The sequence below is a fragment of the Mesorhizobium sp. B2-3-13 genome (genome assembly GCF_006442195.1).
Classification (GTDB): Bacteria; Pseudomonadota; Alphaproteobacteria; order Rhizobiales; family Rhizobiaceae; genus Mesorhizobium; species Mesorhizobium salmacidum.
This window is the reverse complement of the sequence record NZ_VFVQ01000007.1, coordinates 111,233-221,796: the sequence shown is the minus strand read 5'-3', so window position 1 is coordinate 221,796 and position 110,564 is coordinate 111,233. Positions and strand designations below refer to the sequence as shown.

The window sequence follows — 110,564 nt, the reverse complement described above, 5'->3', positions numbered from 1 at the left end:
GAAGCTCCGGTCGAGCCGGCGCTCGATCCGGCTCCGGCGTCGGAAGCCCCAGAGGCTTGATAGTCGAAGGCCGGTTTGCGGCCTTCATCTTTCTCATATTTTGGCACGCTAAACAGACGCACCATCAAATAACGATGGTGCGTCGGTGCATTTAAACAAAGAGGCGACAATGAGCATTTCGGCTGCACAGGTCAAAGAACTCCGCGACTTGACCGGCGCGGGCATGATGGACTGCAAGGCGGCGTTGAACGAGACCAATGGCAACATGGAAGAAGCCGTTGACTGGCTGCGCAAGAAGGGCATCTCCAAGGCCGACAAGAAAGCCGGTCGCACCGCCGCCGAAGGCCTGATCGGCGTCGACAACGGCGTGCGCGAAGCCGCCGTCGTCGAGGTGAATTCCGAGACTGATTTCGTCGCCCGCAATGCCGCCTTCCAGGAAATCGTCGCCAACGTCGCCAAGGTGGCGCTTGCCTATGGCACGACAGAGGCTGTGGCCGCCGCGAAGTATCCGGGTTCGGACAAGTCGGTCACCGACACCATCAAGGACGCTGTCGGCACCATTGGCGAGAACCTGGGCTTCCGTCGCTCGGCCAAGCTGACCGTGCCGCATGGCGCGGTTGCGACCTACGTCCACAATTCGGTTGCCGATGGCCTTGGCAAGCTCGGCGTGCTGGTCGCGATCGAGACTACCGGCAACGAGCATGCCGCCAATGCCTTTGGCCGCCAGGTCGCAATGCATGTCGCCGCCGCCAACCCGATGGCGCTGACCGCCGAGCAGATCGACCCGGCGGCGGTCGAGCGTGAGAAGGCAATCTTCTCCGACCAGGCGCGCCAGTCCGGGAAGCCGGAAGCCATCATCGAAAAGATGGTCGAGGGTCGCCTGCGCAAGTTCTATGAGGAAGTCGTGCTCTTGAAGCAGGCCTTCGTGCTCAACCCCGACATCACTGTCGAGAAGGCGCTGAAGGATGCCGAAAAGGAAATCGGCGCGCCGGCCAAGATCACGGCCTATCTGCGCTTCGCGCTCGGCGAGGGCATCGAGAAGGAAGAGTCCGATTTCGCCGCGGAAGTCGCGGCGGCGGTCAAGAAGTAAGCGTCCTACCGCTTTATTCCGACTGTGTTTTTCGGCCGGGCGTCCGCAGGGGTGCCCGACCGATTTCGTTTGCGGTATCGATAAACGCCCTGAGCTTCGGCGCCATCGCCGCGCGGCGCGGGAAGTAGAGGAAAAGGCCGGGTTCCTCGATCGCTGATTGCGGCAGAACCTGCACCAGGCGCCCGGCTGCCAGATCCGCGCGGGCCAGCGGCTCGAACATATAGGCGAGGCCGACCCCAGCGAGCGCCAGATCAATGGCGGCGAGCGAATCCGTCACGATGGCCGTACCGCTGGTTTCCATGACCACATCCTTGCCATCCTCGGTCAAATCCCAGCGATAGAGAGCCCCCGAGCGGACAAGCCGGTACCCGATGCAATTGTGGTTCGCGAGATCGGCTACTCGGCGCGGACGGCCACGTCGCCCGATATAGGCGGGAGAGGCGACGATGACGACTTTGAAGGGTTGCGTCAGGCGGATGGCAACCATGTCCTGCGCGATCATCTCGCCGAGCCGGATGCCGGCGTCGAAACCTTCGCCGACGATGTCGACCAATCCCTGATCGGCAAAAATCTCGACCGTAATGTCGGGATAGCGCTCGGCCATCGCGGCGACGACCGGCGTCACCGCCAATGGAATCGCGATGTTGGAGGCGTTGATCCTGAGCAGGCCAGACGGCCTGCCCTTGTCGCTGCGGATGCGGTCCATCCGCTCGGCAATATCCTGGAGGGCAGGGGCCGCCGTTTCAACCAGCGCCTTGCCGGCCTCGGTGAGCGAAACGCTGCGCGTCGTGCGCGCAAACAGCGGCTGGCCGATACGCTCCTCGACGAGCCGCACCGCATGGCTGACCGCCGACGGGCTCATCCCGAGTTCCGCCGCGGCAAGTGCGAAGCCGCCGCGCCGCGCAACGGCTACAATGACAGGCAGGTGGGTGAGCAGGTCTCGGTCCATTCATGAACCATATCGCACGGTCCATGCAGATCATGCAATCTTATCGAGGAGGCAAAAGCGGATCATTTAAGCCGGCATCGAACGGCAAGCATCAGACAGCAAGGAGCCTCCGATGTCCGACCTTCATTCCAGACAAGCCCGCAACCTACAGACGGTATACAACTTCTTTGACCTGATGCACCGCAAGGATATCGACAGTTGGAGTGAACTCTGGGCCGAGGATGGCCGCATCATAGTCTTCTATCCGCCGGCGGGATTTGGCGACAGCATCGACGGCAAGGCAGCGATCGTGGCCGCCTTCAGGGGACTGTTCGGCAATTTCGAAACCTTCGAATCGCAACTGACGGCCATCTATCCCGCTGCGGACTCCGAAGCCGTGGTGGTCGAATACCGGAACCGCGCCGTGCTCGTCGGCGGCACCGAATACACCAACAGCAACATTGCCGTCTTCCATTTCGAGAATGGCCTGATCAGTGCCTATCACGACTATTTCGACCCGCGCCGCTTCCAGGTCGTTGTCGACGCGCTGTCAAAAGGCTGAAGGCGGACCTCCCCGACTGATCATCCGTCCGTTGCAAACCTATCCACCAAAGGAGAAGCGAAATGAATGCCTTGAAACACGTTACCTTCGCAGCAGGCCTTGCCTTGGCACCCGTCGATGCCGGTGGTGCCGAACCGACCGGCTGGCAGGCACTTGCCGATGAACGCGCCGTGATCCGTATCGCCGATGCCATCGACCGCGCCGTCGACGCGCAGGACTGGAAACGCGCGCGCAGCTATTTCGCGGATCGGGTCACCGCCGACTTCAGCAGCCTGTCCGGGCAGCCCGCGGCCAACATTGCCTCCGACGATCTGATCGGCGCCTGGGCCGGCAATCTCAAGGGCAGCAAGACCAGCCTGCACCTGCGCACCAATCACCAGGTCGTCCTCGAGGCGGACACGGCGACTGTTCTGTCGAACGGCTATGCCTGGAACCTGATGGAGGGCAATGGCGATCCACTCTGGGAAGTCTGGGGCACCTATGAGCACCACCTGACTCGTTCTGGCACCGCCTGGAAGGTCGATGGCTTCACCTTCCGCATGACGCATGAACGCGGCAATCCCTGGGTCAAGACGACCCCGGGCCAATGACGCCCGCATCAACCGGATCAGGATCGGAAAAGACAATGACGATGATCTACTACACACTCGGCAACAGCGGCCTGCGCGTCAGCCGGCTGGCGCTGGGCACGATGACCTTCGGCACGGAATGGGGCTGGGGCGCGGACCGGGATACGGCGCGCGCGATGTTTGACGCCTATGTCGAGGCCGGCGGCAATTTCTTCGACACCGCCGACCTTTATACCGGGGGCACCGCCGAGACCTGGCTCGGTGAATTCGTGGCCGAGCGAGGCTTGCGCGACAAGGCGGTGATCGCCACCAAATTCACCATGAACTCGAACCCCGGCAATCCGAACGCCGGCGGCAATGGCCGCAAGAACATCATGCGTGCCGTCGACGCCTCGCTGAAGCGGCTGGGCACCGACTACATCGATCTCTATCTCATGCATGTCTGGGACAGGCTGACGCCGGCCGAGGAAGTGCTGCGCACGCTCGACGATCTGGTTCGGGCAGGCAAGATACGTCACATCGGCCTGTCCGACGTGCCGGCCTGGTATGCCGGGCGGGCTCAGGCGATCGCCGAACTGCGCGGCTATGAGCCGATCTCGGCGTTGCAGCTCGAATACTCCCTGGCGGAGCGTGCCATCGAGCATGAATTCGTGCCGTTCGGGACACGTCATGGCGCCGGCATCATGGTCTGGAGCCCGCTGGCCAGCGGCCTGTTGAGCGGCAAATACCGGCCGATGCAAGCGGGCAATGCCGGCCGGCTCGACGGCTTCCGCAACACCACCCATCCCGGCTTCCAGAAATTCACGGATCACAACTGGGCTGTTGTGGCGGAGTTGGAAAAAGTCGCCGCCGAACTCGGCCGCGGCATGGCTCAGGTGGCGCTCAACTGGGTGGCGACACAGCCAGGAATCGCCACCGTCATCCTTGGGGCAACGAGACTTTCGCAGTTGCAGGACAATGTTGCCGCGCTCGATTTCTCGATACCGCCCGCGCTTCGCCAGCGGCTGGACAAGGTGAGCGGCACGCCTGCGCCGTTCCCGCATTCCTATTTCGGTCCCGAGATCCAGGTCCGTGTCGCCGGTGGTGTCGTGACCGGCGACAAGCCGTCCGGTTATGCATTGCCGGTCGTGGTCGAAGGCGAGGCTGTTGCCATCAGCAGCAACTGATCCAAAAAGCCTGGAATTTTGCACAAGGGCGCGGCGTGACATCGCCGCGCCCTTCGTGTATCCGGTCAACCCGTCATGACAGCACCGCCGGGCGAAGCAGGAGGCCTTTTTCGCCTTCAGAGCTTGCCGCGCCGGGATTTTCGAGGAACCAGATGACGGTGAAGCCCCTCTACCGACGTGTTCTGCTGAAAGCTTCGGGCGAAGCGTTGATGGGCGAACAGCATTTCGGCATCGATGTCTCGGTCGTGGACCGCATCGCCGGCGACATCGCCGAGGCGCGCGCGCTGGGCATAGAGGTGGGTGTCGTCATTGGCGGCGGCAATATCTTTCGCGGCGTGGCCGTTGCCTCCAAGGGTGGGGACCGCGTTACTGGCGACCATATGGGCATGCTTGCCACTGTCATCAATTCGCTGGCGCTGCGCACATCGCTGAACAAGATCGGCGTCGACGCCGTTGTGCTGTCCGCGATTGCCATGCCTGAGCTTTGCGAGAGCTTTTCGCAGCGCCAGGCGACCGCCTACATGAACCAGGGCAAGGTGGTGATCTTCGCCGGCGGCACCGGCAATCCGTTCTTCACCACCGATTCGGCCGCAGCGCTCCGTGCCGCCGAAATTGGCGCCGACGCGTTGTTCAAGGGCACGCAGGTCGACGGCGTCTATTCGGCCGACCCGAAAAAGGATCCAAGCGCGACACGTTTCGAGCGCATCAGCCATGCCGAAGTCATAAATCGCGGCCTTTCGATCATGGATACGGCTGCGATTGCACTTGCGCGCGAAAACAACATTCCGATAATCGTCTATTCGATCCACGAAAAAGGTGGTTTCGGCGATATTCTGAGGGGCGGCGGCCGCTGTACGGTCGTCGCGGACGAGTGATCCGGGCCCGATCCCGGGAAACCGGGTTTCGAAATCAGGCTCCAACACGGGGCCTTTGCCCGAAGCAGTGAACCCGCGGCAGACGGGTCGAGGAGACTAGAATGAGTGGTGAGTACGACGATCTCAAGCGGCGCATGGATGGGGCAATCGCGGCGTTCAAGCATGATCTGGCCTCGCTGCGGACCGGTCGCGCCTCCAGCAACCTGCTCGACGCGATCCAGGTGCAAGCCTATGGCACCACCATGCCGATCAATCAGGTGGCCAACGTCACCGTGCCTGAGCCGCGCATGATCTCGGTCTCGGTCTGGGACAAGTCGATGGTCGGCGCGGTCGACCGCGCGATCCGGGAATCCAATCTGGGCTTCAACCCGATCGTCGACGGCACCAATCTGAGGATTCCGCTGCCGGAGCTCAACGAACAGCGCCGCAAGGAACTGGTCAAGATTTCGCACGGCTATGCCGAGAACGCGCGCGTCGCCGCGCGCCATGTGCGCCGCGATGGCATGGATTTCCTGAAGAAGGCGGAGAAGGACGGCGACATCAGCGAGGACGATCAGCGCAAGCGTTCCGACCAGGTCCAGAAGCTTACCGACGAGACCATCAGCACCATCGATCATCTGCTTTCCGACAAGGAAGCTGAAATCATGCAGGTTTAGGGTTGGCCCTTGGCTGATCCGAAAGCGAGATCATGACAACGCCCGCGCATGTCGCGATCATCATGGATGGAAATGGACGCTGGGCCAAGGCGCGCGGTATGCCGAGGCTCGCGGGTCATCGCGCCGGCGTCGAGGCGCTGCGCAAGGCTGTGCGTGCCGCCCCCGGTCTCGGTATCTCCTTCCTGACCGTCTATGCTTTCTCGTCGGAGAACTGGTCACGGCCGAAGTCCGAGGTCAGCGATCTTATGGGATTGTTGAAGCTGTTCATCCGTCGCGACCTTGCCGAGCTGCACCAGAGCGGCGTGCGGGTCAGGATCATCGGCGACCGGGCAGGGCTGCAGGCGGACATCAGGGGGCTGCTCGAGGAAGCCGAATCGCTGACGATCCGCAACACCTCGCTGACGCTGGTGATCGCCTTCAATTATGGCGGGCGCGACGAGATCGTGCGCACGGCGCGCAAGCTCGCCGAGGCGGTGGCGCGCGGTGAAATCGACAGCGAGGCGATCACCGCCGAAAGCTTTGCCGGCTCTCTCGACACGCAAGGCATTCCCGATCCGGAGCTGGTCATCCGCACCAGCGGCGAGCTTCGCCTGTCCAACTTCCTCTTGTGGCAGGCCGCCTACAGCGAGCTCGTCTTCCTGCCGTGCTACTGGCCGGACTTCAATCGCGAGCACCTCGCCGAGGCTCTACGCGAATATGCCGGCCGCGAGCGCCGCTTCGGCGGACTGGACCCGCAAGACATCGCGTCGCGACCGGCCGCGGGATGAGCAACCTTCAGCTACGTGTGATTTCGGCGGTCGTGCTCGCTATTGCCGCCCTTGGCCTGACCTGGCTTGGCGGCCTGCCTTTCCGGCTGCTGTGCACCGTCATGGCGGCAATGATCTTTTATGAATGGACACGCATGTCGCGGCCCGCCGCGGCCGACGGGCTTGGCTTCCTGCCGGAAGCGCTGATGGTCATTTTCGTCGGTGCCTTGATTGCCGGCCTGTCCGCATTGTGGCTGTTGCCGCTCGTGGTGATTCTGGTTGCGATAACGGCGACCACCGCGGGAATTCGCAGGATCGACCAGTGGGACGCTGGCGGCCTTGCCTATGCCTGCGTGTCGGGTCTGTCGCTTGCCCTGCTGCGCGACGGCGACCATTCGGGCTTCGTCGCCATCCTGTTTCTGTTCGCGGTCGTCTGGGCGACCGACATCTTCGCGTATTTCGTCGGGCGCGCCGTCGGCGGGCCCAAACTGGCGCCGTCGATTTCGCCAGGCAAGACGCGCAGCGGCGCGTTCGGCGGGGCGGTCGGTGGCGTCGTCGCGGGACTTTTGCTGGCAGCCATTGCCGGCGCCGACAACCTGGCGTTGCTCGGCATCGTGGCGCTGGTGCTGTCCGTCGTCGCCCAGGCTGGCGACCTGTTCGAATCCTGGGTCAAACGGCGGCACGGCCGCAAGGATTCGGGCGTGCTCATTCCTGGCCATGGCGGCATCATGGATCGTGTCGACGGGCTTGTCGCGGCCGCTCTTGCCCTATACGTCATCGGTTGGATTTCGGCGGGCGCCGACCATCCGGCGCAGGGGCTGTTTGCCATTTGAATGGTGTCATTCCACGATCTGGCGCGGACGTGCCTTGGATTCGCCTGTATTGATGTCACAGTCACGCAGCGACCGCGGAAGAACTTGAGGGCTTGAGTTGAACGAGATTCTTCACGCGATTTTCAGCACGGAAGGCCTCTTTCTCGGCACGCTCGTGCCGTTTCTCTTCGTACTGACCGTGGTGGTGTTCGTTCACGAGATGGGCCACTACCTCGTCGGCCGCTGGTGCGGCATCGGGGTCAGGGCCTTCTCGATCGGCTTCGGTCCGGAGCTCATAGGCTTCAACGACAGGCACGGCACGCGCTGGAAGCTTTGCGCCATACCGCTTGGCGGTTATGTCAAGTTTGTCGGCGACATGAGCGCCACCTCCAGCAAGCCGACATCGGACGAGCTCGAAACGCTGACCGACCAGGAACGCAAGGTTGCCTTCCATACCCAGGCGATCTGGAAGCGCGCGGCAACGGTGGTGGCCGGGCCGCTGTTCAACTTCCTGCTGACGATCGTCGTCTTTTCCGTGCTGTTTGCCTCCTATGGGCGTTATGTCGCGGAGCCCATGGTCGCGGAGGTAACCGCCGACAGTCCCGCGGCCAAAGCTGGCATTTTGCCTGGCGACCGATTCGTCAGTGTCGACGGCAGCAAGGTCGAAACCTTCGGAGACGTGCAGCGGCTGGTCTCGGGCCGGGCCGGCGACACCATCACCTTCGTCATGCTGCGCGGCGGCAAGGAGGTCACGGTGACCGCGACGCCGCACCTGATGGAACAAGAGGACGCGCTCGGCAACAAGATCAAGGTTGCGGTGATCGGCGTCGTCAACAACAAGGAACTCGGCCAGCCTCGTCTCATCACATACACCCCGGTGGGAGCCGTTGCGGCGGCCGTTGAGGAAACGGGCCATGTCATCGAGCGCACGGGCCAGTTTCTGCAGCGCTTCGTCGTGGGGCGCGAGGACAAGTGCCAGCTGGGTGGTCCGGTCAAGATCGCAGGCATGGCCGGCAAGGCTGCCAAACTCGGTTTCGAGTGGCTGGTGCAGCTTGTCGCGCTGCTCTCCGTCGGGATAGGCATTCTAAACCTTTTGCCGATTCCCCCCCTCGACGGCGGCCATCTGTTGTTCTACGGGGTGGAGGCCGTCATCCGCCGGCCGGTGTCGGAACGGATGATGGAAATGGCCTATCGGGCCGGTCTGCTTCTGGTGCTGTGCTTCATGGCGTTCGTGTTCTGGAACGATCTCTTTGGGTGCTGAAATCATGAAGGAATTCGGCCTGGGCATGGTCGATGTTGAGACGCCGTTTACCATGCACGGGGATATGAGTGACGCGAAAGCCACGCAACAGGGTTAAGTAAATACAAATTAACCAGAAGCCTTGCGTGTAGGGAAAATCCGGTTAATACGGTAGGGGAAATGACCGCACGTCCGGTTTTCTCGCCGTGGGGACTACGAGAAAAGGTTATTAAGCCCGATGAAGGCAGCATCCAAGTTTCTAAACGCCGCGTCAGCGGCGGCACTGTCCGCCGCTCTGGTCGTACCCGGTGCGCTCGCAGTGCAGTTCGTTGCCACATCGGCGGCCGAAGCCGCTGTCGTAAGCAGGGTGGAGGTGAGCGGCAACCAGCGTGTCGACGCCGATACCATCCGCAACTATATCACCATCAAGCCCGGCAAGGCCTTCTCCAGCTCCGATGTCGATAGCGCGGTCAAGGCGCTGTTCGGCACCGGCCTGTTCTCGGATGTCCAGATCAACCAGGTCGGCTCGACCCTGGTCGTCAAGGTTTCGGAATACAAGGTCGTCAACCAGGTGCTGTTCCAGGGCAACAAGAAGCTCAAGGACAACGCGCTTCAGGCAGCGGTTCAGCTGAAGCCGCGCGGCACCTTCTCCCAGGCTGCGCTCGATTCGGACGTCGAGGCGGTCAAGGCCGCTTACAGGCGCATCGGCCGTGACGATGCCGGCGTGACCGCGCAGGTCATGGAGCTCGGCGACAACCGCGTGAATGTGGTGTTCCACGTCACCGAAGGCGATCGCACTCAGATCGCGGCAATCAATTTCGTCGGCAACAGCGCCTATTCCAGCCGCCGCCTGTCGGACGTGATCAATACCAAGCGCTCATCCTGGGTCTCGTTCATCCTGCGCGACGACGTCTATGATGAAGACAAGCTGCGCGCCGACCAGGAACTGCTGCGCCGCTTCTACTATAATCACGGCTATGCTGATTTCCAGGTCGTGTCCGCTGTCGGCGAGCTCGACAATGCGACCAACAAATACACGATCACCATCACCGTCCAGGAAGGCGAGCGCTATACTTTCGGCGACATCAGCGTCGAAAGCACGATCCCGGAAGTGGACTCCAAGTCGCTGGAATCGGTAGTGGAAACACACAAGGGCGATGTCTACAGCGCCAAGAATGTCGAAGACTCGATCATTGCCTTGACCGAGAAGGTGGCCGGTTCCGGCTATGCATTCGCGCAGGTGACGCCGCGTGGCGATCGCAACTTCGAGAACCATACGATTTCGGTGGTCTACACGGTCGACCAGGGCACCAAGGCCTATGTCGAGCGCATCGAGATCCGCGGCAACGATCGGACGCGTGACTATGTCATTCGCCGCGAATTCGACGTCAGCGAAGGCGACGCGTTCAACCAGGTGCTCATCCAGCGCGCGAAGAAGCGTCTGGAAGACCTCAATTATTTTGACAAAGTCGAAATCTCGACCGTGCCTGGCTCGGCCCCTGACCAGGTCGTGCTGGTGGTCGACGTGGTCGAGAAGTCGACAGGTGAATTCTCGGTTGGCGCCGGCTATTCGACCGGCGGCGATTCTGCTGGACCGTCCGTTGAGGGATCGATCACAGAGCGCAACTTCCTCGGCCGCGGCCAGTTTATCAAAGTGTCGGCGGGTGGCGGCAAGAACTCGCGCGACTACAGCCTGTCCTTTACGGAGCCGTATTTCCTCGGGCGGCGTATAGCCGCCGGCTTCGACATTTTCAAGTCGACGCGGGAATACAACAACAATTACGACAGCGACACCACCGGGGCGACGATCCGCTTCGGGTTGCCGATCACCAACAGCATCACGACCCAGTTGGCGTACAACATCTCGCAAGAGAAATATAAGGTCGACGACGGTTGCGATCCCACCGATGCGGTTCCGCAAGGCAACTGCAACATCTCCCAGGCCGTTCTGGATGGCATTGAGGAGAGCCCGTGGATCAAGTCCTCGGTCAGCCTTGGGCTGGTCTACAATACTATCGACGACATGAAGAACCCCCATGAGGGTATCTATGCCAACACGACCGTGGAGGTTGCTGGCCTCGGAGGCGATGCCAAGTTCGTGAAGATCACGGGACGCGGCAGCATCTATCAGACGCTGTCCGAGCAGCTTGACCTTGTCGGCCTCCTTTCGGGTGGCGCGGGTCACGTCGAGGGTTACGGCAGCGACGGCGATCTGCGCATCTTCGACCACTTCCAGAGCACCGATCGCATGATCCGCGGCTTTGCCTATGGTGGCATCGGCCCGGTCGCTACCGGTACCAGCGGCGATCATCTGGGCGGCACGACCTATTTCAACGCTTCGGCCGAGGCGCAATTCCCGCTCCCGGTTGTTCCCGAGAGCTTCGGCTTGCGTGGCGCGGTGTTCGCGGATGCGGCGACGCTCTACGGCAACAAGATTGCCGATCAGTCACTGGTCGATCAGGACTCGACCGGTTTGCAGATACGCGCCTCGGTCGGTGTCGGCCTGATGTGGGCCTCGCCGTTCGGGCCGATCCGTATCGACTATGCGATCCCGGTCAAGAAGGAAGCCAAAGACGACGTGCAGGAATTCAACTTCGGCATATCGACCCGCTTCTGATCGGCGGCCAACGATGCTCCCGGGTTTTGGATCCGGGAGAAATGTTCCGACCTAGCTGGATATAGCTTCTGGAATGACCGATCCGGTGTTCTTCGCGCCATCACGCCGGTATACGGCGGCCGAAGTCGCGAATCTGACTGGCTCGGTGCTTGTCGATTCCGGCCAATCCGACGTTTCGATCGAAGCGTTGGCGCCAGCCAATGAAGGCGGGGCCAACGCGCTCGTTTTCGTCGACGGCAGGCGCAATTCGTCGCTGATGCCGTCGCTGCGGGCGGCAGCGGTCCTGTGTCCGGCGGAATTCGCAAACAAGGCGCCGGCTACCGTCGCCGTCCTGATCCATCCGCGGCCGCAACAGGCATTCGCCCTGGTCGGTCGGCTGCTGTTCCCCACGGCCGCTACGCCGGGGCCGATGACCGGTGAAACCGGTGTTTCGCCCCATGCCCACGTCGATCCGACAGCGCATGTCGAAGCCGGCGCTGTCATCGAAGCCGGCGTGGTCATCGGGCCAGGCGTCTCGATCGGCAGCGGCACCGTCATTGCGCCAAACGCCGTCATCGGACAGTCCTGCCAGATTGGCCGTGACGGCTATGTCGGCCCGGGCGCCAGTATCCAGTACGCATTGATCGGCAATCGGGTCATCATCCATGGTGGCGCCAGGATTGGACAGGACGGTTTTGGCTTTGTCGGCGGCGCCAAGGGTCCCGAACGTGTTCCACAGATCGGACGGGTCATCATCCAGGACGATGTCGAGATCGGCTCCAATTCCACCGTCGATCGCGGCGCCATGTCCGATACGATCATCGGGCAAGGCACCAAGATCGACAATCTCGTGCAGATCGCCCATAACGTCCGCATCGGTCGCAATTGCATAGTAGCCGGGCTTTCGGGTATTTCCGGTTCCGTGGTGGTGGGGGACAATGTCACCATGGGCGGCGGCGTCGGGCTTGCGGATCATCTGACGATTGGTACAGGTGCCAAGCTTGCCGCCAGAAGTGGATTTATGAGCAATGTTCCCGCCGGCGAGATATGGGGTGGCTATCCGGCGCAGCCGATGGCGGAAGCCATGCGAGAGATAGCCATGTTGCGCACGATGGCCAGGGCACGCAAGCAGGGCAAGGACAATGGCTGACATGGTGGCGGCGACAACGCTGGAAGCGGTCGACATATTGGGGCTTATGAAGCTCCTGCCGCACCGTTACCCCTTCCTCATGATCGACCGCATCGTCGACATCGATGGCGACGACTCCGCCATCGGCATCAAGAACGTGACCATAAACGAGCCGCATTTTCAGGGTCATTTCCCGGAGCAGCCGGTGATGCCGGGTGTGCTGATCGTCGAGGCCATGGCGCAGACGGCGGGCGCCATTTGTATCCGCAGCCTCGGGGCGTCGAAGCCGTCGCTGGTCTATTTCCTGACCATCGACAACGCCAAATTCCGCAAACCGGTCGTTCCCGGCGACCAGTTGAAGATCCACGTCAAGAAAATCAAGAAGCGCGGCAATCTGCTCAAATTCGCCTGCGAAGCCCTGGTCGAAGGTACCAAGGCGGCCGAGGCCGAGATTTCAGCCATGATGGTCACCGGCGACTGACGATCGAGTGCCTATGAAAATCAACACGTCAATCCATCCTTCCTCCGTCGTGGAAGAAGGCGCCCAAATCGGCCACGGTGTGCGCATTGGGCCGTTCTGCCATGTCAGCGCCGATGCTGTGATCGGTGACGGTGTCGAACTGGTTAGCCATGTCTCGGTCATGGGCGCGACCACTGTCGGAGCGTCGACCAAGGTCTATCCGATGGCGATCCTGGGCGGACCGCCGCAGAACACCAAGCACAAGGGCGGCCGCACCACACTCGTCATCGGCGCCAACTGCACCATCCGCGAAGGCGTGACCATGCATGTCGGCACCGACACCAGCCGCGGCGAAACGACGGTGGGCGACAATGGCAATTTCCTCGCCTACGCCCATATCGCCCATGATTGCGCCGTCGGCAACAACGCCACCTTCGCCAATGGGGCGACATTGGGCGGCCACTGCGAGATCGGCAACAATGTCTATATCGGCGGCCTTAGCGCCGTTCATCAATTCGTGCGTGTAGGCGACAACGCCTTTCTTGGCGGATGCTCGGCTTTTGTTGGTGATGTCATTCCCTACGCCATCGCGGTCGGTAACCGCGCCAGCTTGCGCGGCTTGAACATCATCGGCCTCAAGCGCGCCGGTCTGCCGCGTTCCGAAATCTATTTGCTGCGCAAGGCCTACAAGACGATCTTCGACCGCTCCCGCACTGTCGGCGAGAACATCGAGTTCGCCAAGGCGGAGTTCGCCTCGTCGCCGACCGCAATGAAGATCATCGACTTCATCACCAGTCGCGGCAAGCGGCACTATGCGGTGCCATCGCTCAAGGGCGGCGATGGCGACGATTCCGATGACGAAGGCTGAGACAGCCGCGGCTGGTGTTGATCTCCCGCCTGGTGCCAGGGTCGGCATCATCGCCGGCGGCGGCAGCCTTCCGGTCGAAGTCGCTGCCGGTTTGGCCGAACAGGGTCATGCGCCCTTCATCGTGCTCATGGACGGTGAGGCTGACCGCTTGGCGGAGTTGTGCCGGTACGAGCATGATACTCTTGCCCTGGAGGCGATAGGATCGCTCGTTCCGCTGCTCAAGCGCAACCGGATTACCCATCTGGTACTTGCCGGCGAGATAAAGCGCAGGCCAAGGCTGGCACATCTGCGACCAAGCCTTAGCCTGCTCGCCGTGGTGCCCCTTGTTGTCATGGCGTTGGCGCGTGGCGATGACGGGCTGCTCAAGGTGGTGGCGCGCGGGCTCGAGGCCAGGGGGATTAAGGTCGTGGGTGCCCACGAGATCGTGCCGAACCTTGTCGCCGCCGAAGGGGTGTTGACCAGGGCTAAGCCTCTGAAATCGGACTGGCGCGACATTGAGGCGGGTTTTGCGGCGGCAAAGGCCATTGGGGCGTTGGATATCGGCCAGGCGGCGATCGCGGTCGGCGGCCGGACCATTGCGCTTGAAGGCATCGAGGGCACGGCCGGATTGCTGGACCGCGCCAGGCTGCTGCGCGGCCACGGCCGTATCGCCGGCAAGACGCGCGGCGTTCTGGTCAAATGCGCCAAGCCTGGCCAGGAGTTGCGGGCGGATCTTCCTTCCATGGGACCACAGACGGTAGAAGCAGCGCATGGGGCCGGCCTTGCCGGCATTGCCGTCGAAGCGGGACGCTCCCTGATCCTCGAAGGCCCCGCAACTCTCTCGCGTGCCAATGAGCTTGGGCTGTTCATCGTCGGCCTTGCCGCAGCGGAGTCCGGACATGGCTGACAGGGCGCTGAAGATCGCGATCGTCGCGGGCGAGGAGTCAGGCGACCTCCTTGGCGCCGACATCGTCCGGTCGCTCCGCCAGATGACAGGGCGCGAGGTGCAGCTCGTTGGACTCGGCGGCCGCCACCTGCAGGCGCTTGGGCTGGTTTCGCCGTTCGACGCCGGCGAGGTCGCGCTGATGGGGTTCAGCGCCGTCTTGCGTGACCTGCCGCGCCTGATCCGGCGGATCGGCCAGCTGGCGGGTATGGTTGCGGACGCCAAGCCCGATTGCCTCGTCACCATCGACAGTCCCGATTTTTCGCTGCGCGTCGCCAAAAAAGTGCGCGCGGCCAACCCGTCGATCCCGATCGTCCACTATGTCTGCCCGAGCGTCTGGGCATGGCGGCCGGGCAGGGCGGTGGCAATGAAGCCCTATGTCGACCACATTCTGTGCATCCTGCCGTTTGAGGTGAAGGAGCTCGATCGGCTGGGTGGTCCGCCCGGCACCTATGTCGGGCACCGTCTGACCCACGACGCGGGTGTGCTCTCGGCGGCAAAGGCTCAAGGCCAGCCGCGTGATCTATCACCAGACCGCGTGAAGACGCTGCTCGTCCTGCCCGGCTCGCGGCGCGGCGAGGTGCGGCGGCTGCTCGAGCCGTTCGGCGAGACCGTGTCGATGTTGCGGGCCCGCGGGCATCGGCTCCGGCTGATGCTGCCGACGGTGCCACATGTCGCGGATACCGTGCGGTCCGCGGTCACGCGCTGGGACGAGAAACCCGAGATTATCCTTGAGTCCGAGCGCAAATGGCAGGCCTTCGGCAAGGCCGACGCCGCGTTGATCGCGTCCGGCACGGTGTCCCTGGAACTGGCGTTGTCCGGGGTGCCGATGATCTCTTGCTATCGGCTCGACCCGGTTGCACGCGTCGTCGCGCCGTATCTCGTTTCCGTCTGGTCGGCGCTGCTTCCCAACCTGATCTCGGATCGCGCGTTGATCCCGGAATTCTATAACGAGTACGTCAAACCGAACAATCTTGCGCGCCAGCTGGAAGCGCTGTTGGCCGACAGTGGTATGCGCGCCTGGCAGAAAGACGGGTTTGCCGAGATTTCAGGGCGCATGGCAACGGACAAGCCGTCCGGTGAGATCGCCGCGGGCGTGGTCCTGCGTCATATGAAAAAGGCGCCCTGACGGACGCCTTTTTCGGTCATCAGCCCGGCACCGCTCAGCGCTTGGCGATCGGCACGTAGTCGCGCTCCGGCGCGCCGGTGTAGAGCTGGCGCGGGCGGCCGATCTTCTGGCGCGGATCCTCGATCATTTCCTTCCACTGCGCGATCCAGCCGACCGTGCGGGCGACCGCGAACAGCACGGTGAACATGGTGGTGGGGAAGCCCAGCGCCTTCAGCGTAATGCCGGAGTAGAAGTCGACGTTCGGGTAGAGCTTCTTCTCGATGAAATAGGGATCGGTCAGCGCGATCTTTTCCAGTTCCATCGCGATGTCGAGCAGCGGATCGTCCTTGATGCCGAGTTCGCCTAAAACCTCATGCGCCGTCTTCTGCATGATCTTGGCACGCGGATCGTAGTTCTTGTAGACGCGATGGCCAAAGCCCATCAGCCGGAACGGATCGTTCTTGTCCTTGGCGCGGGCGATGAATTCCGGGATGTGATCGACATGGCCGATCTCGCCCAGCATGTTGAGCGCCGCTTCATTGGCGCCGCCATGGGCCGGGCCCCACAGGCAAGCGATGCCGGCGGCAATGCAGGCGAAGGGGTTGGCGCCCGAAGAGCCGGCGAGACGAACGGTCGAGGTTGAAGCGTTCTGCTCATGATCGGCGTGCAGGATGAAGATGCGCTCCATGGCGCGCGCCAGCACCGGATTGATCTTGTATTCCTCGCACGGCACGGCAAAGCACATGTGCAGGAAGTTGGCGGCGAAATTCAGCTCGTTCTTCGGATAAATAAAGGGCTGGCCGATGTGGTACTTGTAGGCCATGGCCGCGATAGTCGGCATTTTGGCGATCAGGCGCATGGACGCAACCATGCGCTGGTATGGGTCGGAGATGTCGGTCGAGTCGTGATAGAAGGCCGACAGCGCGCCAACCACGCCGCACATCACCGCCATCGGGTGCGCGTCGCGGCGGAAGCCGGTGAAGAAGCGCGACATCTGCTCGTGCACCATGGTGTGGCGCGTCACGCGATAATCGAAATCGTCCTTCTGCGCCTTGGTCGGCAGTTCGCCGTAGAGCAGGAGGTAACAGACCTCGAGGAAGTCGCCGTGTTCGGCCAACTGGTCGATCGGGTAGCCCCGATGCAGGAGAATGCCGGCATCACCATCGATGAAGGTGATCTCCGACTCGCAGCTTGCCGTAGAGGTGAAGCCGGGGTCATAGGTGAAGGCGCCCGTGGTGCTGTAGAGCGAGGCAATGTCGATGACGTCGGGTCCGACCGAGCCGCTTCGCACCTTGAATTCGTGAGTCTTGCCGGCGAATTGCAGCGTTGCAGTGGCCTCCTGGCCGCCCACATCCAGTTTTGTCGCAGCTTCGGTCATTGCAAACTCCTTCTTGTTTCCTCATGCCGGCAAAGGCAAATTCCGCAGAGCGACACGTCGAAATCACCGCAATGCGCGTATTCGCCACCGCATTTTAGGAGGTGCGTGCCAGATTGGGCCAAGCCTAATGTTGCACTGCGAAACGCGCCTTTCAATGCCAATCTTCTTGGGCCAGTTTGCTCCTAATCGATTTGATCCGATATGCGCGCCAGGCTTTCCTCACGCCCCAGCACGGCCAGCACATCGAAAACGCCTGGTGACGTGCTCTTGCCGGTCAAGGCAGCCCGCAGCGGCTGGGCCACGGCGCCGAGCTTATGGCCGCCAGCCAGCGCATAGTCGCGGATCGCGGCCTCGGCCGTGGCGGCTGTCCAGTCGCCGGACAGCGCGTTCAAAGCTTCGTGAGCGCCGCGCAGGATCTTGCGGGCATCGTCATTGAGCAGGAGTGCCGCCTTGTCGTCGATCGGCAGCGGCCGCGCGGCAAACAGGAAGCCGGCGCCGTCGACGAGCTCGACCAGCGTCTTGGCGCGCTCCTTCAGGCCCGGAAGTGCTGCCAGCAACTGCGCCTTGTTCTTCTCGTCGAGGCGCGCCGCCATTGCCGGGCCACCCTCCAGATAGGGCAAGGTGGCGATGAAAATGTCGAACAATTCGGTGTCGGCCATGCGGCGCATATGGACGCCGTTCAGCGCCTCGAGCTTGGCGAAGTCGAAGCGCGCTGCGCCCTTGTTGACGTCGCCGATATCGAACCAGGAGATCATGTCCTTGATCGACATGATCTCGTCGTCGCCATGGCTCCAGCCCAGGCGCGCCAGGTAATTCAGCAGCGCCTCGGGCAGATAGCCCATGGCGCGGTAGGCCTCGACGCCCAGCGCGCCATGGCGTTTCGACAGCTTGGCGCCGTCGGCGCCATGGATCAGCGGGATGTGCGACATCGACGGCACGTCCCAGCCCATGGCGTTGTAGATCACGGTCTGGCGGGCGGCGTTGGTCAGGTGATCGTCGCCACGGATGATATGGGTGATGCCCATGTCGTGGTCATCGACGACGACGGCATGCATATAGGTCGGGTTGCCGTCCGAACGCAGGATGATGAAATCGTCGAGATCCTTGTTGGGAAAGCGCACCTCGCCCTGGACCCGGTCCTGCACCACCGTCTCGCCCTCGGTCGGTGCCTTGATGCGGATGGCACCCTTGACGCCGGCGGGTGCCTCCGACGGGGCGCGGTCACGCCAGTGGCCGTTGTAGCGTGGTGGCAGGCCCTTGGCGCGTGCTGCCTCGCGCATCGCCTCGAGCTCGGCTGAAGTCTCGTAGCTGTAATAGGCCTTGCCCAGGCGCACCAGCTCCTCGGCCACCTCCCGGTGGCGCGGCGCGCGCTCGAATTGGGAGACCGCGTCACCGTCCCATGACAGGCCGAGCCAGGTCAGGCCGTCCAGAATGGCCGATGTGGCTGCATCGGTCGAACGCTCGCGATCGGTGTCCTCGATGCGCAGCAGCATCGTGCCGCCGGTGTGCTTGGCATAGAGCCAGTTGAACAGCGCCGTGCGCGCGCCGCCGATATGCAGATAGCCGGTCGGCGAGGGAGCAAAACGGGTGATGACCTTGTCGGGCATGGAACTCTCGGAAAACGTCTGAAGCTGAGTGCGGAGTGCGCGGACTTTCGCGCGTCGCGCGTTCATGTAGCATAGGGTGTCGAGGGCGCAAGGGGCAGACCCGATGACTGGACGAGGCCGGGGCTCGGATCGGGGCGAGGGCGCCATTGTCGGCGTCAGCGAGCGATCCCTGTTTGCGACGCCTCCTGCGATCCCGCTGCCATCGCCGCTCGTGGCTGCGCCCGCAACCCAGCCGCTGCAGGCGGATAGCCCAGCGCCAACTCCATCTCCTGCCGCACGCAGAATTGTGCGCGTGCGCCGGCAAATCGGCCCGATATCCTTTCCTCGCCTGCGTCACGGCGTGGCCAAGGCGGCGGAGCTGGAACTCGACCGGGGCATCGCCTTCCTGCTGGTGCCGGTCTGCCTGGCCGTTGGGGCGATCTGCTACTTTTCGCTGGCGTCCGAGCCCGATTTTGCAAAGCCTGTCGCGGTCGTGGTTCTGGCGGCGGTATGTGCATTCGTCTCGCGCTCCTGGCCGAAAACCCATCTGTGTTTCATGGCACTGCTGTTGTGTGTGCTTGGCCTGCTTGCGGCGAAGGTCGAAACATGGCGAGCCGGAACCCGGATGCTGGGCTCGGAAATCTCGACGCAACTGACCGGCCGCGTGATCTCGCTCGAGGAGATGGAGAGCGGCCGCATCCGGCTGACCATGGACGTGATTTCGACCGCCCGGCCGAAACTGCGCTACGCGCCTGAAAGGGTCCGGCTTTCGGCACGCAAGATACCGCCCGAAATGACCGCCGGCTCGCTTGTCACAGGCTATGCCAAACTGCTGCCGCCGACCGGCCCGGTGCGGCCGGACAGCTACGACTTCTCCTTCGACAGCTATTTCGCCGGCATCGGCGGCAGCGGCTTCTTTCTCGGCAATCCAACGGTCATCTCCGCCGAAGCCGGTGAGATGCCGCTGCCGGCACGCGTGTTTTCAGGCATCGAAAATGCCCGCGAAGCCATCGCCGACCACATCAGGGGCAGCATTGGCGGCGCCGAAGGCGAGATCGCGGCGGCGCTGATCGTCGGCGTGCGGGCCGGCATTCCCGATGAAATCAACGAAGCGATGCGGCGCACCGGCATCTATCACATCATCTCGATTTCAGGTCTGCATATGGCGCTGGTGGCCGGCACCATCATGGGTCTGCTGCGCGGCGCCTTCGCACTGTTTCCAGGGTTTTCCGCGCGCCGGCCGGTGAAGAAATACGCCGCCGCCGCCGCACTGTTTTCGATCGCCGCCTATCTCGTCATTTCGGGCGTCGTCGTCGCGGCCGAACGCAGCTTCATCATGCTGGCGGTGATGCTGATCGCCGTCTTGTTCGATCGCACGGCGCTGACCATGCGCAATCTGGCGATTTCGGCGATCGCCGTTATCCTGGTTTCGCCGCACGAGGTCGTCGGCCCGAGTTTCCAGATGTCGTTCGCGGCAACCGCAGCCTTGGTTGGCGCCTATGCCGGCTGGGCCGACCACCATGCGGGAAAGACGAGGCCTCCGCCGCCAAAGCGATCCCTACCCGGGTTTCTGACGCGAAAATTCCTCTTGGCGACAGGTGGATTGGCCATGACGTCCATCATCGCCGGCAGCGCGACGGCACTGTTTGCCATCTGGCATTTCCAGCGGGTGTCGCCGCTCAGCCTGTTCGCCAATCTGGCCCTCATGCCGATCGTGTCGATCGTGATGTTCCTGGCCGTCGCCAGCGCGTTGCTGATGCCGTTCGGGTTGGATTGGCCGGCTCTCTACCTCATGGGCAAGGGCCTGACAGCGATGATCGCCATATCGGCGTGGATATCGGAGCGCTCTCCGGTCGATGGAGTCGGGCTGATTTCGCAGCAATCCGTGCTGCTGGTCACCGTCGCGTTGGTCATCGCGACGATGGCGACGACGTGGCTCCGGCTCACGGCGGTGCCATTCGCGCTTGCCGGTCTGTTGACTGTATCGCACACGCGCGCGCCCGATGTGCTGATCTCGGAAGATGCGCGGCTGGTGGCTCTGTCGATCGGCAATGGCGAACTGGCCGTCAACCGGGAACGTCCGAACGAATTCGCAGCCGACAATTGGAAACGCGCTCTGATCTCCGAAACAATCGTCCTACCGGAAATGTTCGAGAAGACGGACGGGCAATTCGATCTTGCCACTCCCACCGACCTGCCGCTGGGATCGCCGTTCTATTGCCGCGAAGGCCTGTGCCTTGCCAGGCACCCTTCCGGCGCGATCATCGCCTATGTCGAGGATCGCAAGGACACCTGGAAGGCCTGCGCCTTCGCCGACCTGATCGTCGTCAATGACGCGACCGCCTATGACGCCTGTCATAATCCGCTGGTTCTCGTCGTCACCAAACGCCAGCTCGCCCGCAAGGGGAGTGCCGCCGTTTTCTTCGATCCCCAATCGGCCACGACGCCGGCTGAGGTCGAATTCGCCGTCGACGGACCATACCGGCCTTGGCACGAGCAGCGAAAATTCTCACGCGAGGCGAGGGGGCTGGCCCCCTATAAAAAGGCCGACAAGCCCGATGGCAAGCCAGTTCAGTAGCGCCTGATCAGCCCGACGAGCTTGCCCTGCACCTTGACCCGATCCGGTCCGAAGATGCGTGTTTCGTAGGCTGGATTGGCGGCTTCGAGCGCGATCGAGGCGCCCTTGCGGCGGAACCGCTTCAGCGTTGCTTCCTCCTCGTCGACCAGCGCCACGATGATTTCGCCCGGACTTGCTGTATCGGCATTGCGGATGATGACCGTGTCGCCGTCGAAGATACCGGCCTCGATCATCGAGTCGCCCTTGACTTCCAGCGCATAGTGCTCGCCGCCCATGATCATGTCCGGCGGCACCGAAATCGAATGCGTCTGATGCTGGATGGCATCGATCGGCACACCGGCGGCGATACGACCCATGACCGGGATGGACACAGCTGAAACCGCGTCATCGTCGTTGCCGGCCGCGGCCAGGCGGGAAGGCGCCGTCGCCGGCCTGATCTGGCGGCCGAGACTGCCTTGGCCAAGGCTGCCCTGGATGACACTTGGCGAGAACTTCTTTGCCGCATTGAGGCCCGGCGCGATCGAGTCCGGCAGCCGCAGCACTTCCAGCGCGCGCGCCCGATTGGGTAGCCGGCGAATAAAGCCACGTTCCTCCAGCGCCGTGATCAGGCGATGGATGCCCGATTTGGAGGCAAGATCGAGCGCTTCCTTCATTTCGTCGAAGGAGGGCGGTATCCCGCTTTCCTTGAGCCGTTCGTGGATGAACATCAGCAGTTCATGTTGCTTGCGTGTCAGCATGGCGGCCCCCAAGGCATTGAACGAAAGGTCTGACCAGAATCGAAAAAACAAACCCAGAACAAACACTATCCGTTCCAGTTGTGTTCCGCAACCGTTTAAAGTTTAATGAATTTGTTAACGCGTCTGAAGTTTTTTGCCGCGACAGCGGACTGAGGCCGATCCTTTCCACGATCGGCAGGCATTGAAATCGTTTTGGTTAATGGCCTGTGGCCTATCCACTGATGGGCCTTGGCATCAGTCTTTCGGGGGGCTCTTCGCGGGTGGATTGTACAATTTATGGATCCATTATTCGTGGAACGAAACGAAACCAAAACGCCAACGATTGGTAGCTTAGGGGCGGCGATGGATCCAGGCGTTTGGCCCACTCCGGCCAGCGCATGCCAATAGGCGTCGCGCAAGCATTGAAGTCACCCGGAACCCGCTTGCAAGCTGCCGGCGCGGGCGGCGTATTTGGTCGCGCCGCTGTCTTCGCTATGGACATAGACGTGCAGGGTATAGCCGATATGCGCCGTCATCAGCGCCTTGGCCCGCTCGACGTCACGATCGAGTGCAGCTTCCATGATCGCTGTATGGTGTTCGATCGCAATCGCTTCGCACAATGCCTCCATTGCCTCTTCATAACCGTCCTTCAGACCAGCCGCGGCCCGCAATGTCGGCGCCAGGCCGAGAAAACGATGATGCCGTCGCAGCTGATCGGCGATGGTCGAGCGGAATCGCATGAGCCAATTGGAAGTCGCCGCGCTTAGCAGCGCCGCATGGAAAGCTTCGTGGTTCTCGTCCCATTTATCGACAGCCGCATCCGAAGGATCGTCGACCGCGGTCTTGCAACGGGAGAGCCGGTAGTGGGCGGTGACAACGGCATCCTCCCACTCCTTGCCGCCTTTTTCCATCGATTCGAGGAACAGGGGTATCTCGACCACCATCCTGGCGCGTGCCAGGTCCTCCAGTTCGGCCCGCGATACCGGAGCGACCGTAAAACCACGATTGCTGATGGCGGTGACAAGGCGTTCGGCCTCTAGCCGCGACAAGGCTTCGCGCAACGGCGTCCAGCCGACGCCATAGGTGCCGCGCAGGGCACTCAGTTTGAGCGGGGCGCCCGGCATGAGGCGCGTGGTCAGGATGTCGCGCCGCAACAGCTGATAGGCGGCTTCCGTTTTTGTAGAACTCGTTTCATCGCGCATCGTGATCAATCCGTCGTCTGGCGAAAGTATATATGATATTGGGTCATAGCAACAATTATATATAATGTTTGACACCGACCGGCGGACCGACCATGATCGCCGTGGTAGCCGCGTTTCCAAGCGGCCCTGATCAAATCTGGGAGGAAATGATGTTGAAATCGAAATCCGCTTGGTTGTCGGGCTTGGCCCTGGCAGGCGCATTGATGATTAGCGCCGGCAGTGCCGCGGCCGATCAGATCCGTATCGGCATTGCCAATTTCGGCGAGCATCCGCAATTGAACGCCGCCATAGCCGGCTTCAAGAAGGCGTTGACGGATAATGGCTTCGTCGAGGGCAAGGACGTCGTCTACACGGAGAGCCACACCAATTTCGATGCATCGCTGGTGCCGCAGATGATCGCCAAGCTGCAGGCCGAGCAGCCCAAGCTGATCTACACCATCACCACGCCGGTCTCGCAGATCGCCAAGAAAGCGCTTGCCGGTTCCGGCATTCCGATCGTTTTTGCCGCGGTCACCGATCCGGTGGCGGCCAAGCTGGTGCCGTCATGGGACGCCGGAGACGAAGGCATGACCGGCGCCAGCGATCTGCAGGACGTCGCTGCCGTGATGGCCTTCACCAAGAAGCTGCTGCCGACCGCCAAGCGCTTCGGCGTGCCTTATAATCCCGGTGAGGCCAATGACGTTGCCTTGGTCGAAAAGATCAAGGCGGCGGCACCGGCCGCCGGCTTCGAGGTGGTGGAGGTCGGCATCGACAACGTCAATGACATCCAGCAACGCATCGCTTCGCTCGCCGGCAAGGCCGACGTGATCTACGGCCCGGCGTCGAACCTGATCCAGCCGGCGATCGCCGCTGTCTCCGCGGCCGCCCGCCAGGCCGGTATCCCGGTCGTCAACTCCGATGACAGTGCGGTCCGCAACGGCACCGTGCCTGCAAGCTTCGCGGTCAATTACACGCAGGTCGGCGTCAACGCCGGCAACATCGCCGCCGAGATCCTCAAGGGCAAGGACCCCAAGACGATCGCGCCGTCGCGCCCGGCCTACAAGGACCACATGGCAACGATCTCGCGCAAGGCGATGGCCGCGTTCGGCATCGAGATACCGGCTTCAATGGCCGATTGCGGCTGCATCGTCGACTAACATCGGAACTGCTGGGATGACGGCGTCGGCGCCGTCATCCCGAGGTCAGGGAGGAACGATGCTCGAGATTCGATCCGCACGCAAAGTGTTCTACAAGGGCCAGGCCGACGAGAAGGTCGCGCTGGACGGTCTCAGCCTGTCGCTGTCCACAGGCGAGTTCGGCATCGTCATCGGCTCCAACGGGGCCGGCAAGAGCAGCATGCTTAATGCCATTTCCGGCGCTCTGATCCTCGATTCCGGCCAGATTCTGATCAATGGCGCCGATGTGACTGGTATGCCGGTGCACAAGCGCGCCTCGAGACTGGCTCGCGTATTCCAGGATCCGATGCGCGGCACCGCCGCCAGCATGACGGTTGCGGAAAACATGCTGCTGGCCGATTTGCGCAGCCAAAAGCGCACCTTGCGCCCGGGGCTGAACACCACCCGGCTTGCGTCCTACAGGGAACGCCTGTCGATCCTGGGTCTCGGTCTGGAAAATCGTCTCGACACGCGCGTCGACCTGCTCTCGGGCGGGCAGCGGCAATCCTTGTCGCTGATCATGGCGGTCGGCGGATCGCCTGACTTGCTGCTGCTCGACGAACATACCGCGGCACTTGATCCGCGCACGGCCGAGATTGTCATGCAGGCGACGGTGCGCGCCGTCAGCGCGCTGAAGCTGACGACTATGATGGTGACCCACAACATGCAGCACGCCGTCGACTACGGCAGCCGCGTGATCATGCTCGACGCGGGCCGCGTCCTTCTGGAAGTTAGCGGCGAGGAGAAGGCGAGGGTCACGGTTATCGATCTGATCGGCCATTTCTCCGTCAAAACCGACCGCATGTTGCTGGCGAGCTGATCACCATGGGTTTTGTTCAGGACATTCTCGCCAGCTTCGTCGCAATCATGCCGGTCACCCTGGCGCAGAGCCTGATCCTGGCCTTGGTCGTGCTCGGGATCATGATCCCGTTTCGCATGCTGAATTTTCCCGATCTCACCAGCGAAGGCGCTTTTCCGCTGGGCGGCTGCGTCTGCGGCGTTCTCCTTGCCGCCGGCGCATCGCCGCTGATGGGCATCGCGGCCGCTCTTGTCGCCGGCTTCGCGGCGGGCTGCTGCACCGCCTTCATCCATCTGCGCTTCCGCATCCACACGCTGCTTGCGGGCATCCTGATGATGACGATGCTCTACAGCATCAATCTTCGCATCATGGGCAAGTCCAACCTGTCCGTCTTCGGTTCGCCCTCGGTGTTCGATTGGGTGCCGTTCGCGCGGGCGGGTTTCCCCGCCAGCAAGATCGTCGTCGCTGGCCTTCTCGCGCTTATTGCCTTCAAGCTGCTCTACATGTTCTTCAGGACCGAGAAGGGCACGGCCGTGCGGGCCGTGGGCGCCAATCCTGACATGGCCGAGGCGCAAGGCATCAATGTCTGGGCCGCGACCATAGGCGGTGTCGGGCTGGCGAGCGCGTTTTCGGCGTCAAGCGGCGCGCTGATGGTGCAGTCGCAGGGATTCGCCGACGTCAATATGGGGCTGGGCATCCTCATCAACGGACTTGCCGCGCTGATGATCGGCGAGGCCGTCGTCGGCAAGCAGACGGTCTGGCGGCAGCTGCTGGCGCCTTTCGCCGGCGCGATCATCTACTACCAGCTGGTGTCGTTCTGCCTTGCCGCCGGCATGCCGCCGCCCGACCTGAAGCTTGCCACGGGCCTGTTCGTGCTGGCCATGCTGGCCTTGCCCAGTCTCAAGCGCAGCCGCGGGCCGGCGCCAGCACGCGAAGCTATCCGTGAATAACCAGGGCGTGAATAATCAGGGAATGTCACAAATGATGCGTGCAACGCTCGATCTCGCAGCCGTCGAAGCCATGGACGCGGCGGACCCGCTGCGCGCCATGCGCGACCGCTTCATCTTGCCGGAAGGCGTCATCTACCTCGACGGCAATTCGCTCGGGGCCGCGGCGCCGGCCGTCTTTGACGAATTGCAGAAGGCAGCGACGCAGGAGTGGGCGCAGGACCTGATCCGTGCCTGGAACACAGCCGGCTGGTTCGACATGCCGGTCGCGCTTGGCGACCAGCTGGGACGCCTGATCGGTGCGGCGGCCGGCCAGACGGTGGTCTGCGATACGACGTCGATCAACATCTACAAAGTGCTGCATGCCGCACTCGGCATGCGGCCGGACCGCTCGGTCATCGTCGCCGAGGGCGACAGCTTTCCGACCGATCTCTACATGGCCGAAGGCGTGGCCTCGACGCGGCCCGGCACCGTGTTGCGGCTCGAGGGCGTCGACGCGCCGACCATTGAGGAACTGATCGACGAGCGTGTCGCGGTCATCCTGGTCAACCATGTCAATTACAAATCCGGCCAGCTGCGCGACATGGCGGCACTGACATGCAAGGCCCATCAGGTCGGTGCGCTGATCGTCTGGGACCTCTGCCATACGGCCGGCGCTTTACCGGTCGAGCTCGACAGCGCCAACGCCGATTTCGCCATCGGCTGCACGTATAAATACCTTAATGGCGGCCCGGGGTCGCCAGCCTTCATCTACGCCGCCGAGCGTCATCACGACAAAGTCCGGCAGCCGCTCAGCGGTTGGTGGGGCCATGCGCGACCCTTTGCCTTCGAACAGGGTTACGCGGCCGGCAGCGGCATCCGCCGGTTCCTGTGCGGCACGCAGCCTGTCTTGTCGATGCGGGCGCTGAAGGGGGCACTGGACCTTTGGGACGATGTCGATATGGCGGTGGTGCGCAAGAAGAGCATCGCGCTCACCGATCTGTTCATCCAGCTCGTCGAGACCAGATGCGGCGTCTACGGCCTGGAGCTGGAAAGCCCGCGCGACGGCAATGCGCGTGGAAGCCAGGTTTCATTCCTCCACCCCAATGGCTATCAGGTGATGCGGGCACTGATCGAGCGCGGCGTGATCGGCGATTTCCGTGCGCCGTCGACGATCCGCTTCGGCTTCACGCCGCTCTATGTCGGTTACACCGACGTATGGCAGGCGGTCGACGTACTGGAAGATATCCTGCGCACCGGCGCCTGGAAGGATGCGCGCTTCGCGGTCAAGACGACGGTGACCTGAACAATCGTCAAACAAGGGTTCAGAGCCGGGTACGGACGTTCCAGAGTTCGGGAAACAGGACGACCTCGAGCATCTTCTTGAGATAGGAGGCGCCCGATGTGCCGCCGGTGCCACGCTTCAGGCCGATGATACGTTCCACTGTGGTGACGTGGTTGAAGCGCCAGCGGCGGAAGTAGTCCTCGAAGTCGACCAGCTTCTCGGCCAATTCATAGAACATCCAGTAGCGCTGCGGATCGCGGTACACCGTCTGCCAGGCGACCAGGACTTCTTCGTTTTCCGTCCGCGTCTCGCGCCACTCCGTGCGCTTTGCGTCCGCCCCAATGTCGAAGCCGTTGCGCGCCAGAAGCAGCAGCGCTTCATCGTAGAGCGACGGCTCGGCTAGGATCGCCTCCAGCTTGGCGTTGAGGTCCGGCCGGTGCTTGTGCGGCCCGAGCATGGCGAGGTTACGGTTGCCGGCCATGAACTCGATGGCGCGATACTGCCAGGATTGGAAACCCGAGGACTGGCCGAGCGAGTCGCGGAACTCGGTGTATTCGCTGGGCGTCATCGTGCGCAGCACGTCCCAGGCATTGTTCAACTGCTCGAAAATACGGGCGACGCGCGACAGCATCTTGAAGCTCGGCTCGAGCCGATCGGCACGGATCGAACGGATCGCTGCACCGATCTCATGCAAGGCGAGCTTCATCCATAATTCCGATGTCTGGTGCTGGATGATGAACAGCATTTCGTCATGCGCCGATGACAGCGGCGCCTGCGCATCGAGCACTTTCTGCAGTTGCAGATAGTCGCTGTAGGACATGCGTTCCTTGAACGACATCTCAGCGCCTTCGGACGCCGGATCGTAGGGCTCGCTCAATTGATTTTCTCCGTGCGCAGCCGGAAGCGCTGTATCTTGCCGGTCTGGGTCTTGGGCAGGGCGGCGATGAATTTGACCGATCGCGGGTATTTATAGGGCGCGATGGTTGCCTTGACGTGGTCCTGCAGGCGCTTGACGGTCATCGCGTCTGGCGAGACACCTTGCACCAGAACGACATGCGCCTCGACGATCTGGCCGCGCTCGCCATCGTCGGCCCCGATGACAGCGCATTCGGCGACATCGGGATGCGACAGCAGCGCCGCCTCGACCTCGGGTCCGGCGATATTGTAGCCGGCGCTGACGATCATGTCGTCCGAACGCGCGGCGAAGTGGAAGAAGCCGTCCTCATCCTGCGTGAAGGTGTCGCCGGTGAGGTTCCAGCCGTCGCGCACATAGTCCTTCTGCCTGTCATCGGCCATGTAGCGGCAGCCGGTTGGCCCGCGCACCGCCAGCCGTCCGGTCTCGCCACGCGGCACCTCGTGCATGTCGCCGTCGACGATGCGGGCCTCATAGCCGCCGACCGGCTTGCCGGTCGAAGCCGGTTTCCTGTCGTCAAAGCGGTTGGAGATGAAGATGTGCAGCATTTCGGTGGCGCCGATGCCGTCGAGGATCGGCTTGCCGGTCTTTCGTGTCCACTCTTCGAAGACCGGCGCCGGCAAGGTCTCGCCGGCGGAAACGGCAACACGCAGCGATGACAGATCGGCGCCTTCGTCCATGGCCTTCAGCATGGCCCGGTAGGCGGTCGGCGCGGTGAAGGAAATGGTCGCTTTGTAGGTCTCGATGATGTGGATCATGTTGGGCGGCGTCGCCTGTTCCAGCAGTGTCGCCGCCGCGCCGAAGCGCAGGGGGAATATGGCGAGCCCGCCAAGGCCAAAGGTGAAGGCGAGCGGCGGCGAGCCGACGAAGATGTCGTCCGGCGTCACCTGCAGGACTTCACGGGCGTAGGCATCCGCGATGATCAGGAGATCGCGGTGGAAATGCATCGTCGCCTTCGGCACGCCTGTCGTGCCCGAAGTGAAGCCGAGCAGGGCGACGTCATCGCGGCCGGTGCTGACGGCGGTGAAGGTGACCGGCTTGTCGAGGGCGGCGCGGTCGAGCTCGGCGTCATGGTTGGCGGTGCCGTCGAAGCCGATCACCTGCTTCAGGAACGCACTGTCCTTGGCGCAGGCGGTCATCTCGTCCATCAGCCTGGTGTCGCAGAGCGCAGTCGTTATTTCCGCCTTGTCGACGATCTTGGTGAGTTCACCGGCGCGCAGCATCGGCATGGTGTTTACGACGACGGCGCCGACCTTGGTGGCGGCCAGCCAGCAGGCGACCATTGCCGGGTTATTGGCGGAGCGGATCAGCACCCGGTTGCCCGGCTTGACGCCATAATTCTCGACCAGCGCATGGGCGAGCCGGTTCGTCCAGTCGGACAGTTCCTTGTAGGTGCGGCGGCGGCCGTTGCCGATCAGCGCGGTGTGGTCGCCGAGACCCTTCTCGACCAGCCTGTCGGTCAGTTCGACACCGGCGTTGAGGTGTTCTGGATAGTCAAAGCCGCCGAGCAGGAAGTCAGGCCATTGGTCGGGCGGCGGCAAATGATCGCGCGTGAACGTGTCGGTATGCGCTGAAGGCCCAAGCATCTTGCGGCTGCCCCTGTCTGCCTCACGTCCATGGTGGAACAGAGCGCAGGATCGCACCAGTCGAAATTTGTTTCAAGCCTAAAATGTTTTTCGCTCGAGCATTGACGCATGACGTGGCGGCGGCCATTGCTAGTGTTGAAACGATGCCGCTTCGGGGAGGGTGCCGATGCTCGACCGTCGCATTGCCGACTGGGACAATGCCTACGCCAACGGCGCCAATATCGCCGGCAGCGACCGTTGGCCGGCCGCCTGGGCGGAACCCGCGCAAGCATTCCGAGACGTGATGTCGGCGCAGGGCCGGGCACGGCTCGACATCGCCTATGGCGACGGGCCGCGCAATCGGTTCGACCTTTTCTTTCCCGATGTCGCGCCCAGGGGACTCGTGGTGTTCATCCATGGCGGCTATTGGATGGAGACCGACAAGAGCTTGTGGTCGCACCTCGCCGGTGGCGGGGTCGGCAGCGGCTTTGCCGTGGCGATGCCGTCCTATACGCAATGCCCCGATATACGCATCGCCGGCATTGTCAGCGAAATCGGGGCGGCGATCGGCAAGGCGGCGGCCATGGTCGGGGGACCACTGATGCTGACCGGACATTCGGCCGGCGGACATCTCGCCAGCCGCATGGTGACGACATCGACGCCTTTGGCGGCCGATGTCTCGCGGCGTATACGCCATGTCGTTTCGATTTCAGGCTTGCATGATTTGCGTCCGCTGATGCGCACGGACATGAACACGGTGCTGAAAATCGACGAGAATGAGGCGCTGACGGAAAGCCCGGCACTGCTGCGGCCCATGGATGGTGTCCGCATCACCTGCTGGGCTGGCGGTGGGGAGCGTTCCGAGTTCCTGCGCCAGAATGCATTGCTGGCCAATATCTGGACCGGGCTTGGCGCCATCACCAGTGCCGTGGTCGAGCCCGATCGGCATCATTACGACGTCGTCGATGGCCTTGCCGATCCGGCCCATGCGTTGACGCGGACCTTGATCTCGGAATAGCCGAGATCATTTTTGTCTTCTTATCAGCTTATTTATGGGAAAATTCTTTAGCGCAACATCAGAACGCTACAAACGTCTCCGGCAGCGGATGCAGGGGCAAAAGGCGCGCGCACGACCAGCCCGTTGGCGTCGGCAAGCATCCTCAGCATCGAGGAATCCTGGATACCGAACGGCGTTGCCACCAGTTCGCCGTGGTATTCCCTGACCACCGCCCGCACATAATCCTGGCGCAGATCATTGGCGGGCATTGCGGTGCCCAGCCGCGCCTGACGGATGTCCTGACGGTAGGCGCGACCGCCCAGCCTTGCCAGAAGCGGCTTCAGGAACAATTGCGAGCAGACCAGGCTTGCCACCGGGTTGCCGGGCAGGCCGATGCATCTGATATCGCCGAGGCGTCCGAACATCAGCGGCTTGCCGGGACGCATGGCGATCTTCCAGAAGCCGAGCGTCATGCCTTCGCCGGTCAGCACGTCATGGATCAGGTCGTGGTCGCCGACCGAGGCGCCGCCCAGCGTAACGATGACATCGGCGCTCGCCGCGACCGCTTTCCTGACCATGCCGGCTATGGCGTCCTTGCGGTCGGCGGCGATCCCGAGATCGAGCGCGCGGGCACCGACCGAGTGTGCTGCAGCGGCGACGCCATAAGCGTTGGACGAAATAATCTGGTCAGGCCCGAGTTCGCTTCCGGGCGGCAACAGCTCGTCACCGGTAGCGATGATGGCGACCAGCGGCCGTTTCACCACGCTCACTCGGGGATGATTGGCCGATGCCACCAGCGACAGTGCCGCCGGGTCGAGCACGCGCCCCTTTTCCAGCAGCACGTCGCCCTTGGAAAAATCGAGACCGATGCGGCGGATGTTACGCCACTCTGCGGTGGGCTCGATCACCTCGATATTGCCACCGCCGATATCCCGGACATTTTCCTGGATGACGATGGTGTCGGCGCCGTCAGGCAGCGGTGCGCCGGTGAAGATGCGCACGGCCTGTGCCTGGCCGACCGTACCGTCAAAGCCACGCCCGGCCGGCGCCATGCCGATCACCGCGAGTTTCGAGGGCACCGACGCCACGTCGGCGGCACGCACTGCATAACCGTCCATGGCCGAAGCGTTGAAAGGTGGCTGGGTGCGAAGCGCCACGACGGGTTCCGCCAGCACACGATCGACAGCCTCGATGAGAGGAACGCTTTCGCCCTCCAGCGGCACGGCGCCATCAAGCAGGCGTTCGAGCGCCTCGGCGACCGGAACCAGCGCCATCAGGCACCTGCCTTATAGTCGCCAGACTTGCCGCCGGTTTTTTCGACCAGCCGGATACCTGAGATGACCATGGCGCGGTCCACCGCCTTTGCCATGTCGTAGATGGTCAGGCAGGCCACGGACGCGGCGGTCAGCGCCTCCATTTCGACCCCGGTCTTGCCGGTGACGCGCGCCAGGGCAGTGACCTTCAGGCCTGGCAGCGCATGATCAGGCTCAATGTCGACGGAAACCTTGGTCAGCAGCAGGGGGTGGCAGAGCGGGATCAATTCATGCGTCTTCTTCGCCGCCATGATGCCGGCGATGCGCGCGGTGCCGAGCACATCGCCTTTCTTGGCATTGCCGGCAAGGATGGTCTTCAACGTCTCTGGCTGCATCGAGACGAAACCCTCGGCAATCGCGGTGCGCGTCGTCTCGTCCTTGTCGCCGACATCGACCATGTTGGCCTCGCCGTGCGCGCCGAGATGAGTGAGGCCGGCCGCCATCGTCAAATCGCCATAGAACGACGTGCGTCCATTCGGACGCACAAAGTGCGTTCTATCACTTTGACTCTATGCATCGTGCTCTCCGAAAATCGATTCCGATTTTCGGGCCGACCCATCGGACGCCTTGCCCGTGAGCAGCGAGCGTGTTGCAGCGGTCACGTCCCGTTGGCGCATCAAGCTCTCGCCCACCAGGAAGGCGCCGATGTCCATCCTCTGCAGCCTAAGACAATCGTCATGGGAGAAAATGCCGCTTTCGCTGACCAGCAAATGACCGCCCGGCACCATCGCCCGCAGCCGCTCCGAGGTATCGAGGCTGGTCTCGAATGTCCGCAGGTTGCGGTTGTTGATGCCGATCAATTGCGATGACAGTTTCAGCGCGCGCTCCGTCTCGGCTTCGTCGTGCACCTCGATCAGGGCATCCATGCCGAGCTCGAATGCGGTCGATTCGAGTTCGCTTGCCATGGCGTCATCGACGCTGGCCATGATGATCAAAATGGCATCCGCGCCCCAGGCCCGCGCCTCGTGAACCTGGTAGGGGTCGAACAGGAAATCCTTGCGCAGGGCGGGCAGCGTCACGGCGGCTCGCGCCTTGGTCAGAAACTCCGGTGCGCCCTGAAAGGAGGGCGCATCGGTCAGCACGGAAAGACAGGCCGCGCCTCCCTTTTCATAGGCCTTGGCCAGACTCGGCGGATCGAAATCGGCACGGATCAACCCTTTGGACGGACTTGCCTTCTTGATCTCGGCGATCAGTGCAAAGCCGCCCGATCTGCGCTTCGCTTCGAGCGCGGCGAGGAACCCGCGCGGTGCGTCGGCGTCTTTTGCGCGCGCCTTGATCTCGGCCAGCGGCAGGCGTGCCTTGGCGGCGGCTATCTCGTCGCGCTTGTAGGCTTCGATCTTGCGCAAAATGTCAGACACGGTTCACCCGTTCGAAATTTCGACCAGCCGGTCGAGCACCTGCAGCGCCCGGCCGCTGTCGATCGCCTGCGCGGCGATGTCGATGCCGTCGCCGAGTGTCGTCGCCTTGCCCGCAATCACCAGTCCGGCGCCGGCATTCATCAACACCGTGTCGCGGTAGGCGCCGGCGGCGCCGCCCAGCATGTCGCGCAAGGCCTTGGCATTATAGGCGGCATCACCGCCGCGCAGCTCACCCTTGGTATGGCGCTTTAGTCCAACCTCTTCCGGGGTCAGCGTAAAGCTGCGGATTTCGCCGCCAACCAGTTCGGCGACCTGCGTCTCGCCTGTGGTGGTGATCTCGTCATAGCCATCGCCATGGGCGACCCAGGCATGCTCGGTGCCGAGCGCCTTCAGCGTTTCGGCCACCGGCATGATCCATTCCGGCATGAACACGCCGACCATCTGCCGCTTGACGCTGGCCGGGTTGGAAAGCGGGCCGAGCAGGTTGAAGATGGTGCGCGTGCCAAGCTCGCCCCGAACCGGACCGACATGCTTCATCGCGGGATGGTGCGCCGGCGCGAACATGAAGCCGACACCGGCTTCATGGATGCATTTGCCGATAATCTCCGGCGCAATGTCGATCTTGACGCCGAGGGCAATCAGCACGTCGGCCGCGCCGGTCAGCGAGGACAGGCCACGATTGCCGTGCTTGGCGACAGGCACGCCGCTGCCGGCAATGACAAAGGCGGAGGCCGTCGAGATGTTGACCGAGTGCGAATTGTCGCCGCCGGTGCCGACGATGTCGATGGCGCCGTCAGGGGCATCGACGCGAAGCATCTTGGCGCGCATCGTGGCGACAGCGCCCGAAATCTCGTTCACCGTCTCGCCGCGCACACGCAGCGCCATCAGGAAGCCGCCGATCTGCCCTGGGGTCGCATCGCCCGACATGATGATGTCGAAGGCCTCGCAGGCCTCCTCGAAGGACAGGGCAGTGCCGGTCGCGACCTTGGCGATATGGGTTTTCAGCGCGCTCATCTCGTCGAGGCTTGGGCAACGGCGGCCTGGTCGATGCGGACGTCGTACTGCGTCTGCAACTGCGCCACCAATTGGTCGAGCAGGTCGTCGGACATGCCAGAGGTGAATGATTTCTGCGCGTCGTCCGGCACCGAGCTGGCGTCGGCGCCGGCCGGTTCGAACACTTCGGCGACCTTGAACAGGATCTGGCCGTCGCCGGTGGGCGAGGGGATCAAGCCGGTGCCGCCTTCGCCGACCCCGAACATCACGGCGGCGCCCTCCTTGCCGAAATCGGCATCATCGGCTTCGCGCTTCAGGCCGCGCTTGGTCTGCTTTTCCAGCTTGAGGTCACCGGCGATGACGTCGAGCGTGGCGCCGGCCTTGAGGCGCTTCTCGAGTTCGTCCGCCTTGGCGGCGAGCCGCTTGGTGGTCTCGGCCGCCGTCCAGTCGGCGACAACTTTCTGGCGCACCTCGTCAAGAGTGCGGTCGCGGGCCGGTGTGATCGAACCGACCTCATAGAAGACGAAGCCGTTGTCCGCGGTGGTCAGCGCCTCGTTTTCGGTGTTGGGTTCCGCATCAAAGACGGCCTTGATCAGCGACGGTGATTCCGGCAGGTCCTTGACGATGGAGCCATCGGGCCTCAGGCCATTGCGATCGATGGCGTCGACGGTGATGTCCTTAAGCTTCAATTTGGCGGCCGCGTCGGCCAGAGAACTGCCCGATGCACGGGTGTCCTCATAATTGTCGTGCACATCCAAAAGGATGCGGCTTGCCTCGCCCAGCGCCAGGTCCTTGCGGATCTGGTCGGACACTTCGGCGAGCGGCTTTACCACCTCGGGCTTGATCTCGGTCACGCGCAACAGCACCGGGCCGAAGGTGCCCTGAACGACCTGGCTGACTTCATTGACGTTGAGCGCGAAGGCGGCATCGGCAACCGCCTTGTCGGCGATCTTGTCCTTGGCGAGCGTGCCAAGCAGCGTGTCGGCCGGGGTTTTGCCTTCGGCGATCACCAGTTTGTCGAAGGTGGCGCCGGCCTTGAGCGAATCGAGCGCTGCCTTGGCCGCATCCGGCGTCTTGAACACAAGCTGCTCGATGGTGCGCATTTCGGGCGTGGTGTAGCGTGCCTTGTTCTTGTTGTAGTCGTCACTGACCTGCTGGTCGGTGACCGCGGTCGTGTCCATGATGTCCACCGGTTCCAGGCGGACATAGGAAAATTTGCGGTATTCAGGTGCGGCGTAGGTTTTCTTGTTGGCCTCGAAATAGGCCTTGAGCACGCTGTCGCTCGGCGCTTCGATCGGCTCGACCAGCGTCTTTGGCAATGTCAAATAGTCGACGGTGCGGTCTTCACCGCGGTAGAGCGCGACCGCCTTGAAGAACGTGTCCGGCGCCTTGAGGCCGTCCGAGACCGCTTCGACGATCTGCTGGCGCACCGCCACCTGGGCGCGGTTCTTCAGGTAATCCTCGGGCCGCATGCCGACTTCGTGCAGCATGTAGTCGAATGTCCTTCGGTCGAACTGACCGCCAGGACCCTTGAAAGCCGGATCTTCGCGGGTGAGTTCGGCCAGCCGGTCCTTGGACAGGCCGAGGCCCAGCTTGCGTGCCTGTTCGTCGAGAACGGCACCGGAAACGAGTTGCGCCAGCACCTGGTTGTCGATGCCGAGCGCCTTTGCCTGTTCATGAGTGAGGCGCTGACCGAACTGCTGCGACATGACGGCGAGCTGGCGGTCATATGCAAGGCGGTATTCGTTGATCGATACCTTGGTGCCGCCGGCCGTTATCACCGAATCGTGGCCCGCAAGGCCGCCCATCAGCCGTCCGGAGATGCCCCACGCGGCGAAACTGACCACCAGCAGCGAAAGCAATGTCTTCGCGACCCAGGTACCTGCCGCGCTTCTCAATATACCAAGCATGGTTACTTCCGATTTATGCGCATTTTCGCATGCGCCGAGTTTGAAACAAGCGCAATAGCGCCCTTCCGGTCCACTGTCGATTGCTTTGTGGCCTGATTTTGGTAGTGAGGGCCAGAGCCTGATATCGCCCGGAGAAGCACACCATGACGCCAGGAATTCGCCCGCTTGTCGCCGGCAACTGGAAAATGAACGGCACCAGCGCCTCGCTGAACGAGCTCAGGATGATCGGTAACGGTTTCATGAGCGGGCTCGACGCCGAGACCGAAGCACTGGTCTGTGTTCCCGCGACGCTGCTTTCCCATGCCGCCGAGATCCTGTCACGCACGCCGGTCCATGCCGGCGGCGAGGACTGCCATAGCAAGGAGAGCGGCGCCTATACCGGCTGCATTTCCGCGGAGATGCTGAAGGACGCGGGCGCGAGCCATGTCATTGTCGGTCATTCCGAATGCCGCGAACAAAGCGGCGAGGACGACGCCACGGTCCAGGCCAAGGCCACCGCGGCCTGGCGTGCCGGGCTGGTGGCCATTGTTTGCATCGGCGAGACGCGGCAGGAGCGTGAGGCTGGAGCCACGCTGGAGGTGCTGTCGCGCCAGGTGGCTGGCTCGGTGCCGCCAAGTGCCACGCCATCCAACACCGTCATTGCCTATGAGCCGGTTTGGGCGATCGGCACCGGCTTGACGCCAACCGCGGCCGATGTGGCCGAAGCGCATGCGCATATCCGCGAAAAGCTGTCGGAAAAACTCGGCGCCGCCGCCGCCAGGATGCGCATTCTCTATGGCGGCTCGGTCAAGCCGTCCAACGCGGTGGAGCTGCTGGGCGTCCGGAATGTCGATGGCGCGCTGGTCGGCGGCGCCAGCCTGAAAGCGGCTGATTTCCTGGGTATCGCCGAAGCCTATCGCAGCATTGCAGGCTGAGAGTCACGAGGGTGGGCGGGTCTCGTCCCGTCCAAATTCGTTGCAAAGGGCGCGTTGCTTCCCATATTCCGGCCACGGGCTTGGAAATGCCGTGAAAGCATTGTATTGAGCCGCCTCCAATTCACCGGTCGTGTCCGCGGCCGGGCAAGGCCTTGCCAGGATAAACTATGCAAACCGTACTGATCGTCATCCATCTCATGGTCGTACTCGCCCTTGTCGGCGTGGTGCTGCTGCAGCGCTCCGAAGGCGGCGGCCTCGGCATTGGTGGCGGATCGGGCTTCATGACTGCACGCGGCGCCGCCAACGCTTTGACCCGGGCGACGGCGATCCTGGCGGCTGCGTTCTTTGTGACGTCGCTGACCTTGTCGATCATCGCCCGCTACGGCGAGAAACCGATCGACATTCTCGATCGGGTTCCCACGACCTCGGACGGCAAGGGCGTGCTCAACCAACTGCCGGGTAAGACCACGCCGGCACCGGCCGGCAACGCTACGCCGACGCCGCCGTCCGGAAACGACGCCGCGGCAAAGCCTCCGGCAACGGCCCCGGCCACGGCACCCGCCGCCGGCTCGACGCCGCCGGCGACCAATGGGACCACCAACACCGCACCGGCGGCGCCTCAGGTTCCGAACCAGTAACTTCCACTTTTCCAAAACCGCGATCTGTGATCGTTTGAACACAGTCGCGGCAAATGCTGCGCGATCACGAAGATTCGACGGGCAGCGGTGCGGTCTCGCGCTTGAGGCATCCGCGCTTATTCGACTATAGATTGCACGCGGCATTTTCGGCGTCCTTGGGGGACGCCGGGCGACGCCGTGGGCAACAAGCATTGAACGATCGGATCTTCGCCATGCAGCTTCGCAGCTTCATTTTCCTGGGACTTTGCGCCGCAATCGGCATGAGTTCCCCGGCCTTCGCCGGCATGCCGGCAAATATAGCCGCACAACAGTCGGTGTCGCTTGAAAAGACCGACGCCATCCCCGTCGCGGCCAAGAGCGATGCGGCGCAGTTGAAGCTTCTCAAAAAGAAGAAAACCCCGACACCGGACGACCTCGCCCAGATCAAGAAGATCGAGGCCAAGATCGCCGCTGGCAAGGAAGACGCCAAAGTCAAGGCGCTCGAAGCCCGGAAGCTGGCGATGCGCGAGGCAGCCAAAGCCAGGGCTGACGCGGATCGGAAGGCATTCCTGGCCAGCAAGGGTCAGAAAGCACCGGCAACCGAAGTGGCCGATGCCAAGCCGGCCAAGAAGACCATCAAGATTATCGAGCCGATTGAACCGGTCACGCCTATCCAGTCGGCCGAGCCTGTCCCGGCCGAGGTGATGAATGTCGCTTTGACCGGTAACAATGGCGAATTGCGCAGCGAGGTGGTCGGCGGCCAGAAGCAGTCAAGCGGCGGCCTGTTCGCCGGTCTGTTCGGTGGAACCTCATCCGGCTCATCGATCAGCTATCTGCCCGAGACACGCGCGCTCGACTCGGCACTTGCCCAGAAGAATGCCAAGAAGCCGTTCAAGGTGAAGCCGGAATTCGTGCCTCAGGACGTGGAATTCACGGGCTACGATGCCGGCACGATCGTCATCGACACCAGTGCTCGCCGGCTCTATCTCGTCGAATCATCGACCACCGCACGCCGCTACGCCATCGCGGTCGGCCGCGAAGGCCTGCAGTTCAAGGGCACGGTCGCGGTCGGCGACAAGCAGGAATGGCCGCGCTGGATCCCGACGCTCGACATGCAGAAGCGCGAGCCCAAGCACTACGGCCAGTACAAGGACGGCATGGCCGGCGGCGGCCAGAACCCGCTCGGCGCACGCGCCATCTATCTCTATGACGGCAAGAAGGACACGCATCTGCGTATCCACGGCACCATCGCGCCGCAGTCGATCGGCACCAGTGCCTCCAATGGCTGCTTCCGCATGATGAACGAGCACGTCATGGATCTCTACAGCCGCGTCCGGGTCGGCACCAAAGTCGTCATCATCTGACGTTTCCATCATCATGCCGAAAGGGCCGGCTCAGCCGGCCCTTTTGTTTTGCTTAAGGTCCCGCTCAAACCTGTTTGGTCGTGATCTTGTCCAAAAACCGAATTCCACTTTTCGGGATCATGGTCCGAGCGCCTTTTTGGGAAAAAGCCTTCGCGGCGGTTTTTTCTCTGGCGGAATCAATCCGGCCGCGTTAAGCGATGACTCCCATGGCGCGATATGTATTCATCACAGGCGGCGTGGTTTCCTCACTTGGAAAAGGCATTGCCGCAGCGGCCCTTGGGGCTCTCCTGCAGGCGCGAGGCTATCGCGCACGCATCAAAAAACTCGACCCCTACCTCAATGTCGATCCCGGCACGATGTCGCCGTACCAGCATGGCGAAGTGTTCGTCACCGATGACGGGGCCGAAACCGACCTCGACCTTGGCCATTACGAGCGCTTCACCGGCCGTTCCGCCAACCAGCAGGACAACATCACGACCGGGCGTATCTACAAGAATATCATCGAGCGCGAGCGGCGTGGCGACTATCTCGGCGCGACCGTGCAGGTCATCCCGCACGTTACCGATGAAATCAAGAACTTCGTCCTCGACGGCAATGACGACTATGATTTCGTGCTGTGCGAAATCGGCGGCACGGTCGGCGACATCGAGGCGATGCCGTTCCTCGAAGCCATCCGCCAGCTCGGCAACGATCTGCCGCGCAACAACGCCGTCTATGTCCACCTGACCTTGATGCCCTATATCCCGACGGCGGGTGAGCTGAAGACCAAGCCGACGCAGCATTCGGTCAAGGAATTGCGCGGCATCGGCATTGCGCCGGATATTCTTCTGGTGCGCGCCGACCGCGCCATTCCCAAGGAAGAGCGCCGCAAACTGTCGCTGTTCTGTAATGTCAGGGAAAGCGCCGTCATCCAGGCGCTCGACGTGCCGCATATCTACGACGTGCCTATGGCCTACCACAAGGAAGGTCTCGATTCGGAGGTGCTGGCCGCCTTCGGCATCGACCCGGCGCCCAAGCCGCGCATGGAGCCATGGCAGGCTGTCTCCAACCGCATCCATAATCCGGAGGGCGAGGTCACCATCGCCATCGTCGGCAAGTATACCGGCCTCAAGGATGCCTACAAATCGCTGATCGAGGCGCTTTCGCATGGCGGGCTGGCCAACCACGTCAAGGTGAAGCTCGACTGGATCGAATCGGAAATCTTCGAAAAGGAAGACCCGACGCCTTGGCTGGAGAAGGTGCACGGCATCCTCGTGCCCGGCGGTTTCGGCGAGCGTGGCTCCGAAGGCAAGATCCTGGCGGCGAAGTTCGCACGCGAGCGCAAGGTGCCGTATTTCGGCATCTGCTTCGGCATGCAGATGGCCTGTATCGAGGCGGCACGCTCGCTGGCCGGTGTCGAACATGCCTCATCGACCGAGTTCGGCCCCACCAAGGAACCAGTCGTCGGTTTGATGACCGAATGGCTGAAGGGCAACATGCTGGAAAAGCGCAGGGCGAGCGGCGATCTCGGCGGCACCATGCGGCTCGGCGCCTATCAGGCCGAGCTCGCCAAAGGCTCGAAGATCGCCGATATCTACGGCGACACCCAAATTTCCGAACGTCACCGGCACCGCTACGAGGTCAATATCGACTACAAGAAGCGCCTGGAGGATTGCGGGCTGGTCTTTGCCGGCATGTCGCCCGACGGTGTGCTGCCGGAGACGGTCGAGTATCCCGACCATCCCTGGTTCATCGGCGTGCAATATCACCCCGAGCTGAAGAGCCGGCCACTCGATCCGCATCCGCTGTTCGCCAGCTTCATCGAGGCGGCGGTGGAGCAGAGCCGGCTGGTCTGATCGCTACAATGCGGACCTATGTGGCGCTTCTCTACAGCATCACCCTGGGAGAGGGGCGGCGGGTCGTCATGTCCGATCTCAAGACGATGGCGGAAGGCCTCGGCCTGAAGAATGCCCGCACCTTGGTGGCGACCGGCAACCTGGTTTTCGAGAGCGAAAAGATCTCGATCGCCGGACTTGAGAAGCGGCTGGAATCCGCCTTCGAACAGACCTTTGGCCGCCATGTCGACATCATCATCCGCGCCGCCGGAGACTGGCGCAAACTCGCAAGCGGCAATCCATTCCCGACCGAGTCGGTGGAAGCCGGCGACCAGGTCGCGGTGCGCGTGATGCGCAAACCCGTGGCCGAGGATGCCATATCGGGCCTTCAGGCCTATGCCGCAGCGGACGAGAAGGTGCTTCTGGTCGGCGGCGACATCTGGGTCGTCTTTTCACGGGAGAGGTCTAGCTCGCGGCTGCTCGCGGCCGCAAATCACAAACGCATGGGCATCGGAACCTCGCGCAACTGGAACACGGTGCGCAAGCTGGCCGAGATGATAAGAGCATAAATCTGGGGCGGCGTTGCGCCGCCCCAGAGAAGTTCGTCAGGCTTTTGCTATCTTGGCGCCTGCACCCAGGGCGGCGGTGCGCAGCACGTAGTAGATGACGCCGGCGATCGCCACGCCGAAGAACCAGCCATAGACGCCCCACCAGGACGGTAGCCAGTTGGTGAAGTTCGGCAGGATCGACGAGAAGACGGCGCCGATGCCGGCGGCTATGAAGGCATTGACATGCCAGCCACCCTGGAAGCGGAACTCGCCGTCCTCGCGATACAGCGCCTCGACGTCGACCTCGCCCTTCCGGATCAGATAGTAATCGACCATCATCACGCCGAAGATCGGTCCCATCGTCGCGCCGATGACGTTGACGAAAGAGGCGGCACTGCCTTCCCACGGTGCGAACGGATAGAGCACAAGCGCGATGACAGCGGCGATGTAGCCGCCCTTCTTGAAGTCGATCTGCCGCGGGAAGACGTTGGAGAAGTCGAAGGCCGGCGACACGAAGTTGGCCACGACGTTAATGCCAAGCGTCGCCACCGCGAAGGTCAGGGCGGCAAGGGCAGCCAGGAACCAGCTGTCGAACTTGGCCGAGATCTGGTCGGGGTGCAGCAGCACCTCATGGTAAACGTCGTAGGCGGCAATGGTGGTGACGCCGGCGACCAGCGAGAACAGGATCAGGTTGATCGGCAGACCCCAGATATTGCCCTTGCGCAGCGCCGCCTGATCGGGCGCATAGCGGGCGAAATCGCAGAAATTGAGATAGAGCGCCGAAAAATACGTCACCCAGATCGCGGCGACCGCGAACAGCGACGTCCACGAGCCCGGCGTTCCAGGCACGCCGGCATCCTTGGTCTTTTCCAGAAGCACGTCCATCGGGATGTCGCTGGTGAAGGCGAAGGTTCCGGATTTGACGCAGAGATAGATGGCCAGGAGCAGCATCATCACCCAGACGGCTGGTCCCGCCCAATCCTGGAACCGGCGCACCGTTTCCATGCCTTTCTGGATGATGAGCAGTTGCAGGGCCCATATGACCACGAAGCAGATCACCTCCAGGCCGGAATGGCCGAGGAAATGGGTGTTGGCGTTGAAGTCGGCGAACCATTGCGAGCGGATCAGCAATGCAACGATGGCGCCGGAGGCGGCGGCGGTCTGCGCGCCATACCAGAAGCAGGCGACGATGGCGCGCACCAGTGCCGGAATGTTGGCGCCCCAGATGCCGAAGGAGGCGCGGGCGAGCACGGGGTAGGGCACACCGGTCTTCACACCGGCATAGCCGACCATGTTCATCAGCGCGTAAATGATCAGCGAGCCGATGCCGATGGCGATGATGAAATTGACGAAGCCGCCACAGAACAGAAACAGGCTGGCGGCGAGGTAGTAGCCCCACAGGCTATGGACGTCCGACGTCCAGACGTTGAAGATCGAGAACGGTCCCCAGTTTCGAACCTTGGCAGGAGCGAGGTCTTCATTATACAGGTCAGGCGATGCGCCTTGTATCGTCATTGCAATGTCCCCTTCTTGCAGCACGCGCCCTCACGCGTTGACCGGGGAGGTTACGCCTGACGCAGGGGAACCGGCAAGCAGTCGATTTGCCGGCTTTGACCTTAAAGATATTCAATGCGAACCGCGATTATCGACGGGGCGATGATGGTGAGCCGCTTTTGAAAAGGCCTGCCTGTTGATTCGAGTTCTCGATCCACGGCCTGAATCTGGACGAACCCGTGTTCACAACATCTGTCTGCAAGCGGAGCTGCCTAGGCGATGGCCATCACCCGCTTATGGTCCTCGACTTCGGAAAGCAGCCAGTCCTGAAAGAGGCCGGTACCCGGCTTGTTGCCGATGCTGCGGCGCTGATGCAGGTAGATGCCCGCCGGATAGGTATGGCGGGCGCTGAACGAGGCGACCAGCTTGCCCTGCTGCAGCAGATCCTGGGCTGTCCGTGGTGCGTCAGGTCTCGACCCGCATCGCGGTCATGTATCTCGGCTCGATCGTCGAGGAAGGACCAGCGGAAGAGGTGTTTTCAGCCCCGGCTCATCCTTACAGCCAGGCGCTGATCTCGGCCGTTCCCGTCGTGGAGACGACACCCAGCGGGACGAGAAGGCGCATTATCCTTACGGGCGATGTGCCGAGCCCGCTCAATCCGCCATCCGGGTGTCGGTTCCACCCCCGATGCCCGATAGCGGTTGGGCGCTGCCGTTCGGAGCGGCCGGATCTGAGGGAGTACCGACCCGGCCGCAAAGCGGCCTGCCACTTCCCGACGACATAGCCGATATCGCTCATCGTCCGACCGCCAGATTTTTCAAAATTCTGTGTTCCGCGTGGAACCAACCACCGGACGGCGCGTTTCATGGGGTTCGATCGAGCACATCTCGATCGACCGGAGGAAACAATGGACTACCTGCATTTCTTTTCGCCCGTGCGGATATCGCGCGGGCAGGGACACCCTGTAGAAGAAGTGGATAGTGTCGCCGAGGCGATGGTTTTCTTGCGTAAATGGCCGAAGGGACGGCGTGGGCCCGTGTATCAGTGTGCACTGAATTGCTGCTCGGCCGCCCTGTCGGGACAGATGTCGGCGGAGGAAGCAAGAAAGGCGTTCACCGGCTTTGCCCGGATCACGCGGCTTCTGGACGATGACATGGCTCTGCCGATAGGCAACGACAGCAAGGCGAGCATACACGCGCTGCGGCGGTAGCCGTCCACGGCCTTTACTGCTGGCGGATCGCGCCCGTTGCGGGCGCGATGTCGCTGTTTGCGCTTCGGGGCAAACCGTCCCACCATCCGGTCACCAATCGACACCGCATCGATCGATCACCCAGAGCCATGATCCATCCGTTTGCCGGCGGGCGACCTAGCTTGTCACATCACCGTCCGGAAAGCGGGTCGACGTCAGCGCCGGATCACCGCTGACCAGCGCCGCAGGCTGCTCGCCGACGGCAAACTTACGACCGAAGGCGGTGACGTCGGCATAGTAGCTGCGGATGGCTTCGTAGCCGCGCAGAAACCGTCCACCGCCACAGTCGATCACCGCATCCGGTTGGAACAGCGAGGCCCGATCTCGCTGAATCTGCAGGAATTGGAGTCGCTGATTGCACGGCAATATGCGGGCGACGCGTCGACCGGAATCCCGTCTCCCTAAGCAGGTATCAGGATGGCGATGCGATGTATGCCGACCACCTTGCTTGTGTTAGTCGCCTCGTCGGTCTTGCCCTTGGCGCAAGTGTACATGTCGCCTTCCTTCAGCTTGAATTCCTTGTCCGCTTTCTTGATCGTGAATTCACCGGCGGTAATCGTGCAGACCATGTCGTTGTCCATCACGGTTTGAGGAGCGTGTGCGCCGGGTTGAAAGACCACGTCGACAATCGAGATGCTCTTGTAGGCGGGAATGTCGGCGTTCCCGGTGCCGACCTCCACCACCCTTATGCCGGGAGCAATCTCCTTGCCGTCTTTCGGGCCGTATTTCTTGGTCTTTGCATGCGCAGTCAGGGCGAATAGAGGGGTTGCCGCCGCGGCCGTGAGGCCAAGGGCAATTGCAGATCTGCGATTCATGCTTTCCTCCCATATGTTGGTCGCACAACAATGTGAGCGACAGCTAATATTACTCCTTTCCCATATGATTTTAAATGACCGTGATGGCGCCATGGCATTTCTGCCGCCTCATGATCGACCAATGCAGCTTGTGCGGGCAGGGGGCGTGTGCACTATCTGTGCACAGAAAAGACTGATGCCTCACGTCACAGTGAGCACAGTCGCAGAAGATGGTTTTTGGAACGGCTGCGGGACCAAGTTCCGCAGTTCTTCTCCTTGGGTATTGGACGGACGGAGATCGAAAAAGCTAATGAAATGAATAGTGTATATCACAAACTTGCCATTGCGCCCATGATGGACTGGACAGACAAGTAAATAAAATTAGATGGTTATGAGAGCACGTGTGCAAAAATCGCACACGAAACTTCTGCTTCTCTTCTTTTTTCGTTCCCACGACGGAGCCGCCGACATTCCTTTTTTGACGCTCTTCTGCCGACGATATTGACCGCTCCATGCTGATGTTCGCTGCGATATCCGTGGGCCTCGTTGTCCTCTGCGGCGTCCAGTTTGCCTGGGGGACTTTCGGACCCGAGTGCGCTGAGAAACGCGGAAATTGTGGTCGTCATGATTTTCTCCAAGGCAAGCAGCGACGAGGGCTGCAACATTGCCGCGATAACCTTTGCGGCGTTGTGGTTTCTGGGTCTTGGGAAAGATTGCTGTGTTGCCGCTATCGATGCCGATCATCGTCCCACACCGCGTCCTTGATGCAGCGGATTCATTCCCTAGTTAATTCCGTGGGCACCGTATTCGCGAGTTTCTGCCTTGGGGCAGCGGCGGTTTAGACGTTCTGACCGCATGCCGCGCAAGGACGGCTGGGCTGAGGCACATTTGGAGACTGCCGTGCGTCGATCCCTTGGATTCAGCTTGGCTTATTTTGCATTCGCGTGCTCGATCGCGGCAGCTTGCGCTGGAACTGCAGCCGCCGGCCCGCACGGCGGAGGGCATGACGGTGGCGGCCATCAGGGTGATAACGGGGGTCATGGCAGCCATGACAACGGCGGCAACGGCAAAGGTAAGGGCAAAGGACCTGCCGGCGATCCCGGCGATCCTGTGGGAAACAGCGGCAGTCCGCCGTCGACCAATGACGGGATCAGCACCACTCCAACGGCCTCAATACCGTCAACTCCAGCTGACATTGTCGACCGGTCCACAGACGGCGGACATTCGCTCGACCTCCCGCCCGCCCTGCAGCCTCTCGAAGACAACACTGTTCTATCAGCGGTCCACCCGATCGAAGCGCTGCCCGGTGTCCCGGATAAGGTCGTTCGCGCCTGTCAGGACGCAATCGAGCAGGCCGCCGCCAAGTTTGGCGCGGCCAGTGTGCGCGTCAGCAGCGCAGGTTCCATACGTCGGCTGAGCCAACGTAAGATCTCGGCCCCTGTTCAGGTCAGCATCGACTATATGCATCAGGGACGGGTGGAGACGCGTCAGGCGCCGGTCGGGTGCGAATTGAACGCGAAAGGCAGCGTGATCGGTCTGACATAGCGCAGAGCGCGGAACTCCTTGCGAATTCATTCCGCTTTTCCCGGCCTCCGTGTGTTGCGAATGGTGCAAGCCAATGAATGGACCCTTCATCGTCGTCGCAATCGTTTGGAATTCAATCCGACGTCGGGTGTATTGGCCGGAGGGCAAAGGGAAGCGTGATAGTACGCACGCGGATCACCCGCGAGGAGTTGCGAAGCTTGCTGCGCGTAGTCGTCTTCTGGCTGACAGCTTTCACCTGACCGGTGCCGTCCGATGCGCGGCCAGAGCGCGGCTGCAGCGGCGGCTCAATTTGCGCGCTGCGGCGCTCAGCCCTGAGCTTGTCATTGTCCGCGCGTTTGGCAGCCAGGTCGCGGGCCAGAGAAACAGTGGCTTCGCGTTGGTTGTCCAGAGCTTCGTTCAGCCTGGTGACCTGTCCTGAAAGTGTTGGAGACGTGCCGCGCTCGAGGCGGGCTTTATCGAGATCCTCATGGGTCGATACTGCGGAAGCGCGTTCTCGTGTCAGAGCCTGCGTCGCTTCGGCTGCAGTCTGCTCCGCACGCTCTCTTGCTGAGACAGCCCTGGCTCGTTCCTGTTCAGCCGCGTCGCGCTCGAGGCGGGCTTTATCGAGGTCTTCCTTGGTCGATGCTACGGAAGCGCGCGCCAGGGCGAGAGCTTGCGCCGTCACGGCTGCGGTCTGCTCCGCACGCTCTTTTGCTGAGACAGCCTTGACTCGTTCCTGTTCAGCCGCGTCGCGCTCGAGGCGGGCTTTATCGAGGTCCTCACGGATCGATGCTGCGGAAGCGCGTTCTCGTGTCAGAGCCTGCGCCGTCTGGGCTGCGGTCTGCTCCGCACGCTCTTTTGCTGAGACAGCCTTGGCTCGTTCCTGTTCAGCCGCGTCGCGCTCGAGGCGGGCTTTGTCGAGATCCTCACGAGTCGATGCTGCGGAAGCGCGTTCCCGGGCGAGGGCCTGCGCAGTCTGGGTTGCGGTCTGCTCCACCCGTCCTCTCGCTGTGGCTGCACCGGTTCGTTCCCGCTCAGCCGTATCCGCGATCGCGGCCTTGGACAGTTCCATTGCGGCGAGGTCGCCACGAAGGTCCTTCGACTTCCGGCGCTCGTCGTCAAGCACTCCGTTCACTTGCGCAAGCGAGGCCTTGGCACTGGCGCGGTCCTCGGCGGCCGTGGCCTCAAGTTGTGAAATTTGTGCCCGCGCTTGGGATAGGTCGCGCGCCATCAGTTCGGTTCGCTGACGCTCCAGATGAGCAGCCGGCATCTGCGTAACGACATAGTTGATGCTCTCGCCCAGCAGCCTGCGAGCGTCTCCCGCAATGCGCTGCAATGCGCCATACGTGCGGGCTGCCGCGAGTTCGTTGCGCAGACGCTCCCCGTATGCGTTGTCGGCTGCTGCCATGCTTGTCCTCAGGACGTCGACCTGCTTGCGCGATTCCAAGAGCTCACTCTGCAGAGAGGCGCTTCTGGCGCGCTCTTCTTCCACAGCTCGGTGCTCCTGGCCGGCCAGATCCCTCGCAGCGGATGCCTGAGCACGAGCAGCCTCGACTTCAGCGTTGGCAGCCGCGAGGTCCGGGCCAGGCGCTTCAGTATTCGTACGCCCGCCGCCCTGGGCTGGTCCCTCCATATCCAATGCAGCACTCGCCGGAACCGCGAAGGATCGCGAAAGATCGGGCGGGGAGGGATTCTGGGCTTGCGAAATGGCGGGGGCGCTTTCGACCCAATTTGGTCTCGTCATCGTATAGCCAAGCGGCACGGCCAGGCAGACTGTGGCGATGCCCAGGCGTGATACAAGACCGATAGGCCAGCGAACACGAGGAGGAGGGGGCGTAGCGATGTTGGTCGGGGAAGCGAAAGCATCGGGCAGGTCGCCTGGCGAACTCTCATAAGCTTCGGAGATCATCTCGAAATGCTCGATTCGCACCCCCAACTGACGGTAGTTTGCATCCTGAGGCCGGGCATCCGCATCCGAGGGCACGACAGCCTGAGAAGAACCAGATCCGGTTGCAAGATCGATCGGGCGTTCCCAGACCCAAGAAACCTCATCGAGAGGAACAGGCTTGCATTCTTTCAGGTAGGCATTTGGATTCGGGCGACCCCGCAGCACGGCGATAAGGGCATGCCGGAGCACAAGAAAGGCGCCCGCCAATACGAGCATCGCGATCCCGCCCAGGATGGCGAGATCTGTGTCACTTGTGTAAATTCCACCAAGATGATTTGGCATCGCCGTGCCCGTGTGGTTTTTGGGTGCAATTTTAAGCTCGCGAAGCGGTTTTCGGGTCCTCTCCCTGGTGCTGGCTAAAGCCTCTGCCTGCTCTCGAAGCTGTCACTGCTTCGGGTCCTCCAGTGCCGTGCGAATACAATTGTTGCGTTGCGGAGCGCCGGTCGTGCGCTGGCAGAAGATCCCGGCGCAGAAGATTTGCGCTCGAACCGAAACTCGAAGATGCCATGGCCGCCGGTTGTTGCCCGCCGCCAGCGCCCCGAAAAGCCGACTCGCACCTCTCCATCGTCAATATCCCAAAAGTTCTCCCACGGTGCGTTCCAATCCGCATTTTCGGGGTCCGGACGGTCCATCCTGAACTCTAGCTAGGCCACAGACCTCCACGGTCAACCATCTCGGCCAGTACTTTGGCCATGCAGAACGGTGCCTGCTCTTCGCGGGTCTGAGTCTCCAGCAGCGATCATGGACGCCGTAGCGAACCCAATTTCGGTGACGCCGATGGCGAATGGCACTACAAGATTTACCGGAGCCGGCGCAGTCGTGGTCCTTAACCCCCTTGGCCAAGTCCTTACCCTCTGGCCGAAATGACGAACCAATGGCAAACGATGATGAGTATTAAATCAATGGGAGCGGCAATCCGCACAATCCTACTATCGGATTGGGACCCGTTACTGGTCAGAGATGTGTCGGTGGCGCAAGACGGCCTTGGAGCGGCGAGGGGACTTGCCTACATCGCACATGTCGTCGATATGAAGGTCTATCAGTTCGCCGAAGGTCTTCAGGCGCGCTATACGGGACTTTGTCGGCGTCTCGCCACGATCGACTTGGCGCTCGGTTTCGGTCGCCCAGCGCCGTGCGTCGTCTCGGCGCAGGAAGGTCTCGCTGACGTAGCGACCTTTGCGACGGACTTGGACACGCCAGGAACCGGACGACAGCTTTGTGTAGGTGGCCATATTTTCGTGTGCGCTCCGTGTGCACTGAGAGATCGAAACGTGGCGAAAAGGGTCGTATTCTGGCGTAAATTCGTGTGCACTCGGTAGGTTCTAACAATTTGATGCTAAACGAAAAATGCTGAGAAATCAAGATCATAGAGTGGCCGTGGCCCCGATGATGGATTGGACGGACCGGCATTGCCGGTTCTTCCATCGCCGGCTGACGATACATGCGATGCTGTACACCGAAATGGTTGTCGCCGACGCAGTGATCCATGGCGCACGCGAGCGGCTGCTTGGCTTCGATGAGGTGGAACATCCCGTCGCCCTGCAACTTGGCGGCTCGGATCCCGCAAAACTTGCCGAAGCGGCGCGTATTGGCGAGGCCTTCGGTTATGACGAGATCAATCTCAATGTCGGCTGCCCGTCCGACCGCGTCCAGTCGGGCACCTTCGGCGCTTGCCTGATGAAAGTGCCCGACCTTGTCGCCGACTGCATCGCCGCGATGAAAGCGGCAGTGACGGTGCCGGTCACGGTCAAATGCCGCATCGGCGTCGACGAACAGGATCCGGAGCCGGCGCTCGATGCGCTGGCGAATGGGGTTTTCGATGCCGGCGCCGATACCTTGTGGGTGCATGCTCGCAAGGCGTGGCTGGAAGGGCTGAGCCCCAAGGAAAACCGCGACATCCCGCCGCTTGACTATGACAGGGTCTATCGGCTGAAGGAAAAAAAGACGAGTAAATTCATTGGCATCAATGGCGGTATTCAGTCGCTTGAAGAGGCTCGGACGCATCTCGATCATGTCGATGGCGCCATGCTCGGCCGCGCCGCCTACCACACACCAGGCATTCTGGCCGGTGTTGACGCCGCCTTCTACGGAGCGCTGCCGGAAGCGTTCGATTTCGCGGCGCTGGTCGATGCGATGGCGGATTATGCGGCGCGCCATATCGAACAAGGCGGACGGCTCGGCCATGTCACCCGCCATATGGTCGGGCTGTTTCACGGGCTGCCCGGCGCGCGCCGCTACCGCCAGATACTATCCACCGACGCGACCCGGCCCGGAGCCGGACCGGACGTGCTGAAGACGGCTTTCGCGGCTGTCGGATTTGGTGGAGCGGCCGCCGAAGCGGCCTGAACTTACAGCATGTCGCGGCGAATAGGATTCGCCTGACCGGCTGTAAGCTTCTGATTTTATGCATGTCGTTGTCCTGGAACCGAGGGCACTTCCGGGCGACATGCATTAGTCCCTGAGGATCATACGGTCGCCGCGCACGTCGAAGCCCGAGAGCGAACCGATGAAGTTCATGCCGAGCAGGCTTTGGCTCAGCATGCCGGGAGCGGCGATCATTACCGACATATCCTTGCGTACGATGCCGCCGATCGCCAGCTCGTGGGTCTTGACCGCTGCGGCGCGTGCCATGCCGTTGGCTGTCGAAACCTGTATTGTGTAGTTGAGCGCCGCCGGATTGAAGCCGGCGGCTTGCGCGTCTTCCGAAGTCAGGACCGTGCTGGTCGCGCCGGTGTCGACGACGGTGCGAACCGGGTTGCCGTTGACCAGGATGCGCGCTTCGAAATGACCATTGTCGGCCTTGTCCAGGGTCACGGTGGCGTGGCCGTCTTCGACGCCGAGCGCCAGCGGACTGCCGGGAACGAGGCCCGCGGTCACGCGGCTGGCGACGTCCTGCAGCTCGTAACGATATTGGTAGCCGGCAATCAGCGCGAGCACGATAGCGGCCCAGGCGCCGAGATTGCGGGCCATCACTCCGAGTGGAGCCGACCGCAGCAAGCCGGCACCGATAAGGGCGCCGAAAGCTCCAAGCCAGATCAGCCGTCCAAAATCGTAATTCTCGACGCCGAGCGTGCTGCCTGCGGAATCGTTGAGCATGAGAAGCGCTGCCCCCACGCCGATCACCGCCATCACAGTCCAAAACAGCCGGCTGCTCATCCGTTCCTCGCTAGAGTGCGTCGCGTTCGCGCGCCATGCGGGTGCGGCGTGTTTCCCGGCGCGGCCGGCGCTCGACGGTTTCCAGCCGGGCCGGCAGTTCGGCCATCACGCTGCGGCGCGTCTCGGGCGTCATCGCCATCCAGGCGCCGATCTCGTCGCGCGTGCGGCCGCAACCGAAGCAGAAGCCGGTTTTCATATCGATCGAACAGACCAGGATGCAGGGAGTTTCGATGGCCGTCATGACTTTCTCTCGAGGGACCCGGTCCGGAATCCGCTCTTCCATCTCCACATGGTGCAACGGCAAAGCCAATGCAAGCCCTCGCGATAGCGCCTTCCGTGACCGCCTTTGCGGCAAATCAGCAAGGACGATCGAGGAGGTTGTGCCGATCACGCAAGGCAGCTATGCCGCTCCCTGGATCCAGGAAACGATTGTTCGCGACATGACCAGTGCACTGCCTTTCGATGATTTCCGTAACCTGCTCGACAATTTGCCGGCAGCCGACCTCAAAGCCGAAGCGCGCGTGCGCACGCTGTTTGCCAAGGCCGACAAGCCGGTGAATTCGCTTGGCCGCGTCGAGGACATCGCCGCGTGGCTCGCGGCCTGGAGCGGTCGCGCTCCGCCCGCCGTGACCAGGCCCTTGATGGCTGTCTTTGCCGGTAATCATGGCGTTGTCAGGCATGGCATTTCGACGAGGCCCGTGGCGGCGACCGCCAACGCGGTCGAGCTTTGCGCGGCCGGCGGTGCGGCGATCAACCAGATCTGCATTGCCAACGACCTCGGTCTGAAGGTGTTCGATCTTGCCCTGCACATCCCGACCGGCGACATCGCCGAGGATGCCGCGCTCGATGAACGCGGTTGCGCGGCCACCATGGCCTTCGGAATGGAGGCGATTGCCGGCGGCACCGACCTGCTTTGCCTGGGCGACCTCGGCGTCGGCAACTCCACCGTCGCCGCCGCCCTGTTCGCCGCGTTGCTGGGGGGCAGGGGTGCCGACTGGATTGGTCCGGGATCCGGCGCCGATGCGGCGATGCAGGCCCGCAAGGCGGAGGTGATCGATGCGGCGCTGGCCTTTCACGGGAACCATCTGGAAGACCCGCTGGAGGCGCTGCGCCGGGTCGGCGGCCGCGAGTTCGCGGCGATAGCCGGCGCAATCCTTGCCGCGCGGATGCAGCAGATACCGGTACTGCTCGATGGCTTCGCGGCAACGGCAGCCGCGGCGGTGTTGCATGCGGCGAACCCCGCAGCGCTTGATCATTGTCTTCTCGCCAGCCTGTCGCCGGAGCCCGCGCATGCAAGGGCCGCCGAGCACCTCGGGCTGCGTCCGCTGCTCGATCTGGGCATCGGTCATGGCGAAGGGGCAGGAGCAGCCTTGGCGGCCGGGCTGGTCAAGGCAGCGGCATTGACAAGTTCAGGCATGGCGGCGGCTGTGCGGGGCTAACGTCCCCGGTCCTCGCGCGTCAACGCCGGCTATTGGGAATGCGATAGACGACCGAGGTATATTTCGAATTCGAGCGTGTCTCGACTATTGAACCGCCAAGGCCTTCCGCGATCCTTCTGCTCGCCACGTTCTCTTCTGCGGCTGGATACTCGAAGCAATCCGGATTGAGTGCGTCGGCCGCCCAAGCCGCCACGGCGGCAACGGCCTCACGGCCGATGCCGTTTCCATGTACGTCCTCCCTTAGCCAAATTCCGATCTCGGGACAAGCAGTCCTGGCCGCATGAAGGCCGACAAGCCCCAGGCAGCGACCGTCCGCCAACGAACGCACGACGAAATGCCAATCCGATCCGTCAAGGATCGGGGCCAGCCAGGATCGCCATACCTCGCCAAAAGCCGCTGGTGATCGAGGTGGTTCCCACTGCATGAAGCGGGTGATCGCGGGAGTGATGGCGGCAAAGACTTCTGCGGCATCGTCGGCCGCAAACAGCTTCAGGCGAAGCCGCTGCGATTTGATTTCGATGCTGCTGGCATCCCACTCCGCCGTCATTATGGTCCGTTCCTTTTCGCGGCTGTGTCGACGCAGGCGCCCAAGGCGCTACCGCCGTCGCGCGGCGACCGCGGCGGTCGGCAGCGCCGGCAGTTCTTCCATCACCCTGCTCAGCGGGAAAATGGCGATCGCCTCGGTGCCCTCGCGCAGCTTGGAATGAAGCTCGAACTCGCCGCCATGCATGGCGAGCAGCCCTTGCACGATCGGCAGACCAAGCCCGGTGCCTTGCTCGGCGCTCTTGATGGCGATCGACCCCTGGCCGAAGGCTGAAAGCACGATCGGGATCTCGTCCTCGGGAATGCCGGGGCCGTTGTCCTTGATCGAAATGTACTGTCCTCCACCCGCCGTCCAGCCGACCCGGACGCGGATTTCGCCGCCGGTGGCGGTGAATTTGATGGCGTTGGACAGAAGGTTGAGCGCGATCTGGCGCACGGCGCGCTCGTCGGCGAACAGCCGCGGCAATGTCTGTTCGAAATCCTGAACGACGCGGATATCCTTATTGCGTGCCTTCAGCTCCATCATGTGACAGCAATCCTCGACGATGTTGAGCAGCATCACCGGCTCCTCGTTGAGCTGGTATCGGCCGGCCTCGATGCGCGACAGGTCGAGGATCTCGTTGATCAGGTCGAGCAGGTGCTGGCCTGAATCATGCACGTCATGGGCATAGTCGCGATAGGTGGGATTGCTCATCGGCCCCAGCACCTCGTTCGCCATCACCTCGGAAAAGCCGAGAATGGCGTTGAGCGGGGTGCGCAATTCGTGACTCATCGAGGCGAGGAAACGCGATTTTGCAAGGTTGGCGTCCTCGGCCCGCCGCCGCGCCTCGTCCGACATCGATTTCGCCGTCTCCACTTCGGCGATCAGCGCATCCTTTTCGGAGCGGAACGACAAGAGCAGCAGGGAGAAGCGATTGAGGTGACTGGCGATATAGGCGAAGAAAGGCAGCGACAGGACGAGCAGCCCGGCCATGATCGCCTCGACCGGCATCCACGACCTGGTCGCGGCATAGGCGTAGAGCGCCACTGGAAACGCGAAGGTCGCCAGCAGGGCGCCGCTCAGGGACGAGGCCATGAGCGCGGTCCCTGCCATGGCGAACAGGAGCACCACCGCCTTGATCACCTGGAACTGGTCGACCTCGCAGGCGCCGCAGCCCAGCCAGACGAACCAGGCCCAGCCTAGGCCGCAAAGGAAATGCCCGACCAGGAATTCCCTTCGCGTTTGCAATGAGTTGAGTTCGGAAGCTTCCGTGCGCTCGATGCGCCGCGCCATGAAGACGACTGTTGTATAGCAGGTGAGCGTAAACAAAGCCCAGAGCCCGATCTCATTGCCGACACCGGCCAAACGGCCGGCCGCGGCGATCACCAGGACGAGCAGCGGGATGACGACGGCACCGCTTGTCATGGTCCGGGCGTGGAGCTTCAGCAGTTCGCGATCGAAATCGGGATTGCCGGCCTGCTGCGAAAGACGGTCGCGCGTCTTGCGCACCGCGCGCGCGACATCGCTGTTGCGATGCCGTTTCCTGCGGTCCACAATGAACTTGTCCGCTGTGTTCGAGCGTTGCGAGGGCATCAAAAGCTTCAATTTATGCGCGCAGCGATTTCAAGGTGTTAAGCTACGTTCGAATGATTAACCAACCGTTTGCCATATGAGCCGTTCCTGGTCGCCAAGGTCGCGCCCGCGGTACGCGGCACCTCGCCGCAGAAGCCTGTGGCGCAAGCTGCTGGACTACGGGCTGACCGTCATCATTCTGGGGCTGTTGATCCTGCTTGCGGCGCGTCTTGACCGGGTGGAGACACGCAAGACGCAAGGTACGGCCATCATCAATGACGGCGATTCGATCACGCTCGGCGCCGAGCGCATCCGAATGCGCGGCATCGACGCTCCGGAGTATACCCAGACCTGCCGCAAGAGCGGCGCCGACTATGCCTGTGGTACTCAGGCGCGCCAATCGCTGGTGCGGCTGATCGCCGGCAGGCCGGTCACTTGCAGCGGCTGGCAGCGCGATCGCTATGGCCGGTTGCTTGGCGACTGCAAGGCCGGCGGCACCGACCTCAACCGCGCCCAGGTCGAGGCGGGCTGGGCCGTCGCCTATGGCGACTTCGAAGGCGAGGAAGCCACCGCGCGCGCCGCAAGGATTGGCATCTGGGCGGGCACGTTCGACCAGCCGCAGGATTGGCGCGACAGCCACCACGGCGATGTCGTGGAGCGAAAACATGGCATGCTGGCGTCGATCGGCGATGCCGTGCGCGAGATATTTCGGTTCTGGTGAAGCATGTCTGGCGGAAGGAAAAGGAGGATCGAAATGAAGCTGTTCGACGGCGGTCGTGCGCCCAACCCACGGCGGGTTCGCGTTTTCCTCGCTGAAAAGGGGATCACGGTTCCGTTGGTGCCCATCGACATGGGCGCACTGGAACACAAGCAGCAACCGGTCAGCTCGCGCAATCCGCTGCGGCGCCTGCCGGTTCTGGAGCTCGATGACGGCACCATCCTCACCGAATCCGTCGCTATCTGCCGCTATTTCGAGGAGCTTTATCCCGAGCCGGCATTGTTCGGGCGCGGCGCACTTGGCAAGGCGCAGGTCGAGATGTGGCAGAGGCGGATGGAGTTCAACCTGCTCAGCAGCGTCACGCAAGCTTTCCGCCACATCCATCCGGCCATGAAGGAATGGGAAATCCCGCAGATCTCCGAATGGGGCGAGGCCAACAAGCCGAAGGCGGTGGATTTTCTCAGGCTGCTGGACGCTGAACTGGGCAGCCGCGAATTCGCCGCCGGCGACAGCTTTTCGATTGCCGACATCACCGGCCTGATCGCGATCGACTTCATGAAGCCGGCACGCATCAAGGTGCCGGAGGAATGCACCAATGTGCTACGTTGGCATCAGGCCGTCTCCAGCCGCCCGAGTGCCGCCGCTTGAGCGTCCAACTGGACAGGCTCGCCGCGACGGTCCGCGCCTGCCGCATCTGCGTCGACACCCCCGTCGGCAAGCCGCTGCCCCACAAGCCGCGTCCGGTGCTGCGCCCTTCGTCCAGCGCCCGCATCCTGATCGCCAGCCAGGCCCCGGGAACCAAGGTGCATGTGTCGGGCATGCCATTCACCGACGCTTCCGGCGACCGCCTGCGCAATTGGCTCGGTGTGACCAGCGACGAATTTTATGACATCGAGAAATTCGCCATTGTGCCGATGGGCTTCTGCTTTCCCGGACAGGACGCCAAGGGCGGCGACCTGCCGCCGAGGCGTGAGTGCGCCCCGGCCTGGCGCGCGCCCTTGATGGCGTCGATGCCGCGGATCGACCTGGTGCTGGCGATCGGCATCTATGCGCAGACCTGGCACATGGGCGCGGCGCGCCGCCCCTCGCTGACGGAAACAGTGATGAACTGGCGCGCCATCTGGGGGAGTTCCGTCGGCCCCAAATTGCTGCCATTGCCACATCCATCCTGGCGCAACACTGGCTGGTTGAAGCAGAATCCTTGGTTTGAAATGGATTTGCTGCCTTTCCTGCGGTCGGAAATCCGCTATCGCCTCGGTTAGGCATTCAGCAAGAAATCACTCGCTTTCGGCGCAGGCAGCAGAATTTCTTTCTTGTGAACGGCCCAAATAAAAGGGAATATAGCGAAACTATTCCACCAGGAGCCTCCGATGGATCGCCTTGACCGAAAAATTCTCCGCCTCCTGCAGGAGGACGCGACGCTCGCGGTCGCCGACGTTGCCAAGAAAGTCGGCCTGTCGACCACGCCGTGCTGGCGGCGCATCCAGAAGCTCGAAGAGGAGGGCGTCATCAAGCGGCGCGTCGCCATTCTCGACCACGAAAAGGTCAATGTGCGGGTCACCGTCTTCGTGTCGATCCGCACCAATTCGCACAGCCATGAATGGCTGCGCCGGTTCTCCGAGGTCATCCAGGAATTTCCCGAGGTGGTCGAATTCTATCGCATGAGCGGCGACGTCGATTACCTGTTGCGTGTCGTGGTGCCCGACATCGCCGCCTATGACGCCTTCTACAAGCGGCTGATCGCCAAGATCGAGATCCGGGACGTGTCGTCGTCCTTCGCCATGGAGCAGATCAAGTACACGACCGAAATCCCGCTCGACTACATGGTGCTGGACAAGGAGTCGGGCGCCAACGCGGCCTGATCCTGCAACTCAATTCTTCTTCTTGTTGAGGAAACTCCAGGGCGAGTTCACCGGCAATACGATGGAATCCGGCACCGTGTCGACGGCCATGACATCTGCCTTGCGCACGGCGTAACCGGATTGGATGACGCTGACGCCGTCGAGAATGAACAATTGGCTTTTCTCCATCTCCGGCTTCAGGGCACCAGTAACGGCGACCGGCTGGTAGGCTTTCGACATCTTGTAGGGACGGGCAGGCGTGACCAGCATGATCTGATTGGGCGGCGGCGTCGGCATGTGGCTGCAGGCGCCGGTCCAAGGCACCAGCAGGAACTGATAGACGAGATCGCCGTCGCGATCGACCGGCAATGCATAGCCGGCTAATTGTATCGTTTTGCCCTGCAGGGCAACCGACAGCGTCTCGCCGTGATCCGGCAGTTTCGCCGCGATCATCGGCAGGCCGGCGTCTTCGGCAACCGCCTGGGTTACCGGGCGCAAATCCTTCCAAAAGATGTGCGTGGTTTCGGCCGAAGCGCCTGCGGTGGAGAGAGCAAGCGCGGCAGCAAGCGCCAGGATTGATTTGAAATGGGTCATGGCCGCATCCTTTGCGGGCGAGTAAAGACGCCGCCGTCGGTGGCGTCAATGCTCGAGCCGCATCACATGTCGGGCGAGAACCGATCGCAGCACTCCTCAACCTGTCAGGTCTTTCTGGCGGCGAGGCGCTCGATTGTCCTGGCATCCGATAGTTCTTTCATAGCATCCTTGCCGATCCAGCGCGCGGTCTTATCGGTCGATTGCGCGAGCCTTTCGGCGACAGCAAGGGCAGCACCGTGCATAACCATGGACCGTTTGCCGAGCGAACGAAGGGCCCAATTCACACCCTTCTTCACGAAATTGCGGGCGTCGGTGGCCTGCGCTTCGATGATGGGCAAGAAGGCGAGAAAGGTCGCCTCCGGCTCTTTCTTCCGGTGGACGACAGACCAGGCCATCATGGCAAAAGCCGTGCGTCGAACAAATTCCCGTTCATCGGCCGCAAATTCGCTGATCAGTTCTATCCAGGCATCCGTGTCGACGAACAGATCGGAGACGCCATCGACGATATCCCAGGAGTCGAAGCTCGACGCCCATTGCCTTGCATCCGCGGCGGAAAACCGCTTTGGGTCGGCCGTGACGGAAGCGATGAATTGCGCCTCCACGATACCTGTCTGCCACAGCGCGAACGCGCGCTCGTGGTTGCGCTTGATTTTCTTGGCAATCTGCCGCTGCACACCGTGCGAGATGCCGAGCGCACGTTCGATCTTGATGCCGTAGCGCAGCATGCCAAGACGATTTTCCGCCGAGGCGATCGAGCGCAGATACGCGACGATTTCTTCTGCACTGGATTGGGGCGAAAGCTCGGCCATCGCGATCCTATTTTTCCAGCCGGGCCAGCAACGAGGATGTATCCCAGCGTTTGCCGCCCATCGCCTGCACGTCCTTGTAGAACTGGTCGACAAGCGCGGTCACCGGCAGCCGGGCGCCGTTGCGGTCGGCTTCCGCCAGGCAGATGCCGAGGTCCTTGCGCATCCAGTCGACGGCGAAACCGAAATCATATTTGCCGGCGTTCATGGTCTTATGTCGGTTTTCCATCTGCCACGAACCGGCCGCACCCTTGGAAATCACCTCAATGACTTTTTCGATGTCGAGGCCGGCCTTCTTGCCGAAGTGGATGCCTTCCGACAGTCCCTGCACCAATCCGGCGATGCAGATCTGGTTGATCATCTTGGTGAGCTGGCCGGCGCCCGCCGACCCCATCAGTCCAACCATGCGGGCAAAGGCGTCGATGACGGGCCTGGCCCTGTCGAACGCCGCCTCCTCGCCACCGACCATGACGGTCAGCACGCCGTTCTCGGCGCCGGCCTGACCGCCGGAGACCGGTGCGTCGAGAAATGAGAATCCGCCCGATTGCGCGGATTGCGCCAGTTCGCGCGCGACTTCAGCCGACGCCGTGGTGTTGTCGATGAAGACCGAGCCTTTCTCCATCGCCTTGAAGGCGCCTTCCGACCCCGTGGTCACCGAGCGCAAATCATCGTCGTTGCCGACGCAGGAAAAGACGAAATCCTTGCCCTCGGCGGCCTGGGCCGGCGTCGCGGCAAGGCTGCCGCCATGTTGGGTGACCCATTGTTCGGCTTTGGCTTGGGTGCGGTTGTAGACGGTGACGTCGTGGCCGCCCTTGTTCTTCAGGTGTCCGGCCATGGGATAGCCCATGACGCCAAGACCGAGAAATGCCACCGATGCCATGCCTTGTCCTTCCGGCGAAACAGAGATTTCAGCTGCGGAAGCTCTAGGCCATGCGACGAATTCGTCAAGGCGCGCACCGCCGCATCGACTGGCACAGGCCGATCAGGAACGGTTCAGCGCTTTAGGTGGATCGTGATCCGGCGCTCGATCCATTCGACGCCGTGGCGCAGGATTTCGACCATCACAAGATAGACGATGGCGACCCAGACATAGGCCTGGAAATCGAAGGATTTGGCGTAGGCGAGCTTCGCGTTGCCCATCAGGTCGTAGACGGTGATGATGGCGACGATCGCCGAGGCCTTGATCATCAGAACCAGCTCGTTGCCGTAGGGCCGCAATGCCACGATAAACGCCTGCGGCAGGACAACCTTGCGCAGCGTCTGCAGCTTGTGAAGGCCGAGCGAGGCGGCTCCTTCCCATTGGCCCCTGGGCACGCTTTCGATGGCGCCGCGCAGGATCTCGGCCTGATAAGCCGCGGTGTTGAGCGCAAAGGCGAAGACGCCGCAGTTGAAGGCCTCGCGGAAGAACCACCACAGCCCGATGGATTCGAGCTGCAGCCGGAAAGAACCCAAGCCATAGTAGACGAGGTAGACCTGGACCAGCAGTGGCGTGCCGCGGAAGAAATAGACATAGCAATAGGCAAGGCCGGACAGGAAACGGCTCTTCGACATGCGGCCATAGGTGACGGGCAGCGAAAAGATCGCGCCGACCACCATCGAGATCGCAACGAGCGACAGCGTGGTCCACAGCCCCTGCAGATAGGCAGGCGCATATCTGGCAAAGAACTCGCCATTCCAGGCATAGATGAGATAGGCGAGGATACCGAGGCCGAAGAGAATCCAGAGGCCGACGAGCGCGTACCCGACGATACGGGTGCGTGGCCAGCCGCGTGCCTGCGGCGGCGGCCGGTCAACGGAGATAGCTTGGCTGACGCTCATCGTGCCTCCCTCCGTCCCAGCGAACGCAAGATGAACCCGGTCGCGATCGACGACAGGATCGTCAGGACGAGGAAAACCAGGGCCGCGACGCTGTAGAACAGGAACGCGTGTTTCGTGACACGCGCCGCCACCCCCGCGTTGCGCAGGGTTTCGGCGAGGTTGACGACCGAGACCAGGGCGGTGTCCTTGAGCAGGCTGAGCCAGCAATTCTCGAGGCCGGGGAAGGCGATGCGCAGCAGCTGAGGCAGGATCACCTTGCGCATGGTCAGCCATGTCGACAGGCCGATCGCGTAGCCGCCCTCATACTGGCCCTTGGGAATGGCGCGAAAGGCGGAGAGGAATACCTCGCTGGCGTAGGAGGAAAAGATCAGCGACAGCACAATCATACCGGCGATGAAGCTGTCGACGTCGACCGTCGCCTCGGGCTTGAACAGGCGGATGACATATTGCAGCAGGATGGGCATGCCGAAGAAGAACAGGAACAGCGTCACCAGTTCCGGCAGGCCGCGAAATACGGTGGTGTAGATGTTGGCGGCCACCCGCAGCGACGGTTCTTCGGACTGCTTGGCCCAGGCGACGAAAAAGCCGATCGTCAGGCCGATCGGCAGCGTTGCAAGGGCAAGCGCGATGGTGACCAGCGCGCCATACGCGATATCGTCACTCCAGCCTTCGGGTCCCCAACTCAGCAGTGTCCATATGCTTTGGGCTGGCATTGACTGGTCTTATCCCCACGGCGCTCCTGAGACGAAAGGCGGCAGGGGTTCCCTGCCGCCTTGGCAATGATGATCAGGACTCGGCGCCGTAGACGTCGAACTTGAAGTACTTGTCGTTGATTTCCTTATATTTTCCGTTGGCACGGATGGCGTCGATGGCGGAATTCAGCTTGTTGACCAGGTCGGTCTCGCCTTTGCGAACGGCTATGCCGGCGCCAGGACCGAAAATTTCGACAGGTTGCGGCGAGGGCTGGCCGAGGATCTTGCAGCAGGCGCCGTCAGGCGAATCAAGCCACTGCTGCAGCACGACGATATCGTCCTCGATAGCGTCGAGACGGCCATTGGCAAGATCTGCCTGCTCCTCGGGACTGCTCGGATAACCTTTGACGGTGCTGTCGGTGTAGGTCTTCGAGGCATAGTTGAAATGGGTGGTCGTGGTGGCGACACCGATGCTCTTGCCGGCGAGGTCCTCCTTGGTCACGCCCTTCAACGGCGAATCCTTCGGCACGGCGAGCGCCGACGGCGTGTTGTAGTATTTGTGCGAGAAGTCGACCTTCTCCTTCCTCTCCGGCGTGATCGACATCGAGGCGACGATGGCATCGAACTTGCCGGCCTGAAGTGCGGGAATGATGCCGTCCCAATCCTGGGCGACGAAGGTGCACTTGACCTTCATCTCATCGCAAAGCGCCTTGGCGATGTCGATGTCGAAGCCGACAAGCTGGCCATCGGCGGTGAGGTTGTTGAATGGGGGGTAGGCGCCTTCGGTGCCGATCCGCAGGGTCTTTTCCTGGGCCTGGGCTACGCCGAGCGTCAGCAGCGCAGCCGATGCCGCGAGCGCGATACGCAGTGCAATACGCATGATAGTCCTCTCTTTATGGTCCCGGCCGTCGTTCCGAAACGGCTCTGTGGGGCGGTGCTTTTTGACCGCCCGCTGGGCCGATACTCCCACTCTTTCCAAGAAAAAAGCAACTGCAAAACCGCCAAAATCGGTAATGGGATTCTGCCCTTACGCTACATCTCAAGCAACGAGGCCGGTCGTGCGCTCGATGAAGTCGGCTATGGATTCTACGTCGTCGAGGTCGAACACTGGCAGGCTCTTGTCGGTGATGGCGAAATCCGCGGCGACGGCGACAATATTGGGATCACCCGCCGCAAGCGGCGTCCGGTCCCTCGCTTCCAGCCGCCTCGTTTCGATCTTGCGGTGGGATTCGCGCTTGTAGCCTTCGACCAGCACGATGTCGCACGGGGCGAGCCGCGAGAGGATCGCGTCCAGCGGCGGCTCTTGTTCGCCACGCAACTCGTGCATCAGCGCCCAGCGATTGCCCGACACGATCGCAACCTCGGTTGCGCCGGCCTGCCGATGGCGGAAGCTGTCCGCGCCTGGCTTGTCGATGTCGAAATCATGATGGGCGTGTTTGACCGTCGAGACCTTCCAGCCGCGCCGCACAAGCTCGGCGACCAGCTTCTCGGTGAGTGTGGTCTTGCCGGAGTTTTTCCAGCCGGTGATGCCGAAGACGCGTCTGCTCATGGCGTCATGCTCTGCAACAGGTGTTCGGCCAAGGCAAGATCGTCCGGCACGTTGATGTTGAAGAAAGGATCGATTGGTTGTCCGGCGGATTGCAGGAGCGGGAATTCCACCTCGACATAGTGGTGCCGCTCGATGAAGGCCGAAACCCGCTTGTTGTCCTCGTCGACCAGGAAATGCCGCAAGGCTTCGCGGCATCCGGTCGGCCATAGCGCGAAGGTTGGATGCCGCCTGCCTGACGAGAAAGCAACGGCGATCGAACCGGGACGCTCATCGACTGCCGCCGCCAGGCGATCGACGAGATCCAGCGGCAGGAAAGGCGTGTCGCCGGCAGCAGTGACGACCGCCTTGCAAGGCCTGCCGGCAGTGGCCCATTCCAGGCCGGTGAGGATACCGGCAAGGGGCCCGGCAAAGCCTTCGATGGTATCGGCCAGCACCGGCAGCCCGAAACGGGCAAACCGTGCCGGGTCGCCGTTGGCACTAAGCGCCAGGGTCTCGAACTGCGGGCCAAACCGCGACAGGACCTGGTCAAGCAAGCAGCCGCCGCCCAGCGGCAACAACGCCTTGTCACCACCGCCCATTCGTCTCGACTGGCCACCGGCCAGAATGATCCCCGCGACATCGCGCTTCATGCCCTCCAGCCTGTACGCCAGCCGCGGGAAATCGCAAGCGGCTTCAAGGGAGTGCTAGAGTCCTTCCGGCGCCATGGCCGGGCCGGTGCTTTCGGCGACGATCCTTCGGCGGCCGACGATGCGCTCGCGATAAAGCGCATAGAGGCCCGAGCCGACGACTATTGCCGCGCCGGCGATCATCGGCATGTCCGGTATGTCACCGAAGATGATCAGGCCAAGCAGTATCGACCAGAGGAGCGCGGTATAGCGGAACGGCGCGATGAAGGAGATCTCGCCCGAACGCATCGCCATGATGATGAATTGATAGCCGATCAGCACCAGCACTGCCGCCAGCGCCAGCAGCGCCGTGCTTTTGCCTGTCATCGGTGTCCAGCCGCCCAGCGGCGTCAACAGAAACGCGCCGACGACGGTCATGGCAAGCGCGGTGGCGGTTGATACCAGCATCGTCGGGATGGCCTGGGGGATGCGCTTGGTGGCGAGGTCCCGCACCGTGCAGCACGCGACGCTGGCCAGCGCCACCAGCGAATAGACGCTGAAGCCTTCGAAACCCGGCCGCACGATGATCATTACCCCGGCAAAACCGATAGCGATCGCCAACCAGCGCCGCCAGCCGACCGCTTCGCCGAAAAACAGCGCCGCGCCCATCGTCACCGCCAGCGGCAGTGCTTGCAAGACGGCCGAAACGCTGCCGATCGGCAAATGGGCGAGGGCGACCAGGAAGGACACAGTGGCGCCCGCTTCACTCAGCACACGGATCGCCACCAGCGGCTGCAGCATCAGGCGAGGCTGGACAAGCGCTCCGCGTTGCCAGGCCAGCAGGCCGACGAAGAGCGAGGCGAACGCCCCTCTGATCAGCATGACCTGCGCCATGTTCATCGACTGGGAAGAGTATTTTGTAATGGCGTCGTTGAGCGTGAAGCCAACCATCGCCACCACCATGAACAACGCGCCGCGAAGATTTGGGGAAAGGGGCAAGACATCTACCGGTTGCTTTGGCATGCAAGCCTGTAACAGCCCGCAACGAAACAGCAACAGCAAAGGGCTGGGCCAGGACCGGACACCCATCGTCGCCGGCGTGAAATCATCCTGGATCAGGCACGAATTCTGTCGGAAGGCGGCTTTGCCTCCCGACACCTGTACAGCCGAGGCGATCCCTATTTCTTCGGCGTCAGCACCTCGGTGCCATTCCCCTCCTTGCCGGCGATGGTCCACAGGCCATGCAGCGACCCGTCATCCTCAACCTTGTAGACGACAAGGCCGATATCCTTGCCCATTGCGTAGCCGGCGGAGAATGCGTTGTCGTTGCGCATGCAGATGCCATCGGAGGATGAGCCGCCCGTCTCCCAATGGATCGCGCAGGTGGTCCCGCTGGTCAGCGTGATGGTGGCCTCGCCGTCATAGGACGAACCGTCGAAATTGGTGCCGGCGACGGTGTAAGTGCCGCCGATCGACTGGGCAGCCGCGGGCAGGGTGGCCAAGCCGAGCAAGGCGAAAGAAAGAAGAAGTTGGCGCATAATGTTATCCCCCGAGAAAGCGATGAGCCGCTAGGGAACGGAGGCTAGGCGGGAAACCGTCACCAGTAAATCGGACCGGCATTTGCGGACAAAGATTTGCTTGCGGTGTGGCTAAAATGCTCGTGACCAGCTATGGCTATGGACCCTTTAGGCTGCCGGCGATGACGCCGACCATCGGGTCATATTTCGATTTCAGCGCCGGTGGGTAATCGATCCAGACCGTGCGGATGACGCCATCCCTGCCAAACAGCCGCCGCTCGTAAAAGATCTTTCCATCCTTCACGCCCGACAGCACCGCCCAGTCCTTGCCGGCCTTGCTGTAGGTGACCTCGTAGCCCGGCTCGTTGCTCGCTCTTTCGCCGGCAATGAATCCCTTCGGCGTGTCGTCATCGACATTGAATATGCCGGAGCATGTCAGGCTGGCGCTGTCCGCACTCAGCCACACCTGCCCGTCGCCATTCTCAGGTTCGGGCTGGCGATCGGTAAAGACATCGTCGGGAAAAGTGCAGACGGTGCCGAAGCGCTCGTTCACGTAGGTGGATTGCGCGGCAAACGCAGTGCTCGCCGAGCCCGCGGCGAGAGATGTCACGATCGAAAAGAGCCACCGCATGTCTGCCCCGAAGCCGAGATTGCAGGGCAATTCTCGCATAAAAAGACGAGAAGGTCAGCCGCCCGTGACACTCATATGCCGTGACACCGACGGACGGCTGGTGCGGCGGTCGATGATGAAGTCATGGCCTTTCGGCTTGCGGCCGATTGCTTCGTCTATAGCGTCGGCGACTAGTTCGTTGCCTTCGGACGCGCGCAGCGGCGCGCGCAAATCGGCCGCATCCTCCTGGCCAAGGCACATGTAAAGCGTGCCCGTGCAGGTCAGCCTGACCCGATTGCAGCTTTCGCAGAAATTATGCGTCATCGGCGTGATGAAGCCGAGTTTCCCGCCGGTCTCGCTGACATGGACATAGCGTGCCGGGCCACCGGTCTTGAACCGGATGTCGGTCAGCGTGAACTGGCGCTCGAGCGAAGCGCGCAGCAGCGACAGCGGCAAATACTGGTCGGTGCGGTCGGCATCGATCTCACCCATAGGCATGGTTTCGATGACGGTCAGGTCCATGCCCCGGCCATGCGCCCAGCGCATCATCTCGGGCAGCTCGGCGTCGTTGAAATCCTTCAACGCCACCGCGTTGAGCTTGACTTTGAGTCCCGCCGCCTGAGCCGCGTCGATGCCAGCCATGACCTTGTCGAGATGACCCCAGCGTGTGATGGCGTGGAATTTGTCGGCATCGAGCGTATCGAGCGAAACGTTGATGCGCTTGACACCACAATCGGCGAGTTCGGCGGCGAAGCGCGAAAGCTGCGAGCCGTTGGTGGTCAACGTCAGTTCTTCCAGTGCGCCGCTTTCGAGGTGCCGCGAAAGCTGGCGCACCAGATGCATGATGTTCTTGCGCACCAGCGGCTCACCGCCGGTGAGGCGTAACCGTCTGACACCCTTTTCGATGAAGACGGAGCAGAGCCGGTCAAGTTCTTCCAGCGACAGCAGGTCCTTCTTGGGCAAGAAGGCCATGTCCTCCGCCATGCAATAGGTGCAGCGGAAATCGCAACGGTCGGTGACCGACACTCTGAGATAGCTGATCGTGCGACCGAAGGGGTCGATCATGTTCATGTTCGAACGTTTCCGTGGCCGTTATCGGCATCGTTATATATAGCTATGTGATACGATCCAGCCCGCCATTCAAGATAGCTTGCCTCGATCCTTGGTAACATTCCGCGACCGACATTGCGTGTCGGACACCGTTGACGCCTTTGCGTACGGGGCGAAGCAGCGTAGGGAAGGGCATTCAGGCAGGATCGACCATGACAGCGCCAAAAGAACTGAGGGTCTCCAGGGACCGCAAGCTGCTCACCGTGACGTTTCCCGGCCATCAGCCGTTCGAGTTGCCGGCGGAGTTGCTGCGCGTGGCATCGCCTTCCGCGGAAGTGCAGGGCCATTCGCCGGAACAGAGAGTGACGGTTCCCGGCAAACGCGATGTGGCCATCCTAAAGATCGAACCGGTGGGCAATTACGCCGTGCGTATCACCTTCGACGATTTCCATGACACCGGCATCTTCACCTGGAATTACCTGCACACGCTCGGCCACGAGAAGGACGCACGATGGAACGCCTATCTCGCGGAGCTTGCCGAGAAGGGCTTGAGCCGCGATCGTTAGCCGCCGTTGCGTCGTCAAAACGTCATGTGCCGGGAGTAGGGGCGGCAGATCGGGAGACGGAAAAATGTCGGTGATTATCACAGTCGAACAACTCGAAGCGCTCTACGGATTGCCCGGCGAAGCCTCCGTGGTCAAGGAACTCGACCATGTCATTCCCGAATACGCCGCCTTTATCGAAGCCTCGCCCTTCGTCGCGCTCGCGACCAGCGGTCCGGAGGGGCTGGACTGTTCGCCGCGCGGCGATCTCGCGGGCTTCGTCCGCATCGTCGATGCGAAAAAGCTGATGATGCCGGACCGGCGCGGCAACAACCGTGCCGATTCGCTAAAGAACATCATCCGCGACCCGCGCGTCGGCCTGCTGTTCCTGGTGCCGGGCTCCGGCACGACGCTGCGCATCAACGGCCGGGCGCATATCACCACGGATGCAGCGCTGTGCGCGTCGTTCATGGTCGACGGCAAGCCGGCGCGTTCGGTCGCTGTGATCGATGTCGATTCGGTTTATTTCCAGTGCGCCCGGGCGATCGTGCGGTCGGAGCTGTGGAATCCGGAGAGACATGTCGACCCGAAGTCGCTGCCGACACCCGGAAAGATCCTGGAAATCACCAGCCGCAAGAATATCGACGGCGAAACCTACGACAGGGAATGGCCGGAACGAGCGAAAAAATCGATGTGGTGATCTACTGAAAGGGCGGTCACGCCTCGTTCAGCACGTCATAGATCTTGCGCATCTGGTCGCCGATCATGTCGCATTGCTCCGGCGTCGACTGGCTCATCGCCTTCTCGATCAGCGCCATGTGCACTTTCAGCGCCTGCATCAGCAGCGCCTCGCCGGCTTCGGTCAGCGTAAGCCGCAAAACGCGCTTGTCCTTCTCGTCGCCTTCGCGCCGCAGCAGGCCACGTGTCTCGAGCTGCGGCAACAACATTGTGATGTTGGAGCGGCCCACGAGCAGCTTGCGGGCAAGGTCGTGCTGCGACATGCCGGGATGGCGGTAGAGGTTCATCAGCACGTCGAGCTGCGCCGGCTTCAGATCGAGTGGCGCGAGTTTCACCGCCAGTGTGCGCTCCAGCACATGGCAGGCGCGCGCCACCGCGACCCAGTTGCGAAAACGCGGGTTGTCCCAGGGTAGCTCTTGTTTATTGTTCATCTTTGAACTATTATGTTCATGCTTGAACGTATGGATGGATTCTGACTATGGCATCATTCGGGCTGAAGGTCATCCGAGGTGTGTTTGGTGCGGCCGAACATGTCGCGCCGCGCATCACCGGACGCGCGGCTTTCGAATTGTTCTGCCGTACGCCAAGCACCAGGACGCTGACCGACGGCGAGCGCCGCGCTATCGACCGCGCCGCGGAGTTCATGGCCGAGGCGCGGCATCACCGGCTGAAGACCGCGACTGGCTGCGTCATGGTGCATGAATTCCGCCCCGAGCAGGGCCGCGAGCCTGCCGGCACCGTTCTCGTCATCCATGGCTGGCGCTCGCGTACCGAATATATGCGCGTGCTGATCGAAGGGTTTCGCGCTGCCGGCTACAAGGTCGTCTCGCTCGATCTTCCCGGTCATGGCCATTCGCAGGGCAGGCACCTCAACATGGTCAACGCCGTCGAAGCCGCAAGAGTGGCCGGCGAATGGTTCGGGCCATTCGTGGCCGCCGTCGGCCATTCCTTCGGAGGCGCTGTTGCCGCCAATGCCATCGCCGGCTCCGTCAAGGACATCCTACCACTGGCGGCCGCACGTCTTGTGCTGATCGCGGCGCCAAGCTCACTGCCGGCAATTTTCGACGACTTCAGCCGCATGCTCAATGTCGGCCCGCGCTCGCAAGTCGCGATGGCTGACCGCGTCGAATATCTCTCCGGCCGGCCGCTGCATGAATTCACCGGTGACCGCCAGCTTGCCCAGGCGTTCGTGCCGACGCTGGTCATCCACGCGCCTGACGACCGGGAGGTACCGGCTGAACACGCACGACGCTATGCCGCCGCCGGTGACCATGTGCGGCTGCACTGGGCCGACGGGCTTGGCCATCGCCGCATTCTGGCCGACAAGGGTGTGGTTGAACGCGCCGTCGGCTTCGTGACCACGCAGCGCGGGTCGTCTCTGCTCCACTGAGCGGCATTCAGGCTATTTTCTTCTTTTCCCCAGGCTCTACGGGCAACCCGGCCGCTTTCCAGGCCGTGTAGCCGCCGAGAATGTGCTTGACCGGCGAAAGCCCCATGTCCTGTGCGGTCTTGGTGGCCAGCGCCGAACGCCAGCCGCCGGCGCAGAAGAAGACGAAGCTTTTTCCGGAAGCAAAGAACGGCTTGTGGTAGGGACTTTCGGGATCGATCCAGAATTCCAGCATGCCACGGGTGACATGCTTGGCGCCGGGAATTCTGCCGTCACGCTCGATCTCTCGAGGATCGCGCAGATCGACGAAAATGGTGTCTTCGTCTTCAAGCAGTCCTGCCGCTTCCTCGGGCGAGACCACTTCGATCTCGGCGTTGGCCTCATCCAGCAGTTCGCGATACCCTTTTTTCACTGTCGTCCCTCCCGGCCGCAGGTTTGCTGGCAAGGCGGATTTCGAGCACAATGAACGATGTTTGTCACGCCTCGACGGTGCCGGCCATGGTCTTCCAGGCAGCCATTGCCCCGGCCACCGTCGCCAGCAGGGCAGCCCGGGAAGCGCCGTCGCGCGCCTGGATCGACATGCCGTTCTGGACCGTTGCGAAAAAGGTCGCCGCGGCACGGCAATCGAAGCCGGCGGGCAGTTCACCCTCGGCCACGCCGCGCTCGAGACGCTTCTTCAAGGCGGCAAGATTCTCGGCGCGGCGGCGCCGCAAATCCGTGCAGATCGCGCCTCGGCTCGAGTCTTCATGCAGCGCACCCAGGGCAATCAGGCAGCCCTGCGGGCGACCCGTCTGGGAATAGGCCTTTGCAGTGCGGCGCAGAAACCGCTTGATCGCAAGGCGCGCCGTTGGCGCCTCTTCCAGCGCGAACCAGATGTCGGCGCCCTCCACGCGGGAATAGAGATCGGTCGCCTCGAGGAACAGGGCCTCCTTGCTACCGTAGGCGGCATAGAGGCTCGGCGAATTGATGCCCATCGCGGCGGCGAGATCGCTGATCGACGCGCCTTCATAGCCCTTGGCCCAAAACACATCCATCGCGCGCCGCAGGGCCGCGGTTCGGTCGAACGTGCGGGGACGGCCTCTTTCCGACATGACGCCCTTTCTGTGTTGATCGATACATAAATGAGTTGACGCGACTGGGCAAGGTTGGCAGATATTTATGTATCAATCGCTACATAAATGGAGAAATCGATGTCATCAGGAAGTTTGAACGGCAAGGCGGCACTCGTCACCGGAGGCAGCCGCGGTATCGGCGCGGCAATCGCGCGAAGGCTCGCGGCAGACGGGGCCGATGTCGCGCTGACCTACGTGCATGGAGAGGAACTGGCTCGGTCCGTCGTCGCCGAGATAGAGACCAAGGGCGGTCGCGCCATCGCGATCAAGGCCGACAACCGTGATGCCGACGCCATAGACCAAGCGGTTGCCGATGCGGTGACCGCCTTCGGCCGGCTCGACATCCTGGTCAACAGTGCCGGCATCTGGCGCGCAGCGCCGATCGATACGCTGTCGCTTGCCGAATTCGACGAAACCATGTCGGTCAATCTGAGGGCGCCGTTCATCGCCTCGAAAGCGGCGGCAAGACACATGGGCGAGGGCGGCAGGATCATCTCGATCGGCAGCAATCTGGCCGAGCGGGTCACCGACACCAGCCTGGGAGCCTACTCGGCCAGCAAGGCGGCGCTGGTCGGCCTGACCAAGGCATTGGCCCGCGACCTCGGGGCACGCGGCATCACCGCCAATGTCGTCCATCCCGGCTCGACGGATACCGACATGAACCCGGCCGACGGCCCGCATGCCGACCATCAGCGCCAGAAGATGGCGACCCCGCGATTCGGCAAGGCGGAGGATATCGCCGGCATGGTTGCCTGGCTCGCCGGACCGGAGGGCCGTTTCGTCACCGGAGCCGCGCTGACCATCGACGGCGGCGCAAACGCTTGAGGCGCGAGGCTTCCCGTGGCCGGGGCGACGGTTCGGTCGCGCCGGCCGCCACGATGTTGTGAAACCGTTCTGCAACAGCCCTGCCGAAATTTATGAAAGCTTAACGAAATCGGTATGAATCGGTATAGTCGCGCCTTACATCCGCGCCATGCGGTGAGCGGGACGGTTTATCGTGCGGAACGGGAACCGGTTGCGACCGGAGCGGGTGATCCATGAAATTCCTCGGTAAAAAAGCAACCGTGATGCCGCTGGTGGCGATTACGGCGACGCTGGCCTTCGGCATGCCTCAGGCAGGGGCCCAAGGGCTTTTCGACATGCTGTTCGGCGGCGGGATCAGGCATGAGCCGAAGGGCGAATTTCCGCCTCCTCCGCCAAAGCACAAGCCGAAGGCGCCGGCCGGCAGCGGCGACGGTAGCGTGAGGATCAGCGGTCCGTCATACTACACTTACAAGGCCGACAGGCTGGTGCGTGTCGACTTCTCGACGCTAGCGACCGCGCCGCAGCCGGCGACACCGCAGGATGCCGCTTTCGTTCCTTCGGCCACCGGTGCTGCCTTCCACGATGCCATTGCCGGCCTCAGCGACTATGAACTCTACGCAGAGCCCGACATCGCCAAGGCGCTGATCGCCTATTACTCGGCCAACCCGGATTTCATCTGGGTGAGCGGAACCAGCCCCAACAACCGTGCGCAAGATGCCGTGCGGGTGCTCGGCGAGGCTGCCAGCTACGGCCTCACGCCTGCCGACTACACCGTCGACGTGCCGGCCACCAGTTCGACCTCGACAGACGACGCAGCCAAGCTAAAGGAACTCGTCCGTTTCGAGATGGCGCTGTCGGCACGCGTCCTGCGTTACGCCCATGACGCCCAGAGCGGCCGTGTCGAGCCCAATCGTATGACCGGCTACTACGATTTCCCGGCCAAGCCGCTCGATATGATAGGCGTGCTGAAGACACTAGCGCATACACAGGAAGTTCGCACATATCTGGAATCGCGCCATCCGCAGAATGCGGAGTATCAGGCGCTGCGCGTCGAACTGGAATCGCTGCAGGCGAGTGCCGAGAACGAGATCGTCGTCGATCCCAAGCTGCTGCTGAAGCCAGGCGAAACCAGCCCCGAACTGCCAAAGCTCCTGTCGCTGATCGCGCGTAATCTCGACGACGAGATGGGCGGCAGCTATGGCGAGGTCCTGTCGCGTTTGGCGACCAGCGAAGTCTATGTTCCCGAACTGGTCCCGCTCATCAAGGCGGTGCAGCAGAAGGAGGGCATGAAGGGTGACGGCGTCATCGGACCGCGTACCGTCGCCACACTGGCTGGGACGTCGAAGGCCGACAGGCTGCTGAAGGTCGAGGTGGCGCTGGAAGAACTGCGCTGGCTGCCTTCCGATCTCGGCAGTCCGCGCGTTTTCATCAACCAGCCCGCCTTCACCGCAAGTTACATTGACGACGGCCAGGAAAAGCTGAAGACGCGTGCCGTCGTCGGTCGGGTTACCAACCAGACGGCCTTCTTCTACGATCAGATCAAGCAGGTCGATTTCCACCCCTACTGGGGCGTGCCGCAGTCGATAATCGTCAACGAAATGCTGCCGAGGTTGCGCGGCGACCCCGGCTATCTCGACCGTGCCGGCTACGAGGTGACGGATTCACGCGGCAAGCGCATTCCTTCGTCGGCAGTGAACTGGGGCGCTTATGGCGCCAACATTCCCTACAATGTGCGCCAGCAGCCGAGCGAGGCCAATGCGTTGGGCGAACTGAAGATCCTGTTCCCCAATAAGCATGCGATCTACATGCATGACACGCCGCAGAAATCGTTCTTCAAGCAGGATATGCGCGCGCTCAGCCATGGCTGTGTACGCCTGCAAGATCCGCGCGGCATGGCGGCGGCGGTGCTCGGCACCTCGGTCGATTATATCGCGGAGAAGCTGAAGCACGGACACTCGACCGAGGATGTAACGCGCAAAATCCCGGTCTATGTCGCCTATTTCACCGCCTGGCCAGACATGTCCGGCAAGGTCGAGTATTTCAGCGACGTCTATGACCGCGATTCCCGGCTAAAGCAGGCCCTGGATGCGACCGAGGTGGCGCGCTCACCCTCGAGCTAATCGCTAACTCTCTGACAGCGGGCGCCGGAAGCCGGCGTCGCGCCCGGCGATCAGCCAATAGACCAGCCCGGCCACAAGACCGGCGACGGCGATGATGCCTATATCGACCCAGCGCTCCGGATCGACGTCCTCCGCCGCGCTCGGCCAGATCAGGAAGAAGCCGCCGGCCGCTGCGGCGGCGCCGAAGAGCATGTGCAGCAGCGCGCTGCGCAGGGAGAAAAACTCGGCGATCAGCGCGAAAATCAGCGTCTGTGGCGCGGTCAGCACAACCGTCAGGAAATAGATGAACATGCCGAGCGGCGGCACCACCAAGGCAGCGATCGGTGAGACGCCCATGAGGTCGAAATAGGCGGGCGCGTTGGGCAGGGAACTCAGCGCCGCATAAATCGCCACTACGGCGATCAGCCCAACCAGTATGGCGACAAGATAACCGGCCAGCATCATCAGGACGCGCTTCATCAAGTGCTTCGCAGTCGACATGCCCACCCCCGTGAAGCCCGTTCATCCTACAGTCAGCCATCAATGGCGAATTGACGCAAGGGGAGACGGAAGACCTGGCCAGCGTCGAAGCCTGACGCAGGCGGACCAGCCACTCAGGCGCCGCCGCACATATGCTGCGAATCCGGCAGAGCCCAGGAGCCTTTCGCGACGAGGTCGACGGAATAATAGACCCGGCCACGGTCGTCGTCCTTGGGGCAGTCCCTGGGAATCGCGATCAAGCACATGATGACCGGTTCTCCAACTTTCGAGGCGGCCAATCCAGGCTCGCGATCATAGGAGACAGTCCCGCCACCATTGGTGAACGTGGCCGCGCTGCCCGCGTCGGGACTGGCCGTCTCCAGCGGATCGTCGCCGAGGCGCGTGGTAAGCGTCTTGATGTGCGTCGATGCGCATTGGCCGATTGCTAAGGGCAAGGGCTGATCGTTACGCCCGAGGTTTCGCCCGGCGGCTTCGAGCGCCTTCTTGCCAATCAGCGCGACGTTGTAGTCCTGCACCCAGGATGGCGCATTCCCATAGGTCTGCAAGGCGTTGTTGAGCGCGCTGACGACACAGGCCGTATCGCTCTTGCAGGCATTGCGGTCGGCGATCAGCCCGCGGGCAATCTTGCGCTTGTCGCCGCCGAACGCCGGCTCGAAACCCTTGTACGCCTTCGAAACCAGTAGATCGATCGCCGACAGTTGCGGATCGGCGCAGATCGCCTTTTCCGCCGGCAGGCTTGCCTTGGCGCAGTCGAAGGACGGCCCATCGGCCCGCGCCGGAGAAACGGCAAGGAAACTGCCGGCTGGGACGATGGCGAGCACAGACAGCAAATAAGTTCTAACGAAACATCGCATCACGGCCCCCAAACCAACAGGTTTGCCCAAGGCGCGGCCCGCGCCGGCGCATAACATACCCCAAGGATGGACAATTTGGGCTCCCGTTTCGTCGTTGAGAATGCTCGTAGGCAGCGCATTCGCGACGAGGATATCCCTACGAATCCTATTTTGGTTCGGCCGTCACAGGATCGAAGTCGATTTCGACCTTTGCCTTGTCCGAGGTGTAGTAGGTGACGGTGTAGCCGTCCTTGTCCCAGTCGACCTCTTTCACGTAGCGAAACCCGTCACGCTGCTCGACCTTGGCGATGATCTCCGACAGCTTCTTGGCATTGGGTGGCGGCAGCGGAGTTTCATCCGCGGCAAAGGCAGGCCCGGCGGCGAGAAGAACGGCGACGGAGGTCGCAAGCAGAAATCTGGACATGGTTTTCCCTCAAGTTTCGACGGAGGGAAACTCGCTGCCATGCAGGTTTGTTCCGCATGTGGGCATGCCGGGTCATCCGATCCAAGGATTTGCAGTTGCGGCAAGACAAGCGTCCTATGCCAAAAACCACGATGGCCGCTTCAATACTCATGGCCATACAACGTTGGCGTCACGTCGTCGTGCCTGCATCCCGACGTTTCAATGCCTGCGCAAAAAGGCAGAACGCTGAAGGGGCGGACTGTAGCTGCCGATGTGATGCCAGCAAATAGATGGTGGGCGATGCAGGGATTGAACCTGCGACCCCACCCGTGTGAAGGGTGTGCTCTCCCGCTGAGCTAATCGCCCGCTCGTTGCCCGAAGGCCAAGCGAGCCGCGATATAAGGGAGGCCGGCCCGTTAAGTCAAGGCAGTGTCTGGTGTTCTCACACAGATCGGATTTGCGGTCCCGCCAGGGCCGTTCCGGAGACATTTTCATCGCCGGCGCTCAGTGTGCGGCGGCGCCGATCAGCCCTTGCGCCAGATCGAGCGTCAAGGCATCAAAATGCGATATCACCGCCGAGGGCTCGAACTCGCGCACATGACGGTCGGTGTAGCCGAAGTCGACGGCGACGACAGGAATGCCGGCGGCCTTGGCTGTGTCGATATCTGTTTGCGAATCGCCCACCATCAAGGCGCGGTGCGGATCGCCGCCGGCCCGTTTGATGGTTTCGATCAGGTGACGCGGATCGGGCTTGCGGAACGCGAACGTGTCCTGCCCGGCAATTGCCGCGAAATGCCTGGTAAAGCCAAGCGCTTCGATCAGCGCCAGCGAGTTGGCTTCGTATTTGTTCGTGCAGATGGCCAGCAGATAGCCGGCCTTCTCAAAGCGGGCAATCGCCTCGATCACGCCGGGGTAGGGGCGGGATTTGCCAGGAATATTGTCAGTGTAGTGATCGAGGAATAGTTTCAGCAGCCGGTCGTGCTCCTCAACCTTGAGAGATCGTTGCTGCGCGGCATGCGCCCGTTCGATCATCACCCGGCCGCCATGGCCGACGAAGCGTCTGAAGCCGGCTTCGTCGACGGCCGCCAGTTGGCTGGCCGCCAGGCTGTGGTTGAGGCTGTCGAGCAGGTCCGGCGCCGTGTCAATCAGCGTTCCATCGAGGTCGAACACGATGATCGGGCGACTCATGATCCATCCTGCGCAGGTTTGTGCATCGGCACGCGATAGCGGCTGCGACGCTTTAAGGCAAGCAGACTGGTGAGGCCGCCGCCAAAGGCTTTGACCCGGCCGGCAAAAGTGCTAGGAGCCCGAAACGCTAAAGCGCGTTGCGTCGAAACGGACTCCCTGCGGCGCGCTTTGGGTCTTTGTTTCATGCATGTCGTTTCCCAAAACCGAGGTCACTTTTGGGCGCCATGCATTAGGTTTCGGGGCAGCAAACGGCATGGATGCGAGGCAATTGAAGGTCGAGGCCGCGCGGGCCGCGCTTGCCCATGTCACCGACGGCATGCGGCTCGGCATCGGTACCGGCACCACTGCCGACGAGTTCGTGCGGCTGCTCGCCGACAAAGTTGCCTCCGGCATGACCATAACAGGGGTGCCAACCTCGGAACGCACCGCTGCGCTGTGCCGCGAACTCGGCGTGCCGCTGTCGACGCTGGAGGAAACGCCCGAACTCGATCTCACCGTTGACGGCGCCGACGAAGTCGACCCAGAGCTGACATTGATCAAGGGCGGCGGCGGTGCGCTGCTGCGTGAGAAGATCGTGGCCGCGGCCTCGCAGCGCATGATCGTCATCGCCGACCGTTCGAAGATGGTCGAGACGCTCGGCCGGTTTCCTCTTCCCGTCGAAGTCAACCGGTTCGGCCTGCGCGCGACCGAGATCGCCGTGGCCATGGCGGCTGAAAATCTCGGCCTTTCCGGTCCGGTGACATTGAGGATGACGGGAGGCCAGCCTTTTGTTACAGACGGCGGCCATTTTATCCTCGATGCATCTTTTGGCCGCATTCCGGATACAAGAGCGCTTTCGAATGCTCTCCACGCCATTCCTGGCGTGGTCGAGCACGGTCTTTTCATCGGGCTGGCGTCAGCGGCCATAATCGCCGGCGGCGACGGTATCCAAACTGTCCATGCCGCCCGAAAACCAGGGAGTTCTACCGATCATGATGTTGCATAACCGGGTTCGCCGTCTTTCCGTCCTTGTGGCGGCTTCGGCCGTCTTCGCGTTCTCCTCGCCTGTCTTCGCGCAGGATGTCACGGAATCGCATCTGAAGGCCGCACGCGCCGCGGTTGCCGCGATCCACGCGACCGACCCGTTCGACAACATCCTGCCGCAGGCCGCCGCGGCGCTCGAATCGCAGCTCATCCAGAAGAACCCTGACATGCAGGAGCTGATCGGCAAGACGATCAACGAGAAGGCACTGGCGATGGCCTCGCGCCGCGCGGATCTCGAGAAGGAAGCGGCTCTTGCCTATGCGAAAGTGTTTTCCGAAAAGGAACTCACCGACATCGCGGCCTTCTACAGCTCCGAGTCCGGCAAGAAGCTGCTCGACAGCGGCCCGACCGTGACACGCGACCTCGTCAAGGCCGCCGACATCTGGCAGAACGGCGTAGCTCGCGATCTTGCCCAGCAGGTCGGCGAAACGCTGGCGGCGGCGGCAAAAGCGAAGGCGCCGGCTGCGCCTGCGCCCGCCGATGGCGCCGCTCCGGCCGACAATGCGGCCCCGGCGGATGGCGCCGCACCCGCCGACGGTTCGGCTCCTGCCGACGACACGCAGAACTGATCCGCATTTCAAGCGCGGCCTTTGCGGCCATCTGTAAAGCCCGGCCTGTCCGGGCTTTTCTTTTGGTGGTTTGCGGCCTACCTGTCACTCACATTTTGGCGTTCAAGGAGCCGCTTCATGGCCGGTTATGATTACGACCTCTTCGTCATCGGCGGAGGCTCCGGCGGGGTGAGGGCGGCACGGGTCGCGGCAGCGCTCGGCAAGCGCGTCGGCATCGCCGAAGAATACCGTTTTGGCGGCACCTGCGTCATCAGGGGCTGCGTGCCGAAAAAGCTCTATGTCTATGCCTCGCAATTTCCCGAGCATTTCGCCGACGCCGCCGGCTACGGCTGGACGGTGCCGGAAGCCAGTTTCGACTGGCAGATGCTGGTCGCCAACAAGGACCGCGAGATCAGCCGCCTGGAGTCGATCTACAAGAAAAACGTCGAGGGTTCGGGCGGCGAGACCTTTCATTCGCGGGCGATGATCGTCGACCCGCACGTGATCCATCTCCTGAGCGAGGACCGCACCGTCACCGCCGATCAGATCCTGATCGCCACCGGCGGCCGTCCGGCGGCGCATCCGGCACTGCCCGGCCACGAACACTGCATCTTTTCCAATGAGGCTTTCGACCTCAAGGAACTGCCGAAGGCGATCATGATCGAGGGCGGCGGCTATATCGCGGTCGAGTTCGCCAACATCTTTCACGGGCTCGGCGTCGACACCACGCTGGTCTATCGCGGCAAGGAAATCCTTGGCCGCTTCGACATGGACCTGCGGCGCACGCTGCATGAGACGATGGAAAAGAAGGGGATCAAAATCCTTTGCCATTCCGTCTCCGAATCGGTCAGCAAGCGGCCGGACGGGCGGCTCGACGCGCAGCTCATCAGCGGGCAGGTGCTGACGGTCGACCAGGTGATGCTGGCCATCGGCCGCATTCCCAACAGCGAGAATATGGGACTGGAAGGTATAGGCATCGAGATGGCCACCGCGACCGGTGCGATCAAAGTCGATGATTATTCCCGCACCAACATCGACAATATCTGGGCAATCGGCGATGTCACCAACCGCGTGCAGCTGACGCCGGTGGCGATCCACGAAGCGATGTGCTTCGTCGAGACGGCGTTCAAGGACAATCCGACGGCGCCCGACCACGATACAATCGCGACCGCCGTCTTCTCGCAGCCGGAAATCGGCACGGTCGGCCTATCGGAGGACGAAGCCGTCAAACGCTTCGCCGACATCGAGATCTACCGCGCCAGCTTCCGCCCGATGCGGCACACGTTGTCGGGCCGTGACGAAAAGATGCTGATCAAGCTGGTCGTCGACGGCGCTTCGCGCAAGGTTCTCGGCGCCCACATACTAGGGCCGGACGCCGGCGAAATGGCACAGCTGCTCGGCATCCCCCTGAAGGCGGGGCTGACCAAGGATGATTTCGACCGCACAATGGCCGTTCATCCGACCGCGGCAGAAGAGCTCGTCACCATGTACAAGCCGACCTACCGCGTGAAGGACGGCGAGCGCATCTGACGCCTCGGCTATCGCGCCGCCGCCAGCCTTGGCCGGCGGCGGCGGTCAAACCGCTACAGCAACGTGCCGCGCAGGATGACCAGCGCCACCGAGAAATAGATTACCAGTCCGGTGACATCGACCAGCGTGGCGACAAACGGCGCGGATGCGCTGGCGGGGTCGAAACCGACCCGTTTCAGGGCGAAAGGCAGCATCGACCCCGACAGCGAACCGAAGGTGACGATGCCGACCAGTGCGGCGCCGACAGTCGTGGCGATCAGCGGCCAGTGCGGGCCATAGTCGTAGAAGCCCATATATTGCCAGAGCGCGATGCGGCAGACGCCGACCACGCCGAGCATGGCGCCGAGCACGAGACCGGTGGGCAATTCGCGCAACGCCACCCGCCACCAGTCGCGAAGGCCGATCTCGCGCAGCGCCAGCGCACGGATGACCAGCGATGTCGCCTGCGAGCCGGAATTGCCGCCCGAGCTCATGATCAGCGGAATGAACAGCGTCAGCACGATCGCTTTCTCCAGCTCGCCCTCATAGCTTTGCATCGCATTGGCCGTCAGCATCTCGCTGATGAACAGCGCGCAGAGCCAGCCGCCACGCTTCTTGATCATGGCGAGGAAGCTCATCTTCATATACGGCTCGTCCAGAGCCTCCATGCCGCCGAAGCGATGTACGTCCTCCGTGGTCTCCTCGATCATCGTGTCGATGATGTCGTCGATGGTGACGATGCCGAGGATCTTGCCGTGGTCCACCACCGGAACGGCGAGCAGATCGTATTTGGAGATCGTCTGCGCCAGGTTTTCGCGATCGGTCAGCGGGCTGACCGTCACCGGCATGCGATCGGGCGCCACCGACAGGATCGAGTCGTCCGGCTCACCGGTGATGAGCCGACGCAAGCCGGTCGACCGCACCAGGAGGTGTGTTTGCGGATCGACGATGTAGATTGCATAGACGGTCTCGCGCGTCCGCTCGACCTTGCGGATGTAATCGAGCGTGCGCCCGACGGTCCAGTCGGAGGGAACGCTGACGAACTCCGTCGTCATGATCGAGGCGGCGCTGCCTTCGGGATAGCCCAGAATGGAAAGCAGGGTCGCGCGCAGCGGCGGCGCCAATGCGCCGAGCAGTTCGGAGCGTGCCGGCTCTTCGAGCTCGCGCAGAATGTCGGCCGCGCGGTCGACGGACATGGCGGTGAGCAGCTTGCTCGCCTTGGGACGGGGCAGGGCCTCCGCCAGTTCGGGCGCGCCCTCAAGCTCCGGCTGATCGAAAATCTCGACCAGCCGTTCGAAGGGTACGGCGCAAAGCAGCTCCGTCGCGGTTTCGCGCGATTCATGATTGAGCGCCTCGACGACGTCGGCGACGTGGTCATTGGCAAGGATGCGGGCGATGGCGACGGCCTCGTCGTCCGCTACGGGGGAAAAATCGTTCATGGTTCACTCCTTGCCGTCCGGCAGGACATGAACCATTCAGGTCACGTCGAGGCGGACGGCGGTTGCGTTCGACTGTGACTGTCGCCAGGCATGGCGCGGTGACCTTTCCGCTTGCGGGTTCGCTTTTGACTGTCTGCAAGCCGGCGCAACATAGGAGCGCGCCTTGCCGAGTCAATCGCAGTGAGGAAGTAAAACAGTGCCGAGCGGCGCCGATCGCGAGACTGTGATCACCGTCCGCCGTTTGACGCGGCAAGTCCCGGTGACGTCATCGTTATTTCTGCTTCAGCCGGCGCGAGAACCGCGTCCATTTGTCCTCGACCGGCCTTGGCTGGGCCAGGATCGTGGTGAGTTCGAGGGGCAGGCTCGGGGCGAGCGGTTTCTTCGTGGCGACACCGTCGGCAATCAGGACCATCGAGTGGTAGAACTCGGTGCCGGCAGCCGATCTCGGCGCCACGGCTTCGTGCATGACACTGATCACCGTCACATCGGGGCAGTTGTCCTTGATGGCCTGGTGGAAGGCGATCTTGCCGTCAGGGTCGAGAGCACCGGTCGCTTCGTCGAGGAACAACAGTCCCGGCTGCTGCAGTATGATACGAGCCACCACCAGCTTCTGTTTCTGGCCGCCCGACAGGACCTGATCCCAGCTTTTGCCCTCGCGACTTTCATTGGCCATGTGTTCGATGAAATCGCCAAGGCCAGCCTTGTGCAGCGCCGACGCGACCTGGGCATCGCCATGATCGCGTTCGGAGCCGGGCAGGCAGACAAGCTGCTTCAGCGACACCTGCGGCAGCTTGACCTCCTGGGCGGCATAAAAACTCTTCACGCCCTCGGGGAAGACGATGGTGCCGCGGCCGTAGGGCCACAAGCCGTTGATCGCCTTGATCAGCGAGGTCTTACCGCAACCGGATTCGCCTTTCAGGAAGGTCCATTCACCGCGCCGGAAGCGCAGGTTGGCGGAACTGAGGAATGGCGTCGCGTCCTCGCCCTGGTGCGCCAGCTCCAGCTTCTGGATGGTCAGGCCGAAAACCGGATTTTGGCTGGCGTAGTGGAAGTCGGAACGGCCGCTCTGGCTGTAGAATTCCTGTGGGTGCTGGACATTCTCGATCGCGTTGGCGAGCTCCGTCACACGCTGGCTATTGGCGCGAAGCGTGGCGATGGCGGGCATGACATGGATGAACCACGAACACTGGCTGATGAGTTGGCCCACCATTTCGGAGCCGGTGATGTAGCCTTTATAGTCCAGGCGGCTGTGGATGAACGGCACCAGGCCAGGAGCATAGGCCACAATACGGGCGCCGATGAAATTGTAGATCAACTCGAACGACATATAGCTCGTGTTGACGACATTCAGCCGTCCCCAGGTGCGATCGATGTCGACATAGAGCCGGTCGTGCATCATTTTCTGCACGCCCTCGCCATGTGAGGCGGCGACATGGAAGCTGCGGCGCAGGAATGTCGTCAGTTCGCTACGATAGCTTCCCTCGGCCTTCTGCATGCGAATATTGAGACGTTCGAGCAGGCTGCCGAGCTTGACCGCGATCCAGGTGTTGAGGGGCACGTAAGTGGCGACCGCGAGAAGGGCAAGAACGGCGCTGCCATAGCTGCCAAGGAACTCCAGACCTTTGACCTCCACTGACGACTGCAGCAGGTTCTGGCCGATAAAGTAGAGCGAAGTCGCCAGCCCCAGCACGCCCATGGCGAGGCCGATCGCACCGCCGGTCATGTCCTTGATCGATTCCTGGATGCGCTGGTCGACATTGTCGGGCGCAACGATGCCGCCGTCCGCGGAACCATGTTGAGCATGGAAATGGGTATGGTTGCCGTCGAGCAAGGCCTGGTTGAATTTGTCATTCAGCCAGCCACGCCATTTGCGGTGCAAGGTTGCCGAGACGAGATTGCGAATACCAGTGAAGCCGGCATCCTTGAGCAGGACGAGCAGCACCAGCACGCCGGCGTTGGTCAGGATTGTCTCCAGCGGACGGGTGTTGGCGGCGTCGTGCAGGAAGGCAATTGAATTCACCAATTCGCCCGAAGCCATGGCGAACCATACGCTGGCCTTGCTGGACAGCGCGGTGAGCAGCGCGATCACCAGAGTCAGCGTCCAGGCTTCCTTCCAGCGGTCCGAGACCCAGTAGGCTCGCATGAGCCCCCAGAAATTGCGCATCGAGGATACCGGCGTCAAATGCGACTGCCCTGCGGCGCCGCGGTGTAGTCCATCCGGTACTGACTCTTGCGATCGTCTGCCGATCCGAATCACGATCCCGCCCAAACCTTTTTTGTTTTGTTACGGATGGTAACACCAATTGATCATTTTCCATTAATTTTAAACCGGGCCGACCAGAAAACCGCCGCGGCCGTTGCCCTGAGGCAACAGATTGAAGATCGAATTGCCATAAAAACGGTGGATGATGACCAGAAAATTTCCGTGGATTTCAGGCATTTAGGCGCCACGGCCGCGGCCGTAGCAGATCTTCCCTTAGGGAAGCTTCGTACACGGCTTTGTGACTCAAAAGCCGTGTGGGGCGGGGGATTTTCTTACTGGGCCTGGCCAGAATTCCCGAAGTACGCCGCCCTCAATGTCTGATTCCTTGCCGCAGCGACGTCGCCAAACTCGCCTGTCCCGTCATCAACCAAGGGGTTGATCCGTACCAGCGCGCCAACGATGGCTGATTCTCTCATCAGCAAGGCCAAAATGGCGGCGAAGTGACGTCTGCTGGCCTCAGTCGGCCTTTTCCAATTCACCACGCGCCTTGGCCGCCGCGACCTGACGGATCGCATCAGCCAACGTGTCCGCGTCCTGCGCGCCCATCACGGCATATTTACCCTCGAGCAGGAAGCACGGGACGCCTGTGATGCCCATGCGCGACGCGGTCGCGATTTCCGTGCGGACCGCTTCGACATCGGCGTCGCTCGGCAAGAGCGTTTCAACAACCGAGGCGTCCATGCCGGCCTCGCGGGCAGCTTCGACCAGTACCATATGGTCGCCGACGTTGACGCCCTCCTCGAAATTCAGCTGGAACAGGCGGCGCACCAGCCTGTTTTGAACGTCCTCGCCGGCGGCACCGGCCCAGCGGATCAACCGATGCGCGTCGAGCGTGTTCGGTGTCACCTTTATGGCATCGAAGGCAAAGGAGATGCCCTCGGCCTCGCCAAGCGGCTCGATGCGGGCATGAATTTCGCGAATGCGCTCCTCGCTGCCGAACTTGGCCAGCATGTAGTCGCGGCGATCCTTGCCTTGCGGCGGGATGGTGGGATCGAGCTGGAACGGCCGCCAGCGTATATGAACTTCGACATCTCCGGCCGCGGCGATCGCCTTGTCCAGCCGCTTCTGACCGATGAAGCACCACGGGCAGACGACGTCCGACACCACATCGACGGTTATGGTGTTCGCTTCGTTCATCTCTATCTCCGGATTTTCAGTTCGGTTTGCGCCACCAGGTCGGCAACTGGTAACCGAATATGGGCGTCTTTCGCGGATGTTCCAGATAATTCCAGTAAGCAAGCCACTGCTGCGTGTTGTATTGCATCGGCACCATGTAATTGCCGGAGATCAGCAGCCGGTCGAGAACGCGAACCGCCGCGACATAATCCTCCTTCGAACGGGCTCGCAGCATTGCGTCGATGGCCGCATCGATCGCCGGATCGGCGACGCCGGCGAGATTGAACGATCCTTCCGTCCTGGCCGCGGCGGACGACCAGCGCCCGATCTGTTCGATGCCAGGGGACAACGAATTGTTGAAGCCGCTGGAGCCGATCAGGACTTCGAAATCGAAACGCTGCTTGCGCGACTGGATCTGGTCGCCGTCGAGGCTGCGGATGCTGACGTTGATGCCAATCTTCTCCAATGTGCGCTGGTAGATGCCGGCCAGACGCTCTTCGTCCTGCGAGGCGGTCAGGATCTCGAAGCCAAAAGGTTTGCCATCGGGATCGATCATCGTGCCGTTGTTCACTTGGTAGCCGATGCTTTTCAGAAGGTCGAAAGCGGTCTTCAGCACCTTGCGGTCCTGGCCCGAACCGTCCGTCACCGGCGGTTTCCAGGTGCCGTCCATTACGTCGGCCGGCACGCGGCCGGGGTAGGGCGCCAGAAGCGCCTTTTCCCTGTCGTCAGCCGGATGGCCGAGCGCGGAAAGTTCCGAATTTTGCCAATAGCTCATCGTGCGGGTGTACTTGCCGCCGAACAGATTTTTGTTGGCCCATTCGAAATCATAAAGCATGCCGAGCGCGCGCCGAACCACCGGGTTGGAAAACTTCGGTAGCCTCGTGTTGAACAGAAAACCGGTCACGACGGGCGGAATGCCGGTGTCGAAGGTTTCAGAAACCACGTCACCCCTATGAAAGGCGGGAAAGTCGAGATCGCGCTCGCGTTTCACCGGATCGCCGTCGTCATCGATGGCGCAAAGTCCCTTCTTGAAGGCTTCGAGCTTGGCGTTGGCGTTGAGAAAATACTCGATGGTGATCTGGTCGTAATTGTCGAAACCGCGCTTGGCGGGAATGTCCTTGCCCCAGTAGTCGGGGTTGCGCTTGAAGACGATGCGTTGGCCGGGCGTCACCTGCGCGATCCTGTAGGGACCGCTTCCGATCAACGGCTTCAGCGTCGTTCTGTCGAAAGTATCGATGTCGAACGCGTGCTTGGGTATGATCGGCGTCAGCGCGATGATCAGGGGAAACTCACGATCGGCCTTGTCGTTGAAGGTGAAGCGCACGCTATGGTCGCCGGTCTTTTCGAGCTTGGCGATCCTGGCCATGCGGTCGCTATAGGGCGGGCGGCCTTTCTGCGTATAGGCATCGTAAGTGAACAGCACGTCTTCCGGCGTCACCGGCTGACCATCCGACCATTTGGCGTTCGGGTTGAGATGGAACTCGATGCTCTTGCGCTCGGGGTCCATGTCAGCTGTGTCGGCCAAAAGCCCATAGAGGGTAAAAGCCTCGTCTGCACTGCGCTGCATCAGCGGCTCGAACACCAGATTGCCGAAAATCGTGTCCATCATGCCGCGCGCCGTCGTGCGCAGGCTTTTCAGGATGAAAGGGTTTAGATTGTCGAAGCTGCCGACGACGCAATAAGTGATGCTGCCACCCTTCGGCGCGTCGGGATTGACGTAGCTGAAATGGGTGTAGTCCGGCGGCAGGGCCGGTTCGCCCTGCATCGCAATCGCGTATTTCGGCTCCGACAGCGCCGGTGGCGATGACAGGGTGAAAAACGATAGTGCGGTGACCAGCCAAACAAGAACGCGGCCCATGACCGTCTCCTTAACAGGTCGGCTTGATGATTCGGTCCGCACCCTAGCATGGGGCAACTGCGTGGCGGCCAATGGCGTCGTCAAGAATTACAAGTGGGCGGGCTGGATTCGACGCCGCTTGCAGTGTAACACGCCGTCCGAAGTCATTCTGTTGCCTCATTTTGGCAACAGGTAGCTGGACCACACGGCACGAAGAAGCCGGTCCCGGGATCATTGAGAGGAAGTACACGACATGACGAGCCTGAACAGCAACGCGTACCGCCTGTCGGTCATGGCCGCAGGCGTGGTTGGCTTTCTCGGCGCAGGACTTCCCTCTGCTTCCGCGCAGCAGCAGCCGCAGATTCCGCAGGGCTGGTTCAAGGCCTGCACCAAGCAGGAAGATGTCGACATCTGCAATGTCCAGAACATCGTCACCGCTGGCAATGGCCAGCTCGTCACCGGCGTCAGCCTGATCGAGCTCAAGGGCAAGGTGAACCGCAAGGTGTTCCAGGTGACGGTCCCGACCGGTCGCCTCGTGCCTCCCGGCATCGGCCTGCAGATCGACACCGGCAAGGCGCAGAAGCTCGACTATGTCATCTGCTTCCCGGATCGTTGCGTGGCCGAAGTGCCGCTGACCGACCAGCTCGTCGCCTCGTTCAAGAAGGGTCAGGGGATCACGCTGACCTCGATCAATTTCCAGAACCAGGCCAACCCGATCAAGATCGCGCTGCAGGGCTTCAGCGGCGCCTATGACGGCCCCCCGCTGCAGCAGTCGGACATCGAGGACCGGCAGAAGAAGCTCCAGGACTTCGTCGCCAAGAACAACCAGGACTTCGCCAAGAAGCTCAAGGACGAGCAGGATAAGGCGAAGACCGCGAACTGATCCACCATCGTGTCATTATCGAGTCAAAAAAGCGGGGTCATGCCCGCTTTTTCATTTCTGTCCCTCTCAGTATGCCGGAAGTCAGTGCCTGGACTGCCGTTTCGGCGCGTAGCGCCCATCCGGCTTCTTGTCGAACATTTCCTTGATCTGCGGATGGCGGACGGGTTCTCCCGACTGATCCTCGAGCAGATTCTGCTCTGAGACATAGGCGATGTATTCGGTTTCCGAATTCTCGGCGAGCAGGTGGTAGAACGGCTGGTCCTTGCGCGGCCGCACGTCGGCGGGAATGGCTTCGTACCATTCGTCGGTGTTGGCGAATTGCGGATCGACGTCGAAAATAATGCCTCGGAACGGGAACAGCCGGTGGCGAACCACCTGTCCGATCGCGAATTTGGCCGTTTTCATCGTACTCACCACTGAATTCCTTGACTTTATTTGGCGCAGACTCCGCATCAATTCAATCCCGAGCGTCCGAGCGCCTTCAAAATACACGGAATGCGCAACAAAGGTTTTGGATGAACGTCGCGATGCCGCGGCAAAGCCCGCAAAATCGCTATCGCTGCCGCGTCGGCTTCCGCAGGCCGCCCGTAAGGGCCGCAAAGCCGCTGCCGGGACGCAGCCCTTCGCGCATGAAAAAAGCGCGAAGCGGTGCAAAACCACCAAGCACGCCGAGACCGACGCCACGCGCCATTTGCGCCGGCAACATATCGGAAAGAAGCGACACGTTGAGCAGATTGACCGCGCTACTCCGCGCGAGGATGTCAGGCCGGCGTTTGAAATCGTAGGCTGCAAGGGCCTCGGCAGCGCCGGGATCTCCGCGATTTTCCGTTGCGATTCCAATTAGATCGTCGATATCCCTGATGCCTAGGTTGAGGCCTTGCGCTCCGATCGGCGGGAAGACGTGCGCGGCTTCACCGACAAGCGCCACCCGTCGCGCCGCGAAACGCAGAGGGGTCACCGTCGATAATGGATAAATCTGGCGGCCCGGCTCCACGATTACTCGGCCGAGCATCGACTGCATCTTTCGTTCGATCCGCAGCGAGAGCGTTGCGTCGTCCAACGCGGCAAGCTCCCTGGCGGTCTCGGGCTTGACCACCCAGACAAGGCTGGAGCGATTGCCCGGCAGCGGAACCTGCGTGAACGGGCCAGTCTCGGTATGGAACTCCGTCGAGGTGAAGCCATGTTCGCGGCTGTGGCCAAAATTGAGGACGAGCGCCGCCTGAGGGTAGGCGCGCGCCGCCGTCGAGATGCCGGCGGCCTCGCGGGCCGGCGACAGGCGACCATCGGCAGCGACCGCAAGCGATGGATCGATCTCGCTGCCGTCAGCCAGCGCGGCATGAGCTTTGTCTCCGCCAAGATGCCAGGCCTTCACCATCGATCTGCGCCATTCGATCCCGGAATGCGCGGCCACCTTGCCGGCAAGCGCGGGTCCAAGGACGCTGTTGGGCATATTCAGGCCGAACTGTTCCTCGTCGATCTCGCTGGCGCGGAAAGTGACGACGGGACTGCGGATCAGCCGGCCGGTCGCATCGACAATGCGCATCACCTTCAAGGGTGCGGCCTCGGGCTCGATGTCCTGGAGCACGCCCAGCCGTTCGAGCACTTTCAGCGCAGGCGTCATGAGCGCCGTGGTGCGGCCGTCGGGAGCCGAAACCTCGGGCCCGGCAATCGTCACCGGAAAGCCGGCATCGGCGAAGGCAAGTGCAGCGATCAATCCCGCCGGCCCCGTGCCTGCGATCAGTATCCGCGCTGTTTCCTGATGCTCCAAGATCGGTTTCCGGCTTGCTGTGCGAGGTGGCCTTCAGACCTACCAGTCAAGAGACGCATATAGGGCAGATCATGCGGCTTGATCAACGCGGCGATTCGGCCCATTCGAGTGGAATGACCGGCCAGCAGGATGATTTCAGCCACCTCGATCGTGCCGGCCGCGCCACGGCAAACGTCGCGCGCAACCCGCGCTTGACGGTCAACGTCGTCGTCGGTGTAAGCATCGCACTGGCCTGGCTGCTGCTTGCCGCGATGGCAATTCGCAGCGCCGAAGCCCAGATCAGCGCGCCAGGCGATGCTTTGTTGCGTAATTTGCCGCAACTGCCGTTACCGGCCGTCTTCGAACGGTTCTTCGCGCTCTGCCTTTCACCAGCGCCGCTCGACGCAAGCATCGGCCCGCATACCCTGGCGCTCATCCTCATGTGGTTTCTCATGGCGATCGCCGCGATGCTGCCATCCGCGGCACCAATGATCCGCATTTATTGCGAGATCGCCGATACGGCGCGGATCAAGGGGGAGTCAGTCGTCCATCCGCTGGTGCTGGTTGCCGGCTATCTCTACGTCTGGCTTGCCGCCTCGATGTTGTTTGCGGCACTGACACTTGCCGTCCACGCGTTCGCCGCCTCCGGAGAGATATTCGATCCGGTGCTTGGCGTTGCTGGTGGGCTCGCCTTGCTGGTTGCCGGCCTCTACCAGTTCAGCGGCCTCAAGGAGGCCTGCCTGACGAAATGCCGGAACCCGTTCTCGATCCTGTTTTCGAACTGGAGTGCCGAGACCGTCCGCGTGTTTCGGCTCGGCGCTGCGCAAGGCATCTGGTGCCTGGGATGTTGCTGGGCATTGATGCTGGTGATGTTCGCCGTTGGCGTGATGAATGTCTTCTGGATGGCGCTGATCGGTGTGTTCACTCTGATTGAAAAACAGACGACGGGCAGTCTTCCAACCCGGCTGGCCGGTGCGATACTGCTTGTCTGGGCAGCCGCGCTGCTAGTAGTCTCGCTATGACGGGGGGAAATTCGATGGCAGATCAAAGCTGGGCAATGAAAGGAGAGCTCGTACTCTCCTGCAATTGCACGGTTTTTTGTCCTTGCGTGCTGTCGCTTGGCAGTCATCCTCCGACCGAGGGCTATTGCCAGACCTGGGCGGGTTTTCGTATCGACGCCGGCCATTTCGGCGAGGTCGACCTTTCCGGCCTCAATCTTGGGCTGATCATGGAAATCCCCGGTTACATGAGCCGCGGCAACTGGACCGCGGGCCTGTTCATCGACATCAGAGCCTCGGTCTACGTGGTCAAGGCATTGACCAAGATATTCACCGGCAAGGCCGGCGGGACGACGTCGCTGCTCTCAATCCTTGTCGGCAAATTCCTGGGCGTCGAACAGGTGCCGATTACCTACGAGACGCGGGACAAGACGCGTATTTTCCAGATACCGAAGATCATCGACGGGGCGGTCACGCCAATCGCGGGCAAGGACCGCGAGAAGGATACGGTGATCACGAATTCCGAATACTGGATCGCGCCGGAGATCATCGTGGCGAGGTCCGACAAGAGCAAGATGCGCGCCTTTGGCCGCAACTGGAATTTCGCCGGCCGCTCGGCCGAAATCTGCAAGCTGGATTGGCGGGGCCCGTGAGAAAGAACACAAAGGCCCGGAAAATCGCCGAGAAGATCACCGAGCGGATTCCGCGACCGAAGAAGAAGGTCACCTGGCCGCAGGCGCGCGCGTTTTCGGTGCATCTGCTGACCGCCTCCGGTTCGTTCCTGGCTTTCCTGTCGCTGGTCGCGGCGAGCGAGGAGCGCTGGACGGCAATGTTCTGGTGGCTCGGACTGGCGCTGTTCGTCGATGGCATCGATGGGCCGATCGCCCGAAAGCTGGAGGTCAAGGAAATCCTGCCGACCTGGTCCGGCGAACTCCTCGACAACATTATCGACTATGTGACCTACGTGCTGATCCCGGCCTTCGCGCTCTATCAACGGGGCTTTATGGGCGAAGGCCTCTCGTTCCTTTCGGCCGCCATCATCGTCGTGTCGAGCGCGATCTATTATGCCGACACCGGCATGAAGACGAAGGAGAACTTCTTCAAGGGATTCCCCGTGGTCTGGAACATGGTGGTATTCACTCTATTCGTCATCGAACCGGGACAATGGGTTTCGTTCGCGGTGGTCGTGGTGGCCGGTATTCTGACTTTTGTCCCGATAAACTTTATCCATCCGGTGCGGGTGGAGCGGCTGCGGCCGATCAATCTCGGCATGACACTGTTGTGGTGCGCCTTTGGCGCGCTTGCGCTTGCGCAGGCGGCGCTCGCCGCTTTCTACGATCAGATCGGCGTGCTGGGCGAGCAGGTCGGCACCTTCACCAAGATCGGCATTACCGTTACCGGGCTCTACCTTGCAACCATTGGTGGCCTCATGCAGTTCTTTCCAAACCTCGGCGCCAAAAAGGCCTGACCAGCCGCTTTTCAAGGAATCCCGTCCATGTCCAAAGCGATCCGCATCCATGCCAATGGCGGCCCGGAAGTCCTGACCTATGAAGTCGCCGATCCCGGCCAGCCGGGTGCGGGCCATATCCTGATCAGGCATACCGCGATCGGTCTCAACTTCATCGATGTCTATCATCGCTCGGGCCTCTATCCGCCGCCCGGCGGGTTTCCGCTCATTCCGGGCAGCGAAGCCGCCGGCATGGTGCTGGAAGTCGGCCAGGGCGTCGACTGGCTGAAGCCCGGCGACCGGATTGCCTATGCCGTGACGACGGGCGCTTATGCGCAAGAGCGCGTCATCGATGCCAGCAAGGTCGTCAAGGTGCCGGACGGCATCAGCGACGAACAGGCGGCCGCCATGATGCTGAAGGGCATGACCGCGGAATATCTGCTGCGCCGGACCTTCAAGGTGAAGGCAGGCGACACGATCCTGTTTCATGCAGCGGCCGGCGGCGTCGGGCTCATTCTGGGCCAGTGGGCGAAGCATCTCGGGGCGACGGTCATCGGCACCGCCAGCTCTGCCGACAAGATCGAACTGGCCAAGGCACACGGTTTCGATCACGTCATCAACTACAAGGAGCAGGATTTCGTCGCCGGCGTCGCCGCGATCACCGGCGGCAGGAAATGCGACGTTGTCTATGATTCCGTGGGCAACGACACATTTCCGGCCTCGCTCGACTGCCTCAAGCCGCTCGGTATGTTCGTCAGCTTCGGGCAGTCTTCCGGACCCATCCCGCCGTTTTCGATGTCGCTGCTGGCGCAGAAGGGCTCGCTGTTCGCCACGAGGCCGACGCTGTTCGTCTACAATGCTAAACGCGAGGACCTCGACGCCTCCGCCGCCGCACTGTTCGAGGTTGTGCTCAGTGGTGCTGTCGAGATTAAGATCAATCAGCGCTATGCGCTGAAGGACGCGGGCAAGGCACATCAGGATCTTGAAGGACGTAGAACGACAGGTACGACCGTCCTGGTTCCCTGACGACAGTCTGCCTGGGTTTTGAGCGTCCTGCCGCAGCGGCGGACATGGTTTGCATGAAAAGCCGGCCAGCCGTATCCTTGTGCGAGAAGGGCTGATCTTTACCCTTGAGTTTCCGCTGAAATTCTTGAAGCTCTTTCAAGTCGGGTGCTGCTTTCGCACGAGAGCCGGCCGCGCATACGATGCTTGCGGGAACACAGAACATGTCCGGTAATCCGGATGGGAGGCACTGTGAGTGCAAATCATGATGGGGCGAACCTGCTTGAGGTTCGTGGCCTGACCAAGATATTCGGCACGTTGACAGCGTGCGACCATATCGACCTCAACATCGCCAAAGGTGAAATCCACGCTTTGCTCGGCGAAAACGGCGCCGGCAAGTCGACGCTGGTCAAGATGCTGTTCGGCTCGCTGGAGCCCAATTCGGGCGAGATTTTCTGGAATGGCCAGGCGGTGCGGATCACCGACCCTGGCGCCGCCAAGAAGCTCGGCATCGGCATGGTGTTCCAGCATTTTTCGCTGTTCGAGGCGCTGACGGCTGCAGAGAACATCGCGCTGTCGCTGGATGACGGCTCGCCGATCAGCAGCATCGCGGCCAAGGCGAGGGCGCTTTCCTACAGTTACGGCTTGCCGCTCGATCCGGAATCGCTGGTCGGCGATCTCTCGGTCGGTGAGCGCCAGCGCATCGAGATCATCCGCTGCCTGCTGCAGACGCCACAACTCATCATCCTGGACGAGCCGACATCGGTACTGACGCCACAGGAGGCCGACAAGCTGTTCGAGACGTTGGAACGGTTGCGCTCGGAAGGCAAATCGATCCTCTACATTTCGCACCGGCTCGAAGAGGTCAAACGCATCTGCGACCGCGCCACGGTGCTGCGGCATGGTAAGGTGGTCGGTCACTGCAATCCGCGCGAGCAGACAGCCTCATCGCTCGCCCGCATGATGGTCGGCAGCGAGGTGCAGGCCGTGGTGCGGGCGCCGGTCGAGGGGATCGAAACCGCGCAGCCGCTGCTCGAAATCCGCAGCCTCAATCGCAAGCCGGCAACGCCGTTTTCCATTCCGCTCAAGAACATCAGCCTCAATGTCCGCGCCGGCGAGGTGATCGGCATTGCTGGCGTCGCCGGCAATGGCCAGGGCGAGTTCTTCGAATCCGTCTCCGGCGAGGTTTTGCAGCAGGATACCGCCTCGGTGCGCATCCGTGGCAAGGACGCCGGCGGCCTCACCATTACCGGGCGGCGCTTGCTGGGGGGTGCCTTCGTGCCGGAGGAGCGTCTCGGCCATGGTGCCGCACCGCGCATGAAACTCTCGGAAAACCTCCTGCTGTCGCGCCACGCCACGGACGGCAAGGCCTTTGTCGGCGCCGGTGGCATGGTCAGGAGCGGCGCCGTCTACGCCGCTTCGCAACGCATCATCGAGGCGATGGATGTGCGCAAAAGCGCGCCGGATCCCGAAGCAGCGGCACTTTCGGGCGGCAATCTGCAGAAATTCATCGTCGGCCGCGAACTCGACCGCCGGCCAAGCGTCATGGTGGTGAACCAGCCGACATGGGGCGTCGACGCCGGTGCCGCCGCCCACATCCGCCAGGCCCTGATCGAGCTCTCTCGCAGCGGATCGGCCGTACTGGTGATCAGCCAGGATCTGGACGAGCTGTTCGAGATATCGGACGCGATCGCGGTCATGCACAATGGCGAATTGTCCAAGCCGATGCCGATCGCCGAGGCGACTTTCGAGAAGGTCGGCCTGTTGATGGGCGGCGCCGAACCCGGCCACGCCGAACACACGCTGGAGACGGCATGATGCGCCTCGAACTCGTCAAACGCCCGCAGCGCTCGGCGCTGTTTTCGATGCTGTCGCCGTTCATCGCCTTCGCGCTGACCATCATCGCCGGAGCCATCATGTTCGCGCTGCTCGGCGTCAACCCGCTCAACGCATTCAAGATCTATTTCATCGAGCCGATCAGCCAGGTCTGGCAATTGCATGAGCTGGCAATCAAGGCCGCTCCGCTGATCCTGATCGCTGTCGGCTTGTCGGTCTGCTACAAGGCCAACATCTGGAACATCGGCGCCGAAGGCCAGTTCATCTTCGGCGCAATCTTCGGCTCCATCATTCCCGTGCTGTTTCCGCAATTCGAGGGCCCGCTGGTGCTGCCGCTGATGCTTCTGCTCGGCATGGTCGGCGGTGCGGCCTACGCGGCGATCCCGGCCTTGCTGAAGACCCGGTTCAATACCAACGAGATCCTGACCAGCCTGATGCTGGTCTATGTCGCGCAGCTGTTCCTCGACTGGCTGGTGCGCGGTCCCTGGCGCGATCCGCAGGGACACGGCTTTCCGCAGACGATCCAGTTCGGCGACTCGGCCGTGCTGCCGGAGCTGATGCCCGATGCCGGGCGAGCCAATTGGGGCTTCGTCTTCGCCCTGGTTGCGGCGGTGCTGATCTGGATCCTGATGGGCCGCATGCTCAAGGGTTTCGAGGTCCGCGTGCTGGGCTCCAGTCCGAGGGCAGGGCGGTTCGCCGGTTTCGGCCTGAACCGCATGGTGTTCTTCGCCTTCCTGCTGTCGGGCGCGCTGGCCGGGCTTGCCGGCATCTCGGAAGTCTCCGGTGCCATTGGGCAACTGCAGCCCGTGATTTCGCCCGGCTATGGCTTCACCGCCATCATCGTGGCCTTCCTTGGCCGCCTCAATCCGCTCGGCATCGTCGCCGCGGGCCTGGTTCTGGCGCTGACCTATCTCGGCGGCGAGGCGGTGCAAAGCGCGCTCGGCATTTCCGACAAGGTGGCGAGGGTGTTCCAGGGCATGCTGCTGTTCTTCGTGCTCGGTTGCGACACGCTCATTCATTACCGCATCCGATTGATCGGCCTGGCGCTGACCAAACAGGAAGCCTCCGCGAAGCTCGAGGCCGCGCCAAAGTTGAAGGAAGCCCGCTGATGGACATTACCGTCAACATCCTCCTGACTATCGCAACGGCGGCGACGCCGCTTTTGATCGCGGCGATCGGCGAATTGGTGGTCGAGCGCTCCGGCGTGCTCAATCTCGGTGTCGAAGGCATGATGGTCATGGGCGCCGTCGGCGGCTTCGGAGCCGGTTATCTGACCGGATCGCCCTGGATCGGCCTCCTGGCGGCGATCGCCGTGGGAGCGCTTTTCTCCCTGCTGTTTGCGGTCATGACGCTGTCGCTGGCCACCAACCAGGTGGCGACCGGCCTGTCACTGACACTGCTTGGTCTCGGGCTCTCCGGCATGATGGGAACGCGCTTCGTCGGCCAGCCTGGTGTCAGGCTGCCCAATCTCGACATTCCCGGCCTTAGTTCGATTCCAATCGTGGGCAGGCTGCTCTTTGGCCAGGACCCTGTGTTCTACATTTCGATCGCGCTGACGGCCGCGGTAATGTGGTTTCTGTTCAAGACGCGTACCGGGCTGACGCTGCGTTCGATCGGCGACAGCCACACATCGGCGCATGCGCTCGGCATCAAGGTCATCCGCTTCCGCTACCTGGCGGTCATCTTCGGCGGCGCTTGCGCCGGTCTTGCCGGCGGGCATCTGTCGCTGGTCTATACGCCGCAGTGGGTCGAGAACATGTCCGCTGGCCGCGGCTGGATCGCGCTCGCACTGGTGGTGTTCGCATCCTGGCGGCCATGGCGGGTGCTGGCCGGCGCCTACATCTTCGGCGCGGTCTGGATCGGCCAGCTTCATGCACAGGCTTTTGGCATTCCGGTGCCCTCGCAGATGCTTTCTTCTCTGCCCTATCTGGCAACCGTCGTGGTTCTCGTTCTAATCTCGCGCAACAAGCGTCTGACGATGATGAACACGCCGGCCTCCCTGGGGCAGCCATTCGTTCCGGATCGTTGACAAGGCTTAACACAGAGAGGTAACACAATGAAAAAACTGCTTATTGCCCTGATGACGACGACAGCGGCTTTGTCGCTGGCGGCGTCCGCAGAGGCCGCCGACAAGTTGAAGGCCTGCTGGGTCTATACCGGCCCGATCGGCGATTTCGGCTATTCCTACCAGCACGACCAGGGCCGCCTCGAGGTCGAGAAAGCGCTCGGCGACAAGGTCGAAACCGCCTATCTGGAGAACGTCTCCGAAGGCCCCGACGCCGACCGGGCTTTCGAGCGTCTGGCGCGCGAAGGCTGCAAGATCATCTTCGGCACCTCGTTCGGGTTCATGGACGCCGAAGTGAAGGTCGCCAAGAAGTTTCCCAAGGTGATGTTCGAGCACGCCACCGGATACAAGACCGGGGACAATCTCGGCATCTACAATGCGCGCTTCTATGAAGGCCGCTACGTGCTCGGCCAGATCGCCGCAAAGGAATCGAAGTCCGGCGTCGCCGGGTACATCGTCTCCTTCCCGATCCCCGAAGTGGTGATGGGCATCAACTCCTTCATGCTCGGCGCGCAATCGATCAATCCGAACTTCAAGGCCAAGATCGTCTGGGTGAACTCGTGGTTCGATCCGGGCAAGGAAGCCGACGCCGCCAAGGCACTGTTCGACCAGGGCGCCGACATCATTGTCCAGCACACCGACTCGACCGCTGCCCTGCAGGTGGCCGAAGAGCGCAAGCTGCACGGCTTCGGCCAGTCGTCCGACATGATCAAGTTCGCACCGAACGCGCAGCTGACCTCGCTGACCGACGAGTGGGGTCCTTATTACATCAGCCGCGTGCAGGCAGCCATCGACGGCAGCTGGAAGCCGGACAATGTCTGGCTCGGCATCAAGGACGGCGCGGTCAAGCTCGCGCCCTACACCAACATGCCCGACGACGTGAAGGCGATGGCCAAAGCGACCGAAAAGAAGATCGCCGACGGCTGGAACCCCTTCACCGGGCCGATCGCCAAGCAGGACGGCTCGGCTTGGCTGAAGGACGGCGAGGTCGCCGACGACGGCACGCTGCTCGGCATGAATTTCTACGTCAAGGGCGTCGACGACAAGCTGCCGCAATAAGCAGCGGATCACCTCGGATACTGAGAGGGCGCCGCGAGGCGCCCTTTTCATTTGTCGGGAAAGCGAGGAAGGGTCAGACGGCCGAACCGTAGAGATCATAGGCGTCGGCGCGCTCGACTTTAACGGTGACGATATCGCCGGCGCGCAACGGCCGGCGCGACTGGATGTGGACCGACCCGTCGATCTCAGGCGCGTCATATTTGGTGCGGCCCTTTGCCGAGTTCCCGTGCGCCTCGTCGATCAGCACCGGCAGCCTTTTGCCGACCTTCCTGGCCAGCTGCGTCGCCGAGATCTTCTGCTGGCGCTGCATGAAGCGATGCCAGCGCGCCTCCTTGATCTCCTGAGGCAACTGCTCGAGCCCAAGGTCGTTGGAACGGGCGCCCCTGACCGGCTCGTATTTGAAGCAGCCGGCGCGATCGATCTTCGCTTCATCCAGCCAATCGAGCAGCATCTCGAAATCGTCGTCCGTTTCGCCGGGGAAGCCGACGATGAAGGTCGAGCGGATGGCGAGATCCGGGCACACGTCGCGCCAGCCGCGAATGCGCTCAAGCGTCTTTTCGCCATGGGCGGGCCGGCGCATGTTCTTCAGCACCTGCGGCGAGGCATGCTGGAAGGGGATATCCAGATAGGGAAGGATTTTTCCCTCGGCCATCAGCGGAATGACGTCGGCGACATGCGGATAGGGGTAGACATAGTGCATGCGCACCCAGATGCCGAGCTTGCCCAACTCCTCCGAGAGATCGAGGAATTTCGCCCGCACTTCGCGGTCGCCGAACATGGACGTCTGGTACTTGATGTCGATGCCGTAGGCGCTGGTATCCTGCGAGATGACGAGGAGTTCCTTGACGCCGGCCTTGGCCAATTTTTCGGCTTCGCGCAGCACATCGGCCGCCGGCCGCGAAACGAGGTCTCCGCGAAGTGCCGGGATGATGCAGAAGGTGCAACGGTTGTTGCAGCCTTCCGAAATCTTCAAATAGGCATAGTGGCGCGGCGTCAGCTTGACGCCCTGCGGCGGCAGGAGGTCGATGTAGGGATCGTGCGAGGGAGGGGCAGCCTCATGGACGGCGGCCATCACGCTCTCATAGGCCTGCGGCCCCGTGATCGCCAGCACGTTGGGGTGCTTCTCGCGGATCACGTCCGGCTCGGCGCCCAGACAGCCGGTGACGATGACCCTGCCGTTTTCCGAAAGCGCGGAGCCGATGGCGTTGAGCGACTCGTCGCGAGCGGAATCAAGGAAACCACAGGTATTGACGACAACGAGATCGGCGCCGTCATGCTTGCGGGCGATCTCGTAGCCCTCGGCCCGCAGACGCGTGATGATGCGCTCGGAATCCACGAGCGCCTTCGGGCATCCAAGGCTGACGAAACTGACGCGAGGGGCGGACATAGGCAAGTTTCCAATGGGGGCACGGGCCGAAACGGTGCCCCGGCCTCAAGTCGCTGTAAATGTCGGTCTGTGGCGCATGGCCGGAGCCAATACGCGCGGCGCAATAGCACGGGTTCAGCAATCAAGCAAACCTGTCGATGGGCTGGTCCACGCCATCAGGGTGGCTCAGTGGCCTCCTGATCCGAACCAGGGTGCCAAAAAAGCGAAATGATCGGGGAATTGCTGCACGGCCCCATCAAGCAGCATCTTGACCGCGACATAGAGGATGATGACCAGGCCGACATAGGCAATCCAGCGGTATTTGTGCAGCAGACGCGCGACGAACGACGCGGCAAAGCCCATCAACGCGATCGACAGCGCCAGTCCGACAATCAGCACAGTCGGATGGTTCATGGCCGCTCCCGCCACGGCAAGGACATTGTCGAGTGACATCGACACGTCGGCAATGACGATCTGCCAGGCGGCTTGCGAGAAGGTCTTGCTTGGCCCCTTGCCGCCGACGACGCCATCCTTGTCGAAGTCGCCGTTCGACAGCGCTTCGGTGGCGTCGCGCTCGTCGTCGTGGCTGACACGCAATTCGCGCCACATCTTCCAGCAAACCCACAGCAGAAGCAGGCCGCCACCGATAAGCAGCATGGGACCAATGGTCAGCAGCCATTGCGTGATCAAGGCGAAGAAAATGCGAAGAACGGTGGCAGCCGCGATGCCGACAAGAATGGCTCGCTTGCGTTGGCTGACCGGCAGGCCGGCCGCCGCGAGGCCGATGACAATGGCATTGTCGCCCGCGAGGGCAAGATCGATAGCGATGACCTGAAGAAGAGCCGAAAAGCCCGCGGTGGTAAAAATTTCCATCGACCTGGAAGCCCCTCGTCGAGTGTTCGTCGTCGATCGTCGCAACGGGCCTAAAGGCATGGTCCGCTGGCGTCAAGTCGCAGCACCGGACAACGCTGGAAAACCATTTTCGTGGCGGTGGAACCACGCGAGATTCTCAACAGCCGCCGACTGCAGCCAGATGCCGGCGCGAGCCCGCGAGAACCTAATCGTAGAGATTGTACTTCGCCCAGTCGGCTTCCGGGATCTCATCCCCGATCCGATAGCGGAGCTGGAGAACGTCCATATGGTCCGGCCCCGTCTGGCATTTGAATTTCAGCCGGTACCATTGTCCCTTGCTGCGGAACGCCGCACCAGGGCTCCGGATCGCGTCGGCGCTCATCTCTGGCGTCGCGAAGGCGTATGCGACGACGCGGTCGGCCTTGAACTTGCGGTCGTCATGAGAGATGCGGTCGAGGATTTCGGCGTCGCAACGCTGTTCGAGGCGAGTTTGCGGATCGAGTTTCAGGAGGCCGGCGCGCAGGGCGCTGTCCATGGCGCTGGCCGGAAAAGCCAGGGCCAAGGACGCCACGGCCGTCATACATAGTGTCTTCATGGGCGGGACTAGCAGCATGTTTTGTCTGAAAAATCAACCAACAGGCCTGGCAGGTTCCCGTGTTCAGGCGGTCGGCGCGTTCAAAATCCCGTGTCGTGTTTCATCGTCGGACGACCGCGGCCAACGGATCAGCGAGGCGTGCGTAACGCCGTCCCCAAGACTTGGCCGGCGCCAACCTGTTGTCGGAGAAACACCTTGGTGTCCTGATCGAGATTCCGCCAATCGCAGTCGCACAATGCAGCTTCCATGGCATAGAGCGCGAGGATCGTCACATGCCGGCCAAATCGAAACTTCAGGCGACGATAGGCTTCGACCGAGCCGAGATTGCGCAAATCGTCGTCGGAGACAATGTCGATTTCCGCCAACATCCGCGCCGTCGCCGGGCCAAGGTTTCGCATGTCCTGGATGCGCACCATCACCATGCTTCCCCTGGTTCGATCGGCAAATCCCGCTCAAAATGACCGACGGCATAGAGCACGTTCACGATCATCCTGGCGAACTGTCCGGGGCCTGCGGCCAACGGATCAGCGAGGCACGGCCAGCGTCGGTGAGATCGTAGACGCCGCGGTCGACGCGCGCGAACCAGCCATAGACATTATGCAGCAGGATCTTTGGCGCAAGCGGCGTCAGCGCCTTCAGGTCGCGTGGGCGCTTGGGCCCGTCCGCCAACGCCGCGGCGCAGGCGAGGGCGCTCTGCCGGTAGGCGGTCATGATCGGAGTGCGCGATCCTCCGCCGGCGACAGGATCGCCGCGGCGGCGCTGGTGCTCGTCGACAAGGCGAGAACGCCGTCGCGCATTCTTGCGCGGCGCCACGGCGATCGGACTGAGAAGCACTTCGACCCGATCACTGGCGGTTACGCCAATCAGGCCGAAGCCGAGCCGACGGCAAAGGTTGCGGAACCTGGCATCGCTTTCGCGCCCCTTGCCACGCGCCGACATGCGCGCCGCCAGCCACACTTCATCGCAAGCAGCCGCGCGGTCGACGCCCTGCAGAACCAACTCAAGATTGAACTGCAGTTTCAACTCGCAGATGACGACGATCGGGGGCTCTCCCTCGCGCAGCGCGACGATATCGCAGCCGCCAATTTCGCCTTTCACGACGAAGTCGAGGTTTTCGAGGAAACGCTTCACCGGCGCATAAAGTGAGGTCTCGTTCATGCCGCAAGGCTTAGCCGATTCGACGTGAAAAGCCTCGCAGGCGAAATGATGTCTCGCGTGCATGGCCCGGAGCTGGGACTCCGGAAGCGGTGCGGCAGGACTCAAGGATGAAGTTTTTTGAGGAAAGCCAGCAGCACGTGGTTGAACTGGTCGGGACGCTGCAAGGGCGCGAAATGACTGACCTCGGGCAGCATGACCAATTCCGATCCCGGTATGCTGTGGGCCAGATAGATCGCGTGCTCGTCCTTGATAAACTCGTCGTGCTCGCTTTGGACGATCGCCACGGGCACGCCGATGTCTCCCAGTTCGGCGGCGCCGTAATTGGGTTCGTTCTTCATCATCAGGCCGACAGCTTTGACAAACGCATCGAATTGACCTGGCGTGGTCGACAGCTCGGCATAGTCCTCTTTGTGCCGGCTGAAACACCGCTCGATGACCGGACTGGCCTCGAACTCCTTCGTGCCGCTGGGATCCATATTGCAGCCGAAGAAGAACACACCCGCGATGCGATCGGCGGCCTTCATCCCAAGGATCAAGGCAACGCAGGCGCCATCGCTCCAACCCACTGCGATAGCCTTGTTCAATTGCAGGCAGTCCATCACCGCCAGGACATCCGAGGCCATCAGTTCGTATTTGTACGGCCGTTCGTCGCGGGTGCTGCGTCCATGGCCGCGGCTGTCGATGGTGACGACCTGATAGCCGTGCTTGACCAATGACGGGACCTGAAATCCCCAATTGCCGCTATGGCCAAGGCCGCCATGCAACAGGATCACGGGATAACCCGTCCCAAACGTCGCGTACCAGATCTTTGCGCCCTCGTGCTCCACCTGACCTTCGTCCGCCGCGGCCGGCAAAGGAGCGGCGCCATGCGCTTCGAATTTCGTGAGGTCGTCGTCGCGATAATCCATGCCGAAACCAGCCTCGTGGCAAATTGCGCAGGACTTACATTTATCGCCGGCACCCGCCGACACCAACCCACGAAGGAATTTCTGCTGCCATCAGGCGACACGACAAGTGAGGTTGTGTTGCCGCCATGAACGCCGGTCGGCGCGAAGCAGCCAGCATCGGGCGGCACAGCCGCGGTCAATATCTGCCGTCAGGCTTTGCTCTCCGGCACTGCCCGATTCGATCGTTTCCTGCGGCGCAGCAGTGGATAGCCAATCTGTCCGAAGTAGCTGGAGGGGACCGGATCATCGACGCCATACTTCTCAGGCACTTTGTTGCCAGTCGCATTGTAGGTGCCGAACACCACGTCGAGGAAGGGCAACTGTCCGGCGAAGTTCTTGTCATAGGCTTCGCGCTGGTTGGCATGGTGCCAGCGATGGAACTGCGGGCTGGCGATAAGCCACTTCAAGGGGCCGAACGGAATTCGCAAGTTCGAATGAACGAGCAGCGTGTGCCAGAAGTAGATGACGGAAAAGACCGCGATCGAAGCTTCGGAAAATCCGAGAAAAAAGATCGGAGTCAGCGAAATTGCCTTCGTGATTATGGAGTCGACGGGGTGAGAGTGGAATGCACCGAGCCAGTCCAGTTCCTCGATGCCGTGATGGACCGCATGGAACTTCCAAAGCGCGGGGATTTCGTGAAACGCACGGTGCGCCCAGTAGACACCTGTATCGGTAATCACGATGATTTCGGCGACCTGCAGCCAGATTGGCTGGCCGCCGATCGCGTGCGTTACCGATTGCGGGACCAGCATTGCAGCGGCTTCGAGCGTGTTCGCCGCGATCAGGACTACTACTGCCTTTATTACGAGGCCGTTGAACAGCATATAGATCAGGTCGACACCCAAGCCGTCGCGCAGGATCTTCTGCGGTCGCTCTGCAAACAGATGCTCGAACGGAATGAAGATCAGCGCGCAGATCAACAGCCCCTTGATGCCAAAGATATCCATTCGACCGCTATCGCCTTGCCTTGGCCAGCGCCACCCGCGCTTCAGTTTCCGACAGAACCACATTTCTCCTTTCGAAAGGCTTGATGCCGGCCGCCTGTGTCATGCTCACGGCTTGTCACGCACTCGCCGTGTGTCACATCCGCGTCGCAAGCTGGCGCTACTTGGTCGGCGCGCGCTTGTCGAACGCAGCGCAACGCGCGTCCTCCTAGGACTAACCCCTCCGGTCCCTGCCGGCGGGGTTTTTCATTTTCCAGAACCATATTGTCGGTCGCGAGTTGTCCTTGCTATTGTGGCATTGCGGTCAGCACAGGGACGCCCATCATGGATGCAAGCGAAATGAGTGCGATCGGCGACACCCTCATGAGGATCGTCACGCCCGACATGTCTCCCAAGCAGCTTGTCAAAGCTGCCCGGAAAGCGCACCTCAAGGCCTCCAAGAAGGACATTGCGAGAGCAGCCTTCTTCTCGATCATCGCGAACGCGGACCAGGACATCGGCAAGGCCAGGAACCTGCAGGCATTTGCCATCGCGGAGCGCACACAGCAATCAGACTGAGCAAGTCGGCGCCTTGGCGTTGGACTTACTATCGCTGCGCGATCACACTTCATCGCCGGGGATAAGCCGCCCGGCAAACCGACATGACGGTATCGCGCAGCCAACGATGCGCCGGGTCGGCATCCATGCGAGGATGCCACATCGCCGATATCTTGAACTCCGGAATGGGAAGCGGGAGCTCGAAGCTCTCGAGACCCGCCGTGACGGCATGGTCGCTTGTGCCGGCGTTGCCGAAACACGAGCGCGGCACGGTCGCGACCAGATCCGATTGGCGCACGATCCGCATTGCATCGGGGTAGCCGGGCACGACAACCACGACGGTGCGTCCAAGGCCAAGCTTCACCAAGGCTCCATCGATCGGCTCGACGAGATTTCCTTCCCGTGATGCCACCACATGCTTGCAGGCGGCGTAGCGTTCGGGCGTCACACAGGCGCCCGTCAGAAGCGGGTGTCCGGCCCGGGCCACGCCGACATATTTGTCGTGGAACAGGAACTGGGTGCGGATCTCGGGCGCGGACGTTCCAAGCAAACCGATCTCCAGATCGATGAGACCTTCCCGAAGCGGACGCGCGTCCTTGTCGGGCTTGGGTGTGAAGCGCAGGCGAACACGGGGCGCCGCACGGGTGACCGCAATCACGACCGGGCCGGAAAGGAATTCCAGGAATGCTTCGCTGGCGCGAATGGTGAATGTCAATTCGAGCTTGGCCAGGTCCAGGCGCATGTTTTGCGGCCGTAGAACAGCTCGCACATCCCGGCTGAGCTCATGGACGCGATCGCGCAATTCCGTGGCGCGGGGCGTGGGCACAAGCCCGCGTCCGGCCCGGACGAGCAGCGGGTCGCCGGTGGCAGCGCGAAGTCGCGTGAGCGTCCGGCTCATCGCCGAGGTGCTCAAGCCGAGCCGGCGGGCCGCCCCCGTCACGCTGCCTTCGGCAAGCAAGACGTCCAGCGCCACGAGAAGGTTCAAGTCCACATTGTCCATGGCACAGCCTTATCGCAGCTGTTCTGGCAGACATAGCGCCGGATGCAATCATAGTTTGAATTTGGCGCGTCTGGCGCGTGGCTTCCGCTTGCCCATATCTGCGGTCACCCAGCAAACGAAAGAGATTGCCCAATGTCCGCAGACGTTCTGAACACCCCATCAGGTACAGCCCTTCTTATCGGCGCATCGCGCGGCCTCGGCCACGCAATCGCGGCCGAGTTCCTCAGGAAAGGCTGGCACGTCGTTGGCACGATCCGGGAAAGCGGCGGCCGGACCAAGCTGCACGATCTCGCGGATGAGTTCGACGGCCGGCTCGAAATCGAGACGGTCGACATCTGCGAGCCCGATCAGGTCGCGGCCTTACGCGACCGGCTGTCGGGCAGGGCATTCGACATAGTGTTCGTCAATGCCGGCGTGACAAACAACCCGGCTGAAACGATCGCTGATGTGACGACCGACGAGTTCGTTCGCGTGATGGTCACAAATGCACTCAGCCCGATGCGTGTCCTTGAGAGTCTGGAGCCATTTGTCCCGGCGACCGGTCTGATCGGCGTGATGTCGTCCGGGCAGGGCAGCATTTCCAACAACGAAACAGGTCAACGTGAGGTCTACCGCGGCAGCAAGGCGGCGCTGAACATGCTCATGCGAAGCTTCGCGGCCCGTCATGCCGCAACATCGCGTGCCATGGTGCTGATGGCGCCTGGATGGGTCCGTACTGAGTTGGGCGGCCCAGATGCACGGCTGAGCATCGAGGAAAGCGTGCCCAGCCTTGTGAACGTCCTGCTTGCCAGGCGGGGAACCTCGGGGTTGACCTATGTCGACTATCTCGGCCGCACCGTCCCCTGGTGATATGGCCCGCCAAGCGGAACGTCGCAAACGTCACCGGCACCGCACGATGGTTCTGGAGAAAGAGGGAGAAAGGATCGAGCGTCGGCGCTCAATCCTTAAGCGTCGGTCCTGTGCGGAAAGTGCAGGCGTCTGAAAGCCTACATGTTGCTGGCGGCGTGATGCTGCGGCGGAGCCGGTCTGTTCTTGGCGGGCCGGGGTTTGATGTGAACCGGCCGATCGGCGAGTGTTTTCACTATCGGCGGCATCACGCGCTGCTTGGCAGCTACGCGCTCGCGTTTCACCATCTTGGCGACAAAGCTCCGCACTTCAAACATAAAGGGCTCCTCCCAGACGCCCTCCCGCGAGTCCATCGTACGCCTGCTGAAGGCCAACCGCATCTAGATTCGGCATGGTTAACCCGCCTCCCTGCCTTTGCTGCTGCTCCTGGGCCTCACCGCAGCGCTGGCCGTCGTCGGCGCCCCGCTGCTGCACTGAAAGGAAACACGATCCCCCCACATCAAAACTGCATATTTGCAAGTTTAGCTCGGCTGCTCAGGTGCCCGGGCTGTGGCGGAAAAGTCACGCAACCCGGATAATGCGGTGCTTCAACTGGTGCGCGCTTATTATGCAACCAGGCGAGGCGTATCGTCATCGAGGGTAAAAGGGGGCCACCCTTGACCGCACGCGTTTCATTTCCTCCCATGAACTAGCGCCCGCTACGCAAAACGTGGCGGGCGTTTTCTTGATTCAGGGCGTCAAGGCGCGGCGGGTTCGGCTTCCACATTGTCAGGCTCGACAGCCGTCAAGAGGCAGTGCTTCAAGCCACCGCCGACAAATTTATAGCGCTCCACAAGGGTGATCCCGTGAAGGCGCTAAAGGAAATGATCGTGCTCAATGGGCATCTGCAACAGCGGCTCGATACGTTGTCCGAATCGCGGAAGCGCCAATGACAAGGCCTAAAGACTTTCCGCCACTTTGGTTTGGTGCATCTGATGTGCACCAAGCAGCGCATAAGCTGATGCACCTCATGTCAATAGCGAAACGTCAGGTTGAAATTGTGCAAACAAGCATTGCTTTGGCTGATGCAGGATCTTCGGAAATCGGCCGCTATCTTTCAGCGATTGCCGATGCTGCCCCGACGGAAAGAAGGCCTGAAGCAGTCGCGAAGGAACGGTTTGAACAGGCAAAAGATTGGACTTATATAGGCGCTCACTCCACGATTAGGAGCCTTTATTTTTTAAAGAGACCCTTGAGGAAATGGCTTATTTTTTGGCCGGATCGCAGCTGTCATCGGCTCTCATTGATAGTTCCGTCCCCCAAAAGGCCATCGCCCAATTCGACGCCGCCTTTCCGACTATCAAAACAACTCGCAATGCATCAGCCCACTCGGCGGAAAACGCTATGAAGCCCGAAGAGCATTGGGTGACAACCGGGGCCGATGGACCTCTGATCAAAGCAGCAGCCGGTTCGACGTTCGTAGTTATGGACTCTTTCGAGACCAAAACCTTTGTCACCACGCGTCGGGAGAAATCCTCCGGCTGGATATAACGTCTTCGACGTATCAGGTTATTTTGGCGACCTATGAAATGCTGATCGAAGGGCTACAACCATTGCAGCCTATTTCGCCCCTGAAATCCTGCAATGCCTTTGCCGCCTGGGGGAATTCGGACCCAGAACCGAACCGATCTGGTTGGTAGGTTGGTTAATTGGTCACTAACCAAAATCGCCAAGCCCTATGGTTTCCGGGCTTTTCAGGGCGTGACTTGGCGGAGGGAGTGGGATTCGAACCCACGGTGAACTTGCGCCCACGCCGGTTTTCAAGACCGGTGCCTTAAACCGCTCGGCCATCCCTCCAACCAGTTACAAACGCTGCGCTTTTTAGATTCTGCGTCCGGTCGCGAAACACCGGCTGCTACGCACTTTGCAACTATTTGCGTTTTCGATCGCTGCTTATAGCCGCCTGCAACGCGACGTCAACTTGCTCCGCTACGTCGGCCTGCATTCCCGGCATCACATGGGAATAAACGTCCAGCGTGATTCCGACATTCGAATATCCCAGGCGCTCACAGAACGCGCCGCCAAACAGAGACCAACATTGGAACCAATCCACTGTGGTCTGTTGTCTCCGCAGCGTGGAGATGTCCCCTCAACTCCTGGCGAAAGTCCGCTGCCCGAGGCAACGGGCTTTCTTGTTTTTGGAACCCGAGCCTCCCGTCCTTGTTTCTGGAGAGAACTAAAGGAGGCGCATATGGAACCGAAGTCATCACACGACGTGCCAGGTCCAAAGCCCCGCAAGGACAAAGACAGAGACACCCGAGAGGCTGTCGTCAAAACGCCCGAGAAGACGAACAATTGGGACCATGACGCCGTGCATGGAGATGGCGATACGATAGACATGCGGCCTGAGCTGGGCGTGGAGTCGAAATAGCTGACCCCGCCGCTCATCGTTGACCTATGCTGGCCTCGAACAGCCCGCTACCGTTCCTCACGCCTTGAAACCGCTTCTCACGTGTCAAGATAGCTTGGATTTCCAACGCTCCGGCAATGTCCCTTGATTCATCCTGGGGACGCCCGGCGGGCTTTTTTGCATCTGGTGGCGGGACGGCGGCCGACGCAACTCGCTCTATTTGAAACAACTGCAGTAACAGTTGATTCAACCATTGCTGGTATCTTCAGGCTAGTATGGTGGCGGCTCCGACAGTGCGGCGGGGGCTGTGTTGCCGGAGCCGCCTGCGCAGTCCGGATGGGACTAGACCGCGCTGTCTCAGAATAGGACAGCGCGGTCAACGATCCGTTAATTTTTGCGATCTCGCAGGCCAGGCGGGCATCAGCCGTTATCCCTCAGCTTCTCGACCGTGGCGACGATTGATACCGCCAGCGCTTAGGCTTTATCCAGAGGGCTTGGTTGCTAGTTAGGATCGCCCGACCTCGATCCTCCGTGGGATCCGCCGCCGGCGTTGTCAGAGTAGCCTCGCTCGAACAGGAACTGAGTATGGACCTGACCGGGAGGGCCGGCTTGAGGATGACCGGGAGGGCCGGCGTGGGGGTGGTTCTTGTCCCCCCCTCCGTTGCCGGGGCGTGATCCGCCTGATTTGGCAATCGCCTTGGAATTCAAGCTGGTGCCGAGCAGGAGAGTTACAGCCGGCGGCGTAACCGCGGCGAAACGCCCCGCCTTCTTAAGAAAGTCCCGGCGCGCTTGAGATTCCGATACAAGGCCCTGGTCGAGTTTCGAGCCGTTTGTGTTCTGGGTCGACATGTATAAAGCCTCCAATTCAACACTATCGTACCATTCGCGGCATCGGCCGCCAGCAAGCTAATGGGCTTAGATGGGTGTATGAAAGAAGTAGAATTCTTAGAAGAGGATTCCGCCCGCGCCGGTCCCGCCGGTGCCATGCATGAAGAAGGTTGGTTTTTTCTACTTTTTAGCCATAGCTAACGGAACCAAAACGTTCAAAATCTATTGAATTGGCAGTTGCGTAAGCGTTGCGTTGTTGAGTTCTGGATTGAGCCTATCATTCGGTAAGCCGTCGTTGCCCGCCCTCGAGAGAAGCCTCCCGAGGGCGGCGACTGAACAGCCCTTCCTGATGAGAACTACCAAATGCATATGCAGAAACGCGACGCTCCGCGCTCGCGGGCGCGATCACCGTTGTTCCTGGCCTTGAGCGGCTTTCCGACGCCGGCAACTTGCCGACGAAGCGGAGATCAACCGCCTGATCGCTTCCTGCAAGCAGGCTCCGCAAAGGCATACCTCTCCCTAGCCAACGACAGGACGGGCAGTGTCACAATCTTGCCCGGTTCCGGCCACAATCGGTTAATACCGTGATAAACAATTCCTGCGCACAAAGGATCGGGGTCCGAGGCGTCGTTGGCATTGTCGAGTGAGTGCTTGGCTCCTCTGATGGTCGGATACGACGTCTTTGGTTTAGACTTTAGGGGACAATCAAGAATGCAGGCTGTGACGCACCCGCGTCTTCGTCGCGTTGCCACGGTTGCGTTGCTTGCAGCGTCTGCTGCATTGCTTGCCGCTTGCGCATCGCAGCCTGAGCCGAAAGGCATGGTCTACAAGAAGACCCGCTCCAAGGAATATTTCGCCGAGACCGAATATGGCGTGAAGGCCAGTCCGCGCGCTGCCTTCATGCGGCGCGGCGGCGGCCGCGACCAGCTCGGCAAGCCCTATCAGGTGCGCGGCAAGTGGTATTATCCCAAAGAAGACAAGAAGTACGCCAAGGTGGGTCTGGCCTCGTGGTATGGCGACGCCTTCCATGGCCGGCTGACCGCCAACGGCGAAGTCTACGACACGGCGCATCTGACGGCGGCGCATCCGACCATGCCGCTGCCCAGCTATGCCCGCGTCACCAACCTCGAAACCGGCAGTTCGGTGATCGTGCGCGTCAATGACCGCGGCCCATACCATGAGGGCCGCATCATCGACGTCTCTGAGCGAGCCGCGCAGATGCTGGACTACGACAAGATCGGCACCGCGAAGGTGAAGGTCGAATATGTCGGCCGCGCGCCGCTCGACGGCAATGACGACCAGTACCTGATGGCCTCTTACCATCCAGGCAACCGCATACCGGATCCGTCGGATGGCCTGCCGACCGGCGTCATGGTGGCCATGAACGGACCTTCGCCGAGCCTTCCGGTCGGCGCGGCCGCAGTGCCGTTTCCAGGTCAGCTGACCGATGCCGCAACCCCGGTGCAGGGGCAGATGTCCGCGCAGTCAGCGGCCTTCGGCGATCTGGCGCTGCCCGATTTCGGACCGATCGTGCCGGAACGGCCGGAGATCAGCCTGCCGCCGCAAT

At 61.9% G+C, this 110,564-nt stretch carries 112 protein-coding genes, 2 tRNA genes and 1 pseudogene (2 of these 115 running past the window's edge); 58 read left to right on the top strand and 57 right to left on the bottom strand.

Translation table 11 applies throughout. The features are described 5' to 3' along the window. Together rpsB and tsf are read left to right on the top strand one after the other, a co-directional pair. Positions 1-60 carry the end of a 30S ribosomal protein S2 gene (gene rpsB / locus FJ941_RS11260; protein ID WP_140505484.1) on the top strand. Its footprint begins 723 nt before the window's first position, so only the last 60 of its 783 coding nucleotides appear in the window; the start codon falls outside the window, past its left edge; its stop codon occupies positions 58-60. A gap of 109 nt (positions 61-169) precedes the next feature. Further along, positions 170-1,090 carry a translation elongation factor Ts gene (tsf, locus tag FJ941_RS11255; RefSeq protein WP_140505482.1) on the top strand — a complete coding sequence of 307 codons (921 nt, stop codon included), beginning with the start codon at positions 170-172 and terminating at the stop codon, positions 1,088-1,090. Positions 1,091-1,103: 13 nt separating this feature from the next. On the opposite strand, the gene FJ941_RS11250 is transcribed toward tsf, so the two are convergent. After that, positions 1,104-2,039, bottom strand: a complete 936-nt coding sequence (locus FJ941_RS11250; RefSeq protein WP_140505480.1) for a LysR family transcriptional regulator — start codon at positions 2,037-2,039, stop codon at positions 1,104-1,106. A gap of 112 nt (positions 2,040-2,151) precedes the next feature. Between FJ941_RS11250 and FJ941_RS11245 the strand changes: the two genes are divergently transcribed. The 14 genes from FJ941_RS11245 (at position 2,152) to lpxB (ending at position 15,748) form a co-directional block, all read left to right on the top strand. Beyond that, the gene (locus tag FJ941_RS11245; protein WP_140505478.1) at positions 2,152-2,580 is read left to right on the top strand and encodes a nuclear transport factor 2 family protein; all 429 of its coding nucleotides are present in this window, start codon (positions 2,152-2,154) and stop codon (positions 2,578-2,580) included. A gap of 62 nt (positions 2,581-2,642) precedes the next feature. After that, a complete protein-coding gene (locus tag FJ941_RS11240; protein WP_140505476.1) occupies positions 2,643-3,170 on the top strand; it encodes a nuclear transport factor 2 family protein in 528 nt (175 codons plus the stop codon). Between the two features lie 35 nt (positions 3,171-3,205). Next, positions 3,206-4,315, top strand: coding sequence for an aldo/keto reductase (locus FJ941_RS11235; RefSeq protein WP_140505475.1), 1,110 nt, complete (start codon positions 3,206-3,208; stop codon positions 4,313-4,315). A 152-nt stretch (positions 4,316-4,467) separates the two neighbouring features. Next, positions 4,468-5,190, top strand: coding sequence for a UMP kinase (gene pyrH / locus FJ941_RS11230; protein WP_027142616.1), 723 nt, complete (start codon positions 4,468-4,470; stop codon positions 5,188-5,190). A gap of 101 nt (positions 5,191-5,291) precedes the next feature. Then, positions 5,292-5,846: a ribosome recycling factor gene (frr, locus tag FJ941_RS11225; RefSeq protein WP_027142617.1), complete on the top strand. Its 555-nt coding sequence runs from the start codon at positions 5,292-5,294 to the stop codon at positions 5,844-5,846. Between the two features lie 32 nt (positions 5,847-5,878). Beyond that, the gene (locus FJ941_RS11220) at positions 5,879-6,613 is read left to right on the top strand and encodes an isoprenyl transferase (RefSeq protein ID WP_140505473.1); all 735 of its coding nucleotides are present in this window, start codon (positions 5,879-5,881) and stop codon (positions 6,611-6,613) included. Further along, complete coding sequence (locus tag FJ941_RS11215) at positions 6,610-7,425, top strand: phosphatidate cytidylyltransferase (protein ID WP_140505471.1); 816 nt, start codon at positions 6,610-6,612, stop codon at positions 7,423-7,425. Before FJ941_RS11220 ends, FJ941_RS11215 begins: the two co-directional genes overlap by 4 nt. Positions 7,426-7,522: 97 nt before the next feature. Further along, a complete protein-coding gene (gene rseP / locus FJ941_RS11210; protein WP_140505469.1) occupies positions 7,523-8,665 on the top strand; it encodes an RIP metalloprotease RseP in 1,143 nt (380 codons plus the stop codon). Between the two features lie 217 nt (positions 8,666-8,882). Then, positions 8,883-11,261, top strand: a complete 2,379-nt coding sequence (bamA, locus tag FJ941_RS11205) for an outer membrane protein assembly factor BamA (protein ID WP_140505468.1) — start codon at positions 8,883-8,885, stop codon at positions 11,259-11,261. Positions 11,262-11,334: 73 nt separating this feature from the next. Beyond that, positions 11,335-12,390 carry a UDP-3-O-(3-hydroxymyristoyl)glucosamine N-acyltransferase gene (lpxD, locus tag FJ941_RS11200; RefSeq protein WP_140505466.1) on the top strand — a complete coding sequence of 352 codons (1,056 nt, stop codon included), beginning with the start codon at positions 11,335-11,337 and terminating at the stop codon, positions 12,388-12,390. Continuing rightward, positions 12,383-12,850: a 3-hydroxyacyl-ACP dehydratase FabZ gene (gene fabZ / locus FJ941_RS11195; RefSeq protein WP_015317790.1), complete on the top strand. Its 468-nt coding sequence runs from the start codon at positions 12,383-12,385 to the stop codon at positions 12,848-12,850. The genes lpxD and fabZ overlap by 8 nt, the downstream gene beginning before the upstream one ends. Before the next feature lie 13 nt (positions 12,851-12,863). Beyond that, complete coding sequence (lpxA, locus tag FJ941_RS11190) at positions 12,864-13,697, top strand: acyl-ACP--UDP-N-acetylglucosamine O-acyltransferase (RefSeq protein ID WP_140505465.1); 834 nt, start codon at positions 12,864-12,866, stop codon at positions 13,695-13,697. Then, positions 13,669-14,583 (top strand): LpxI family protein, encoded by a 915-nt coding sequence (locus FJ941_RS11185; RefSeq protein WP_140505463.1) that lies wholly within the window; start codon positions 13,669-13,671, stop codon positions 14,581-14,583. The genes lpxA and FJ941_RS11185 overlap by 29 nt, the downstream gene beginning before the upstream one ends. Beyond that, a complete protein-coding gene (gene lpxB, locus FJ941_RS11180) occupies positions 14,576-15,748 on the top strand; it encodes a lipid-A-disaccharide synthase (RefSeq protein WP_140505461.1) in 1,173 nt (390 codons plus the stop codon). Before FJ941_RS11185 ends, lpxB begins: the two co-directional genes overlap by 8 nt. Before the next feature lie 34 nt (positions 15,749-15,782). Here lpxB and gltA read toward each other — a convergent pair whose 3' ends face one another. Beyond that, positions 15,783-17,105, bottom strand: a complete 1,323-nt coding sequence (gene gltA / locus FJ941_RS11175; protein WP_140505460.1) for a citrate synthase — start codon at positions 17,103-17,105, stop codon at positions 15,783-15,785. Positions 17,106-17,287: 182 nt separating this feature from the next. Continuing rightward, a complete protein-coding gene (gene gltX, locus FJ941_RS11170; protein ID WP_140505458.1) occupies positions 17,288-18,712 on the bottom strand; it encodes a glutamate--tRNA ligase in 1,425 nt (474 codons plus the stop codon). Between the two features lie 103 nt (positions 18,713-18,815). Between gltX and FJ941_RS11165 the strand changes: the two genes are divergently transcribed. Continuing rightward, complete coding sequence (locus FJ941_RS11165) at positions 18,816-21,269, top strand: ComEC/Rec2 family competence protein (RefSeq protein ID WP_140505456.1); 2,454 nt, start codon at positions 18,816-18,818, stop codon at positions 21,267-21,269. Here FJ941_RS11165 and lexA read toward each other — a convergent pair. Beyond that, entirely contained in the window at positions 21,263-22,006 is a 744-nt protein-coding gene (lexA, locus tag FJ941_RS11160) for a transcriptional repressor LexA (RefSeq protein ID WP_140505455.1), read from the bottom strand. The genes FJ941_RS11165 and lexA overlap by 7 nt on opposite strands. Before the next feature lie 407 nt (positions 22,007-22,413). Then, a complete protein-coding gene (locus FJ941_RS11155) occupies positions 22,414-23,187 on the bottom strand; it encodes a GntR family transcriptional regulator (protein WP_140505453.1) in 774 nt (257 codons plus the stop codon). 149 nt (positions 23,188-23,336) lie between these two features. Between FJ941_RS11155 and FJ941_RS11150 the strand changes: the two genes are divergently transcribed. The 4 genes from FJ941_RS11150 to kynU are packed head-to-tail and all read left to right on the top strand — an operon-like array spanning position 23,337 to position 27,372. Continuing rightward, on the top strand, positions 23,337-24,323 hold the full coding sequence (locus tag FJ941_RS11150; protein ID WP_140505451.1) for an ABC transporter substrate-binding protein: 987 nt from the start codon (positions 23,337-23,339) through the stop codon (positions 24,321-24,323). 58 nt (positions 24,324-24,381) lie between these two features. Continuing rightward, positions 24,382-25,161: an ABC transporter ATP-binding protein gene (locus FJ941_RS11145; protein ID WP_140505449.1), complete on the top strand. Its 780-nt coding sequence runs from the start codon at positions 24,382-24,384 to the stop codon at positions 25,159-25,161. Positions 25,162-25,166: 5 nt separating this feature from the next. After that, complete coding sequence (locus tag FJ941_RS11140; protein WP_140505448.1) at positions 25,167-26,090, top strand: ABC transporter permease; 924 nt, start codon at positions 25,167-25,169, stop codon at positions 26,088-26,090. A gap of 34 nt (positions 26,091-26,124) precedes the next feature. Beyond that, positions 26,125-27,372, top strand: a complete 1,248-nt coding sequence (gene kynU, locus FJ941_RS11135; protein ID WP_140505533.1) for a kynureninase — start codon at positions 26,125-26,127, stop codon at positions 27,370-27,372. Positions 27,373-27,391: 19 nt separating this feature from the next. On the opposite strand, the gene kynA is transcribed toward kynU, so the two are convergent. Together kynA and FJ941_RS11125 are read right to left on the bottom strand one after the other, a co-directional pair. After that, positions 27,392-28,228, bottom strand: a complete 837-nt coding sequence (gene kynA / locus FJ941_RS11130; protein ID WP_140505446.1) for a tryptophan 2,3-dioxygenase — start codon at positions 28,226-28,228, stop codon at positions 27,392-27,394. Next, positions 28,225-29,850 carry an AMP-binding protein gene (locus tag FJ941_RS11125; protein WP_140505445.1) on the bottom strand — a complete coding sequence of 542 codons (1,626 nt, stop codon included), beginning with the start codon at positions 29,848-29,850 and terminating at the stop codon, positions 28,225-28,227. Before FJ941_RS11125 ends, kynA begins: the two co-directional genes overlap by 4 nt. A 166-nt stretch (positions 29,851-30,016) precedes the next feature. On the opposite strand from FJ941_RS11125, the gene FJ941_RS11120 reads away from it, so the two are divergent. Next, positions 30,017-30,847: an alpha/beta hydrolase gene (locus FJ941_RS11120; protein ID WP_140505443.1), complete on the top strand. Its 831-nt coding sequence runs from the start codon at positions 30,017-30,019 to the stop codon at positions 30,845-30,847. A gap of 47 nt (positions 30,848-30,894) precedes the next feature. On the opposite strand, the gene glp is transcribed toward FJ941_RS11120, so the two are convergent. The 5 genes from glp to FJ941_RS11095 all read right to left on the bottom strand — a co-directional run bounded on the left by glp (position 30,895) and on the right by FJ941_RS11095 (position 36,400). Next, the gene (gene glp, locus FJ941_RS11115; RefSeq protein ID WP_140505442.1) at positions 30,895-32,100 is read right to left on the bottom strand and encodes a gephyrin-like molybdotransferase Glp; all 1,206 of its coding nucleotides are present in this window, start codon (positions 32,098-32,100) and stop codon (positions 30,895-30,897) included. Further along, positions 32,100-32,582 (bottom strand): cyclic pyranopterin monophosphate synthase MoaC, encoded by a 483-nt coding sequence (gene moaC / locus FJ941_RS11110; RefSeq protein WP_140505531.1) that lies wholly within the window; start codon positions 32,580-32,582, stop codon positions 32,100-32,102. The genes glp and moaC overlap by 1 nt, the downstream gene beginning before the upstream one ends. A 66-nt stretch (positions 32,583-32,648) precedes the next feature. Next, positions 32,649-33,497, bottom strand: coding sequence for an indole-3-glycerol phosphate synthase TrpC (gene trpC / locus FJ941_RS11105; RefSeq protein ID WP_140505440.1), 849 nt, complete (start codon positions 33,495-33,497; stop codon positions 32,649-32,651). Positions 33,498-33,500: 3 nt separating this feature from the next. Next, a complete protein-coding gene (gene trpD, locus FJ941_RS11100) occupies positions 33,501-34,511 on the bottom strand; it encodes an anthranilate phosphoribosyltransferase (RefSeq protein ID WP_140505438.1) in 1,011 nt (336 codons plus the stop codon). Then, complete coding sequence (locus FJ941_RS11095; protein ID WP_140505436.1) at positions 34,508-36,400, bottom strand: SurA N-terminal domain-containing protein; 1,893 nt, start codon at positions 36,398-36,400, stop codon at positions 34,508-34,510. The genes trpD and FJ941_RS11095 overlap by 4 nt, the downstream gene beginning before the upstream one ends. Before the next feature lie 143 nt (positions 36,401-36,543). Between FJ941_RS11095 and tpiA the strand changes: the two genes are divergently transcribed. From tpiA to FJ941_RS11070, 5 genes are all read left to right on the top strand, one after another. Beyond that, positions 36,544-37,314 carry a triose-phosphate isomerase gene (tpiA, locus tag FJ941_RS11090; RefSeq protein ID WP_140505435.1) on the top strand — a complete coding sequence of 257 codons (771 nt, stop codon included), beginning with the start codon at positions 36,544-36,546 and terminating at the stop codon, positions 37,312-37,314. Positions 37,315-37,481: 167 nt separating this feature from the next. Then, positions 37,482-37,952, top strand: a complete 471-nt coding sequence (gene secG / locus FJ941_RS11085; RefSeq protein ID WP_140505433.1) for a preprotein translocase subunit SecG — start codon at positions 37,482-37,484, stop codon at positions 37,950-37,952. A gap of 212 nt (positions 37,953-38,164) precedes the next feature. Beyond that, positions 38,165-39,295: a L,D-transpeptidase gene (locus FJ941_RS11080; protein WP_140505431.1), complete on the top strand. Its 1,131-nt coding sequence runs from the start codon at positions 38,165-38,167 to the stop codon at positions 39,293-39,295. Positions 39,296-39,492: 197 nt separating this feature from the next. Beyond that, positions 39,493-41,130, top strand: a complete 1,638-nt coding sequence (locus tag FJ941_RS11075; RefSeq protein WP_140505430.1) for a CTP synthase — start codon at positions 39,493-39,495, stop codon at positions 41,128-41,130. 8 nt (positions 41,131-41,138) lie between these two features. Continuing rightward, on the top strand, positions 41,139-41,678 hold the full coding sequence (locus tag FJ941_RS11070; RefSeq protein ID WP_140505428.1) for a DUF1697 domain-containing protein: 540 nt from the start codon (positions 41,139-41,141) through the stop codon (positions 41,676-41,678). Positions 41,679-41,714: 36 nt separating this feature from the next. On the opposite strand, the gene FJ941_RS11065 is transcribed toward FJ941_RS11070, so the two are convergent. Then, positions 41,715-43,172, bottom strand: a complete 1,458-nt coding sequence (locus tag FJ941_RS11065) for an NCS1 family nucleobase:cation symporter-1 (protein ID WP_140505426.1) — start codon at positions 43,170-43,172, stop codon at positions 41,715-41,717. A 430-nt stretch (positions 43,173-43,602) separates the two neighbouring features. On the opposite strand from FJ941_RS11065, the pseudogene FJ941_RS11055 reads away from it, so the two are divergent. Together FJ941_RS11055 and FJ941_RS11050 are read left to right on the top strand one after the other, a co-directional pair. Then, positions 43,603-43,935 (top strand): annotated as a pseudogene (locus tag FJ941_RS11055) (ABC transporter ATP-binding protein); the annotation flags it as partial. A 123-nt stretch (positions 43,936-44,058) separates the two neighbouring features. Continuing rightward, entirely contained in the window at positions 44,059-44,361 is a 303-nt protein-coding gene (locus FJ941_RS11050; RefSeq protein WP_140505424.1) for a DUF982 domain-containing protein, read from the top strand. Between the two features lie 156 nt (positions 44,362-44,517). Here FJ941_RS11050 and FJ941_RS11045 read toward each other — a convergent pair whose 3' ends face one another. Both FJ941_RS11045 and FJ941_RS11040 read right to left on the bottom strand, forming a co-directional pair. Beyond that, positions 44,518-44,694, bottom strand: coding sequence for a hypothetical protein (locus FJ941_RS11045; RefSeq protein ID WP_181169757.1), 177 nt, complete (start codon positions 44,692-44,694; stop codon positions 44,518-44,520). Positions 44,695-44,801: 107 nt separating this feature from the next. Continuing rightward, positions 44,802-45,215 (bottom strand): hypothetical protein, encoded by a 414-nt coding sequence (locus FJ941_RS11040; RefSeq protein WP_140505422.1) that lies wholly within the window; start codon positions 45,213-45,215, stop codon positions 44,802-44,804. 903 nt (positions 45,216-46,118) lie between these two features. On the opposite strand from FJ941_RS11040, the gene FJ941_RS11035 reads away from it, so the two are divergent. Next, positions 46,119-46,739, top strand: coding sequence for a hypothetical protein (locus FJ941_RS11035; protein WP_210242216.1), 621 nt, complete (start codon positions 46,119-46,121; stop codon positions 46,737-46,739). Positions 46,740-46,851: 112 nt separating this feature from the next. Here FJ941_RS11035 and FJ941_RS11030 read toward each other — a convergent pair whose 3' ends face one another. Continuing rightward, complete coding sequence (locus FJ941_RS11030) at positions 46,852-48,948, bottom strand: hypothetical protein (protein ID WP_140505420.1); 2,097 nt, start codon at positions 48,946-48,948, stop codon at positions 46,852-46,854. 665 nt (positions 48,949-49,613) lie between these two features. Then, on the bottom strand, positions 49,614-49,898 hold the full coding sequence (locus FJ941_RS11025) for a hypothetical protein (protein ID WP_210242215.1): 285 nt from the start codon (positions 49,896-49,898) through the stop codon (positions 49,614-49,616). 115 nt (positions 49,899-50,013) lie between these two features. Here FJ941_RS11025 and dusA point away from each other — a divergent pair, with 115 nt between their 5' ends. Next, the gene (gene dusA, locus FJ941_RS11020; protein ID WP_140505419.1) at positions 50,014-51,012 is read left to right on the top strand and encodes a tRNA dihydrouridine(20/20a) synthase DusA; all 999 of its coding nucleotides are present in this window, start codon (positions 50,014-50,016) and stop codon (positions 51,010-51,012) included. A gap of 105 nt (positions 51,013-51,117) precedes the next feature. Here the strand turns inward: dusA and FJ941_RS11015 are convergent, their stop codons facing one another. Next, positions 51,118-51,822 (bottom strand): TIGR02281 family clan AA aspartic protease, encoded by a 705-nt coding sequence (locus tag FJ941_RS11015; RefSeq protein ID WP_140505417.1) that lies wholly within the window; start codon positions 51,820-51,822, stop codon positions 51,118-51,120. A gap of 10 nt (positions 51,823-51,832) precedes the next feature. Then, positions 51,833-52,063, bottom strand: a complete 231-nt coding sequence (locus FJ941_RS11010; protein WP_027142658.1) for a DUF1289 domain-containing protein — start codon at positions 52,061-52,063, stop codon at positions 51,833-51,835. A 199-nt stretch (positions 52,064-52,262) separates the two neighbouring features. Here FJ941_RS11010 and FJ941_RS11005 point away from each other — a divergent pair, with 199 nt between their 5' ends. Continuing rightward, entirely contained in the window at positions 52,263-53,261 is a 999-nt protein-coding gene (locus FJ941_RS11005; RefSeq protein WP_140505415.1) for a nicotinate-nucleotide--dimethylbenzimidazole phosphoribosyltransferase, read from the top strand. A 19-nt stretch (positions 53,262-53,280) separates the two neighbouring features. Here the strand turns inward: FJ941_RS11005 and FJ941_RS11000 are convergent, their stop codons facing one another. Together FJ941_RS11000 and FJ941_RS10995 are read right to left on the bottom strand one after the other, a co-directional pair. Beyond that, complete coding sequence (locus FJ941_RS11000) at positions 53,281-53,808, bottom strand: GNAT family N-acetyltransferase (protein ID WP_140505413.1); 528 nt, start codon at positions 53,806-53,808, stop codon at positions 53,281-53,283. A 48-nt stretch (positions 53,809-53,856) separates the two neighbouring features. Continuing rightward, entirely contained in the window at positions 53,857-55,377 is a 1,521-nt protein-coding gene (locus FJ941_RS10995) for a HAMP domain-containing sensor histidine kinase (protein ID WP_140505411.1), read from the bottom strand. Positions 55,378-55,453: 76 nt separating this feature from the next. On the opposite strand from FJ941_RS10995, the gene FJ941_RS10990 reads away from it, so the two are divergent. The 4 genes from FJ941_RS10990 to FJ941_RS10975 all read left to right on the top strand — a co-directional run bounded on the left by FJ941_RS10990 (position 55,454) and on the right by FJ941_RS10975 (position 57,936). Then, positions 55,454-56,077: a thermonuclease family protein gene (locus FJ941_RS10990; RefSeq protein ID WP_140505409.1), complete on the top strand. Its 624-nt coding sequence runs from the start codon at positions 55,454-55,456 to the stop codon at positions 56,075-56,077. Between the two features lie 33 nt (positions 56,078-56,110). After that, positions 56,111-56,722, top strand: coding sequence for a glutathione S-transferase (locus tag FJ941_RS10985; protein ID WP_140505407.1), 612 nt, complete (start codon positions 56,111-56,113; stop codon positions 56,720-56,722). Further along, the gene (locus FJ941_RS10980; RefSeq protein ID WP_140505405.1) at positions 56,662-57,336 is read left to right on the top strand and encodes a uracil-DNA glycosylase family protein; all 675 of its coding nucleotides are present in this window, start codon (positions 56,662-56,664) and stop codon (positions 57,334-57,336) included. Before FJ941_RS10985 ends, FJ941_RS10980 begins: the two co-directional genes overlap by 61 nt. A 108-nt stretch (positions 57,337-57,444) precedes the next feature. After that, positions 57,445-57,936, top strand: a complete 492-nt coding sequence (locus FJ941_RS10975) for an Lrp/AsnC family transcriptional regulator (RefSeq protein WP_006205209.1) — start codon at positions 57,445-57,447, stop codon at positions 57,934-57,936. Positions 57,937-57,945: 9 nt separating this feature from the next. Here FJ941_RS10975 and FJ941_RS10970 read toward each other — a convergent pair whose 3' ends face one another. From FJ941_RS10970 to moaA, 12 genes are all read right to left on the bottom strand, one after another. Next, positions 57,946-58,509 (bottom strand): DUF3299 domain-containing protein, encoded by a 564-nt coding sequence (locus FJ941_RS10970; RefSeq protein ID WP_140505403.1) that lies wholly within the window; start codon positions 58,507-58,509, stop codon positions 57,946-57,948. Between the two features lie 104 nt (positions 58,510-58,613). After that, positions 58,614-59,318, bottom strand: coding sequence for a DNA alkylation repair protein (locus FJ941_RS10965; RefSeq protein ID WP_140505401.1), 705 nt, complete (start codon positions 59,316-59,318; stop codon positions 58,614-58,616). Between the two features lie 7 nt (positions 59,319-59,325). Then, on the bottom strand, positions 59,326-60,195 hold the full coding sequence (locus FJ941_RS10960) for an NAD(P)-dependent oxidoreductase (RefSeq protein ID WP_140505399.1): 870 nt from the start codon (positions 60,193-60,195) through the stop codon (positions 59,326-59,328). A 113-nt stretch (positions 60,196-60,308) separates the two neighbouring features. After that, positions 60,309-61,133, bottom strand: a complete 825-nt coding sequence (locus FJ941_RS10955) for an ABC transporter permease (protein ID WP_140505397.1) — start codon at positions 61,131-61,133, stop codon at positions 60,309-60,311. Continuing rightward, a complete protein-coding gene (locus FJ941_RS10950; RefSeq protein ID WP_140505395.1) occupies positions 61,130-61,846 on the bottom strand; it encodes an ABC transporter permease in 717 nt (238 codons plus the stop codon). Before FJ941_RS10950 ends, FJ941_RS10955 begins: the two co-directional genes overlap by 4 nt. 73 nt (positions 61,847-61,919) lie before the next feature. Beyond that, a complete protein-coding gene (locus FJ941_RS10945) occupies positions 61,920-62,705 on the bottom strand; it encodes an ABC transporter substrate-binding protein (protein WP_027142669.1) in 786 nt (261 codons plus the stop codon). A gap of 159 nt (positions 62,706-62,864) precedes the next feature. Beyond that, the gene (gene mobB, locus FJ941_RS10940) at positions 62,865-63,374 is read right to left on the bottom strand and encodes a molybdopterin-guanine dinucleotide biosynthesis protein B (RefSeq protein WP_140505393.1); all 510 of its coding nucleotides are present in this window, start codon (positions 63,372-63,374) and stop codon (positions 62,865-62,867) included. Then, the gene (gene mobA, locus FJ941_RS10935) at positions 63,371-64,003 is read right to left on the bottom strand and encodes a molybdenum cofactor guanylyltransferase MobA (protein ID WP_140505391.1); all 633 of its coding nucleotides are present in this window, start codon (positions 64,001-64,003) and stop codon (positions 63,371-63,373) included. Before mobA ends, mobB begins: the two co-directional genes overlap by 4 nt. Before the next feature lie 54 nt (positions 64,004-64,057). Next, entirely contained in the window at positions 64,058-64,978 is a 921-nt protein-coding gene (locus FJ941_RS10930; RefSeq protein WP_140505389.1) for a DMT family transporter, read from the bottom strand. Positions 64,979-65,157: 179 nt separating this feature from the next. Continuing rightward, positions 65,158-65,517, bottom strand: coding sequence for a hypothetical protein (locus FJ941_RS10925; protein ID WP_140505387.1), 360 nt, complete (start codon positions 65,515-65,517; stop codon positions 65,158-65,160). Positions 65,518-65,653: 136 nt separating this feature from the next. Next, a complete protein-coding gene (locus FJ941_RS10920) occupies positions 65,654-66,127 on the bottom strand; it encodes a hypothetical protein (RefSeq protein ID WP_140505385.1) in 474 nt (157 codons plus the stop codon). Positions 66,128-66,181: 54 nt separating this feature from the next. Then, entirely contained in the window at positions 66,182-67,177 is a 996-nt protein-coding gene (moaA, locus tag FJ941_RS10915) for a GTP 3',8-cyclase MoaA (protein ID WP_140505383.1), read from the bottom strand. A 191-nt stretch (positions 67,178-67,368) separates the two neighbouring features. Here moaA and FJ941_RS10910 point away from each other — a divergent pair, with 191 nt between their 5' ends. Both FJ941_RS10910 and FJ941_RS10905 read left to right on the top strand, forming a co-directional pair. Beyond that, a complete protein-coding gene (locus FJ941_RS10910) occupies positions 67,369-67,722 on the top strand; it encodes a DUF971 domain-containing protein (protein WP_027142676.1) in 354 nt (117 codons plus the stop codon). 64 nt (positions 67,723-67,786) lie between these two features. After that, a complete protein-coding gene (locus FJ941_RS10905; protein ID WP_140505381.1) occupies positions 67,787-68,398 on the top strand; it encodes a pyridoxamine 5'-phosphate oxidase family protein in 612 nt (203 codons plus the stop codon). 16 nt (positions 68,399-68,414) lie between these two features. On the opposite strand, the gene FJ941_RS10900 is transcribed toward FJ941_RS10905, so the two are convergent. Next, a complete protein-coding gene (locus tag FJ941_RS10900; RefSeq protein ID WP_027142678.1) occupies positions 68,415-68,867 on the bottom strand; it encodes a MarR family transcriptional regulator in 453 nt (150 codons plus the stop codon). A gap of 47 nt (positions 68,868-68,914) precedes the next feature. Here FJ941_RS10900 and FJ941_RS10895 point away from each other — a divergent pair, with 47 nt between their 5' ends. Beyond that, positions 68,915-69,826, top strand: a complete 912-nt coding sequence (locus FJ941_RS10895) for an alpha/beta fold hydrolase (protein WP_140505379.1) — start codon at positions 68,915-68,917, stop codon at positions 69,824-69,826. A 7-nt stretch (positions 69,827-69,833) separates the two neighbouring features. Here the strand turns inward: FJ941_RS10895 and FJ941_RS10890 are convergent, their stop codons facing one another. Beyond that, positions 69,834-70,235, bottom strand: coding sequence for a rhodanese-like domain-containing protein (locus FJ941_RS10890; RefSeq protein WP_140505377.1), 402 nt, complete (start codon positions 70,233-70,235; stop codon positions 69,834-69,836). A gap of 64 nt (positions 70,236-70,299) precedes the next feature. After that, entirely contained in the window at positions 70,300-70,914 is a 615-nt protein-coding gene (locus FJ941_RS10885; protein WP_140505375.1) for a TetR/AcrR family transcriptional regulator, read from the bottom strand. A 99-nt stretch (positions 70,915-71,013) separates the two neighbouring features. On the opposite strand from FJ941_RS10885, the gene FJ941_RS10880 reads away from it, so the two are divergent. Then, complete coding sequence (locus FJ941_RS10880) at positions 71,014-71,760, top strand: 3-oxoacyl-ACP reductase family protein (RefSeq protein WP_140505373.1); 747 nt, start codon at positions 71,014-71,016, stop codon at positions 71,758-71,760. A gap of 212 nt (positions 71,761-71,972) precedes the next feature. Continuing rightward, positions 71,973-73,859, top strand: a complete 1,887-nt coding sequence (locus FJ941_RS10875) for a murein L,D-transpeptidase (RefSeq protein ID WP_140505371.1) — start codon at positions 71,973-71,975, stop codon at positions 73,857-73,859. A gap of 3 nt (positions 73,860-73,862) precedes the next feature. Here the strand turns inward: FJ941_RS10875 and FJ941_RS10870 are convergent, their stop codons facing one another. From FJ941_RS10870 to FJ941_RS10850, 5 genes are all read right to left on the bottom strand, one after another. After that, complete coding sequence (locus tag FJ941_RS10870; RefSeq protein ID WP_140505369.1) at positions 73,863-74,339, bottom strand: hypothetical protein; 477 nt, start codon at positions 74,337-74,339, stop codon at positions 73,863-73,865. A 113-nt stretch (positions 74,340-74,452) separates the two neighbouring features. Continuing rightward, a complete protein-coding gene (locus tag FJ941_RS10865) occupies positions 74,453-75,193 on the bottom strand; it encodes a lysozyme inhibitor LprI family protein (protein ID WP_140505367.1) in 741 nt (246 codons plus the stop codon). A 145-nt stretch (positions 75,194-75,338) separates the two neighbouring features. Next, positions 75,339-75,596 (bottom strand): PepSY domain-containing protein, encoded by a 258-nt coding sequence (locus FJ941_RS10860; protein ID WP_027142686.1) that lies wholly within the window; start codon positions 75,594-75,596, stop codon positions 75,339-75,341. 270 nt (positions 75,597-75,866) lie between these two features. After that, positions 75,867-75,941: transfer RNA gene (locus FJ941_RS10855), tRNA-Val, on the bottom strand. Between the two features lie 138 nt (positions 75,942-76,079). Then, entirely contained in the window at positions 76,080-76,763 is a 684-nt protein-coding gene (locus tag FJ941_RS10850; protein WP_140505365.1) for a phosphoglycolate phosphatase, read from the bottom strand. Between the two features lie 253 nt (positions 76,764-77,016). On the opposite strand from FJ941_RS10850, the gene rpiA reads away from it, so the two are divergent. From rpiA to gor, 3 genes are all read left to right on the top strand, one after another. Continuing rightward, positions 77,017-77,748, top strand: a complete 732-nt coding sequence (rpiA, locus tag FJ941_RS10845; protein ID WP_140505363.1) for a ribose-5-phosphate isomerase RpiA — start codon at positions 77,017-77,019, stop codon at positions 77,746-77,748. Continuing rightward, entirely contained in the window at positions 77,735-78,355 is a 621-nt protein-coding gene (locus FJ941_RS10840; protein WP_140505361.1) for a DUF2059 domain-containing protein, read from the top strand. Before rpiA ends, FJ941_RS10840 begins: the two co-directional genes overlap by 14 nt. Positions 78,356-78,472: 117 nt before the next feature. Further along, positions 78,473-79,864 (top strand): glutathione-disulfide reductase, encoded by a 1,392-nt coding sequence (gor, locus tag FJ941_RS10835; protein ID WP_140505359.1) that lies wholly within the window; start codon positions 78,473-78,475, stop codon positions 79,862-79,864. A gap of 53 nt (positions 79,865-79,917) precedes the next feature. Here gor and mgtE read toward each other — a convergent pair whose 3' ends face one another. Then, positions 79,918-81,282 carry a magnesium transporter gene (gene mgtE / locus FJ941_RS10830; RefSeq protein ID WP_140505357.1) on the bottom strand — a complete coding sequence of 455 codons (1,365 nt, stop codon included), beginning with the start codon at positions 81,280-81,282 and terminating at the stop codon, positions 79,918-79,920. 271 nt (positions 81,283-81,553) lie between these two features. Continuing rightward, positions 81,554-83,446 carry an ABC transporter ATP-binding protein/permease gene (locus tag FJ941_RS10825; RefSeq protein ID WP_027142692.1) on the bottom strand — a complete coding sequence of 631 codons (1,893 nt, stop codon included), beginning with the start codon at positions 83,444-83,446 and terminating at the stop codon, positions 81,554-81,556. A gap of 66 nt (positions 83,447-83,512) precedes the next feature. On the opposite strand from FJ941_RS10825, the gene FJ941_RS10820 reads away from it, so the two are divergent. After that, entirely contained in the window at positions 83,513-83,866 is a 354-nt protein-coding gene (locus FJ941_RS10820) for a hypothetical protein (protein ID WP_140505353.1), read from the top strand. Positions 83,867-84,001: 135 nt separating this feature from the next. Here FJ941_RS10820 and FJ941_RS10815 read toward each other — a convergent pair whose 3' ends face one another. Together FJ941_RS10815 and FJ941_RS10810 are read right to left on the bottom strand one after the other, a co-directional pair. Continuing rightward, a complete protein-coding gene (locus FJ941_RS10815; protein WP_140505351.1) occupies positions 84,002-84,682 on the bottom strand; it encodes a DsbA family protein in 681 nt (226 codons plus the stop codon). Between the two features lie 16 nt (positions 84,683-84,698). Continuing rightward, positions 84,699-86,519, bottom strand: a complete 1,821-nt coding sequence (locus FJ941_RS10810; RefSeq protein WP_140505349.1) for an extracellular solute-binding protein — start codon at positions 86,517-86,519, stop codon at positions 84,699-84,701. Between the two features lie 232 nt (positions 86,520-86,751). On the opposite strand from FJ941_RS10810, the gene FJ941_RS10805 reads away from it, so the two are divergent. Then, entirely contained in the window at positions 86,752-87,381 is a 630-nt protein-coding gene (locus FJ941_RS10805; RefSeq protein WP_015317881.1) for an invasion associated locus B family protein, read from the top strand. A gap of 81 nt (positions 87,382-87,462) precedes the next feature. Here FJ941_RS10805 and hspQ read toward each other — a convergent pair whose 3' ends face one another. Together hspQ and FJ941_RS10795 are read right to left on the bottom strand one after the other, a co-directional pair. Next, a complete protein-coding gene (gene hspQ, locus FJ941_RS10800) occupies positions 87,463-87,786 on the bottom strand; it encodes a heat shock protein HspQ (protein WP_027142695.1) in 324 nt (107 codons plus the stop codon). A gap of 148 nt (positions 87,787-87,934) precedes the next feature. Next, positions 87,935-89,149: a UbiH/UbiF family hydroxylase gene (locus FJ941_RS10795; protein ID WP_140505347.1), complete on the bottom strand. Its 1,215-nt coding sequence runs from the start codon at positions 89,147-89,149 to the stop codon at positions 87,935-87,937. 71 nt (positions 89,150-89,220) lie between these two features. Here FJ941_RS10795 and FJ941_RS10790 point away from each other — a divergent pair, with 71 nt between their 5' ends. The 8 genes from FJ941_RS10790 (at position 89,221) to FJ941_RS10755 (ending at position 97,535) form a co-directional block, all read left to right on the top strand. After that, the gene (locus FJ941_RS10790; protein ID WP_140505345.1) at positions 89,221-90,150 is read left to right on the top strand and encodes a DUF2182 domain-containing protein; all 930 of its coding nucleotides are present in this window, start codon (positions 89,221-89,223) and stop codon (positions 90,148-90,150) included. Positions 90,151-90,164: 14 nt separating this feature from the next. Further along, positions 90,165-90,779, top strand: coding sequence for a DUF1326 domain-containing protein (locus tag FJ941_RS10785; RefSeq protein WP_140505343.1), 615 nt, complete (start codon positions 90,165-90,167; stop codon positions 90,777-90,779). Further along, positions 90,776-91,594, top strand: coding sequence for a phosphatidylcholine synthase (pcsA, locus tag FJ941_RS10780; RefSeq protein ID WP_027142699.1), 819 nt, complete (start codon positions 90,776-90,778; stop codon positions 91,592-91,594). Before FJ941_RS10785 ends, pcsA begins: the two co-directional genes overlap by 4 nt. A 27-nt stretch (positions 91,595-91,621) precedes the next feature. Continuing rightward, a complete protein-coding gene (locus tag FJ941_RS10775; RefSeq protein WP_140505341.1) occupies positions 91,622-92,599 on the top strand; it encodes a quinone oxidoreductase in 978 nt (325 codons plus the stop codon). Between the two features lie 216 nt (positions 92,600-92,815). Then, positions 92,816-94,393: an ABC transporter ATP-binding protein gene (locus tag FJ941_RS10770; protein ID WP_181169756.1), complete on the top strand. Its 1,578-nt coding sequence runs from the start codon at positions 92,816-92,818 to the stop codon at positions 94,391-94,393. Then, positions 94,390-95,520 carry an ABC transporter permease gene (locus tag FJ941_RS10765; RefSeq protein ID WP_140505337.1) on the top strand — a complete coding sequence of 377 codons (1,131 nt, stop codon included), beginning with the start codon at positions 94,390-94,392 and terminating at the stop codon, positions 95,518-95,520. The genes FJ941_RS10770 and FJ941_RS10765 overlap by 4 nt, the downstream gene beginning before the upstream one ends. Further along, positions 95,520-96,440, top strand: coding sequence for an ABC transporter permease (locus FJ941_RS10760; protein ID WP_140505335.1), 921 nt, complete (start codon positions 95,520-95,522; stop codon positions 96,438-96,440). The genes FJ941_RS10765 and FJ941_RS10760 overlap by 1 nt, the downstream gene beginning before the upstream one ends. A gap of 27 nt (positions 96,441-96,467) precedes the next feature. Beyond that, positions 96,468-97,535: a BMP family ABC transporter substrate-binding protein gene (locus tag FJ941_RS10755; RefSeq protein WP_140505333.1), complete on the top strand. Its 1,068-nt coding sequence runs from the start codon at positions 96,468-96,470 to the stop codon at positions 97,533-97,535. A 73-nt stretch (positions 97,536-97,608) separates the two neighbouring features. Here FJ941_RS10755 and rimO read toward each other — a convergent pair whose 3' ends face one another. The 7 genes from rimO to FJ941_RS10720 form a co-directional block, all read right to left on the bottom strand. Beyond that, positions 97,609-98,922, bottom strand: coding sequence for a 30S ribosomal protein S12 methylthiotransferase RimO (gene rimO / locus FJ941_RS10750; RefSeq protein WP_140505331.1), 1,314 nt, complete (start codon positions 98,920-98,922; stop codon positions 97,609-97,611). A gap of 165 nt (positions 98,923-99,087) precedes the next feature. Beyond that, a complete protein-coding gene (locus tag FJ941_RS10745; protein WP_140505329.1) occupies positions 99,088-99,774 on the bottom strand; it encodes a TerC family protein in 687 nt (228 codons plus the stop codon). Positions 99,775-99,958: 184 nt separating this feature from the next. After that, entirely contained in the window at positions 99,959-100,366 is a 408-nt protein-coding gene (locus FJ941_RS10740; protein WP_032935075.1) for a DUF930 domain-containing protein, read from the bottom strand. Between the two features lie 110 nt (positions 100,367-100,476). Next, a complete protein-coding gene (locus tag FJ941_RS10735; RefSeq protein WP_181166012.1) occupies positions 100,477-100,764 on the bottom strand; it encodes a TfoX/Sxy family protein in 288 nt (95 codons plus the stop codon). Between the two features lie 70 nt (positions 100,765-100,834). Next, positions 100,835-101,506 (bottom strand): DUF2161 family putative PD-(D/E)XK-type phosphodiesterase, encoded by a 672-nt coding sequence (locus FJ941_RS10730; protein WP_140505325.1) that lies wholly within the window; start codon positions 101,504-101,506, stop codon positions 100,835-100,837. A 101-nt stretch (positions 101,507-101,607) separates the two neighbouring features. Continuing rightward, positions 101,608-102,414: an alpha/beta hydrolase gene (locus tag FJ941_RS10725; protein ID WP_140505323.1), complete on the bottom strand. Its 807-nt coding sequence runs from the start codon at positions 102,412-102,414 to the stop codon at positions 101,608-101,610. 188 nt (positions 102,415-102,602) lie between these two features. After that, positions 102,603-103,400 (bottom strand): sterol desaturase family protein, encoded by a 798-nt coding sequence (locus FJ941_RS10720; protein ID WP_140505321.1) that lies wholly within the window; start codon positions 103,398-103,400, stop codon positions 102,603-102,605. A 321-nt stretch (positions 103,401-103,721) separates the two neighbouring features. Between FJ941_RS10720 and FJ941_RS10715 the strand changes: the two genes are divergently transcribed. Further along, entirely contained in the window at positions 103,722-103,955 is a 234-nt protein-coding gene (locus FJ941_RS10715; RefSeq protein ID WP_140505319.1) for a hypothetical protein, read from the top strand. Between the two features lie 49 nt (positions 103,956-104,004). On the opposite strand, the gene FJ941_RS10710 is transcribed toward FJ941_RS10715, so the two are convergent. Beyond that, positions 104,005-104,934, bottom strand: coding sequence for a LysR family transcriptional regulator (locus FJ941_RS10710; protein ID WP_140505317.1), 930 nt, complete (start codon positions 104,932-104,934; stop codon positions 104,005-104,007). A gap of 132 nt (positions 104,935-105,066) precedes the next feature. On the opposite strand from FJ941_RS10710, the gene FJ941_RS10705 reads away from it, so the two are divergent. Further along, positions 105,067-105,783, top strand: a complete 717-nt coding sequence (locus tag FJ941_RS10705) for an SDR family oxidoreductase (protein ID WP_140505315.1) — start codon at positions 105,067-105,069, stop codon at positions 105,781-105,783. Positions 105,784-105,920: 137 nt separating this feature from the next. On the opposite strand, the gene FJ941_RS10700 is transcribed toward FJ941_RS10705, so the two are convergent. Continuing rightward, positions 105,921-106,133, bottom strand: coding sequence for a hypothetical protein (locus tag FJ941_RS10700; RefSeq protein WP_140505313.1), 213 nt, complete (start codon positions 106,131-106,133; stop codon positions 105,921-105,923). Positions 106,134-107,019: 886 nt separating this feature from the next. On the opposite strand from FJ941_RS10700, the gene FJ941_RS10695 reads away from it, so the two are divergent. Beyond that, positions 107,020-107,310 (top strand): hypothetical protein, encoded by a 291-nt coding sequence (locus tag FJ941_RS10695; protein WP_140505311.1) that lies wholly within the window; start codon positions 107,020-107,022, stop codon positions 107,308-107,310. Between the two features lie 216 nt (positions 107,311-107,526). Here FJ941_RS10695 and FJ941_RS10690 read toward each other — a convergent pair. After that, a tRNA-Ser gene (locus tag FJ941_RS10690) sits at positions 107,527-107,616 on the bottom strand. A 2,092-nt stretch (positions 107,617-109,708) separates the two neighbouring features. Here FJ941_RS10690 and FJ941_RS10670 point away from each other — a divergent pair. Further along, a protein-coding gene (locus FJ941_RS10670) for a septal ring lytic transglycosylase RlpA family protein (protein WP_140505306.1) crosses the window boundary here: on the top strand, positions 109,709-110,564 show its 5' portion. Its footprint extends 368 nt past the window's final position; the window shows 856 of its 1,224 coding nt (coding positions 1-856); it begins with the start codon at positions 109,709-109,711; the stop codon falls past the right edge of the window.

Excerpts from the sequence above, each read along its gene's own strand:
- hspQ (WP_027142695.1), bottom strand. The coding sequence starts at position 87,786 with ATGAAAACGGCCAAATTCGCGATCGGACAGGTGGTTCGCCACCGGCTG.
- FJ941_RS11075 (WP_140505430.1), top strand. The coding sequence starts at position 39,493 with ATGACTCCCATGGCGCGATATGTATTCATCACAGGCGGCGTGGTTTCC.
- FJ941_RS11140 (WP_140505448.1), top strand. The coding sequence starts at position 25,167 with ATGGGTTTTGTTCAGGACATTCTCGCCAGCTTCGTCGCAATCATGCCG.
- FJ941_RS10920 (WP_140505385.1), bottom strand. The coding sequence starts at position 66,127 with ATGCGGTGGCTCTTTTCGATCGTGACATCTCTCGCCGCGGGCTCGGCG.
- FJ941_RS10785 (WP_140505343.1), top strand. The coding sequence starts at position 90,165 with ATGGCAGATCAAAGCTGGGCAATGAAAGGAGAGCTCGTACTCTCCTGC.
- FJ941_RS10695 (WP_140505311.1), top strand. The coding sequence starts at position 107,020 with ATGGCTTATTTTTTGGCCGGATCGCAGCTGTCATCGGCTCTCATTGAT.
- bamA (WP_140505468.1), top strand. The coding sequence starts at position 8,883 with ATGAAGGCAGCATCCAAGTTTCTAAACGCCGCGTCAGCGGCGGCACTG.
- moaC (WP_140505531.1), bottom strand. The coding sequence starts at position 32,582 with ATGGCGGCCGGCCTCACTCATCTCGGCGCGCACGGCGAGGCCAACATG.
- FJ941_RS10825 (WP_027142692.1), bottom strand. The coding sequence starts at position 83,446 with ATGCGCAATTTCTGGGGGCTCATGCGAGCCTACTGGGTCTCGGACCGC.
- FJ941_RS11000 (WP_140505413.1), bottom strand. The coding sequence starts at position 53,808 with ATGACGGCGGAGTGGGATGCCAGCAGCATCGAAATCAAATCGCAGCGG.
- FJ941_RS11030 (WP_140505420.1), bottom strand. The coding sequence starts at position 48,948 with ATGCCAAATCATCTTGGTGGAATTTACACAAGTGACACAGATCTCGCC.
- mgtE (WP_140505357.1), bottom strand. The coding sequence starts at position 81,282 with ATGAACGATTTTTCCCCCGTAGCGGACGACGAGGCCGTCGCCATCGCC.
- FJ941_RS10790 (WP_140505345.1), top strand. The coding sequence starts at position 89,221 with ATGCGGCTTGATCAACGCGGCGATTCGGCCCATTCGAGTGGAATGACC.
- FJ941_RS10715 (WP_140505319.1), top strand. The coding sequence starts at position 103,722 with ATGGATGCAAGCGAAATGAGTGCGATCGGCGACACCCTCATGAGGATC.
- FJ941_RS10885 (WP_140505375.1), bottom strand. The coding sequence starts at position 70,914 with ATGTCGGAAAGAGGCCGTCCCCGCACGTTCGACCGAACCGCGGCCCTG.
- FJ941_RS10995 (WP_140505411.1), bottom strand. The coding sequence starts at position 55,377 with ATGCCCTCGCAACGCTCGAACACAGCGGACAAGTTCATTGTGGACCGC.
- FJ941_RS11155 (WP_140505453.1), bottom strand. The coding sequence starts at position 23,187 with ATGCGCGATGAAACGAGTTCTACAAAAACGGAAGCCGCCTATCAGCTG.
- FJ941_RS10850 (WP_140505365.1), bottom strand. The coding sequence starts at position 76,763 with ATGAGTCGCCCGATCATCGTGTTCGACCTCGATGGAACGCTGATTGAC.
- FJ941_RS11145 (WP_140505449.1), top strand. The coding sequence starts at position 24,382 with ATGCTCGAGATTCGATCCGCACGCAAAGTGTTCTACAAGGGCCAGGCC.
- FJ941_RS11040 (WP_140505422.1), bottom strand. The coding sequence starts at position 45,215 with ATGAATCGCAGATCTGCAATTGCCCTTGGCCTCACGGCCGCGGCGGCA.
- FJ941_RS10875 (WP_140505371.1), top strand. The coding sequence starts at position 71,973 with ATGAAATTCCTCGGTAAAAAAGCAACCGTGATGCCGCTGGTGGCGATT.
- FJ941_RS11025 (WP_210242215.1), bottom strand. The coding sequence starts at position 49,898 with ATGGCCACCTACACAAAGCTGTCGTCCGGTTCCTGGCGTGTCCAAGTC.
- FJ941_RS11015 (WP_140505417.1), bottom strand. The coding sequence starts at position 51,822 with ATGAGCAGCCGGCTGTTTTGGACTGTGATGGCGGTGATCGGCGTGGGG.
- FJ941_RS10860 (WP_027142686.1), bottom strand. The coding sequence starts at position 75,596 with ATGTCCAGATTTCTGCTTGCGACCTCCGTCGCCGTTCTTCTCGCCGCC.
- FJ941_RS11050 (WP_140505424.1), top strand. The coding sequence starts at position 44,059 with ATGGACTACCTGCATTTCTTTTCGCCCGTGCGGATATCGCGCGGGCAG.
- FJ941_RS10720 (WP_140505321.1), bottom strand. The coding sequence starts at position 103,400 with ATGGATATCTTTGGCATCAAGGGGCTGTTGATCTGCGCGCTGATCTTC.
- moaA (WP_140505383.1), bottom strand. The coding sequence starts at position 67,177 with ATGAACATGATCGACCCCTTCGGTCGCACGATCAGCTATCTCAGAGTG.
- FJ941_RS10840 (WP_140505361.1), top strand. The coding sequence starts at position 77,735 with ATGATGTTGCATAACCGGGTTCGCCGTCTTTCCGTCCTTGTGGCGGCT.
- FJ941_RS10945 (WP_027142669.1), bottom strand. The coding sequence starts at position 62,705 with ATGCGTATTGCACTGCGTATCGCGCTCGCGGCATCGGCTGCGCTGCTG.
- FJ941_RS10900 (WP_027142678.1), bottom strand. The coding sequence starts at position 68,867 with ATGAACAATAAACAAGAGCTACCCTGGGACAACCCGCGTTTTCGCAAC.
- FJ941_RS10870 (WP_140505369.1), bottom strand. The coding sequence starts at position 74,339 with ATGTCGACTGCGAAGCACTTGATGAAGCGCGTCCTGATGATGCTGGCC.
- FJ941_RS11215 (WP_140505471.1), top strand. The coding sequence starts at position 6,610 with ATGAGCAACCTTCAGCTACGTGTGATTTCGGCGGTCGTGCTCGCTATT.
- frr (WP_027142617.1), top strand. The coding sequence starts at position 5,292 with ATGAGTGGTGAGTACGACGATCTCAAGCGGCGCATGGATGGGGCAATC.
- mobA (WP_140505391.1), bottom strand. The coding sequence starts at position 64,003 with ATGAAGCGCGATGTCGCGGGGATCATTCTGGCCGGTGGCCAGTCGAGA.
- FJ941_RS11150 (WP_140505451.1), top strand. The coding sequence starts at position 23,337 with ATGTTGAAATCGAAATCCGCTTGGTTGTCGGGCTTGGCCCTGGCAGGC.
- trpD (WP_140505438.1), bottom strand. The coding sequence starts at position 34,511 with ATGAGCGCGCTGAAAACCCATATCGCCAAGGTCGCGACCGGCACTGCC.
- FJ941_RS11125 (WP_140505445.1), bottom strand. The coding sequence starts at position 29,850 with ATGCTTGGGCCTTCAGCGCATACCGACACGTTCACGCGCGATCATTTG.
- FJ941_RS10925 (WP_140505387.1), bottom strand. The coding sequence starts at position 65,517 with ATGCGCCAACTTCTTCTTTCTTTCGCCTTGCTCGGCTTGGCCACCCTG.
- tsf (WP_140505482.1), top strand. The coding sequence starts at position 170 with ATGAGCATTTCGGCTGCACAGGTCAAAGAACTCCGCGACTTGACCGGC.
- FJ941_RS11220 (WP_140505473.1), top strand. The coding sequence starts at position 5,879 with ATGACAACGCCCGCGCATGTCGCGATCATCATGGATGGAAATGGACGC.
- FJ941_RS10740 (WP_032935075.1), bottom strand. The coding sequence starts at position 100,366 with ATGCTGCTAGTCCCGCCCATGAAGACACTATGTATGACGGCCGTGGCG.
- FJ941_RS10975 (WP_006205209.1), top strand. The coding sequence starts at position 57,445 with ATGGATCGCCTTGACCGAAAAATTCTCCGCCTCCTGCAGGAGGACGCG.
- FJ941_RS10865 (WP_140505367.1), bottom strand. The coding sequence starts at position 75,193 with ATGCGATGTTTCGTTAGAACTTATTTGCTGTCTGTGCTCGCCATCGTC.
- FJ941_RS10725 (WP_140505323.1), bottom strand. The coding sequence starts at position 102,414 with ATGGATTATCGCGACGACGACCTCACGAAATTCGAAGCGCATGGCGCC.
- FJ941_RS11120 (WP_140505443.1), top strand. The coding sequence starts at position 30,017 with ATGCTCGACCGTCGCATTGCCGACTGGGACAATGCCTACGCCAACGGC.
- FJ941_RS10805 (WP_015317881.1), top strand. The coding sequence starts at position 86,752 with ATGACGAGCCTGAACAGCAACGCGTACCGCCTGTCGGTCATGGCCGCA.
- FJ941_RS11250 (WP_140505480.1), bottom strand. The coding sequence starts at position 2,039 with ATGGACCGAGACCTGCTCACCCACCTGCCTGTCATTGTAGCCGTTGCG.
- FJ941_RS10765 (WP_140505337.1), top strand. The coding sequence starts at position 94,390 with ATGATGCGCCTCGAACTCGTCAAACGCCCGCAGCGCTCGGCGCTGTTT.
- FJ941_RS10980 (WP_140505405.1), top strand. The coding sequence starts at position 56,662 with ATGCACCAATGTGCTACGTTGGCATCAGGCCGTCTCCAGCCGCCCGAG.
- FJ941_RS10990 (WP_140505409.1), top strand. The coding sequence starts at position 55,454 with ATGAGCCGTTCCTGGTCGCCAAGGTCGCGCCCGCGGTACGCGGCACCT.
- FJ941_RS10735 (WP_181166012.1), bottom strand. The coding sequence starts at position 100,764 with ATGGTGCGCATCCAGGACATGCGAAACCTTGGCCCGGCGACGGCGCGG.
- FJ941_RS10880 (WP_140505373.1), top strand. The coding sequence starts at position 71,014 with ATGTCATCAGGAAGTTTGAACGGCAAGGCGGCACTCGTCACCGGAGGC.
- FJ941_RS11010 (WP_027142658.1), bottom strand. The coding sequence starts at position 52,063 with ATGACGGCCATCGAAACTCCCTGCATCCTGGTCTGTTCGATCGATATG.
- FJ941_RS10730 (WP_140505325.1), bottom strand. The coding sequence starts at position 101,506 with ATGAACGAGACCTCACTTTATGCGCCGGTGAAGCGTTTCCTCGAAAAC.
- FJ941_RS11240 (WP_140505476.1), top strand. The coding sequence starts at position 2,643 with ATGAATGCCTTGAAACACGTTACCTTCGCAGCAGGCCTTGCCTTGGCA.
- lpxD (WP_140505466.1), top strand. The coding sequence starts at position 11,335 with ATGACCGATCCGGTGTTCTTCGCGCCATCACGCCGGTATACGGCGGCC.
- FJ941_RS10970 (WP_140505403.1), bottom strand. The coding sequence starts at position 58,509 with ATGACCCATTTCAAATCAATCCTGGCGCTTGCTGCCGCGCTTGCTCTC.
- FJ941_RS11235 (WP_140505475.1), top strand. The coding sequence starts at position 3,206 with ATGACGATGATCTACTACACACTCGGCAACAGCGGCCTGCGCGTCAGC.
- FJ941_RS10985 (WP_140505407.1), top strand. The coding sequence starts at position 56,111 with ATGAAGCTGTTCGACGGCGGTCGTGCGCCCAACCCACGGCGGGTTCGC.
- lpxB (WP_140505461.1), top strand. The coding sequence starts at position 14,576 with ATGGCTGACAGGGCGCTGAAGATCGCGATCGTCGCGGGCGAGGAGTCA.
- FJ941_RS11165 (WP_140505456.1), top strand. The coding sequence starts at position 18,816 with ATGACTGGACGAGGCCGGGGCTCGGATCGGGGCGAGGGCGCCATTGTC.
- FJ941_RS10895 (WP_140505379.1), top strand. The coding sequence starts at position 68,915 with ATGGCATCATTCGGGCTGAAGGTCATCCGAGGTGTGTTTGGTGCGGCC.
- gltX (WP_140505458.1), bottom strand. The coding sequence starts at position 18,712 with ATGCCCGACAAGGTCATCACCCGTTTTGCTCCCTCGCCGACCGGCTAT.
- FJ941_RS11095 (WP_140505436.1), bottom strand. The coding sequence starts at position 36,400 with ATGCTTGGTATATTGAGAAGCGCGGCAGGTACCTGGGTCGCGAAGACA.
- FJ941_RS11185 (WP_140505463.1), top strand. The coding sequence starts at position 13,669 with ATGGCGACGATTCCGATGACGAAGGCTGAGACAGCCGCGGCTGGTGTT.
- FJ941_RS11065 (WP_140505426.1), bottom strand. The coding sequence starts at position 43,172 with ATGACGATACAAGGCGCATCGCCTGACCTGTATAATGAAGACCTCGCT.
- FJ941_RS10710 (WP_140505317.1), bottom strand. The coding sequence starts at position 104,934 with ATGGACAATGTGGACTTGAACCTTCTCGTGGCGCTGGACGTCTTGCTT.
- glp (WP_140505442.1), bottom strand. The coding sequence starts at position 32,100 with ATGGCGCTGGTTCCGGTCGCCGAGGCGCTCGAACGCCTGCTTGATGGC.
- rpiA (WP_140505363.1), top strand. The coding sequence starts at position 77,017 with ATGGATGCGAGGCAATTGAAGGTCGAGGCCGCGCGGGCCGCGCTTGCC.
- FJ941_RS10950 (WP_140505395.1), bottom strand. The coding sequence starts at position 61,846 with ATGCCAGCCCAAAGCATATGGACACTGCTGAGTTGGGGACCCGAAGGC.
- pyrH (WP_027142616.1), top strand. The coding sequence starts at position 4,468 with ATGACGGTGAAGCCCCTCTACCGACGTGTTCTGCTGAAAGCTTCGGGC.
- kynU (WP_140505533.1), top strand. The coding sequence starts at position 26,125 with ATGCGTGCAACGCTCGATCTCGCAGCCGTCGAAGCCATGGACGCGGCG.
- FJ941_RS10955 (WP_140505397.1), bottom strand. The coding sequence starts at position 61,133 with ATGAGCGTCAGCCAAGCTATCTCCGTTGACCGGCCGCCGCCGCAGGCA.
- FJ941_RS10905 (WP_140505381.1), top strand. The coding sequence starts at position 67,787 with ATGTCGGTGATTATCACAGTCGAACAACTCGAAGCGCTCTACGGATTG.
- FJ941_RS10755 (WP_140505333.1), top strand. The coding sequence starts at position 96,468 with ATGAAAAAACTGCTTATTGCCCTGATGACGACGACAGCGGCTTTGTCG.
- FJ941_RS10810 (WP_140505349.1), bottom strand. The coding sequence starts at position 86,519 with ATGGGCCGCGTTCTTGTTTGGCTGGTCACCGCACTATCGTTTTTCACC.
- tpiA (WP_140505435.1), top strand. The coding sequence starts at position 36,544 with ATGACGCCAGGAATTCGCCCGCTTGTCGCCGGCAACTGGAAAATGAAC.
- secG (WP_140505433.1), top strand. The coding sequence starts at position 37,482 with ATGCAAACCGTACTGATCGTCATCCATCTCATGGTCGTACTCGCCCTT.
- FJ941_RS11005 (WP_140505415.1), top strand. The coding sequence starts at position 52,263 with ATGACCAGTGCACTGCCTTTCGATGATTTCCGTAACCTGCTCGACAAT.
- FJ941_RS11245 (WP_140505478.1), top strand. The coding sequence starts at position 2,152 with ATGTCCGACCTTCATTCCAGACAAGCCCGCAACCTACAGACGGTATAC.
- FJ941_RS10705 (WP_140505315.1), top strand. The coding sequence starts at position 105,067 with ATGTCCGCAGACGTTCTGAACACCCCATCAGGTACAGCCCTTCTTATC.
- FJ941_RS10700 (WP_140505313.1), bottom strand. The coding sequence starts at position 106,133 with ATGGACTCGCGGGAGGGCGTCTGGGAGGAGCCCTTTATGTTTGAAGTG.
- FJ941_RS10770 (WP_181169756.1), top strand. The coding sequence starts at position 92,816 with ATGGGAGGCACTGTGAGTGCAAATCATGATGGGGCGAACCTGCTTGAG.
- lexA (WP_140505455.1), bottom strand. The coding sequence starts at position 22,006 with ATGCTGACACGCAAGCAACATGAACTGCTGATGTTCATCCACGAACGG.
- gor (WP_140505359.1), top strand. The coding sequence starts at position 78,473 with ATGGCCGGTTATGATTACGACCTCTTCGTCATCGGCGGAGGCTCCGGC.
- FJ941_RS10910 (WP_027142676.1), top strand. The coding sequence starts at position 67,369 with ATGACAGCGCCAAAAGAACTGAGGGTCTCCAGGGACCGCAAGCTGCTC.
- FJ941_RS11070 (WP_140505428.1), top strand. The coding sequence starts at position 41,139 with ATGCGGACCTATGTGGCGCTTCTCTACAGCATCACCCTGGGAGAGGGG.
- FJ941_RS10760 (WP_140505335.1), top strand. The coding sequence starts at position 95,520 with ATGGACATTACCGTCAACATCCTCCTGACTATCGCAACGGCGGCGACG.
- FJ941_RS10745 (WP_140505329.1), bottom strand. The coding sequence starts at position 99,774 with ATGGAAATTTTTACCACCGCGGGCTTTTCGGCTCTTCTTCAGGTCATC.
- FJ941_RS10815 (WP_140505351.1), bottom strand. The coding sequence starts at position 84,682 with ATGAACGAAGCGAACACCATAACCGTCGATGTGGTGTCGGACGTCGTC.
- gltA (WP_140505460.1), bottom strand. The coding sequence starts at position 17,105 with ATGACCGAAGCTGCGACAAAACTGGATGTGGGCGGCCAGGAGGCCACT.
- dusA (WP_140505419.1), top strand. The coding sequence starts at position 50,014 with ATGCTGAGAAATCAAGATCATAGAGTGGCCGTGGCCCCGATGATGGAT.
- FJ941_RS10965 (WP_140505401.1), bottom strand. The coding sequence starts at position 59,318 with ATGGCCGAGCTTTCGCCCCAATCCAGTGCAGAAGAAATCGTCGCGTAT.
- rimO (WP_140505331.1), bottom strand. The coding sequence starts at position 98,922 with ATGTCCGCCCCTCGCGTCAGTTTCGTCAGCCTTGGATGCCCGAAGGCG.
- FJ941_RS11080 (WP_140505431.1), top strand. The coding sequence starts at position 38,165 with ATGCAGCTTCGCAGCTTCATTTTCCTGGGACTTTGCGCCGCAATCGGC.
- FJ941_RS10775 (WP_140505341.1), top strand. The coding sequence starts at position 91,622 with ATGTCCAAAGCGATCCGCATCCATGCCAATGGCGGCCCGGAAGTCCTG.
- lpxA (WP_140505465.1), top strand. The coding sequence starts at position 12,864 with ATGAAAATCAACACGTCAATCCATCCTTCCTCCGTCGTGGAAGAAGGC.
- FJ941_RS10960 (WP_140505399.1), bottom strand. The coding sequence starts at position 60,195 with ATGGCATCGGTGGCATTTCTCGGTCTTGGCGTCATGGGCTATCCCATG.
- mobB (WP_140505393.1), bottom strand. The coding sequence starts at position 63,374 with ATGAGCAGACGCGTCTTCGGCATCACCGGCTGGAAAAACTCCGGCAAG.
- fabZ (WP_015317790.1), top strand. The coding sequence starts at position 12,383 with ATGGCTGACATGGTGGCGGCGACAACGCTGGAAGCGGTCGACATATTG.